The organism is Paenibacillus chungangensis (assembly GCF_042675905.1).
Classification (GTDB): domain Bacteria; phylum Bacillota; class Bacilli; order Paenibacillales; family Paenibacillaceae; genus Pristimantibacillus; species Pristimantibacillus chungangensis.
The window spans coordinates 57,672-173,014 of the sequence record NZ_JBHTJZ010000004.1 but is presented as its reverse complement, the minus strand read 5'-3'; the positions used below and the strand labels follow the sequence as shown (position 1 = coordinate 173,014).

The window sequence follows — 115,343 nt, the reverse complement described above, 5'->3', positions numbered from 1 at the left end:
CGCCATAGACGGTCTCCATAATCTTGTCCTCGTGAATCCACTTGCGGATGCTGTCCCATGCATAGATCCATTCCTCGGAATCGATCGTTACCGTCTTGCCGTCCTCGCTGACGATGTCGCCCCCGGCGGAACGAGCGTAGTCAATCATATGCTCGCCGTACCACATGACGGACCAGCCGAAGATGCCTTCCTTCTCCTTGATCATCTTCGCGACTTCGGCCAGCTCCTCAAAACTTGCCAGCGCATCGTAATCGATGTCGTACTTCTCGAAGACATCCTGACGATAGTACATCATCTGGGAAGCGACGTAAGCGGGAACACCAAGCGTCTCGCCTTCGTACAGACCTTGGTCTAGAAGCAGCACGTCGTCCTTGTTGTACTCCGGCTTGCTAATATAATCATCCAGCGGCAGCAGCACATCACTGGCCGCCAGCTTCATGAATTCGGGGTAACGGTTAATGGCGAGGGCGGGCGGCTGCTTGGCCGCGAGCGAAGCTTGAAGAGCCTGCAGCGTCTCACCGTAATCGCCCTGCACGACAGGTACAACCTCATACTTGTCGCTGCTGCTGTTGAAATCCTGAATCAGCTTCTCCATCGTCTCGCCCAGCTTGCCGCCAAGGCCATAGTAAATCTCCAGCTTCACCTTCTCTTGCGGTGCGGGAGTGCCGTTTCCGCTTTGACCCGAAGCAGCATCGTTCGCTTTATTCATATCGCTGGAGCAGCCGAGCACCCCTGTCATCATGAATACGAAGCTCATCACAAGCAATAAGGCGTTTTTCATCTTCTTGTTCCTCTTGTTCACTGTGTTAATCCTCCTCTGAGTTCTTGATGTCATGAACAGCCATCACGCTCTAACCCCGATTTCACATGCTCTCTCTGTACATCACCACCTTATTTATTCACATACAGACTGGACATGGATTGTATAATTCGTTTGTTCGATACGGCGAGCAGAATGAACATCGGCAGCAGCGATACTGCGCAGGCGGCCATCGCCAGCGGGAAGTCCATGCCGTAGCCCGCCTGGGTCATGAACAGCCTGCGCAGGCCGATCGTGACGAACATGTTGTCCTCGGACTTAATAAGCAGAGACGGCCACATGTAATTGTTGTAGCTATAGATGAAAGCAATGAGAATGAGCGAAGCGATCGCATTTTTGGAATAGGGAATATATACGGTGAATATAAGCTTCAAATGCCCCGCCCCATCCAGCTTCGCCGCTTGAATGACATCCTTCGGGACGCCAACGAACGTCTGGCGCAAGAAGAAGATGGCGAATATACTGATGCTCTCACTGAAGATGTAGCCCAGATGCGTATCCAGCAGATCCATCTTCGAGATGATGATAAACGATGGAATGTACGTGACGGCCGAAGGCAGCATGTAAGTGGCCAAAATAATGACGAAAATGAATTGCACCCATCGCTGCTTCATCGCGGCAAATACATAAGCTGCAAATATCGCCGATAAAATCTGAAATGCAATAATAATGACGCTGACATACACGCTGTTCCACAAATACAGCAGCATCTTCGTCTCCGTAAACACCCGAATATAGTTGTCAAAGTGAAGAGAAGAGGGCAGGATGCTGCCGCTGTACATCTCGTTCTTCGGTTTGACAGAAATGATGAGCATCCATAGATAAGGAAACACCATGACGAAGCTTAACAGCGTTAACGTTGTGTAATTGAGATAAGTCTTCCATTTCGCCAAGTGCACAAGCCCCCTCACTTTCTGAACAGCAATCTGGATACGACATAATTAAGCGCGCTAATGAACAGGCACAAGCCAAGAAAGAGGATGGCGAGCGCCGCCGCCGGACCCGTCTCGTACCATTCGAACGCCAGCACATAGAAGTAGTACAGTATAGTTGACGTTGCGCCTGCCGGACCGCCTTGCGTCAAAATATATATCTGGTCGTAAGCCTTCAAGGAATCCAGCGTGAACAGAATGAACAGAAAAACCAGAATCGGTGCGATTGCCGGCAAAGTAATGCGCAGCAGCTTCCTTAATCCTCTGCCGCCGTCCAGATCGTTCGCCTTCTCCACCTCGGGGTCCAGCTTGGCCAAGGAAGAGGTAAGCAGAAGAATCGATAGCCCCAAGTACTTCCACACCGTCACAATAATGACCACAGCCATCGCCGTATTCTCTCCGGCCAGCCACGCTACCGGCTCTGAACCGAGCAGACTCATGATCCGATTGACAATGCCCGTATCCTTATCGAAGATGCTGATCCACACCATCGATACGACTACGGTCGGCGTCATCCATGCCGAGAAGACAGAAGCGACGAAGAACGTGCGCAAGGACTTGATCTTGTTCAGCTTCACCGCGACATACAAGCCGATTGCAATAGGCGGGAAGACAGTGAAGACGGTGAAGACAAATGTATTGCGCAATACTTTCGCAAAAAAGTCATCCGTGAAAAAATCCTTGTAATTGTCCCATTGTACATAGTTGTAAGCCGGCGAAATATAATTCCAGTCCGTAAAGCTGATATGAAAGGTCCTGATCATGGGATAAATCCAAAACACAGCTAGCGGAATAAGCACCGGCAACAACAGTGCAATCGACCAAAGGTTATCCTTCACCCTTCTGTTTATCCATCTAATCATGCTGTACCTTCTCCCTCATGAGGCTCCTCATTGCAATGCCTTCGCATGCGTGCGATATGCCGAAGAGCTCGGCAATTGTCGACGCAATATTCATGATGGATTCCTGCTGAATCACGGTATTCTGCTTCAACCCGTGACCGGCGCATACCATAAAGCCGTTCATCTCATCCACAGCTTCAGCATGATAGCCGTGCAGACTCTTCAGCTCCTCATACTGCGCCCGCTCGTCCGGCCCGACATCTTCCCCGCATACCTCATGCTGCAAGCTCATGATCGCAACGGGACAATAAGAGGATGAGGCATGAATATCCATCTTGTAGAAGCTCTGTACCTCCGGCAATTGGCTGAAATAGTCCATGATTTCTTCGTTGCGTTCCCTGTCCAGCGAGCTGTACATGAGCATCGCGCCGCTGCCGTCTCCGACGAAGAGTAGCTCATCGTTCTCCATATGAGACCGCCAATTCGTCCCCGCCAATTCCTTGTTAGGGTAGAAGAAGGAGCGCACGTCGCTCTGGCCATGGTCGGAGAACACGATCAGATTAAAGCTGTCATGATACAATCTCAAGCTGCTGTCGATGCGCTCCACGTAGGCGAACAAGCTCTCCAGGCAACTCAGCGCTTGCTCCGAATGCTTGCCGTGCTTGTGGGACATCGCGTCATAGCCGATGAATCGGGCTGCGATGAAGTCAAACGATTCGGATTGAATGGCATGAATCACTTCCTCAGCCGCCATCTCATCCAGCACGTACACGGAACCACGATCGATCCCCTGGTTCCTCTTCTTGCTGCTTGACTCCGTTACAAGATGATCAATATAGGGATTGCCCGATGTCAGCGGCCAATGTATGCAGCAGCTTCGCTTGCCTTGACGGGCGAGCGAATAGAACAGCGTCTGCTCGTGCAAGGAATGGTTACAGATGGCATCATCGTCGCCGTAAAGCGATATTTTCTTGTTCGTATCCCGGTCCGCGACTATATTGTCGAACACCTGATGCTTGTATGAGCTGCTCCCCGTTATCGCCGTCGCATGGGCGGTGAAGGTGACCGAAGGGAACGTCGTCGTCAGCTTCCGGCAGCAGGAATAGTTCATAGCTGTGAACAGGTGTGCATACTCTTGGAATGTCTGATGGCTTACGCCGTCTATGGAGATGAGTACGTTCATGGGAAGCTCCTTACATTTTTTTCTGTACGCCGGTCGAATAGATGGACTTTGTTAGGCTGTACGCCGATGCGAAGCCGCTGTCCTTTGGCATACGTTCCATTGAAGCTCTCCTTCACGATGAAGGACAGCGACTTGTACGTCATATGAAGCAATACTTCCGTGCCGATGATCTCCGTGAATACGACTTCCATCTCCAGCCCTTCGCTCTCGTCATCCGTCACGAAGCAATGCTCCGGACGAATACCCGCTATGACGAATGGGTGATACTCCGCCACAGCCGCCTGCAGATCGGATTCCACCAGCCAGCCATCAATATCCGCATAGACTTCACCGCCGTGGTTCACCAATGCGGCGTCCAGATAATTGATTGGCGGCGAGCCGATGAAGCTCGCGACGTACATATCGGCCGGACATTCTATAATCTCTAATGGTGTGCCGATCTGTCGGAACCGCCCATCTGCCATAATCGCGATTCGGTCCCCCAGCGTAACGGCTTCCACTTGATCGTGTGTGACGTAGATGAATGTGGAATCAAGACGCTCGTGCAGCTTTTTGATTTCAATCCGCATCTCATTCCGCAGCTTCGCATCCAGATTGGACAGCGGCTCGTCCATCAGGAACACCTTCGGCTCCTTCACGATTGCCCGTCCGATTGCCACCCGCTGCTTCTGACCGCCCGACAACTGGCTGGGAGACCGCTTCAGCAGATGCCCGATTTGCAAGATTTCCGCCGCAGCCTGAATCCTTTTTTCCCGTTCCGCACGCTTCACCTTTTTAATCTTTAAGCCGTAAGCCATATTCTCGAACACCGTCATATGTGGATAGAGCGCGTAATTTTGGAACACCATCGCGACTTCCCGATCCTTCGGCTCCACCTCGTTTACGCAAGTATCTCCAATGAATACTTGCCCCTCCGAGATATCCTCGATACCGGCGATCATTCTAAGCAAGGTGGATTTGCCGCAGCCCGAGGGGCCGAGCAGCACGAGAAATTCTTTGTCCTTGATCGACAAGCTGATATTGTCCAAAGTTCGTTTCTCTTGATTGTACTGTTTGGACAGAGATTGTAATGAAATGCTAGACACTGCCGTAATCCCCCTATCTCCATTTTCCATTTCTTAAATTCAATATTTATTTAATTTTGTTATAATAACGGTATATTGCTAGGTAAAACCCTCTTTCGTACAAAAAATATTGTACATTCAATGTAAACGTCGAGTGTTATCCGAACGTCAAATTCATTTAAACTTCTTGTAAATCTCATATGAGAAATGATGGAAAATGGATAGGGAGTGAAGGAAATGAAGAAGTCTGAGGCTGCTTATGCTCAACAACGGGAGGTGTCCAAACACCGTGAATTGCGAGAGCAGGTGATCGATGCCATCGCACAGACAATGGATCTGTACGGGGCCAATTATTCATTCGGCAAGCTGTATGGGCATATGTTCTTCGAGAACCAGGCGATGACGCTTGAAGATATGAAGGAATATATGAATATGAGCAAGAGCAATATGAGCTATGCGATCCGTTCGCTCCTGGATGCCAAGATGGTGACGAAGCTGGAAGAGAAGAAGGACAGGAAGGATCAGTATATCGCGGAGACGGACTTCTTTATTACATTCCGTAACTTCTTCACAATGAAGCTGCAGCGGGAGACGGACATCATGCTTCATGCCGTTAATGAAGTTATTCCGGAGCTTACCGCCATCATACTGGCAGAGGACACGTCTGAAGAAGAGCGAAGAGAATGCCTGCAGGATCTGCACAAGCTGCAGCATAGCGTCAGCTACTACACCTGGCTGCAACAGTTCATCGATCAGCTGCAGGGAGGAAAATTTATAGACCCGGAATAACTCTAAGGCAAGCTTGAAGGGGATGGTGGAGTCGGCGATAGTGAGAACCAAGCAGCAGTAAGGACCTCATCCCGCACGATAGCGGGAACGAGGTCCTCTTAACGCTGTTCTGCATATGGCTTAGCCGTTCGATGTGGTGTTGCCGCGCGGCCGCGATCTCGTCCATACCACGACGGGAATTAGAACGAGGGAGAGCAGGCCGCCTACGAGGGATAATACCGCATAACTGGAGCCCGCCACGATCATGCCTGACATGGCCCCGCTGGTTGCCCCGGCAAGTGCAATCAGCACATCGACGGCTCCTTGCGTCTTGGCACGGTTCGCCGGAGTCGTCGCATCGACGATCAGCGTCGTGCCGCTGATCAGTCCGAAGTTCCAGCCCAGCCCGAGCAGAGCGAGCGCCAGCGTAATGGCTAGCATGGAATGCGCAGGTGCAACAGCGGCAACCACGCCCGCTGCAAGAAGCGTAATGCCGGATGCCACCGTCATGGTCATTCTGCCCAGCTTGTCTACGAGGACTCCCGTAATAAGAGAAGGCAGATACATCGCCGCTACGTGTATGCCAATAACCATACCCACATCGCCCAGCCCGTGCCCATGATGTCGCATATGAATGGGCGTCATCGTCATAATGCCGACCATGACGATCTGCGTGACCAGCATAACGGCAGCGCCGACGATGACCAGCTTCCTCTGCATAGGCTCAGCAGAATCGCCCGAGTCAGGCGCAGCGCCCTGACCGGATGAATCCGCGCGAGCCGCCTGCTTCCTCGCCAGCTCCTGCGCCATAAGCAGCGGGTCCGGACGAAGAAACAGCATAAGCACCAATCCCGCCAGCAGGAAGGCCGCCGCCGCAAGAATGAAGGGCCCAGCCAGTCTCGGAATGCCTATTCCGGCAGCGAGCTCTCCCATCACATTGACGAGATTGGGACCGGCAACCGCGCCCAATGTCGTCGAGACCATTGAGATGCTGATCGCCGTCGCCCGCTTCCCGGAATCCGCCAGATCAGTAGCGGCATAGCGCGCTTGCAGATTGGTTGCCGTCCCGGCGCCGTAGACGAGCAAGGAGGCGAACAACAGAACGATCTGGCTGTATATCGCAGCTACGATCACCCCGACAGCGCCGAGGCTGCCCAGCAGGAAGCCGGTCGACAGGCCGATTCGGCGACCGAATCGCTGTGAGAGCCGACCAACCAGCAATGCCGCCCCGGCAGATCCAAGCGTGAACAATGCCGTCGGAAGCCCCGTCACACTGTCTGATCCCAGCATCTCTTGCGCCAGCAGAGCGCCGACTGTTATGCCCGCTGCAAGTCCCGCTCCTCCGAATACTTGCGAGATGACGACAATAAGTAGCGAGCGCTTGTATAGCTGCTGTTGTGTATATTCTTTCATCTCTGAAGTCCCTTCCCGCTACCCCTGTTCTCCTCTGTCTGACGGATACCCTCACTCGCCGCTTTTCTCGACAGTCGCTCCTTCACATCCTTCATCTCTCATGCCTCCGATTCCCACGATCTCCCCGTGTCTCTATCATCCTGTCAACATTATAGCAGAAGAGATTCCGCATCGGACAACAACAGGAATAGGAGCCCCTTATAAGAGGCTCCCATGCAGCTTGGCCATATTCACATCAGCTCTCATAAGCAAAGCAGCTGAATACACTTCCGAAATTCAAGATTCCGCTTATTCCGCATCCTCGTTAGCATCTGTCGATTCTTGTTCTTGCTCCAGTTGCGACTCATCAATCACAATAATGCTGGTAGTCTCGGCATCCCATTCCACATCGGCCTTTAACGCTTCACTTAAGAATCGGATCGGCACAAGCGTACGCTTGTCTTTAATTTGAGCGGGAACATCCAGTTGATATTCCTCTCCATTTATCAGGACCGTGTAACTGCCCAGTGTTAGTTTAACTTCCATATCATCGCGCATGACGGTAACCGTTCTCGTCTCGGCATCCCATTCCACTTCCGCATTCAACGCTTCGGCGATTGCCCTGAACGGCACAAGCGTGCGCCCTTCAACGATGATCGGCGGCACGTCGAACTCTGGTTGCTTTCCGTTCACATACGTTTTAATTCCTTTTTTGCCCATCTTCTCTTGAAGCTTGCTTAGCTTATTGTATTGCTTTATATCCTTCAGATTATCAAGAATAATTTCTGCTTGAGCTTCTGCTGCAGCGTCCAATTGACCGTCTTCTTCAAGAGTGTCGACAAGTTCGTCCAAATCTTCCTCTTCGCTGACTTCAATATTATATTTGCTTTTCAGCAAAAATGCGATGCGCTCACCGGCAGGCTTGTCCTTTACATTCTCATAGGCTTGGAGCAGGCCATTGCTTCCATTGGGACCACCATACACAGAATCTTTCACCGTTTTTTTTGAATCTTCCTGAACAGAAATCTCTACACCCGTTCCGGAATTATCGGGCATATTGCCTTTACCGTTATTTGGTTTTCCGGGTGCGGCAAATGCGCTGGTGGCCATCATGCTGACTATAATGGCAGAAGATAGAACCGTTACTGTTTTCTTGTTCAATTCATCATCACTCCAATATCATGTTAGTAGTTATGCCTGTCTATATATTTCGCACCCAACATGATTTTCAGGGGGTACTCGCTGCTGCGTCTTACCAATAATGAGCGACCGCTTTTAAAGGCAGTTTTTGGTGGTTAAAAAGAGCAAAGAGAGCCTCTTAAAAGAGACTCCCTTTGCTCTATCCATCATAAATATAAGTGATCTATTGAGCCGCTAACACTTCCCCTTCACCCGTGGACTCCTTAATGGGATAAGCATACGTCCAAGAGTAGCTGCCGGAGCCGATCTCCAGCTGCATGCCCCCGCTGGCCTGCTGTGCCTGCCACTCCGGCAATACGCTGTCAGGTTGGGCGCCGGGAAGCAAGATAGAAGCCGTCGTGTTCATGGGAATCGTGACATTCACCGTCAGCTGTCCATCCTCCTCCAGCCGCCACTGGCTTCTAATCTCGCCGTATGGGGAAGCATAGGAAGCCTTTACATACGTTAATCTGGCGTCTAACTCAGGAGCGATAACAATTCGCTTGAAGCCGGGCGCTTCGGGGTCCCCATCAATGCCTGCCGCCTTGCGGAACAGCCATTCCCCGACAGAGCCGTAAGCATAATGATTGTAGGAGTTCATATCCTTGCTCCAGAATGTGCCGTCCGGCTTAATCCCGTCCCAATGCTCCCATATCGTGGTCGCTCCTTGCTCGATAGAATACAGCCATGACGGGTATTGCTTGTTCAGCACTAGATTGTAAGCCCAGTCGCTTCGCCCGTTGTCGCTTAGAGCCAGACACAGATAAGGCGTACCGACGAATCCGGTCGTCATGCAGCCTTTATTATCTTCTATAAGCTTCACCAGCTCCCTTATCGCCCTAGGCCGATGCTCCTCCTCTAGAAGACCGAATTGCAGAGCCAGCACATACGCCGTCTGGAACGGTCCGGCCAGCCTGCCGTTCACCGTGACGAATTCATCGCGGAAAGCCTGCACAATCGTTTCATATAATGCCCGGTATTCCGCCGCATCCTCCTCATAACCGAGTACCTCCGCCGACTTCACCAGCAGCTCCGTAGAATAAGCATAGAAGGCCGTCGCAATCAAATCCTGCGGCGTCGCGCCGATGTAGCTGCCTTCCTTCGCATCCAAGCCAAGCCAGTCACCGAAGTGGAAGCCCGTATTCCAAAGCGCCTCCGTATCCCCTTGCGCCCGGATATATCCCACCCAAGCCTTCATGCTGCCGTATTGCTGTGCAAGCATCCGCTTGTCTCCGTACATCTGGTATATTGTCCAAGGGCATACCGTTGCCGCGTCGCCCCAAGCGGCGGAGGAATGCTGATCGACTCCCAGCACATTGGGAATGACGAACGGAACGCCGCCATGCGGAAGCTGCTCCGAGCTCAAATCCTGCAGCCACTTGGCAAAAAACGGCGCCACATTCATATTGTATGCCGCTGTTCGTATGAACACCTGAGCGTCTCCCGTCCAGCCCAGGCGTTCGTCCCGCTGAGGACAGTCTGTCGGCACATCGACGAAGTTGCCCTTCTGTCCCCAAATAATATTGCTCTGCAGTTGATTCAGCATAGGATCAGAGCATTCGAACATACCTGCTTGCTCCATGTCGGAATGCAGGACGATTGCGGTGAATTGACTGAGTTCGATGTCGCCGGGATAGCCCGTCACACGTACATAGCGGAAGCCCTGGAAGGTAAAGTGCGGCTCGAATACCTCCTCCACGCCCCCTTTGCATATATAGCGGTTCTCCTGCTTGGCGCTGCGCAGATTGTCCGTATAGAAGTTTCCTTCCCTATCCAGTACCTCCGCATGATGCAGCGTAATGACATTACCCGCTTTCGCCCCCGAGACGCGCAGTCTTACCCAGCCCACCATATTTTGGCCGAAGTCAAGCACCTGATCACCTTCCGGCGTCTCGATTAGCGACACAGGAGACAACTCGCCCGTCTTTCTAACCGGCTCGTTCACCTGTGCCACTAGCCGATCATTCTGCGCTTCCACCGGCCATACGGGGAGCCACCCCTCCGCTTCATAATCCGGATCGCTCCAATCCCCTAGCTCCAGCCTTGCATCGTACACCTCTCCATGATAAATGGAAGAGGTGCGAATCGGACCTTTGCTTCTGCTCCAGCTTCCGTCCGTGCTTACAACACCCTCCGTACCGTCCTCATACCATATATGGAGCAGCGCGCTTAACGCTCTCTGCTCCCCGTAGAAGTCTTTCTGATCCTTCCATCCCAGCTCTCCTCTGTACCAGCCGTCCCCGACAACGCCGCCGAGGCCATTGCCCCCTTGCCGCAGCAGTGCCGTCACATCATACGTCTGGTACTGAATGCGCTTTTTGTAATTCGTCCATCCCGGTGTAAAATAGCTATCTCCAACCCTCGTCCCATTCAGATACATCTCATACATGCCGCAAGCGGTGGCATACAGACGAGCTCTTCGCACGGCCGATTGAACCCGGAAGGTCGTTCGCAAGTAGTCGCAAGAGGCTTCATCTGTTCCATCGTCGCCGCTTATCCATTCCGCCGTCCAACGCTCAGCTGGACGAAGCAAGCCCGTCTCGAAGGTCGATGCCGTCCATTCGGACTCTCTTCCTGCATTGTCCCATATTTTGATCCCGACTATATAGACCGTCTGGGGCTTCAATGCCTCGCCGTCATATTCCACAAGCACAGACGCGTCGCTCATCCGCTTGCCGCTATCCCACACATGTGCGCCACTGCACTCTTCATGGACCTTAATGTGATAAGCCGATTGCATGATATTCCGGCCATCCCCGGCTAGCTTCCAGGAGAAGCGCGGACGCTGCTCATCGATTCCGATCGGGTTATCGCGATACTCGCAGCGTATGTCGTTGACTATCAGGGTAGAGTCTGTCATATCCCAGTCACCTCTTCATTTATTTTCTTTCAGTATAGTGGGATAGAAGACTTCGTAATAAGGGCTAACGCGACATTATTATAGGCATAATCGGCAAAAAGTAGTATAGTTGCATGAAGGCTAGACGAAGGCGGTGAAAGGAGGGAATAGAGGTTGAGCAAGCGGGTAATCGATAAAATAGACGCGCTTATATTCGAAGATGAATTTCCGATCTATGTCAATCGCGTGACAGAATCGTTCACGCAGTTGGAGCATACCCACGACTTCTATGAGATGACTTATGTCGCGGAAGGGAGGGGGACGCATTACATTAACGGGCAAGCCGTTCCCGTCAGCAGGGGCGATCTCTTCTGGATCCCACTAGGCGTCTCCCATGTGTTCCGTCCGGCGGGGGCAAGCTCTCGCGAATCGCTTATCGTCTATAATTGTATCTTCCAAGAGGAGGCGATGAGTATGGCGGAGCAAGCCCACACCTCTTCCCTGTTCACCTTCTACAGACAGTTGTCCGGCTGGAGGGGGATACGGGCTGTCGACCATGCATTCGCTTCCTTATTCGAAGCGCTGCATCGGGAATATACGGGCAGCCTCGACTTCGGCCGCCTCACAGTGCAATGCAACTGGCTTATGCTGCTGATCCAATTCAAGCGCGCCCTGGAGCAGCCCTCCGCGTCCGCTATGCAAGGCGTGGCTACGACGTTCGACAGCATGCTTCTCGAGATTCGCAATCATCCCGAGCGCGACCATACGGCGGAGAAGGCCGCCCGAAGCTTGCAGCTCGGGGTCCGCCAGCTCCAGCGATTATTCCGTGAGCGCATGGATATGGGCTTCAAGTCTTACCTTCAAGATGTCCGAATTCAGCAATGCTGCGAGCTGCTGCGTACGACGGAATTAACGGTGACGGAGATCCATCAGGCAGTCGGTTATCAGGACGCCAAGCACTTCCACGCCTTGTTCAAGCGGAAGACGGGCAAGACGCCCGGAGCTTACAGGCGGAGCGTGCGTATGTAGCGTCCTCCGGCCAGCGCTGCTGCACCTGCGTATATCCGTTGCGGCGACTGCATTCACATCCGCAACTTTAACGGTCGCCATAGAAGCTCATTGACCATTTCTGTCCCATTCTGCATTCTAACGTGTGCTACTGATGCTATTCGATAGATTCTGGCAATATTCGCTTTATTCGGCACCAAATAAGCGCAATGACGCCCATTAGCAGTTAGAATGTAGCATATTCCTTCTATTAGCCTCTGTGGCGTTCTTTAGCAGGTTCACCAGTTTTTTTGAATTGTGCCGACCCTTTATGCCCCTATAATTCTGATCAGGACAGTTTAGGTCGAACATTTCCGCATGATGTCATTTGCTACGGATCACGCTCACTCCCTATTCCGCCAAAAACTTAAACAAGCGTTAAGCGTCGAAACCGAATTGGTGTCAACAACCAGAAGCTAAACGCCAAATGTATTTCATGTCATTAATTCTCGTGAAAAGAGGAGAAACGTCCAAAACAAATGGAAATGATCCAGTTAATAAAGCCAATCTGCACTGGATGGGCTCATATCGCTGAGAGTAAGTACAGTAAATCCATTTATTCAGTCCGCCCCTCCTCATAGGAGTAAAATTAAGGACATGGAATCCATTTAGCTACCCATCCTTCCAGCTCGCATGCCCCTTTTTGCGCTCCAGTGTAGGATTCCTACTCTATTCCGGTTCGGAGGCTAGCTTTTGGTTCACACGCTCCCTTTTCGGCTCGTATGCTACCTTCCGGCTCGAACGAGTCGCTACTCTAGCTTTCAATCATTCTTCTCGAACTTTATATACGCTATATAACGCAGCAAGAAGCCCGGGAATGACAGCTTCCCGGGCTTCTCTATTGCTTATAGCGGCAGCAAGCCGATGCGATCCTTGCTCCTGATGCCTTCCATCATGTCCAGCCACTGCTGCGGCTTGTTCGGCAGTACCGTGTAATAGGTCGTCAGGAAGTCCGCTACCAGAGAGGCCGGGACATCCTGTACAGTCTCGTCCGTCGGCATGAAGCAGAAGTCCAATCCCTCCACCGCCTCGCCGTCGTTCTTCCACGATGGGTGAACGTAGGCCAGATCCAGCCGCTTGTAGCCGAGATGGGACAGCACTTCGCGGCGGACGTACGGATGCATCGGCATGACGCCGCCGAAGTCGTGATCGTCGCGCTCGTAGGGATCATAGATCTCCGCGAACATGCCGTACAGCTCCTTGCCGCCCGCCTGCGCCAGCTCGTGCAGATCCTTCTCCCGCTTCCGCGCCAGGAAGCGCCCGATACCGAGGCCGTGCCTGCCGATAATCGTAAAATCCGTCATCGCAATATTCCAGTCGGGATAGTAGCGATATTCCGTCGCTCCCACCACTTCGCCCTCATGCACGGCGACGAATACGCGTATGCGGGGGTCTTCCAGCGGTTCCCGCCACAGCTCGTATTCCAGCACTTCCTCGGGAGGGAAGATCTCCCCCATTAACCTGTGCATTTTCTCAAATAAAGGATCATCGATGCTCGTTATTCTTCTATAGTCCATACTGCGTTCTCCTCCATTCCCTTGAACGGATTTCTCCATTCCATCAATAAGGCGTAATGCAACGATTCCTCATCGTCCAAGTAATCTGCGACAAGCGATACCGGCGTTCTTCCGCATCGAAGCAGGAAGGATAGAACGGGATCTCTCCGCTCGCCGCGAATCACCTCGCTAACGTACTGCTCGGGAGTCAGCTCGGCTGCCGCCTTATGGTACCCCGGCATTCTTCCTCCTCCAAGCAGCCGATCCAGCCCCAGCTGAATAACGACACCGTACATCGCTTGCATCATATGCTTGCCCAGCCCCAGCTTGCGATGCTTCGGCCGGACGCTGATATCTACAATATAGAGCGTATTGCCCAGCGGATTATGATTCCGGATATAGCCGTTATCTGTGATCTCCTCCCACTTGTGGGCAGGGTGGGCGGGATTGAAGTCCACGCGAAGCCCCGTCAGCGAGCCCGCCAGCTCACCGCCCACCTCTACGCAGAGCGCCCCTTCCGGGAACAGCGCAATATGGCCCTTCAGCTGCTGCTCGTTCCACCACAGCTCCGATGGGAACGGAGGCGGGAAGCACTCCGCCTGGATGGCGATCAGCTCCGCTATATCGCTCACCGTATAGTTGCGGATGACGACCGGTACCGGCTTCTCCTGATCGTAGACATAGAATGCGCTGCGGTATGCCATCTTAAGCCTCTTCCCAATCGGGATACAGGTCGGTGCGGCGGTCGCGCCACGTCGTGACGGAGCCCTTCTCCCGCACCTCGTACAACAGGCTCAGATCAAGGTCGGCCGTCACCACCATATCATTGTTCAGCTCGCCTTGCACCATAATGCCCTGCGGCGGGAACGGCACGTCGTTCGGCGTAATCACCGCCGCCTGACCGAAGTTGCCCCGCATGAAATCGACCGTCGGCAGCGAACCGACAGTACCCGTCAACACAACATACACCTGATTCTCGATCGCGCGGGCATGGCTCGTATAACGGACGCGGTGGAAGCCGTGCCGGTCATCCGTGCATGACGGACAGAAGATCACGTCCGCCCCCTTCGCCTTCGCCATCCGGACGATCTCCGGGAATTCAATGTCGTAGCAGGTCAGCATGGCAATACGTCCCTTGTCCGTATCGAACACTTGAAGACCGTCTCCCGCCGACATGTTCCACTCTTCCACTTCCGTCGGCGTAATGTGCAGCTTCGCTTGCTCAGCGATACGCCCGTCCGGATAGAACAGATGCGCCACATTGTAGAGCTTGCCGCCTCTGTTCACTACATGTGTACCGCCGATAATATGCATGCCCGTCTCCTGCGCGAAGCGAACGAACAGCTCCCGATATCGCTCCGTGAATCCCGGCAAGTCGTTAATCGACAAGGCTGATCCGTGTCCGTCGCCGATGGAGAGCAGCTGCGTCGTGAAAAATTCGGGAAACAGAATGAATTCCGAGTTGAATTCCTGCGCTGTCTTTATATAATGCTCGCATTGCATCGCAAAGTCTTCGAATGATTGAATCGTATGCAGATGATACTGTACAACGGAAACACGTATTTTCAACGTCATCCCCCTCTTTCGCCAATAAAAAAATAATCATTAATGCCTCATTATTTCATATCCATTGTTGCAAATCAATTAAACGCAACTTCATTGATATTCTGACGGACTCTTCCCCGTATATTTCTTGAACACTCTTGCGAAATAGCTTGGATCCTTGTACCCCAGCCGATCAGCCACCTCATATACCATCACTCGTTCAATCTGAAGAAGATGAATCGCTCTCTCCATCTTCTTCCGCATGACGAAGTCAGAGAACGATTCCCCCGTTACATCACGGAACAGTCTGCTGAGATAAGAACCGTTGACATAGACGTGCTCTGCCGCAGCTTCCCGGGTCACTTGGTCATAGATGTGCCGGTCGATATATTCCTTCGCCTGCTGCACAATCTTCGTCTTGCGGTCAGAGCGATATCCCTCATAAGCTCGACTGAGGTCAATAAAGCGCTCCAGCCACCACTCTTGCATCTCATCCATGGAACGAAATAACTCAGGATCTCTCCACTTCTTCATATTCTCCTTATTAAGAAAAGCACGAATCGTTTTCCCAAGACGATGGGTCAGACCTGTGAACAAGCCGATGAATTGGAAGGAGACCTCATCAGGATAGGCTAGAGGCATCTGACTCTTCCACTTGTCGAACAGTCCCTTGATGCTTCTCTCGATGTCCGCAATATTGTTCCTCTCCACCGCATGCGTCAGTAGCGTCTGCTCCGACTCGTAGAGCACAGCAGCCGCCTCTGCTGAATCGGCTTGCACCATACGCTCATGAAGAATCAAGTCCGTTCCGAAGCTCAGCTTCATCCTCAGCATGCGCCTCGCTTCCTGGAAGATACGAGGCAATTGCCGGATATGCACAGCTTCAGGCCCTATTCCTACAGTGACGCTGACATTCAGAATAGCGCTGACTTTAACCCTGGCCTTATCCGCCCATAACATGACATCATCTACCAGATCGCTCGATACCGATTGATAGATGACAACCGTCTGTCCGTCGCCCCTTTGATATACAATTCCTACTTGCTCTGCAAGCTCGCTTACAATATTATGCATAGCGAACTCCAGCAGCTTGCGGTCGGAGATCGAGTAATTGCCGCCCTCCCCTATATCCAGCTCGAAGAGCGCCAAGGCAGCAGAATTGTCGAAATCATAAGTCACCCCCAAAAAAGCAAAAGATTCCTGCAGCGCCTCCTCTGAAAGCGACGCGTTGCCGCTAAGCCAATCGTCTAGAAAAGTATTGTACAAAACAGGCAGATGATTTTTCAGTTTCTCTTCCAGCAGATGAATCTGCTCGCCCTTCAGCCGATCTTCCCTCCAGCTCTGAACCACCTTCGCCAGTTCTGCGTGAAATTGCTTCTTGCCGATTGGCTTGAGCAGATAATTCGTCACTCCAAGCGCTACACATCGCTGAGCGTACTGAAATTCGTCATAACCGCTGATGATTAGCACCCTCGTATCCGGCTTTCTCTCCAAAATCGCTTCTGTCATGGCGAGTCCATCCTTAACCGGCATGCGGATATCCGCAACGACAAGGTGAGGCTCGCATTGCAGGAACAATTCCAGACCTTCCAGTCCGTTCGCAGCGGTTCCTGCAAGCTCAAGACCGTACTGCTCCCAGTTGACCAGCTCGGCTAATCCCTTCCTTACCTTCGGCTCATCCTCTACAATTATTGCTTTCATCCTCATGCGCTCACCTCTTTAGCCGCGTCAATCGTATGCGGATCGATACACAAGTTTCCTTCATCGGCTCACTCCGGATTCCAAAGCTCATGTCGTCGCCATATTGTATAAGCAAGCGTTGATACACATTGCGCAGTCCGTATGTCGTACCGGAGATGCCATTTCCATCCTCACGCATCATTTCTTTCATCAAGCTGGACAAGCGATCCCTTCCTATGCCTATCCCCGTATCCGTCACAGTAAAGCATGCATCTTCATGCTCGCGGTAGATGGCAATTGTTAATTGACAAGGTTCAGCCGCTCTCTCCAGACTATGCACGATCGCATTTTCCACAATTGGCTGCAGCATCAGCTTCATAATTTTGATCTCCTGCAACTCCTCGTCTACTGCCCAAATAACCTCGAATTTATCCGCATGCCGGAATTGCTGGAGGCGTAAATAATAGTCGAGATGCTCTACACTTTCCTTCACAGTTACGTAATCCTTGCCGCGGCTAAGGCTCAATCTGAAAAATCTGGACAGGTCCAGCACGACTTCGCTGATTTCATCCAGTTCTCTTTCCTCCGCAAGCCAATATATAGAATCTAGCGTATTGTACAAAAAGTGCGGATTAACTTGAGACTGAAGGAATTTCAATTCAATATCCTTCTTATGCAATTGCTCTTCATAAATCGTCTTGCGCATGCTCTGTTCATTATGAACCATATCATTGAACCGCTTCTGCAGATAACCAAGCTCATCCATTCGATCAATGGGAATAGGCTTAAAGGACAACCCTTTTTCAATCTGAACCATACTCTGAATCAGTCGTTTGATCGGATTGAAAATTTGCAAATAGAGCAATCCGAACGTGATCAGCATAATGAACGCTAACAACGAAAAAATAACCACTACCACACGTTGCATGACCAAAACATCGGACATAATCTCTCGATAAGGAATAATGAGGCTTGTGGTCCAGCCTGTTACATGCGAAGTTTTGTTCACGACAATATACTTCTGTCCCATGACAGCAATGGAATCGTAAGCCTTCTTCGCAATCGGCATTTTGTCCAGTTGCTCTTCTGTCAACCTTGCCGTATAGAAGACCTTGCCTCGCTCATCGCTTATGGCAATCCCGGTTCCCTGCCAGAGCTTTGCGCTTCCGGTATACATATCCAGTATCTTTTTGTTGAAATTGATGAGCAGGATATGCTCCTGTTCCTGACCCGGCAGCTTGCGCATCACACTAATCATGGAGCGTCCTCTACCAGCGTAGCGGGGCACAACCCCCTCTGCATCTGCTATCATGGTCAACGGCTCAGTGCTGCTTCTGATTACCTCTTCCCATTCCGCCCTGTCCACAGACATATTGAATATGCCATCCGTTGTCGACAGGATTTTACGCGACCCCATGTTATATATAGAGACCGAATCTATACTCTGATTCATGGCGGAGAAGCTCTTCAGCTTCTCCAGCAGCTGCACCATGGACCAGACCGAACCGGGCGAAGAGAAGTCCGGATGCTCGCGGAGCAGCTTGATCAAGCTGCTGTCAATCGCGATCGTATCCGACAGCCGGATATGACTCTCCATATACAAATCTACATGATTGATGATCATATCCATCGTTTGCATGGCCAACGCGCTGATTTTATTCTCCAGGACGGACTGGAACCACATGAATAGGGTGAACAGCAGCACAGAGAATAGAAGAAGATGCCCGATAACGATGACCATCAGCTTGTTCTTGATCGTTGAATGGTTCCGTTTATTAAGCATCTTCTTCATTGTCAATCACCGTGCCTTCCGGTTGTTTTGGAACCTCGGGAGTGTAAGGAGCGTGGATACTACTCCTACCTAGAGCTCATGTACCATTGCTGCACTTCCTGTGTAATGACTTCTCCACCCTTGGCATTGTATTCTTTGACGAATTCGTCGAAGGCATCGACGGGCAGCTCGCCAACAATCATTTTCGTAAATGTCTCGGTTCTTAATTTCTCCAGACTGCTCATGTTCTCAATCATTGAAGGTGTCGGAGCGCCCATGAACAGGTTTGGAATCGCATACTGAACGGAATGCTTAATTGTCCCGACAAGATCGAAGTGTGCTCCGAGAGACTCCATCTTCTTCTCGTTCAATTCCTTAGGCTGCATGTACATGAGTTGTTGGCGGTACCCGTATTTATTATGATTCTCGAAATTCAAAGCGTATTTGCCTTCGACGATATCGAATAGTACGCCTTCACCCAAATCCCCGAACCCGAATACGAATTTATCCATCGTGTCCGGTACGGCCATCCAGTTCAACATCTTCAATATGGCCTCCGGATGCTTCGCTTGACTGCTGATGACGGCAATTGACTTAAAGTATGGCCCGCCGAATACGCCTTGCTTGCCGTTCGGACCTGTCGGAGGAGCGATGGGAATCCATTCCGCATTGGGATCGTTCTGCACGCTCGTGTTAATCTCTCCACGCGGCGCCGCCCAGCTGCCTTCGAAGATGCCGGTCTGGTTATTCGCGACCTTCTCCTTCAATGCGGCAATCTTGGTAATCGGCCATTCATTGTCCAGCAGCTTCTCCTTATACAGCTTATGGATATACGCAAGCGCTTCTTTCATCTCCGGCTGGATATCGGATATCACCAATTGTCCATCCTTCTCTACCCAGAAGCCAGGCACGACTCCGAATGCACCGAATAGATGCGACCAGCCGAGCATATTGTCGTAAGCGACCATAGCGTAAGTATCATCCTTGCTATTGCCGTCTGGATCTTCATCCCTGAATGCCTTGATCACCTTCTCATAGTCTTCCAGTGTCTTAGGCACATCCAGCTTTAAGCGATCCAGCCAGTCTTTGCGTATATATAGATTGTCTGTCGCTTTGTTCCCATCGTTCAAGACAGGAATCGCGTATATCTTTCCATTATACTTTACTGCTTCCCAGGATTCAGGATAGACAGCGTTCATAATGTTGCTGTACGGATCAAGCTTTCCATCCAGTTCCATTAGTGCTCCCAACTCGGCATTCTCCATCAACCAATTCTGATAGCTGGAAGGAATGACGAACAGATCGGGAATATCGTTGGAGGCGATCTTCAGATTCAGCTTGCTCATGAACTCGTCCGGAGCTGCCGGACCGTAATCAATCTGAAGATCGATATTGTTTTCTTTCTCTATCATCTCTGTCCAGGGATTATCGTTAATGTCTTGCCCATCGGGGAACTTGGCTCCGCCCATCATGAACACCTTGATGACGGCAGGCTTATCCGCACCATTTTTATCCGACGAATCGCCTGCTCCACTCTCACCTGCAGTTGAACCTTGCCCAGTCGACGGTGCGTCCTTATTTGTGTTGCCGCTAGGGGAATTCACTTCCTTACCAGAACTGCAGCCTGCCGCAAGGACAACAGCAAGAATAAACGTTAGTGCAACAATTGCCATTCTCTTCATTGATATATACCCTCCTCTAATTCATCTATCATTTCACCATTCACTTTCGACAAGCCATTCACTCCTTGACCGCGCCGAGCATGACACCCTTGACGAAAAAACGCTGTACAAACGGATAAATAACAATCATCGGCAGAACACTCGCTATAATTGTCGCAGCCTTCAGTGTCTCCGGCGCTACCAGGAATAGTCCGGTCAGATTGGTCATATCGATGTTCGAATCATTCAACACAATAATATTGCGCAGATACACCTGAAGCGGAATGAGCTTCGGATTGTTGATATACATGACCGCGTCAAAATAAGTGTTCCAGTGCATGACCGCATAGAATAAACTCAATGTGGCCATTGCCGGCATCGACAGCGGCACATAAATCCGAAACAATATCGAGCCATGAGAGGCTCCGTCGATCTTCGCTGACTCCTCCATGCTGTCAGGTACGGATTGAAAGAAGTTCTTCAGCAAGATTAGATTGAAAGCGCTGACAGCTGAAGGTAAGAGCAAGGACCACATCGTATCCAGCATCGACAGCTCTTTCAACAACAGGAAGGAGGGAATCAGTCCGCCTTGGAACAGCATTGTGAAGATCACCATATTCATGACAACGCTTCTTCCCGCCAGCCTTCTTCTTGATAACGGATAGGCCATCAGACAAGTCAGCGTCATATTAATAACGACCCCCGCAATGGTACGAAGAATCGAGATGCCGAATGCCTGATAGAATGCACTGTCATTGAACAGGAGACGGTACGCCTCCATCTGGAAATCAATTGGATAGACGGTCACCTGATTCGATACGACGGCAGTCTGGCTGCTAAGCGACTGGGCAAGCACGTGAAGAAGGGGAAACAGAGTCATGCAACCCAGCAGTGCGAGCAGACTATAATTCGTCAGATGGCCCATTCTCGCGGACAGAGACGCTCTCATCTACCATAGCCCCCCTCCGCCATAACGCTTGGCAAGAAAATTCGCCATATAAATCAGAATTAATCCAACAGTAGCTTGGAATAAACCAACGGCAGTAGCAAAGCTGTATTTCTGTTCCGTTAGTCCTACCCGATACACGTAGGTATCAATAATATCTCCTACTTCATAGACCAACGGGTTGTAGAGCATAAATACTTGCTGAACCCCCAATTCAAGAATATTGCCCAGCTGCAAAATGAATAAAATGATTATGGTACTCTTAATGCCGGGTAAAGTCACATGCCAGATTTCATGCCGCTTCTTAGCCCCGTCCATTCTCACAGCTTCGTATAATGCGGGGTCCACGCCTGCAATGGCCGCAATGTAAATAATCGATGCCCAGCCCGATTCCTTGAGTATATCCGAGATGACCAGAATGCTGCGAAAAAACGACTTCTCGGCCATGAACAATATCGGATCCCCTCCAAAGAAAGCAATCACACTGTTGACCATGCCTTTAGATGACAGCACTTGGATGACGATCCCTCCGAAGATAACCCAAGAAAAGAAATGAGGAATGTAAAACAACGTCTGAGCCGTTCGCTTGAACCATAACACTCTGACTTCGTTCAGCATAAGCGCAAGAATGATCGGGACGGGAAACCCGAAAATCAGCTTATACAGACTAATGAGCAATGTATTGCGAAATACAGTGATAAACGCATCATCTTCGAAAAAACGCATAAAATGCTTCAGCCCGACAAATGGACTTCCCGCTATTCCTTTAAACGGGCTGTAGTCCTGGAAAGCAATCATAATACCGTACATGGGCAAGTACTTAAATATGACAAAGTACAATAGACCAGGTATTAAAAACAGATACAGCATCCAATCCGCTCGTATCATTCGCCCCCATCTTCCTAGAACCATTCGCTTCACCTCTTCTCAGTGTACTAGTTCGACGATACGATTGCGTTCATTGTAGAAGACAGTAGACGATATGTGCAGATGATTACCGTTGCAATTTCTGCACTTTTATGACCGGATTATTCCTGCGTCAAATAGCGAGCGGCAGTCTGCTGCAGGGCTGGCGCGCGATCATACATCAACAAGCAGGGAATTCCAATATCCCGTACATCGTACTCCGAACCGAAGTGAATCCAGATTCCTCTACTGACCCGCTTCATTTCATTCTGGAAAAGCGCAATCCAGTCATCGGCCATCGGCTTATGATGACATATGGCAAAAATGATATGACGGCCGGGCTGTATGTTCCTCAACTGATTCAGCGCTTCCTCGAAGCTGTCTATCAAGCGATCCTCAATCTTTGGGAGTCTTCTCTGCACACCTTCTGCGAAGACACCTAATTGACGATCGCGAATGAGCGTCCATGCTATGTCTGATTGTTCAAGCAGCACCCCCGCTCTCATGCCCCCTATCGGCGTAGCGGCGAGTCTTGCCAATTTCAGAGCTGTCTCTTCCGACTCCCTTTGCTTGAACACCTTTTCTTCATACACCGAAGGACGGTACAATGGTGCAGTTAACCGGTACTTTTGTTTCATTCGCATGATGCGGCCATAGGACTCCTCGATGCGCTCCAGCGGAATTCTCCCCTGTCTTACAGCTTCCACTACGGCTTCCAGCATAGAGGCAGCTTGCCGCACATCTTCCGCAGTTGCCAGCAGTATATCAGCCCCGGCAAGAACGGCCCGTATGCACGCCTCTTCCATCGAGAACTGATTAGTGATCCCCTTCATGGATAATCCGTCTGTGACGATAAGCCCCTGGAATTGCATGCTCTTACGCAAAAGCCCCGTCGTTATCTCGTAGGATAGAGAAGCCGGCATAAGTGAAGGATCGATCGCTGGAACTGCCATATGCCCTACCATAATGGCATCTGCTCCTTGTGAGATCGCACTGCGAAACGGCATCCATTCCATAGATTCCAACCGCTCCTTCGTGAAGGAAAGCACGGGCAAATCCTCATGAGAATCTACATGGGTATCGCCATGTCCCGGAAAATGCTTAGCTGTAGCTATCATTCCATGTTCCTGATAGCCGCGAATAACAGCATTGCCCAATCGGCTGACCAGCTGCTTATCTGCACCGAATGAATGGGTTCCGATGACCGGGTTTTTGGGATTGTTATTCACATCCACGACAGGGCTGTAATTAAAGTTAACACCTATAGCCAAGCTTTCCATCGCCGTTATCCTGCCCGTCTCATAAGCCAGGCTTTCGTCCGCCGCCGCTCCGATTGCCCGATTTTTGGGGAAATGAACGGCACCTTGCACCTTGCAGCCTGCGCCGGCTACAAAATCCGCCGAGATGAACAACGGAATACCGCTGCCCTCTGTCATGGACAAGTCTTGCAGCTCTGAAGTCAGACTGTGCACCTGCTTAGTGTTTTGCAAGCTGGCAGTTCCGAGGAACAGTCCTCCTGCTTTTAATTCCGTCAGTAAAAACCGGGTATCCTCATTCAACGACGCTCCGAAAACAGAGAACGCAAACATTTGGGCTACTTTATCTCTCAGCTGCATATCCTGCTTATTCATCAAACACACCCTCCGGATCATTTAATTTTTCAGGGCTCAAGCTTGCTTAGATGAACATTGTCGACATACAGGTGATTGGAAAACGGCAAATAGTTGCTAGTTTCCAATTCAACATTTGATTTGAACCGCAATGCTATTGTACGGATAGGTGCCGAAAGATTATAGATGAAAATCGTAAGATTTTGCGTAGTATTATGACTTCTTGAAGAAACAAAAAATACGCATAACGGCCTTTAATAGCCGTTATGCGTTATGAATAAAACGAGCAAGTAAGGGGTTATCGCTCAAAATGATCACATAGCATCGGAATAATAGAGAAAAGTCTGCGCTATCGCTCATTTTGCTCACATAGCCCCGCCAAGCGTGACTCGTACTGAATGGACCTAAGTAATAACCTTCGCTTGCACAAGCTCGGCTTCACCCTTGACCGTTACCCTGACACTGACAACCGGCTTGGGATCGCCTGCGAACTTGCAACTGAACGACAGCGTCTGGCCGCCGCTCCGAAGAGTCGGTGCTTCCGCATCCGCCCGCACCTCGGACAACAGATTCCAGTTCAGATCGTAGATGCGACCCGTCCGGTCGCCGTCGCATACGAGATACTGATTCGCCTTGACTTCCGTATCGAATGTCATATATACGCCGTTCGTATAGAAGGTCGGCCGACTAATTGATGCATCGTCATTGCCGTACGAAGCGTTCACGCGCAAGCAGAACGCCAGCGATTGGGAGTCGTACGGGTTGAAGTACGCCCAGTCCGCTCCTCCCGGCTGCCCCGGCTGCAGCTCCTGCGGGTCGCACTCCAGCGGCTTCGAGTAATGAACGGGATACAGCTGCCATGTCCCTTCACTCGCCGCTTCAAGATGCCAGTCTCCCTTGGGATCTTGCAGACGTTCCCGCTGCTCCTGCGTGAATGCATTCGCATGCCGGGCCAGCTCCCATTCGCGTACCGCGCGAAGCAACGCTTCGCCGTTGCCGATACGCTTCCATACGGCAAGATCAGCGACGAGCGCGAAGCCTGCCCCGAAGCCCGCCGCCTTCGACAGCACCCATTCGATCTCATCCAGCTGCGTCGCCTGGAAGCGCTCGGAATGGGCACGAATAAGGAACCAGCCCAGCATCGGCGGAATGAAATTTCGTTGGAAAAAACGCTGATTGCTCAGCCGCCATTCCAGTTGCCCCTCGCGAGTAGCGGCCCCCCAAGGTTCTCCCCAATTGAATCGCGTGAAGATATGCCACAAGTAATTCGGAACTACGATGCTGGCATCATTAATGACTTCGTCGCCCCAGCCCTCATAGCACCGCTGGACGAAGCGATTCACGCCGTAGCCATCCTGTCCGGTGGCATATACGCCTTCCAGACCGTCGAACGATATCTGCTTCAGCCCCGTCTTCGCGAACAGTCCGGCAAGACGATCGCTATATCGATCCTGCAATTGATGATTCGGGAAGAAGACGTCGTAGGGATGATCCCACAATCGCTCAACCACTGAGCCCGCCTGATGCGCCGACACCATAGTGCCGTTAGCTCCGCGCTTCACGCCGAGAAGCTTCCACGGAGCCGATTCCGACACGCCGGAATACTCAATAATCTCAGCTCCGATGCGTGCAGAGCGGCGGAACAAGGCGACAGTGAACGGACCGGGATCATCCACTTCCCATTCATCGCTCGTCTCATGAACGTCCGCGACAAGCAATGCGCTTCCCACCGTCTGCAGATCTCGCGACGGCTTGGGCGTGACATAAGGATCATTGAGCGTCGTGAAGTTGGACAACGTATGGACGCCTACCTTCACCCCTTCGCCCGCCGCATAGTCGACACAAGCCCGCAAGCCTTCATCCCCGTTCGGGAAGCTGCCCGGCTTCAGCGTGAAGTGTCCCCACTCGCTGAACGGGTCCGGATGGTACACATACGAGAGATTGGCCATACGGGCATAGCGGACGGCATCGGAGATCGTCTCCTCCGTGAAGTCGGTAATGAGATATGATTGATTCGCCGCTGGAGACGTCTTCCCCCATACGCCTTCAATCATGGGATGAGGAAGTCCCTCTCCGAGCTCAATATCCTCAATCGTATGCAGCACATCCTCGAACCGGCTTCCGAACAAGGCAATTCCCGTTCCGACAATAAGCGCATCTTCTCCCTCGATAGGCGCCACTGGTATATCCGGCAAGTTCCACACTTTCCTTCGTGCAGCCCGCGTGCGATTTCTGGCGTAAGCTTGCAGCATGCTGCCGTCGCTGGTTGGCCAAGCCGCGCACACCTCGTATTCGAATTTATTGTCCGAAGGCTTCCTGCTGTCGGGGTCCGGCATGCTGGCATCGCTACCTGAATAGGTATCCTGCACGCCTTCCAGTCGATCCAGCTCGACGGGCCAGCCTCCGATCGTCTTCGCGTTCAATGCTTGTATGCCGCATGCGAACTGCCCGTCACGCACGACGCCGACCGATTCCCCGATCGAGCCGCAGAGAGAGGTCATATAAGGTCCCCAGATGATCGCATCCGGCTCCTCTCCCGTTATACCGCTGACTCGAAACGAGGCATATCGGTCCCGAATCGTAACGGCAATGTCGATTCGCGCGCCGCATTCCGCGAACACGAAGGTGAGCGTATTCGTTTTTTCCGAGTAACTCATCGACGTCGGCATTTCCGTCTTGCCTGCCAAGGCCGCCCGAATGAATGGCAAGCCACACTTGCCGGCAATCAGCTCCCGGCCGCTGTTCGTATCCTGCCAATTCACCACTTCTCCGGCTTCATTCAGCCGAATGAGCAGCTTGCCCGCTTGTATATGCATAGTGTCTCCCCACTCCCCGCTTCTGTCATCAATTGGATTATTTTAAGTACTCCTCGTACACTTGCTGAGCTTCCTCCAGCACCTTGTCTCCGCCATTCTTCTTCCAATCCGCTACGAAGTCGTCGAACTCACTCAGCGATTTGCGCCCGGTAATAAAGTCAATGAAGGTCTGCAGCGTATACTGCTCCAGCTTGTCTTGCACTTCGTTATAGACAGGCTTATTGAAAGGAGCGAGAATATCGATATGTCTCGTCATTGCTTCACGTGTCTGCTGCGCCAGCTGCCGCAATTCCTTATCCGACGTATAGGAAGTCTGGAACTCGTAATCGTTGAACGAGCCTGCCATGGAATAACCGACCAGTCCTGCTTTCTTCCGCTCATCCTCATCGGTATAAGGCGCTATAAATTCAACCGTCCCTTGATCGGACAGCTTCCAATGCGTGCCCTTCACACCGAAGTTCAACATCTCATACGTCTCCGGATCGAACTGGCTGGCTTCGAATACTTGCATATACTTGATCATCTTGTCACGGTCGTCCGCCAGCTGCTTGCCGAACATGACGCCGGAGGCGAATGCCGGATTGTATTGCGACAGTCCATAGCTGCCGTCCGGTCCCTTCACTCCGCCGGTAATGGCGAAGTTGAAGTCAGGGTGCTTGCTCTTCAGCTTGTCATACCACTGCTCGCCCCCGAGGAAAGCGCTGCCAGGCAGGAACGCCCACCAGTAGTACTCAATGGCGCCGATCTTATCCGTCATCATCTTGTCCTCTACATTCTCGGCCTTGTTCACGACGAACTCGGGATCGATCAATTCATTCTGGTACCAGCGATGCAGCACTTCAAGCGCTTGCTTCGCTCCCGGTTCGATCTCCCCCCGCACAATCTGCCCGTCTTTCTCCCGGAAGATGTTCGGATACGCATCGTATGCGCCGAATACGGAGCTGAATATTCCTCCGATACTGGAGCCCTGCGACGTAATGCCGTACGTGTCCTGCTTGCCGTTCCCGTCGGGATCGTCATGCCGGAACTTGGTTAGGGCGATTTCCATCTCTTCGATCGTTTCCGGCGTTTTGTCGATACCGACGTTCCTGAGCCAGTCTTCGCGGAATGCCAGCCCCAGTCCGTCCATACCGATATCCCAGATGACAGGCAGCGCATAGATCTTTCCGTCTCTTCTTACGTACTTGAACGGGTCTTCGCCGAGGAATCGCTTCAACCAGTCCATATATTTTGGCATATGCTCTTCAATAAGTTCTTGCGGGATTTCCGCTGCCACTTCCTGCTGCAGGAATTTGTCATAGTCCGTGAACGACGGTTCTTTCCACCAGTCCGGAATATCGCCGGAAGCGATTTTCAAGTTCAGCGTCTCCTTCATCGCTTCCCGTGAAGCGTTAATGAAGCCGATCTCTACATCGAACTTCTCTTCCACATAGCTGAGTCCAGCCGACTCCGTTACATTCTCATCCAAATTCCAGAAGGTCAGCTGAGTCTTCTCCGCAGCTTGCTCTTCGCCCTTATTATTATTCGCGGGACGCTTATTCGAGCCTGAGCCGCCGGATTGCTGCTCTCCCGTATTGCTGCTACATGCCGCCAGCAAAGACACGATCAAGAAATAACAAAGCAACGACTGCCACTTGAACCAGTTATTCACTGTAACCACCCTTTCATTTTTCATGTATGAGTTGCAGTACATGTACTAGCCTTTAATCGCGCCAATCATAACGCCTTTCACGAAGTACTTCTGGATGAACGGATAGACGATCAGCATCGGGATGATCGAGAACATGACGACCGTCGCTTGCAGCTGTCGGCCGGAGAATACGGTCGTCTTCCCGATATTTTGAATGACGTTATTGATGTCGGCCATATTGTTCTGGATAATAATTTTGCGCAGCACAATCTGGAGAACCTGCTTGTCGGGATCGGTGACGTAGATCATACTGTCGAACCAGGCGTTCCAGTGGCCGACGGCAACCCACAGCGCAATCGTCGCCAGGACAGGCTTGGATAACGGCACGATGATGAGCAGGAAGATGCGGAAGTAGCCAGCTCCGTCGACTCTAGCCGATTCTTCAACCTCTCCGGGAATACTGCGGAAGAAATTCCGCATAATCAACACATTGAACGCTCCGATGGCGGTTGGAATAACCAGAGCCCAGATCGTATTGAGCATATTCAACTCCTTGATCAATAAGTAGATTGGAATCATCCCGCCGGAGAATAGCATCGTGAACAGAATGAAGCCCGTTATCGCGCGATTGAACGGCAGGTCTCTCTTGGCAAGCGGATACGCCGTAACCGCTGTCAAGCAGACCGACAGAGCGACTCCCATCACAGTCCGCACGATGGTATTCCGGTAACCGGTCCATAATGCATCGAATTGAAAGGCCAGCTTATAACTTTCGAACGTCAGCTCGGTCGGCAACAGAATCACGCCTGCAGAATAAGCTGCGCTGTCTGCGCCTGCACCATCCATCGAGATGACCACTTGCGTCCAGAACGGATAGAGTGTAATGAGCGCGATACCCGCCAGGATGATCGCCAACCCTGCGTCGATAAGGCGGTCACCGGTTGATTTCTTCGTATGAATCATCGCATTCTCTCCTTGCCGCTTATCGTTACCATAGCGCATGCTCCTTGCCACCGATCAACTTCACTGTCTTGTTCACGGCAAGAATCAGCAGCAGCGCGACAACTGATTTGAACAATCCGACCGCCGTCGCATAGCTGTAGCTCATCTCGACAAGCCCCTTGCGATAGACATACGTATCGATTATATCGGCCACGTTGTATACTTTCACATTGTACATATTGAATATTTGATCGAAGCCCGCATCCAGTATGCCCGACATGGACAAGATCAGCATAATCGCAATGACAGGTGTAAGCATCGGAATCGAGATGTAAACCATTCGCTTGAATCGTCCGGCACCATCCATAACGGCCGCCTCGTGCAGTTGAGGGTCGATATTCGACAATGCAGCAAAGTAAATAATGGAGCCCCAGCCGAATCCTTGAAAAATATGCGTCACGACCAGAATGGTACGGAAATAGCGGTCATCTGCCAAGAAGAGCAGCGGATCGCCACCGAACAGCTTGATGATACCGTTCACTGGTCCGTCGAGCGAGAAAATCGTAAAAAAAATGCCGGCCAATACAACCCAGGATATAAAGTGCGGCAGGTAGGAAACGGTTTGTACCATTTTTTTAAATTTGACACTCGTCATCTCGCTAAGCAGCAGCGCGAATAGAATGGGTACCGGAAATCCGAATACGAGCTTGTATACGCTGATGATGATCGTGTTTTTTAGCACCGTATAGAAATAGGAATCGTGAAGAATGGTGGTAAAGTGATGGAATCCCGCCCACGGGCTGCTCAGTATGCCTTGCGTAATTTTAAAATCCTTGAAAGCCAGCAGCACCCCGTACATCGGCATATAGTGGAACACCGTAAAATAAATGACGGCCGGGATCAGCATGATAAACAAGACGCGGTATTGTCTTATTTTCTTCCGCCTCTCCCCTCTCATGAGCTGTTTGACTGGCTGCGGTGCTGTACCCAGCTGCATGGGCACTCCCCCCTTCTTAAATGTTAGCGCTTTCTACCTACCTCACACTTTATCACAGACAATCTCCGATGGAATTATCAAATCCTTCCGAAATGATTCAGTAATTTACGTGTTTTGGAGAAAAGAAAAAATCTGCCATGAAGGCAGATTGCTCAGAACTCACTATACCCTCTTATTCAATTTGAACCTGTTCTATACTGCGGACAAGTGATCCGCATTAATGTGCCCTCGCCAGGCTTGCTATGAACGGATACGCCGAAGGACGGTCCGAACAGCAGCTGCAATCGTTCATGGACGTTTTTCAGCCCGTAACCGGAAGAATTCATCGACAATATCGCATCCGCAGTCTCCGGCGGCATGCCTGGTCCGTTATCCTCGATATCAAAGACGATCGTCTCTCCCACCAGTCTGGCGCTTACCTTCAACAGGCCGCTTCCCTCCCTCTTCTCCTTAATGCCATGCTTGATTGCGTTCTCGGCAAGCGGTTGAAGTATCAAATTAATCGTCGAGTATTCGTACACCGCTTCGTCGAACCGGTACTCCACATCGAACCGATATTCGCTCATCACTTGTACGATCTCAATATAGGACATAATATTGTCCAACTCGTCCCGAACCGTAATCAGGTTATGACCCCGATTAAGCGCGGTCCGGTAAAACCTGGCCATAGCCGTAACGACCTGGCTGATATCCTCTGCGCCGTTCCTTAACGCCTGCCAGTTAATAAATGACAACGTATTGTATAGAAAATGGGGATTAATCTGCCACTGAAGCGCTTTCATCTCAGCTTCCTGCTGCTTGATCTTGCTCCGATAAGACTCCTCAATCAAAGCGTTGAAGCGTACTAGCATATGGCCGAACTGATTCGTCAATTGTCCGATTTCGTCCTTGGAATCGCTCGAAATCCTGATATTGGTGTTGCCGACCTCAACCCGCTTCATCAAGGAATTCAGCTTGTGTATCCGTCTGAGCATCGTCTTCGAGAATATCGTAATCATGGCAAGCAAAGTGATTATGCATACGCCAATTATGACTAGGGTAGCGCGAATAATCGAGTCCGCATCGGATGCCACCTGAGCAATCGGCACGAAGCAATAAATCGTCCATCCAGCATGCTCCACTTGCTTGCTGACAAGAAGAAATTTCTTCCCGTCGATCAGGATTTCACTGTCTTGCAGGTCAATCAATCCCGCGATGTCATCGGCCGCCAATCCCCATTCGCCGTAGTTGCCGTACAGAATCTGATGCTCTTGGTCGACAATGACAATGCCGTATTCATTCGTCAGCTCCGACACCGGCTTGAAGAAGCTGTCTTCATTGATTCGCATATAGACAAAGTGACGGTCCGGTGAGAACAGAATGGGGAACGTTCCCGTTGCGAAAATGTCTCCGTCATAAAACCAGCGAATCTCGCTGCCTGTTCCTTCCGTGGCCTCGTCGTACCACCACTCCTCCCGCACCCTGCCGGCGGACTGCACCAGATTGCCATACTCCGGCACATTGCCTTGCGCATAGACAGTCACCTTCTCCACATCCTGATCCAGATTGGCAATCATGGTGACGTAAGGCGATAAATACGACTGCAAGTCGCGGGACAAGTTGACCAGATCAATATAATCGTTCGTGACGATCTTTTGGAACGTCCCGTTGAACAGCATCGAGCGAAGGAGATGATTATATTGACCGGTCGATCGACTCATGCTCTCAGATACAGTGCTCACTGTCTTGTCCAGCCCCTGCAGCATCTGCATGTTCAGCATTGTCTTGGATTGCCAGTAAGCATATGCGCCCAATACAGATACAGGAATGATCACGACAATCAAGTAGGAGAGAAAAAGCTTCCGATTAAATCTCAAATGGTTGAAATAGCGAAATAATGCCCGTATCATCGCTTAGGCCTCTTCCCGGTACTGGGACGGAGATACGCCAAATCGGTTTTTGAACAGGGAGCTGAAGTAGGGAAAGTTATAATAGCCGACATCCCGGGCAATATCGACAATTTTGCGATTGGTCGTTCTCAGCAGTTCCTCGGCCTTGTTCATACGGAATAGCGTAATATATTTATTGACGCTAATCTTCTTCTCCTTCTTGAACAAATGGCTTAAATAGTTGGGCGACAAGTACACTTGCTCGGCGAGCCATTCCAGCGACAAATCGGAAGCGTATCGTTCCTCAACAATGCGAACGACCTGCTCGATCGCCTTCGATAGCCCTTCGTCGGCCATCGGAGCCGTTCCCGATGACCCGTGCAGCTTCGCGGTCTTGCGCGATTGGCGTTCCTCCTCGCACATGCGGATCACTTCGGTTACGACACTGACGAATTCCGAGACTTGCACCGGCTTCAAAATATATTGAACCGCTTTCAAATGTATGGCGCGCTTCGCATATTCGAACTCGCCGTATGCGCTCATAAAAATGACTTTGGTCTGCCTGCCCATATCCCGCACCTTCTCGGCCAGCGTAAGTCCGTCCATCTCTCGCATACGGATGTCCGTGAACAGAATATCCACCTCGTTCTGTTCCATATATGCAAGCGCGCTCTCACCGCTGTCGGCTTCAACGATTGCCGTGTTCAGACCGTACTTGTCCACCAGGAATTTCACGCCTTCTCGCTCGAACTTGTCGTCGTCGACAACCAGCATTGTCAGCATTGCCCTCATCACCTTCCGGCCAGTGTCTTTTTAAGAGAGAGTCTACCACAGCCCTCCAAGAAAGCACAATGACCCAATGCTCAGGCTTGCTTGGCGATTAAGCGCGTCTGCCACCTGTATACCAAGCCCTTACTGCATGCGCCGTATCCGGCTTCAGCCTGACGGGATTGCGGCAGGTCAATCCGATGTCCATACCCTGCAACTGCGCGATGAGCTTGGAGGTCATGGGGTGCCGGATCTGAGCCCAGATTGCCGGTGATGACGACAGGGACATTCCCAGCCAGCTTCACCGCCCTGTTCGCCAGCTGCTCGCGCTCTTCCAGCGTCAGCCACTTCATCTCGCTACTGCCGCAGACGCCGAACAGTCCATTCGGCTTCCGCTCCAGCTGCCACTCCACATAACGGTCGTAAGCTTGCCAGTTCACATCGCCATTCTCATGGAATGGCGTCAGCAGCAAGGAGAATACCCCCTCGAACTTGCCGCTCGCTTCCCTTGAATACCATTGTGCCATCTCCCCATTCCCCTTTCCTCATTCCGAATTAGTCTAGCTCCACTTCCCTTGCGCGCTGCCGCACGATTGCCGGATAACCAGCCGGTGCTGGAACTGTACGGATACCGGCGGACTCGCCTTTCGGCTCATCAGGTCCACCAGCAGCTGGACACTCGATGAAGCCATCTGTTCCACGGGCAGATGAATCGTAGTCAGCGGCGGAATGCTGTACTTCGCTGTCTCGAAGTCATCGTGCCCTACGATCTCCATCTCTTCCGGCACCGCGATGCCAAGTTCATGGAGTGCGCTAAGCGCCCCTACCGCCATCTGGTCGCTTAAACAGAACAGCGCGCCAGGCAAGGAGCCGCCTTCCGCCATCCGCTTCACTCCGCGATAGCCGCCCTCCTCCGAGAAGTCCTCCAGCACCGTATGATCCTCGGCCACTTGCAATCCTCTGGCGGCGCACTCCTCCAGGAATCCGTACCGCCTTAGCAGCACCGCCTTCGAAGAGACATTCGGCACGAGAAGCCCCGCTTCCCGGTGGCCCCTATCTGCCAGCAAGCTAGCTACCGTCCTGCCTGCTTCGTCATTGTCCACGTTCACCGTACTGTACTTGCCGGAATCCCGCTGGATAAGGACGATCGGCACCGGGATATCGCTGGCTTCCAGATAAGCCTCATCCTCTTCCGTTGGATTGGCAATAATGGCGCCGTTGAATCTCGTCTGCGTCAGCAAGCTCTTCACCTCGGACAAGCGCGAGCTGACATAGGGCTGAATCAATATCTCGTGCTCCGTCTCCAGTAGGCTTACCGCCGATTGCACACCTTTCAGGAAGCGCCCCATTAGCTCCCAGCGGGTATCCATCGTCCAGAACAAGGCGATGATGGGCGCGACCGACTCCCCTTGGCTTCTGAGCCGCTTCGCCGATATGTTCGGCTGGTAATTCAGTTGCCGAGCCGCCTCGAACACCCGCTCCTGCGTCGCAGCCGCTATGCGGTACTGGTTGCCCTTGCCGTTTAGTACCAGGGATGCCGTCCCTTGCGATACGCCCGCCTGTCGGGCAATTTCCTTCATACTCATGTCGTTCATTCCACCTTCTTGCTGCTGCTTAATGATTGCTGCTGGGCAATTCTGCTGGCTTAGTTGCTTGCGCTAACGCTGCTCTTCTGTCTGCTGATATCTGGCATTATTATATTGCTAATACGTATTAGCAGCAAGTGGATAGTACATAAATAGACGATATTAGCATCCAATACCATGATCGATACGGCCAGGTCTTAAGCAAAAGTTGATCTTGCCTTTCCTTCATGATACGCTGAGCCAAATCAGCAAAAAGGAGAACCCAAATGAATGCATTCAAGCAGTTAAAGGAAGTGCGAGCCGCCATCCAGGAGCATCGGCTGATGCTGCTCTTGATGAAAACAGAGCATTGCGGCGTATGTGAGGCAATCCAAGCTAAAGTGAAAAGTATGATGGAGGAAATGCCCGGTGTACATAGCGGATATGTGTATGTTGAGGATGTGCCGGAGCTTGCTTCCGAATATTTGGTGCTTACAGCCCCTGTCTTGCTCCTGTTCTTCGATGGACGAGAAGTGCATCGCTTCTCCCGCTTCGTCAGAATGGAAGAGCTGTACAGCGTGCTAGAGCGATATATCCAATGGATGGATGATGGTCATGAGCAATGACAAATGAGCGGAAGGATATCGTGAACCCCGTGAAGAATTAGGGGGGTAGAAAGTTAATCGTACTAATAGTATGGAGGAATTGTTCATGGAGATTAAGGAAGCAGAATTTGGATGTAAATACCTGTTGTTTGGCTTTGATTCCCCATTTGTTCATGGAGGACTAAATGACTTCTTAATTGGATTTAATACGGTTGAAGAATTCGAGGAACGCTTCGTGGACTCGGAAGAGGAAGAGAAGTCTGCAGTGACTGGCTTCGATAACTACCAGGTGCTGTGTACCGAACTCTCAGAGGCGATGTACTTCGAATCAGAAGAAGCATTGCTTGATTGGGTTCGGAATCGTGAATAAACGACAATCTCACATGTCATTTCGCACAGACAAAACAAGGGGAATGCGCACGTTCTTCGCACGCCTCCCCTCCCCCATCCCTCTAAGTCATTCGCCTCAGTTCGCCAATCATCTATTCTACACTACAGAAGCTTCGCCTCCAGCCTATCTATGCGTTCGCATAATTCCCGCTGCCACTCCAGATCTCCGCTTTCATACGCCACGAAAGCTATCGCCTTTAAAGAATCCAGATCGAACACGAGATCATAGTTCACCTTCAAGCAATGCTCCAGCTCCTGCCGCTCCACCAGAGACAAGACGTTGTAGCCGCCCATCTTCCTCGCTTTGTTCGTCAACTCCGCCATTCTGCGATGCACGGGATGAATACCAATCATGCCCCAACCTCCTTCCAAAATCATGGGTGTTACTAGCATTGCCCGACAAGGCTTACGGGAAACGGAGCATTCCATTTCTATAATGTCTATTTAAATGGATGAATGGCTCTTCGTTTTGTACGGATGAGGCCCGTTAATCTGGCATTCCTTCGTGTATGACGGGCTGCGAGCTGTTGCTGCTCATTCGTCTGCGGAACTCGCTTGGCGTCATGCCACAATGCTGCTTGAATAGCCGATTATAAAATTTCATATCCTGATAGCCGACGGCTGCCGCGATGGAACTAATCTTCAGATTCGTCTCGCTTAATAGCCGCCGACTTTGTTTGATTCGGGAGACTTGAATGTATTCGGTCAGCGTCATGCCCGCTGCGGCCTTGATCAGTCGCTGCAAATGACGCGCACTGATGCCGATGTCGGAGGCGATCTTATCCGCCGGGTAAAGTGTCGCGACATCCCGGTCGATACGAGCGAGCCATTCCCGAAGACGACTGTCGACGGAAGCACCGTTGACGGAAGGGGCGGCGAGGCTTCTCCGATAGACAAGCACCAGCAAGTCCACCAATCCGGCTTGTAGACAGGCGGAGTAGCCGATCATGCGTTGGGTATACTCGAGATGCATGCGCTGCATGATCCGCTCCGCTTCACCGTTCGCGTCTTGCAGCGACAGGCGGCGGCATTGCTGCCCAAGCTCGCCGAAGAAGGCCAGAATGCCTGGCTCAAGCGGGTTCCTGGCCATCAATTCATCCAGGTAGGCCGCAGTGAAAATGCAATTGTACACGACCAGGCGATTGCCGGGCGAGGACGATCTTGGTCTGAACACATGGGACATGCCGATCGGGATATAGAAGAGATCGCCTTTGGACACCTTGAACTGAATGTCGTCGATGTAATGCTCTCCTTCTCCCTCCGTCACCATGCAAATCTCAATAAAGTCATGAGCATGCTTCTGCAACCTGAAGGACTCGGCCACTCGGTTCATATGCAGCGGGAGCTCCTTGGTGAAGAACAAGTCGCCTCTTGTGATGGATATCGGATTCAGGATGGACATGACGCTTCGCTCCTTATCAGGATCCGGAATGGATAAGCTCTTTCTTCGAGCATAGTAGAACGCAGCGAATTCTGCAATGTTTTTAGTCCGAATCACCCCTCTTAAATGTCTGATTAAACCCTCGAGATCAGCGCTTTCCGGCAGTAGAATAGGGGCAGAACGAATACTGCAAGGGGGATGGATGGTCTTGAAGGATCGGGAAATGGATTGGCAGGCAAGCTGGATATGGGGTGGCGTGGAGAAGAGTCCGCGGAATGAGTGGAGATGCTTCAAGCATTCATTCGAGCTTCATAGCGGTGGAATAAAAGAAGCGGAGATTGCGATCACGGCGGATTCGAGGTATGTGCTCTATGTAAATGGCAAGCAGTGCGGCAGAGGGCCTATCCGGTCATGGCCGGCTGAACAGAGCTATCATGTCCATGATGTGGCGCATCTGCTACAAGAAGGTGAGAATGCGATTGCAGTGTTGGTCATGCATTATGGGGTATCGACGTTTCAATACTTGCTGGGCCAAGGCGGACTTCTCGCGCAATTGAATGTGGAGATGGCCAGCGGAGAGACATTGATGATTGGAACGGACGACCGCTGGCTGACGGCGCGGCATGCCGGCTATGACACGAGAAGTCAGCGTATGTCTACGCAGCTTGGATTCTCCGAAAGCGTTGACGCTAGGGCCTGGGATGAGAGCTGGACGAGGGGGGATTGCGCATCCGGTTCCAATCAATGGGAGTGGGCAATCACTGTCGGCGAGCCTGGCGACGAGCCTTGGCCGTCTCTGCGCAGAAGTCCGCTTCCCGCGCTGACGGAGGAACAGGTCTGGCCGGTACGTATGGAATCGCTGAAGGTAACCAAGCCTGTCTCCTGGACGGCTGCCATCGATATTCGGAACGCGATGGATCCGGACAGCATCGGGCATGCCAATCCCGTCTCGTTCGTCGGTTATGTTGCTGTCGTGATACGGGCCAGGGAAGAGACCGAAGCGACGATTGGCATTCTCAGCCGATTCCATGCGCTTAAAGGGATTTCGCTGGGCGGCGAATATAAGGCTGCGTCGGAGATGGAGGGAGAGCAGCCGGAGCGGTATGCCCGGGTTCGCCTGAACCAAGGGGATAATGTTCTGTGGCTGGATTTCGCAGGTTCTGACCATGGAACAGGGCTGCACTTCGGTATCGATTGTGAAGCCGCGATTGAGCTCGTCTCTCCGCCGTTCTCGGAACAGGCAGAAGAAGATTCGTCCCCGTTCGTACTGATCGGACCCTTCACGACGCATGAATCAATTGATCATCGGGATGATGAGGTCAATCCGCTCTCGGGTTATGAAGGCTTCGGCGGAAGCAGGGCAATAGATGCGGAAGCGTTCGAACACTTCGACATCTACACGGCCTTCCGCAGCGTTCGGGAGGTTTCCGATCTAAGTCCTTTCACAGCATTTGCGAAGCCGCTTCCCAGTTCGCTGGTCTCGCGCGCTTCCGTGTACGCGAGAAGCGTCTGGAAGCGAGAGGAACGCAGCCTGCTCGTTCCCATGAACCTGCAATCGGCATGCATGGCGAACTCCGAGCCGGCTGTAATTATTCCGCGCGAAGGAAGCGAGACGGAGCTGATCTTCGATTTTGGCAAGGAGTGGTCGGGCTATCTGCGCTTCGAGGTGGACGCGCCTGCGGGAACGATGCTTGATTTCTACGGCTATGAGTATATGAAGGACGGCTGGCGTCAGGATACTTACACTCTGGACAACACGCTGCGTTATGTCTGCAAGGAAGGCAGGCAAATCTACGAGTCGCCTGTCCGGCGCGGTCTTCGTTATCTGATGGTCACAGTGAGTCATACGACGCGTCCAGTGAAGCTTTACGGCGTTCAGCTCCTGCAAAGCAACTATCCTGTGGCGGAAATCGGACGCTTCCACAGCTCAGACCCGCTGCTGAACGATGTTTGGGAAATCAGCAAGCATACGACCCGCCTGTGCATGGAGGATACCTTCGTCGATTGCCCCGCCTACGAGCAGGCGTTCTGGGTCGGTGATAGCCGCAATGAGGCACTGGTCAACTATTATTTGTTCGGGGAGATCGACATGGTGAAGCATTGCCTTGAGCTGGTGCCGGGATCGCGCTTCCAGACGCCGCTGTATGCCGATCAGGTGCCGAGCGGCTGGAGCAGCGTGATTCCGAACTGGACCTTCTTCTGGGCCATCGCATGCCTGGAGTTTGTCGAGCATACAGGCGATAAGGCGTTCGCGAAGGAGATATGGCAGAAGGTTCGTTTCACTCTGGAGCATTATCTGGACAGGCTGGACGAACGCAATCTTCTGTTCATTCGAGGCTGGAATCTTCTCGATTGGGCGCCGATCGATCAACCTCGCAACGGCGTAGTCACGCACCAGAATGCCATCTTCGCGAGAACGTTGAAGGCGGCGGCGCAGTTGGCCGAAGCGGCGGGCGAAGCTTCGCAAGGCATTCGGTTCAAGGAAGCGTCCGATAAGCTTGCGGCAGCAATCAACGAGCATCTCTGGTGCGAAGAGCGTCAGGCTTATATCGACTGCATCCACGCGGAAGGACGAAGATCCGATACGATTAGTATTCAGACGCAGGTCATCGCTTTCCTCACTGGCGTCGCGGAAGGCGAACGAAGGAGCCGAATGGCTGATTATCTCGTTCAACCGCCGGAGAATTTCGTGCACATCGGCAGCCCGTTTATGGCGTTCTTCTACTATGAGGCGCTGGAAGAGCTGGGTCGATTCGATCTGATGCTGGACGATATGCGCAAGAACTTCGGCCAGATGATTCAGCATGAGGCGACGACATGCTGGGAGATGTATCCGGATTTCGCCGAGAATCGGCCGAATCCGAAGATGCTGACTCGTAGTCATTGTCATGCCTGGTCGGCTGCTCCGGGTTATTTCCTTGGCGCATGCGTGCTTGGTGTGCGTAAGGCCTCCGCCGGCTGGAGGAAGGTGCGGGTCGCTCCGCAGCCTGCAGGCATGAAGTGGGCGCGGGGAGCGGTGCCGCTGCCTGATGGAGGCAGAATCGACGTGTCGTGGCGCTTGAAGGAAGAAGGCGGCAGCCACAGGTTTGAACTGGAGGTGCGCGCGCCTGAGACGATTCTGGTGGAGATGGTCGCTCCTGTGGGATATGAAGCAGACGCGATCATGAGAAGGTTATGACAAAATAAGCTCGGTAGTAATCGAAAATAGCCTGCAAGCTGCGAATGATCGCTCTTGCAGGCTATTTCCAAAGGAAATCAGTTCAATCTTTTGAGTTTGCCATTCATTTAGATCTTCGGCCTAATTTATAAATGCTACATACTTCAGCAATCTGTAAAGGATTACAGCTGTTTCTGCCCTGGTTGCCGTTCTATCAGCTTCTATGGCTCCTGTATTTGTACCCTTTAAGATTCCAGTTGTAGTTGCTGCATCAATGGCTTCAACTGCCCATGTTCCAATTGATGCGCTGTCTGTATAATTGTTATTTGAAGGCCTGTCACCGGTCTCAACAGTTTTTTTTCCTGCAATACTCATTGCCTTTAAAATGACAACCGCCATTTCCTGCCTGCTAATTGCCGCATCCGGTCTGAAGGTACCATCACTATAACCATTGAGCAAGCCTGCTTTATACGCTTTTGCAATAACATCGGTATACCAGCCGTCATTTATATCGCTAAATGGAATGACATCATCCCTGTTTTCGATTCCCAGGCTGCGCACAACCATAGCTATAAATTCTGCTCTGCTTATTTTACCTTCAGGCATAAACCTACCATCTTCATACCCCTGAATAATAAGACGTGACGCCAGTTTCTCAACTTCATTTTTCGCCCAATGCTCACTCATATCCGTTAAGTTTCTTTCCCCCTCAACGAGTGCAAACACGCCTCCTTTAAAGCCCTTGATTTCAATTGTATGATCATCAATAAAAATGAAAGGAACAGGCTCAAGGATTCCCGTTTTTGTATTTACACGCACTACAGCAATTCTATCCCTCGAACCGCCCTCCCATTTCATAACGCCTACAGCTGATGGTTTATCAAGTACAAGCTCTACTTCTTTGCCTTTTATATTCGAAGCAGTTATTTTGAACTCGATGGGTTCAGAAATGAATTTAACTTTATTTAAATCTGCTACCTTCAGTAACTCATCTTTATCATCAACATCAATGCTGTTAATCGTAATGGTCAAACGAATATCATCTGTGTTTTGTCCCAAAAGCTCCTTTAGTCTCTGGATATCCATATTCTTAATCAGAATGTTGGCTGTTCCTATAATTGTGTTAAATTCCAGTTTCATATCCGGAGCAGATGAAATGAATTCAGATAAGCTTGATAATGAGAAGCTGAATTCATGGCTTTCACCCTGCTCATTGCTGACAATGGTAAGTATATTGCCAACAAGCTGTTCTTTCGTTAAAGTTACTTGTTCAACTCCATTTATCAACACCTTTATGATACTATTTTCCCCATCGGTATTCTGATCATCATTGTTCTGATCATCATTGTTCTGCTCATCATTATTCTGACCATCATCATTGTTCTGATCATCGTTATCCTGCTCATCGTCGTCCTCAGCAGATTTCTGCGTTCTCACAGTCGTGATATCTTCAGATAAAACATGGCCATCCTCATCTACTGCTTGAACTCTAAAAGAGTAAACGGTATCAGGGACTAAATGATTAAACGTATAACGATTCGTATCCAAAGCTATCCTTTCAATAAACTGGCTATTTTTGTATACATTATGGTAAACAGTATCGCTTTCAATTGCCCAACTTATCGTTGCAGTGTTTACGTTTATATCTTCAGCAACTACATCGATACCCTTTTTAAGAGGTATAAATCCGAATCTGTCAGCAAATGAATCTAAATATTTAACGGTTACATTCATATGATCTGTTGCACTTAATGAAGGATAGATATACAGCTCATATGTGGATTCATCATAATACCAACCTCTCAAGCTGTCATTCACAGCTTTTTCATGAATAACCAGTCCATCAATTAAGATCTCAGCTGGTTTAACATTTGAAAATCCCTTAAGCGTATAGTTGTCAGGTATGCCGGTAAAGTGGAGTGATGCTTCTTTTGTAACAGGATGATAGGAAGTTTCCGGAAAAGCTGCCGGCTCCCATTTGGAAAGCACCAATGGGGAACCCGCAGATAACATTGGTCCAATAATTTCATATTTGAATCTGCTTTTATTGACGTTCCACTGTGGTGTCGTTTCCGGGTCGCCTATCCCCTGTTCGATATCATTATTTATTGCTTCAATAAATCTGGAAGCCTTCTCACCATCCAGAAGTCTGAAGTAATAACCTGCTGCAGCATGCTGGACATCCGTATTCCCCCAATACCTTCCAGTCCAGTTGGCTTCATCTACCACATACTCCAGATAACTTAAATCCTCATATGCATAATCGTAGTAAGGGAAGTAAATCGCACTTATATCCTCAATGGCAGCCGTTGATAAATTGCTAGTTTCTGAACCGATATATGCTTTTCTGTTCTCTGCCATATCAGATGAGTAATTTTCGTACACGACAGAGTTGCCAAAGTGTTCATTAGGATACATCACCTTGGACTCTTCCCGAAAACCTGACATATGCTCATCATTTCTTATAATGCCATAATGCTTCGCATACTCATTAAACGCCTGTCTGTATACCAGCGCCAGCGTTGATCTGGATAAAAAGTACTTACCCTTCTCAGCATTCAAATCTTTTCCGATAGCTTCAGCCAGGCGAATATAACTTGCATAGCCAAGGTACATAGCCTGAGCAGTGTCTACCGTCGGTCCATTGCCTCCATAATGATTGGAGGCTGCATCCATCCATGCCCAGTCATTTACTGTTTCAAACCAAGTCATAGCATTATTTATGGTCAGTTCATTTCTGGATCTTCCTGCTTCCGCTGACTCTAATAAGCTATCCCCGCCCCACAGTTTTTCGATCTCATCCCATTCGGATAGATAGGAAGCGTAATAATCCAGTGCATAAAGATGTAAACCTACACCCCAGCCTACATCTGAGCCAGATCCTTCATCATTTGCATTCTTTCTCCCCAAAGAATAGGACAGATAATATTTTTTGCCTGAGTATGGTTCTACTTTGGCTCTCCATTGGTTAAACAAAGTCCTTTTAAACGAATTTTGTACTTCCTGTGCAGCATTCGTTATATCAATCAGGTCTTCAGTTGTACTATCCCAATAAGGCTTTGCCAATAAACCCCTTAACATAAACAAACGGTTTATGGCTACATGTCCTCCTACAGGCTGGTTTATTGCAGTCTGCTTTGATAAATAATCTGCTTTTATCATTCTGTTCAGCGTTTCAACCAGTGTTGGATCCGCATCCACATTTTTAATAGACGCAATTCTGTCATATAACGGCACACTTAGCTTATAAGAGACAGTTTCACCGTTTACTCCTTCCAGCGGTCCATATAGTGTAGGATATTTTACATCATATAGATCCTGAGGCAGTTCTCCATCATAGCCATTTCTCATACCAAAGGACAACAGCGGAGGCAGCGGGGCAAATCTTACTGGAACGGTGTCCCAGTCATCGCTCAAAATTTCAAAATCATATAAATTTGTTATTTTTACATTTTGTCCCTGGTCTACAACTTCATACAGTTCATGTACCATTTGGGGATACGCAAGAACAGCTTTAGACCAGAAACGGCTTCTTTCAAGTGCGTCGTTAGGCAATGCTGTTCCCCATGAGGCCGTATTAACTACTTCTACACCAAATGGCGTATTCATCCATAGATGCCCCATCGCAGTTGAAAATTCAACAGTCAGTTTACCATCTTCTGTACGGATAATTTTCTCAGGATGATGCTGGAATATTAACTGCATAGGTATACTGCCGATTTTTCCAGCCCCATCTTTATCTTTTGAATCTGTTGCCCAAAGCAATATCCAGTTTTCCTTCATCGGACCATGTTCAGCCTTATCATACAGCGTATTTGAACCAGACACAGTAACAGGCTGTCCATTTTCTCCAATAAATGAAAGGACATCTAGCGTTGATCTACCTGCATCATTCAACCAGAATTTATTGTATCCGCTTTCAATCATGGCAGCCGGATTGACAATACTCATGCTTACGCGATAGTCTTCTTTGTATCTGAACGTTTTTCCTACCCAGTTTATAGCTTCAACAGTTGCATCCGGAGATGTTCTGGATTCATAATTTGCACCAGGCTCATGGAAAATGATTTCAGAAGTAACATCTCCCGGTTGTGTTCCTGTATCTGGAATTTCAAGATCCTGCATCTCTTCTCCTGCTATTCCAAATCCCATTCTCCAGGATTTACTAAAGGTCGCTCCGTCCATTACATTTTCTCTGACAAGAGTAGTGTCAGCAACCTGATTGGCAAGCAATCCGTCACCTATCACCCAGCCTGAAGTTGCTCCTGTAAACCATCCAAATCTACCATAGCTGTTCTTACTGACACCCTCGCGGACTGTTCCAAAATTTGCATCCGTTTGATTCCATGCATCTTCAAGAAGAATATTAATCTCCTGTTGTTTCTGAGCTATATCGCCCCACATTCCACTATTGACCATATTCTTGTATTCAGAAGCGGCCTGTTCCAACTGCTGAAGTATAGGTTCAAATGAGTTACCGCCATTTTTATATCGAATTATTTTACGCATTTCATCCATTTGTGAATATAGGTTAATGACTTCATACCCATATTTCACTTGATCATACATCCAGTCTAGTTCAGTCGAGTAATCCTCATTATTCATAAATTTATCTTCTACTTGCTCAATTTTTGCAGTTAGCCAAGGTACATCCATACCCCTTGTTTGAAGTGCCGCCAAATCCCTTTTTATTTCAGTAATTTCCCAATCCGGAGTTGGTGTGGGCGTTGGTGTAGGCGTTGGTGTGGGAGTCGGTGAAGGTGTAGCAGCTCCTGTTGTATAGAATAAAATAGTTCTATAGTCATTCTCTACACCATGGCCTCCCATATCCATAACAGCAGGTGATAGTTCAATTTTATATGCAGAAGACGGTTCAAGGCTCCCTGAGTCTAAAACAATTTTATACTGTGAAGAAGTTGCCTCAAAATGTTCATACGAAACACTGCTTCCATTTTGATATAGCACAATGTTTTGACTATTGAGTGTAGATACATCCATTTCCTTACTAAAATTCAATACAATATGGCTTGTCTCCGTATCCACATTCGAACTGTTATTAGCAGGAACACTCTCTACTAATGCCCCTGATCCTGTAGTATCAACAGTGAAATCCTTCCAGTAAGCTGTTCCCCACTGCCATCCCGTTCTTGCTATTCCAACCTCACCGCTGCCATCTGCATTTAAGGTGTCAGCTACATAATCTCTTTCAACAGATACTTCATATTCTCCTATTGATGCTTTAAGAAGAGCCGTTCCGCCTTCTAAGGTAGCAGAAAAGGTTAAGGTATCATCATTATTAATTCCTGATAAAGGGACTGAAGCATACGAAACCCATGCAAATCCATTACTTGGGTTAAGACTGCCAATTTCAAGCTTGCTGAAGTCGGATAAAAGTCTGGCATAATAGGATCTCTTTCTTTCAGCATTAGCCATTAAAAACAGTCCGAAATGTCTATTTGCATCTATATTCTGAGGCTGCTCATCCCACCAGGCAACCTTGGATGACACTGTAACTTTCTCTGACGAAAAAATATCCCTTTCACTTTTCGAGTCGCGATTGTAAATAGCGATATTGGGATTAATGGTGCCTCCCTTGTCTATCGCAGTAATTCCTTCTTCAGTATCAGCAAATCCGCTCTCTTCACCTTCAGTGTCTTGTATTTTTATCTCAAAATGATCAGCAAATTCACCGTAGCTTACTGCCGATACTTGTGCTGATACGTCAGTCATTCCTGTAAAACATGTAAAAGATATAGTAATCAATAGAAGCCATGACATCATTCTTTTCAACATTTTCTCCTCCTTATATGAATGTCCTGATGAGACTAAAGTAAAGTTGGAGGACAGAAGTGACGTTCCCCCATCTTCCTTCTGTCATAAATTCCGCCACATCGCGTTTAGCCATATGGCGGAATGTCTTGGAGCTACTTAGATGCCGTGTACCTGTCATACGCTGTCTGATAAATACCAATAAACTCGTCAACGTTCATCTTCTTTAGTGTGGCCGTGAAATCGTCCCATTTGTCCATACTTTCGTTGCCAAGGATGAATTTAGCTTCCATTTGGGCAATATAGTTATTTAAGTCGTTCTTGAGAATGTTCGCGCGTGACTCCTCTTCCTCTGTAAGGAACAGAAGCGGCATACCCACCTTCGAGAATTCCGAAAGCTGCTCAGAGTGCTCGTTCAAAATGGAATTGATCAGGTTGTCTTGCTTATAGTTCAGCTCTCTGCTCTTAAGCATCGGCAAAATCGTTCCCACATCCGGTGTATTCTTGGCACGGAATTCCTCCATAGGTACTCCTTCCGGGACAATGCGAACCCATGAGGTTTTCTCGGCGTCCTTCCATTCCCATGCCTCATTCTCCACACCTTGATTAGCTAATATAAACCCTTCAGGAGTGTATAAATAATCAACCCAACGTAACGTTGCCTCAGGATGCTTATTGTGCTTGGTGATGGCGAAGGCTCCCGGGATAATGCTCTGCTTAGGAGCAAATACTTTTTCTTGGCTTATGCTGCTAGTTAACGGAAGCACGAGCGGATACTTCGCATTATCCTCCGGCTTTTCGATCTTCCATACCAGGAACGGCGCCACCATTGTCGAGAATCCAATCCGGTTGTCCGCGCCTTTGGCTTTGAACTGTTGTGTTGTCTGGATGAAGATTTCCGGGTCAAGCAGCTTCTCATCGTTGGCCTTTTTCATGAATTTGACCCATTCTTTGTACCCGTCCGTAAGCACTGTATGATAGAGTGTATCATCTTTGACAGTCAGTCTAGTCGTAGAGCCGGCAGAGTTGTTGAAGCGGTCTTCATTCTCTCCGAACGCCGGGAGCAGGAATACTCGAGCATTGTATAATGCATCATTTTTGAGCGTATCAAATGACATTGGGACTTCATCTTTTATTCCATTCTTGTTAGGATCTTCATCTCTAAAACGCTTCAATAGTTCAAATAGCTCGTCTACTGTCTGAGGGGCCTCTGGATTACCGAGCGCTTCCATAAAGGAATAGTTCAAATAGGCCTTTTGTGTCATCAGATCCCGTGTTATATCCGTAATTTGCGGAAGTGCATAAATGTGCCCGTCCGGTGAAGTAATCGCTTTTTTAATGGACGGATCCTTTTCCATTAACGAAGCTAGATTAGGAGCATATTTATCGATCAGACCTTCCAGAGGAATAAGTAGACCTTGCTTGCCGTAGTTCAGCTGATCAAAGCTCGAAAGGTTACCGCCAAAAAAAACGTCAGGCAAGTTATTGCTCGCGAATGCCAGATTCTTCTTCTCGTCGTATACTTTGGCGTCAGGGGTATCGAACTCGAAGCTGATACCGGTCATCTTCTCCATTTCCTTGAAGAACATCATTTGATCCCAAGGCCCTTGTAATGGAAATTTAGCCCCCATCATCTTCAGCTTGACCGGTTCTTTGACGACTGGGAAGCCCGATTCGTTTACATTCTCGGGAGTTGAACTCAGCTGATTATCCGAACTTGGATTCTCCTTCTCCCCACCTGAACAACCTGTTAACCATACACTTAATGTTAAGATCACCGCGACTAATAGAGTAAATGTTTTTTTCATAGACCTTTCAACTCCTCTAATCATTGTTATCATTACTAATTTTGCAGCTGATTATCGCAACGGTTAACCTTTTAAAGAACCGATCAGCACCCCTTTAATAAAAAAGCGTTGTACGAAAGGGAACACGACAAGCAACGGGAGCGCGGAAATAATAATGATTGCATATTTAATCATATCCGCAACTTTAGCTTGCTCTGCCATAGCCAACATTGAATCGCCGTCCATCATCATATTGGAGCTCATCTCGTTGACAATTAAGATCTCACGCAGCACGAGCTGCAATGGAAAGAGCTCTCTATTCTGTAGGTACATAAGAGCATTAAAGTATTGATTCCAATGCGCTACTCCGTAAAATAACGCCATCACCGCGATAATGGGACCGGAAATCGGCACAACCACACTCATAAACAACCTCAGATTCGAGCATCCATCCACTTCCGCCGCCTCCTCAAGCTCACGGGGCACCGTAGATTGAAAAAATGTACGAGCGACAATCAAATTCCAAACATTCACCCCCCCCAAGATGATCATAACCAACGGCGTATTCAAAAGATGAAGTCCCTTGACGACGAGGTAGGTCGGAATTAGTCCTCCATTGATAAACATGGTTACCAAGATAATCCCGGTAATTCCGTTACGCCCGACCAGATCCTTGCGCGACAAAGCATACGCGCATGGTATTGTTAACATCAAATTGAGCGACGTGCCGAATATCGTATATAATATAGTGTTGCGATATCCCGTCCAAATCTCCACATTGTCCAACACCCGCTGATATCCTTCAAACGTAATCCCCTTCGGCCAAAGCCACATCGTCCCGTTATTCACGAATTGAGGATCACTAATTGAAGCGCTAACAACAAAGATGATTGGATATAGAACTACTATCATGACAAAAAATAATACCGATTTATTAATCCAGTCAAATATACGGTCACCCCAAGTTTGGGACATCACTTATCACTCCTCTTATTGCATGTACTACCTACCAAAGACTGGTTCCACTTATTCTTTTCGCTATGGTATTAACCGTAATAAGCAGCGTCAAATTTATCAGGGAGTTAAATAAACCCACTGCTGCGGAGAAGCTGTATTGCGCTTGCAGGAGACCACTCTTATACACGTAAGTCTGAATGACTTCCGAAGACTCTTGATTCAATTGATTTTGCAGCAGATACACCTTCTCGAAGCCAATCGTCATGAAGCTACCAATACTTAGAATAAATAAAATGATGATCGTAGGAGCGATGCCAGGAATGTTAATATAAAACACCCGCTGAAGCCTCGTGGCTCCATCGATCGTTGCCGCTTCATGAAGCTCCGGATTAATGCTTGAAAGAGCAGCAATATAAATGATGGAATTCCAGCCAAGTTGCTGCCAAGTACCTGACAATACGAACACAGATTTGAACCAACCTGGCTCAGTAAGGAAATGCACCCTCTCGCCACCTAACAATTCGATCAGTCGATTGACGATCCCGGTCGATGGGTGGAGTAGCGCGACGATCATGCCGACCGTAACTACCACGGAGATGAAATGCGGCGCATAGGTAATCATCTGCACTGACTTTTTGAAGAAACCGTTGCTCAGTTCATTTAAAGAAAGTGCGAACAGAATAGGGATAGGAAATAGCGCCAATTCGTATAAGCTAAGCAGTAACGTGTTAAAAATAATCTGTTCAAACATTGGTGAGTTGAAAAACCTTTCAAAATGCATAAGGCCTGCCCAAGGGCTACCTAAAATCCCCATCGCTGGATTAAAATTTTTGAACGCGATTTGTACACCGTAGATGGGAGTATAATGAAATACGATAAAATAGGTCAGTGTTGGCAAAATAAATAAGTATAAGTGCCAGTTTTTCAGAATTCGTTTTTTAAATTTCGATAATGTATCTGTTCTCCTTCCTGGCCTCACTGATGTCGATAAATTTGTCTGCATGTTTCCTCTCCTTCGCAGGTTCTTGATTGTGCCAGCGATTCCTTTCTCCAGCTAACCCCACTATGCCGTAGCTACACCGAATATGTAAATACTCGTTTCCAGCGCGATATTCGTCTCTTGTACACGACATAATCGTTCGTTGCAACGTATCCGATTTATGTTTCTATGTTCTCAATACACATGCAATCACTTATAATTGTAATAATTCTTACTAACATATATAGATAGAATCAGTCTGCTTAGGGGGAGCCTTGCAATGCAATGGAATTTATACACAAAATACATGTTAGCCTTTCTGTTTATCCTCTGTCTGCCTATCGCCACATTAGGCTCTTTCCTTTACATTGGCGCAGCCGATTCTCTTCGCGAGGAAATTGAAGACGCGGGTCAAGTTCGCTTGAAGCAAGCTATGGATACACTTGATCAATATTATCTTAGCCTGGTCAGCACCACCTTGCTGCTTTCCACCGATCCAAGACTGACTCCTTATCAGCTTCGATCCGATACGTTCAGCAAAATCCAGGCCATTCATGAGTTAAGCCGCTATAAGCTTGGCAACGTGTACTTGGAGGATGTTCTATTCCACATATCCGGTGATTCCCTGATCTACACAGCGGAAGGTGTACTCAATCAGCAAACGTTCGCAGAAAAATACATCTTATCCGGTGTGCAAGAAACCGAATCCTATCTTCGGCAGCTGCTTAACGCCAAATCGCCATATGTTCGTCCTGCAGATATCCTGCAATCCAAGCCTGGAGTGGCGCCAGAGAAAACTATACTGTCTGTTGGCATGCCGTTTCCTATGAATACAATTAGCCCCAACGGAATTGTCGTTTACCTGATTAACCGAGAAAAGCTATTCAATTCCATCATGCCCATACTGGGAGAATTCAAAGGAAATGTACTTTTGTACAACGAAAATAACCAGCTATTAACCTCCTATCCCCAGGATTCTCAGCTTGATCAGGAATTTATGTCGCAGATGCTAGGCATGACACTGAAGTCATCCAAGCATGCTGAGCTCGTTCAAGTAAATAATTATTCCGTATCATGGATCCGTTCTTCTACAACCGGTTGGACATGTATAACCATTCTGCAGAAAGATCAATTCTACAGTCGCGTACTCAAGCTGAATAGCCTCATCACTTACTTGTTGCTAATCGTTGCCCTGCTCGGAATCTTGATAGCCGGATATTTGGCATATCGCTTTTACAAGCCGGTACAACACATTGTCCATCGGATTCGGGGAGACTTTGAACGTGCTTCCAGCATCCCCGTTCGCAAGGAATTTGAGTTTATTATTCAATCCATAGACAAGATGGCCCTGTCCCGTCAGGAACTGATAGGACGAATGGAAAGCCAGCGCCAATGGATTCACGACCAATTTTTGGTCATGCTGTTACGAGGAGATTTTGTAGAGGAAGAGGATATTCGGGCATTTAAAACCAAGCACCAACTGACACTCACGGGGAATAGCTTCGTAGTTTTCTCTCTTACCTTCAAACAAACGGAGCGGCAAGTAGTACGAAAAGCACTCAACAGCATGCAAGCGGTTATTACGGACAACATATATCTCTACCCGATTGAATATCCACGCGGCAAGCTGGTCTGCATTGCGGGACTACACAATGGGCTGCAATCTCCAGAAAACGTGACAGAACGAGCGGCACAGCTCGTGCAATCTTTGTTCCACCAGCATGTAGGGGAGTATCCGACGGTTAGCAGTGGAAACGCTTACGTGACTTACAAGAGCATTCACCATTCTTATATTGAAGTTATGGCAGCGGACGAATATACACCAAAATTCCCTGTCGGCAGCTTAATTCGTTTCCAAGACATCCTAACTTGGGATGATAAGGAGTCAAGCACCACCTGGTATAGTCCAGCCAACAAAGCTACTCTCTTGCAAAGTATTAAGCAAGGCGATGAGGCATTAGCGACGGAATCGCTGAGGCTGATCACTTCGGAAATTTCTAATTTGGGATCCGTACTCATGTCCAAATGTATGACTTCTGACTTGATTAATGCGGTTTATAAGCTACTTCATGAGCTAACTTTTCCAGGTTCAGCAGAAGAAATACGGCAATTACTAGCTATTAATGACATCGTTATACTAGAGAACGAGCTAACGACACTGGTGTCCAGGATGTGCGAACACGTCAACACGCGCCAGACAACTGAAACCAATGAACTAAAATTAAAGGTAGTAGCTTACATGCGGGAGAACTTCGCCAACTATGACTTCAACCTAGATCAGGCAGCCGAGCATTTTGAGGTGTCGACTTCGTACTTGAGTCGCTTCATTAAAGAGCACACTGGCATCACATTCAGTGATTATATCTTTGAATTGCGACTGGAACATGTCAAGAACGAACTTATGCATACCAATAAATCCATTAAGGACATCATACAGGGAGTCGGTTATATTAACGTTTCTTACTTTATAGAACGATTTAAGAAAAGGGAAGGCGTCACACCTGGGGAATATCGAAAATCGTCCTATCAATCAAGTTGACTAGCGTTAGGCGCAGCACATGACCACTGTCTTGTCCACAATGCCCTGGCCACCCAAAGAAGCAGGCAGAGAGAGCAACTTCACGTTCCTCTCTTTGCCTGCTTCTTGTCTCAGCAAATGAATCTTTGTTCAACGCCAACATGATCAAGCGATAGCGATATGCATTCAATCAAACGGATAGTGAAGGGATTTCAGGAACTGCTCCGCCTCATGAAGCGTCGCTTCATAGTCCTCTATGCTGGTATTGGGCCGCCCTAAATTGAAGAAGCCGTGCCCCCTGCCTTCAAATGTAACCATCTGGCATGTATTGCCTTGTGCCAGCATCTCCTGCTGAAATCGTTCCACACTTTCATAAGGAGAGACTTCATCAGCGGTACCATGAAAAATCAGTGTTGGCGGCAGACCGCTCCGTACATGATGCACAGGTGACCGTTCACGCTCCCTCCCCTCAAATAAAGGAAGACCAATCTTATAACCCGTTGCTGTTGTATCTACTACCGGATTAAACAGAATCCATGCGTTGGGCATCTCTGACGCTTCCCCGAACAGGGTAGAACTTAGAACAACATGCCCTCCTGCAGAACCGCCCGCGGCGACTATTCGACTGGGATCAATCGATAGCTCATGGGTATGGGACCTCAACCAACGCATAGCCGATATGCCGTCTTCAACCGAGTCAAAGGGGGAAGTGCCATGCAAGCTCTTCACGCGGTACTCGACGGATACCGCAACAAAACCATTCCGGGCAAAATGCTGGCAATGCGGATAAAATTGCTCCGGCGATCCGTTTACAAAGCCGCCCCCGAAAAAATAAAGCATGGCAGGCCGATTTCCGGAGTATTTGTTGCGGTCAGGTTCGAACACATGCAAATGGAGTGAATATACTCCGCTTTGCTTGTACTTGATTTTGACAGGCCTCATATGATTCTCCTTTCTTATACTAGTATATGATCATTCGGCTGGAGGAGGCTTGTCTCGCATCCAACAGAAACCTTAAGCGGGTTCTCCCCTGTATTGTGAACCGTATATACGCCGCTTCCTTCCATCTGCCTGTATGCAACATCGATCATTGTGGAAAAGATCGGTATACCAGAAACCCTGAACGATGGCCACTCCTGCGGAACGTGCTTTCCGTCGAGAACCAATACACCTTCTTCCGCGCGAATCCCCAACACCCGCTCAATGACGGTCGAAGACAATAGACCTCCCCATAGAAAATGTGCGGCATTATAGCCTTCACCTGTTAGCGGATTATAGTTTTCAAATGCCGTAACAAATCCCTTGTTTGTGAATAAGTCTACATTTTTACGCAAAAATGCGTGAGCGACCTCTGTGTCGTAACGGAACAAGCCTTCCAGAACGAAATAATTGAAATAGAACCATACCGGTCCCCGCCAATAGGAATTAGACGGATTAAAATCAGGGTCATCGGCTGCCAGTGTCGGCAACGGGTACCGCGTCCAAAACTTCTCTTCATCAAGTAAATGCTCGCGAAGACGCTTGTATTGATCCACTGTACATAGCTCCAGATACAACGGAGTAAAGCCTGCCGGCGTATAGACCGGTATGCTTTTCCCCGATTTTTCGTGCAAATCGAAATAAAAGCCTGCATTCTCGTTCCAAAGATAATTTTGAATAGCCGCTTTCGTGCGTTCCGCTTGCTCCAAATGCCGCTGCGCCAGCTCAGTCTCCCCCCAGTCCGCATAAATCTTCCCGATCACCTCATTTTGAAGGATCCAGAAAATATTCACATCGACCGGAATAATGGGGAAATCCCACCAGCATTCCTCTGCCTCGCCGAACATGGTGAAAATTTGCTTGCCCCAGCGCTTCGAATTATCCTGTCCGGAATCCGACCACTTGTGTATAGCCAACAAATCGGGGTGAATCGATGACCTCCGATGCGTATCAAACCAGTCGTTATACTGTACCAATGCATGGAATACAGAATGAATGAAATGATCATTCCCTTCAATTTCCCGCATCTTCTGCACGGCAAACCCGAACATAGGCGGATGACTGCCGCCCAGCGCGTCTTCAGGGATTTCACTGACATGCAAGATCCTCCGGTCCGACCCATGCTCCTTTAGAAATGTGCCTACTCCGAAAGGCTGGGCCGAATTTGTAATGCATCCGTTGTCCCACTGCATATTGAGCATGTTCAGCAGCTGGCCTTTGGCGACACGGCGTCCATTAATCCAGCGGGAGGATACCGACTGAAAGGCAAAGTCCCACATCCAAAACCCCCAGAAGGTCTGCTTCGCCATGATCGAAGGATAGGATAGCAACCCCTCCGTCGACAATTCGCACATCAGTTGATTCACGAACGTGAAGTCAAGGTAAGCTTGTAGCTTCTTATCCGGTAATTGAAATGCTGGCAGCTTCTTGAGCATAAGCTCCCAACTGCCCTCCAGCTGATTCAGGTAGAAGGGTGCCTCCTCGCCATCTGTCACCAGGAAACGCTGGGCATATACATCCTGGATCATCTGCCGTTGTTCATCAATCTGCAGGGAATTGCTGCAGCCTCCGCCTTCAGACAAGGGGGCCGATTCCTCTTCTCTATGAAAAGCATCCCGCGAACATTCAAGAACAAGATCCGCCCTTACAGTCCCTTGCGGAAGCATAACGGAATACGTAACCGAAGAAGATGAATAGACTTCAGCTGCCGACGTATCCTTGCTGCAATTCGATACAAGAATGGGGGACATCCTGGTTAGCGAGCCATTCCGATACCCCCATACAGCAATCCTCCAGCGATACATCATAGGTCTTAGATCCTTGTGTAATTCACTGATTGCAAAACCGTTATCCAATTGACGGAACAAGCATTGGCCAATTGTGTGCCCGGCCAGCTCACAGGCCTGAGGCAGCTCTTGCGCAAACTTCATCGTACAAACAGCCTTGTTCAGAAAGACACCAATTTGCTGATCAACATGAACTTCTCCCCACTTATAGGAGCTGACAATGTCTCTTGTACGGAATTCCCTGCTGCTTACAACCCATGACGGCTCATCCTCTGATTGGCGCAGAGGAGCTATAGGATGAGGAATCCATCCTTGAAATCCGGGATCTCGGCTCACATCAGCCATCATACCGATTCCGGGCAGAAGAGACATGCCTGCTTTATTCGACCGCACCCAAATATTCGGCAATCCGATCCCGGCATCGCCAACTGTTAGATAGGATGTCGGATAGGATATAAACGGCGTCCATTGTTGTTGGAACATCTTGACCATTCTCCTCACTTGAATGATTGACTCTACGCGAATTCTCCTCTTCTATTTGCCTTTCTCCAACTGATTACCCGTATGGCACTTCGAACTTGTCTCCCGTCTGATCGATCCATCCCATCAGACGCTGCTGTAGCTCTTTTCGTTTCCCCGCATAGACTGCCTGCGGATTATGCGCCTGATTCACCAGTTCATACGGATCATCATTCAGATTGAACAGCATCCAGGAGAATCCTTCAAAGCATGTGTACTTCCAGCCGTCCTTCGTCACAATTCCGCGCCATGGCTTATCAACGTTGGCCCGCGCAGTTGGACTTTGCAGGAAGGCGCTATCCGGTTCGTTGACCATCGAACGAGAACTCAGCCGATGACTGGAGAAGTCCGTCCCTTCCATCCAATCCGGTTTCTCGATACCGCATAGACCGAGCGTTGTGGGAGCAATATCGACGTGATTCATCATCGCAGGCGATTTGCCCGTTTTTCTGCCGTTGTAGAATGACATTTCACCGCTGATAATAAACGGAATACGAATCGACTCCTCATAAGGCAATGTCTTCTTCTCCTGACCATGAGCCCCATGCAAGTCACCGTGATCGCTGAAAAAAATAATGTGCGTATTTCGTTCCAATCCTGTTGACGCCAATATTTGCTTAATACGGCCGACGTTCCAATCCAGGTTCTCGATCATCGCGTAATAGCCCGCCAAGTCTTCCTGCGACTTCTCTTGCACGTTGGTAATTGGCGGCACATTCGGCCGCAGCTTGATTTGCGCCGGATTAAACCGTCTACGGGACTCCTCGGGCGCGATGTATGGATTATGGGGAGGCTGTACGGAAAGCACCGCAAAAAACGGCTTCTCCTCATCCGCTTCCAATGCCTCCCCTTTCTTTCTGATATAGTCGATGAACAGATTCGTCAGCTCATCTGTCTCATAGCCGGGAAGAGGGTAATGAAACGCATGTTCACCTTCCCCGCCATGCACCCAGCAATCCCACTGGCTATTGTTGTTCTCGTATCCAACCCATTCATGGAACCCGCCCCTACGATCCGGGGGCACAATATGCATGGCCGCGCGACCTTCATTTTCCTTGAAGCCATCCAGATGCCACTTCCCGAAATACGCCGTATCATAGCCGTTGTCGTTAAACACATGCGCAATGGTCTGTTGTTCGGAAGGCAATTGATACTCATGACCGGGTACACAGCTATGGGGATAGCGGCTTGTCAGCATGGAGCCTCGGAATGGACAGCAAAGCGGAAAGCCAGACACCGCATTGACGAAATTAACGCCCGTTAGCGCCAAGTTATCGATATTAGGCGTTCGTACATTGGGATCCCCGTTGCAGCTCAGCGCTTGGGCGCGATGCTGATCTCCGAATATCCAGATCACATTAGGCTTGCGCGAATGACCAGCTTCTTGTTGCTTTCGTTGCATATGAATCACCTCAAGAAAATAATGTACGGAACCCCCAAGGCAGAGATGATCCGCCGTGGGGGTTCGCATGGTTAGCCCATCATCGTGCCTCATGAAGCTTTCTTACAGATTCAACATAATAAGGGGACGGCACGGGCCCCTTTAATATTGGATCGTCCGTATCTTCCATCCAGTGCAGCAACTTGCTGAGCAGGGACTTCTCCACCTCAAGGCATGCTTCTTTCCCTGCCAAATTCTCAGTCTCCCACGGGTCATTTCGCAGATCATACAATTCAATATGATCCCGTACTTTTAGAAACTGTTTTAGCATCAATGGATAAATCGGGCTTTGTTGAATGTCGCCCGGTACATCGACTCGGACACTAACCTCCATATTCACAATCAGCTTATGGGTCTCGGTCCGAATGCATCGCATAGGAGCATAGTAGTTATGGTAAGTTTTCTCCGCATAAATCTCTGTCGCCGGCCTGCAGGGCGCGCCTTGAAGCGCGGGCCAGAAGCTCTGTCCATGCAAGCGGTCGGAAGCATCCATCCCCAGCGCCTCCAGCATCGTTGGGACTACATCGACATGGCCGATTAACGCTTCAATCCTGCGTCCTCCGAACAATCCCGCCTGCGGGTAACGCATGATTAGCGCCGCCTCTAGACCGGGGTCGTACAGGGTACCCTTCGCCCTTGGCATTGCAATGCCATGATCGGTCGTAAAGATGACCCAAGTATGCCCCTCCAGGCCAGTGTCGCGAAGTGCGTCAAGTATGACAGCTATCCCTTTGTCCATCGTTTGAACAGCGCCTTGAAGCATGGCGAAATCAGAGCGGGCCTCGGGGCTATCCGGTATGTAAGGGGGGATAAATACCCCCTTCGCTTCCTCCGGCCCCACCCCGCCATAATGGAATGGCCGGTGAGGTTCAAAGAAACCGACCTCCAAATAAAATGGCTTCTTCGAACTGGCAGACTTGCGAATGTAATCAGAAGCTGCTTCCCCCGCCTCGGCGGCAACCATCTGAGGCAGTACGCTGTGATATCCAAGCTCTTCCGGTTGTTCGGTCAGATGCTGCACCCCGATTAGAGCTGTATCATATCCGTTCTCAGATAAAATCTCAGCGATATGCCGCTCGTCCGGGTGAAGTCTCCAACGAAAATTCCCATGTGTCAGCCCCATAACGCCATTGGAATGGGGGTATCTTCCCGTATGCAGCGCAGCTCTGCTGGGGCTGCACTGCGGTGCGGAACAGAAGCATTGCTCAAAGAGAACGCCGGTCGCAGCCAATTCGTCCAATGCCGGGGTTGCCACTGTGGAAACCCCGTAGCATCCAAGATGCCTGCCAAGATCGTGAGCGGTAATAAAAACGATATTGGGCTGTGTCATACTGTTCTCCTCACTTCTTAAAATCTTCCGCCTTAATGGCCCCATCTTGAACGGCCTTGTTATAAGCTTCATTGTAACGATCATTCAGTTCCTTCAATGCGGGTTCAATTGGTTTGTCCGTCAAGACAAGCTCCATCACAACATCCGTATACGTTTTCCCTTGCACCTTAATAGAAGGTGTAGGATCGCTCGGCGATTGACGGTCGTTAGATGTTGGAGCGAAGTCCTTGAATTGCTTCACATCTTGCGGCATATAATCCGTGTGATTGGTTTCCGGCAAGATGGAGTTGATGAGGCCTTGCTTTTGCAATTCCTGCGCCATCTGTACACCTGTTAGAAACTCGATGACTTTGGCAGCTTCCTCAGGGTGCTTCGTTTCCGCGTTCACAGCGTAATATCTACCCACATTCGAAATGTTCTGAACAAATGTTTTTCCGTCCTCATAAGGAAGATTCGTTGCCGCCCAATCGATTTTCGTATTAAATTGATCATTAATCGTTCCTACATCAAAGGAGGCGCCGATGTACATGCCAATTTTGCCATCTGCAAAAGCGGAGCGCATAGGATCGTTGTCCAGAGTGGACGCTCCAGGATAAACCCATTTGTTTTGTACCATGTTGCGGTAGAGTTCAATGACCGGTTGATATTGCGCTATATCGTATTGCCCTGTTTCCACGTTAAACAAGGCACGCTTGGTCAACTTATCATTTGTTGTTAATGCCAGTGGTTCAAGCTGCCAGGTCGTAAATCCAGTCCATTTCATGGCCAACCCGAAGCCGTATGCTTCTCCGCCGCTAGCCTCTGTAATTTTTTTGGCAGCTTCAGCTACTTGACTAAATGTTTGCGGCGGCTGCTCCGGATCTAATCCCGCTTGCTTGAACAAGTCTTTATTATAGACCAGTCTCATCGTGACAGCGCTTGTAGGAATGGCGTAAGCTTTACCGTCGAAACCATTAATACCTTGTGTAATATATGGCTTAATTTTTTGCATATGCTCTGCATTGACGACATCGTCAAGAGCCAACAGCCATCCTGGCTTGTACAAATTCATCACATTGGTGGCTGTGAATACATCCGGTGCTTGCTTGGACTGAAACGCCAACGGCAAGTTTTTTTCGTAGTCGTCGCCGCCCTGAATTTTCAAATCGATGTTTATATCTTTGTTTTCCTCATTAAATTGTTTTACTAGATCCTGCAATACGGCTGCGGCTCCACCGCTTTTCTCCCACATCGTAATGGTAACCGGTTCCTTTGACTCCTCCACTTTCGATTGGGAAGCATTGTTATTAGCTCCTCCGTTTACCCCTTCGTTCGCCCCACCGTTCGCACATCCGCTAACGATAATAGACAATGTTAGTGAAGCTCCCAACAACCAACGTTTCATCGACTTTTTCAAATGGTATACCCCTCTCAATACGATCTGTTCTGTTATCACTACCTATTATAGAATCAGACATGACTTGCATCCATGTGAACATAGGATAGCTGTTGTCATTTGACGACTGCAATTATTTACATCGAGCCTTGTAAAAGAAGTGCATGCCAAATAACCTCCCTCCAAGAGGAAAGAGGTTATGGCGCGACGGATCGATGCAGCTTGATCTCCTTATAGAATGTGCCTCAGCACATTCTGCGGCGGCCGTCCCACGATGAGCTGTACTCCGTCGGTATATCCTTCCTCGCGGCCTATCAGTTCATTGACGACGCGACTACGCCATCCACTGATTTCATCTGCGCAGCTGGCGTCGTTAATCAAGTTCTGTAACTCTTGAGGATCCGCTTCTAGATTGAAGTATTGCTCCACACCCGTCTGCGAATACCAAATATACTTTCGCTTGCCGTCGGTCGCGTAATGATAAGACATTGGGCCGTGAGCATGCTCGCCATGAAGAAATTCCCGCCATTCCAGCTTTTCTCCGTTGTTTCGAATACTCAGAGGGAGCACGCTGCTGCCGTCGACGCTGTCTGGAATGGCGACATTCGCGACATCCAGCAGGGTTGGCATAATATCGCGCATTTCAACAACTTGATTCACAGTCTTGCCGCTTTCAAGTCCCAATTTGCCTGTCGGATCGCATAGTATAAACGGTACTTTCGCGCTGCCTTCGTAAGCAAGGCGCTTCTGGTACAAGTTGTGGTCACCCATCAAGTCTCCGTGATCGGACGTGAACATAATGACGGTATTGTCGCTTACGCCGAACTCGAATAGCGCATTCAGAAGCCTTCCTATTTGATTGTCGATGTGGGTGATTAGCGCGTAATAGGCGGCTAACGCATCCTTCCTCATCCGGTCATGGACGATGCCTCTTCCAGTCGTCGGATTGAAGCCGGCTCTGTCTGCATCTTCCGTATCCGCCCAATCACCGATTGGAGGTTCCGGCAGTTCAATGTTCCTGTACAGATCGAGGTAAGCCTGCGGCGGATCGAGCGGCGAATGCGGCCGAACGAAGGAGGTCCACAGGAAAAACGGCTTTCCAGGGTCTCTTCTGCGAAGGAAATCAATCGATCTGGTCACGGCCCAGTTGGTTGGATGATATTTCTCTTCGAGATGCCAAGGCTTCGAGACGACAGAGGCATTACAGTCGAGCCCGTGGTCCATAATATCCTGGTCATAGCCGGCTCGCTCGCGAAGCCACGGCAAATAATCGTCGGTGTAGTCCCACCATTCCAATGCGGAGGAACGGGCGCGGTTGCGGTTATAGTGCATATAACCGTCATGAAGCTCGATGTTATGGAACCCACACAGATTGCGAGTAGGGTAGACGTGCATTTTACCGATGCACTGCGTATGATATCCGGCATCCGCAAGCTCGCCTGGCAACGTATGCTCATACGTCCAAGGCACATGATCCTGATAGCCTACTCGTCCATGACTTCGCTGGCTCATGCCGGTAATGATGGAAGCCCTTGCAGGAACACATGAAGGCGTAGCCGAGTAAGCGCTTGTAAACGTGACGCCTCTACTGGCCAAATGATCCAGATTCGGAGTTTGAATAACAGGATGATTCAGATAATGGAGGCAATCAAATCTCATTTGATCGACGGTGATCAGCAATATATTCGGTTTCATGATGCACCCTCTTCTTTTGTAATGGTTGTAGAGCCGAATTTACGGCGTATATGTTCATTATAAATGGAATCCAGATATATTTGTTGTAGAATTTTCTAAAGCTCAAACCTGCTTGTCCCGATATTCTTGAGGGGAAACGCCAAAGTGACGTTTGAACATTTTAGAAAAGTGCGGGTAATCATTAAAACCACATTGCTCCGCTATGTCGCTAAGCAAGGTGGTTTTGTTCTGTTCCAACAGCTTTCGAGCCATTTCCAGCCGATATTTCCCAATATACAGCGAGATGGGGTAATGCATAATTTCACGAAACATTTTGCTCAAATGCGTAGCAGTAACACCAAACTTCTCAGCCAATACAGGCAAGCTCAGGTCCGCTTCATGATACCGCAGATGAATGTCTTGCACGACTCCCTCGACCAATCGTTTGTTCCTAGGCATACGTTTACTTGAAATCCAGCGTACTTGAGCCTCTGCGTGCAGAAGCCAATCTCTAAACCATTCCTCTTTGGTCAACCCGTTCAGATTAAGCATTTCTTTAATATCAGGCAAATCGTTCCTATGAACAAGCATTTCAACGAAATAGGTAAGCCTTAAATAACCCAGCAGTTGCTTTATCGCCAATAGGGATAGCTGCCTGTCATCACAAATTTTTTTAGTATATAAAATAATTCTTTCTACTTCTTGCAGATTCTCCGAAAGAACGGCTTTGACCAAATCGGTAACCAGCTCTTTCACTTCTTTGAGCAGATGCGAATCGAGCTCTCCAACCCAACGAACTGGATCCTTCGACAATATGGTCCATACAGCTTCATTAATGCTTTCCTGCGTTACTGGCTTTAAGAGATACTGTGTCACTCCATATTGCAAAGCGCTGCGGGCATAATCAAAATCTGCATAGCCTGTCAAGATAATAACCGGCATATCCGGGAAACGATGTCTAATATGCTTAATAAGTTCCAAGCCGTCCATCTCGGGCATGCGAATATCTGTAATGACCAGATCCGGGGTCTCGTTCTCCATAATCGAAAGCGCCTCAGCGCCATGCCTCGCCTCGCCTACAATTGTAATCCCTTCATGGCATTGCTGTAGCAAAACTCGAACACCGGAACGTACGATGGCCTCATCATCAACGATAATAATATTTATAGTCCAGCGCCTCCTCTACTTCCATTATTGCTGGAATGGAATCCGCACTTCTACTCGAATTCCTCCATGTACAGAGGAACTTACATGAAGTCCATAAGCTTCTCCAAATTGCAGACGAAGGCGGTGATTCACATTCCACAAGCCTATTCCGCCTCCCCCCTGATGCCCGGAGCCATCCGATTGTTTAAGCAGACGGTTGAAGCGTACAATTTCGGATTCCTCCATCCCTTCGCCATTATCTTCAATCACAATGAGGCAGTCGCCGTCTTCCTGTTTAGCCCCGATGTAGATCCAATAAGGCCTGGCCTTTTTAAATCCATGGATAAAACAATTTTCAACGATCGGTTGGAGTGTAAGCTTAACGATCGGGCATGGATAGAGTTCCTCCGGGATATCCACCTCTATTTCAATCTCCGGATAGCGTTCCCCTTGGATAAGAATGTAGGTATCAAGATGATGCGACTCTTTAAACAAGGGCACCACGATTTCTTGCTTCTCAATGGCGTATCGAAAGAAATCAGCCAGTGATTTACTCATCTTACTGATACTGGGCACATTTCGCACGATAGCATGGCAATTGATCGCCTCTAACGTATTATAAAGAAAGTGCGGATTAATTTGACTTTGAAGCGCTTTCAGCGTCGCTTCTTTTTGAACGAGCTCCATTTCCATTTTTTCCATGCGAATGACATATACCTGCTGGATCAAATCGGATACGCGATGCACCATCTGGTTAAAGCCAACGGCCAATAATCCAATTTCATCTGTAAACCTAATAGGAAATCGGACAGTGAAATCGCCTCGTTCTACATGCTTCATCAGACGAAGCAGTTTCCGCACCGGCTTCACCAGGGTTAAGGAGAGAATCAAAGATATAAGAAGGGAAGCCAGCAATACCGCACCAATGATCGGCAGATTGACCTGTTGTACCGCATCCACCCTGCGGATAATATAATCCTTCCTTACTTCAGCTTCTATTCGGAATCCGCTTTGCTCAAGCTCCGCATGTATGAATACAGACTCCCCGAATGGTTGCAATCCTTGATCCGATTGATATAGAGATTCCCCTAACGGAGTCATCAGCCTAATTCGCAGATCATCATTCTCCAACCGTGAAAACATGTTGCGGAACAAGTTAGGATTTAGACGCGAAACAAGAATGCCATCCTGGGATTCCACGTCATACATGCCCATAGAGAGCCATAGCGACTCCCCTTCTGCATCCTGATTAAACATTCGACTGGAACTGGGGTAGGACCATATCTCTCTGGAGTGTTCAACGAATTTCGAGTACCATTCCATATTCATGAAATTGGTCTGCTTATCGAGAGAAAGGCCGTAATCGTAAAATATTCTGCCATCTTCTCTATAGAAGAAGACGGAATCAACATCACCTGGATAACGGTAACGAAATGCACCTAACATGTCCGCAGCCCGCCTCATATCTTCCGTTGATTCCACATCGGATACCTGAGCCCTAAGCAGCTCCGTTCCGTTCTTTGAATAGGAGATAAAGTGAAACATATCTTTTACAATTTGATCCAATTTACTATCTAATGCCACACTCGTTTGATCGATAGATCGCTGAATGCTCGAAGTTTCCACCTCTATTAGCATTTTTTCGAAAAAATGCTGATAAGTAGCCACTACTGCGAATATGCCAAGCGAAGAAACAACTGCCATACTGAAGAAGTACTTCACAAAAATAGACCGATTCATTAACAATGACAGCAAATTCAGCTTCTTCACATAGGTCCCCCTCGCAAGTACCATTCGCAGTGACTACCATTATATCAAAACAAGGGAACGTTGATAATCATCAACCTTTAACCGCCCCGTCGGACATCCCTTGCATAAAATACTTCTGCAGGAATAGAAACAGCAGCGTGATGGGGATTAGGGAAAGCATGGTGCCTGCCATCATTAAATGCCACGAGGTAGCGCCTTCCCCTGAGCTCTTCAAGGCATAAACACCGACTACAAGTGTCCTGAGATCCGGGTTGTTCATTGTGAATACATAAGGAACCTGGAAATTATTCCAAGCCGCTTGAAAAGCTAAGATCGCTGTGGTTGAAAGAATAGGACGCATCATCGGGAAAGCTATTTTGGCATATGTGCCGAAGAAACTGCAGCCATCAATAGACGACGCTTCATATACTTCATGGGACAGACTTTGGCAAAACGCCTTCGTCAGGAAGAAATGAATAACCATAATGCCCGCTAGCTCCACAAGAATAATGCCCCAAATATTGAGCAAATTCAACTGTAAGGCAATCATAAATTTAGGATATAGCGTGATTGTGCCTACACCCAAGAAAATGGTAGCTCCAAAGACAGTCTCCATCGCCTTCAGCCCCCGAAGCCGCTTGCGTGCAAGCACATACCCAACCATGGAAGAACATATGATGTCGAACATGACGACCACTGTGGCAATTATGACTGTATTCATAAAGTATCGAGAGAAATTGCCCAGCTCCCATACTTCTGAATAATTCGAGAGCTGCCATGTGCTAGGCAGCAGCCGAGCTCCATCGCTCATCAGCTGATCCAGCGGCTTAAACGAAGCGAAGAGCGCATACACGGTAGGGATTAATGTTACTGCGGACAGAATGATCAAAAATAGGTACATGCCAAACCTTCCCGCAGAGCGAGACAATCTGCTCCGCCGATAGGACATGGAATGACGCAAGGCCTGTTGAGTCGTATTGGTACTCATCGTATTCTCCTCTCTAATGAGCCTTCAGGTTTCTTGTGAACCGAAGGTATATGACAGAAACCGCTGCTATCAATAAGGTAGCCAGCACCCCTAAGGCAGACCCATAGCCGTACTGTCCGCTTGACGAATCGGAAGCGCTGAAGAAATAATCGAAAATATAGGTAAACATAACGTTCGTCGTTCCGAATGGCCCGCCGTCCGTTAGCACCTTAATCAAATCAAATGATTTCAGCGTAGAAACAATCGCCAATAAGATTACGATCTTCAATACCGGCCCTAACATCGGAACGGTTATGAACCACAGCTGTTGAGCGGGGGTTGCGCCATCAAGGGAAGCACTCTCATACATATCCTTCGATATGGTTTGCAGCCCTGCGAGAAACAGGACCATATTCATCCCGAAACCATGCCATACGGCAACTACAATAATGCTGATCATGGCACTGGCAGGCTCGCCCAAATAGTCTATAGGCTCTTTGATCAAGTGCAGAGACTGCAGAATACCATTCAGAATGCCATCTATAGGACGGAATATAAAGAAGAAGATCAGACCCATCACGGCCATACTGGTAATATGGGGCATGAAAAATATAGCCCGAATCCAGTTGCGCGCAAAAATTTTCTCATTCAAAATAACGGCCACCACTAAGGACAGGGGAAGCTCAATCGCAAGCTTGCCAAATGCAAAAAGAGAGGTGTTCCATACCGATTTCCACCATTCCGTGTCCTTTATGGCCGCTATGTAATTATCAATCCCTGCCCACGTCGGTGAAGAATAGCCGTCATAATGGGTAAAGCTAATCGAGACCGCCCATAGGATGGGCAGCAGGTTAAAAAGAATGTACGGGATGACCGCCGGCAACATCATCCAGTAAGCAATTCTGTTTTCTTTCCGCAATAGTCGGTTTGAAGTTTGTTTCATTTATTTCCCCTCCATCTTTACTACCAATCATTATATATTCCCTTTTTGCCGGGGACGATGGTAGGAAGGGTAGACGTTTGTGTTTTAAAGACTATTTTATTGGCTGTATATATGGATCCGTATCGTGTCAACAGCGCTGATTAACAACAGCCCAAAACAAACCCAACCTCAAATGCAAGGTTGGGTTTGTTTTAATTTTAATTTTCGCTATTCAGCTATGCATAAGATATTGACTGACGCCAAGAGCCATGGGGCCTTCTCCATGCACTCCAAATAAAGCGAGACTGTCATCTGCTCAGTTATACGGGATGCGACAGACACTTAGCGCCTGAACGCCAAGCAAATGTTCTTCTACCGTCTGAATGATACCATCGCTGCCCCGAATATGCGCAATATAGCTCAATTCCTCACCCCTCAGCATCAATCTAACTCCATCCTACCACTCTGGAGTGACAACAGGCTGTCACGAACATCTGTTCATGACGAATACATCTCCATCCACTGACGCATTTGCGCCTGCAGTTGCTCTCTGACCGACTGTGGCTCTATGATCTCGGCATCCGGTCCGTATTGCAAGATCCAGCGGACAAATTCCTGCTCGTTGTTCACTGTCACCTCGAATAGCATACCTCCATCCTTCAAATCCTTCATTCGAGGCCTGACAAACAACTCTTCTTCCCTGATGTAGCGAGCAACCTTGGAACTGAAGCGCACTTTAAATGTTGTGTTTCGCTCGCCTTGTATGATCGACCAGGTATTTTTGAGATGCTGTTTGACGTTGAATGAACCTTTGTCGAATGCCTCGGAGGTTATGTTGACCTGGAGAAAGCGGCTAATTCGAAAAGTCTTCATTTTATTGTCGCGTCGGCAATTGCCGATCAAATAGAACCGTTGGTCCCGCGGAACAAGGTAATAAGGATCGATACTGCGTTCGGTCGTTTCATTCCGATATTGCGTATGGTAGACGGTAGCAATCGTTTTTTGCTCCAGTATCGCTTTCAGAATCGTCTGCAGATGATTAGGGCTCTCCTTCCGATAAGCCGGCGTCCCCATCTGGATAATGCCCGCTATATCTTCAATCATATTGTGCTGCTGCGACTTCTCGTTGCGATGGGCAGCCATTACTTTATTGTAGGCCGTCTCAAATCCCGGAGGCAGCTTCTCGATGTCCAGCACAGAAGGCAGCAGAGAGACGACCAGCGCCTCTTGCTCCGTAAAGTTGAGCGGCTGCATGGTGAATCTGCCCAGAAACCGATAGCCCGTTCCTCTTCCCTCGTTCGTAATGGGCGCCACCAAGCTCAACGTATCTAAATCTCGGTAGATGGTTCGGATATTGACATCGCACTTTAGTGCAAGATCTGCAGCGGTAATGCCGGGCGATGCTTGAATGGCATTCAAGATATTCAACAGGCGGATCAACTTGTCGATCAATTCTACTCACCTCGTAATATGAATTTAGCAATATCACCCACTTCCCACTAACATTTCGACAGCATCCAGCATTTTCCTCTCAAAACAAAGAAAACTGCACCCTGACGAGTACAGTTCATTCTAACCTTCAGTATAGTATCGTTCCCTACTTCATCATTCTCTGTGTCTGCCCGTCAGGCGCACTTACCCACCGCAGCACTTCTTGTATTTCTTCCCGCTGCCGCATGGACAAGGATCGTTGCGCCCTATCTTTTGCTTCGTCTGCATGCTGTATACATTGTTGACCTTATTCTGTGCTTGCATCGGAGAAGGCTGCTGCGCTTTCCTTATGTTCGCCAGTTGGCTGGGCGAGTGTCCCTTCAACGCCCATTGCGGAGTCGCATGGTATAGCGTAAAGAACAGATCCGCCAATTGATTCACCATATCCATAGATGGCGTGTCGAATTGTCCCAACAGATCGGCCAACACTTCGTTCGGTGAATGGCCCATTAAGATGGCCAGCATACTTTCTTCTACGCTGAGATCTGCCAATTCCCGCTGGATATCATAGTGACTCGTCAGGAACGACACTAACTTCAAGTAGCTTTCATTCCGATCGACATACTCATCGTCTTCTTCTGCTGCTTGCAGCACTTTCTTCTTGGGAAGATGGGCATATTCCAGCTCCGGACGAGCTGCATGCTCCATGAATACCTCCTCCTGATCTGCCATATAGTAAGCGAATCCTCCGGCAAATGAAATAATGCCTTCATCAAAATAGGAATAGTCCAGCAAAATATCCATTAACGATATAAATGAAATATCCTGTCTGGTGTAATTCTCAATCTTTTGTTTCAACACGTCGTACTTGGCATATCCATAATAGTAGAGCAGACCTTTGGCGAGCTTGGTCCATTGCGTATTTCGCCGAATAACATCGCTGTACTCGCTCAGATGCTTGTCCGTCAGCTCCTGTCGAACCTCCCAAGGAACGCACAACCAGCCCGTTGCTGGATCTGGCAGCATGAGACCGTAATCCAAGAAATAATCGAGGTTCATGTCATCGAATACCGCGAGCTCCTCGACCGATACTCCTTCGGGGCTTTCTAGAACTTTTTTCAGCACCTCTAATCGGCGCTCGTCAAAGCGATGCATCGCCACATGCACAAAATAAGGGATATCTCGAGCAAGGCGTTCTACCAAATCACTTTTATTCAGTTGACTAGCTCTCTGTATGTTCAAGTTTTTCCGAATTTGGTGAAGCGTATCTTTCGTTAGCGGCGTTAATAATCGTGTTAATGTCTGTTCTTGAATGGTCATGATTCATCTATCGCTCCTTGTTCGCGAACGGAAATAACCGCCCTCTTTTCTGTAAGTAAATATACTATAACCCCGCTATAAAATAAAAACACAAAGAAACATCGATACCTTGCGGCATCCATGTCTCCTTCTTTCTCTCTTGGGCTTTGATTCAATCTCCCGCCCCCGGCAATTACCCCGCTTCGCGCAGCAAGCTCTCGATCTCTTCGAACCCGAGCTTCTGCGCATGCTGGAGCGGCGTGATCCCCTGCGAGTCGCCGATATGAACATCCGCCCCGTGATCAAGCAGCAGCTTCACAATCGTCTGATACCTCTCTCCGCCATCTCCCAGAATGACCGCTTCCATTAACGCCGTCCAGTGCAGATTGTTAATATGGTTCACATCCGTATCAGAATGCTCAAGCAGCTCCTTCACGACTTCCACATGACCTCGATCGGATGCGGGAATCAGTGCCGTACCCCCGAACCGATTCGTCAATGTCGTATCGGCTCCTGCCGCCAGCGAATGCTTGACGATATCGAGATAACCCGAGGCGCCTGCATACAGCAGGACATTGTTGAGATTGTTATCACGGATATTGATATCCGCCCCTTGCTCGATGAGCGCCTTTACTGTATCCGTCTTATTCGCATAGGTGGCCGCCACGACGGCCGTTCTTCCCCGATCATCGACTGCGTTCACGTCCGCTCCCTCCTTCAGAAGGTTAAGTACTCGCTCTGTATCGCCATTTTCCGCTGCCAGTATCAGTTGATTGTTCACTTGTTTCGCCGCCTTTTCAATAGAATGTGTCTCTTCCGGCACGATATGAGAGGAATCTATATTGCTTTGACATGCTGTCATGAACAATACGCCTGCCAGGACGATTGACATTGTCATTTGACGAAGCATCGGTTATTCTCCTTTTCAGCTTTATCCTGTTATACACATATGCTAACATGGAATAGTACTATATGAAAAATATTAATAAATTCATGATTGCTTAGACTTTTCATATACAACAAGGACGTGATTGCCTATGGATATGAGACAGCTGCGCTACTTCATCGCCATCGTGGAAGAGAGGAAAATATCCGCAGCAGCCGAAAAGCTTCACATCTCCCAGCCTCCATTAAGCCAGCATCTGAAAGCGATGGAAGAGGAGCTTGGCTCGAAGCTCGTAGAGAGAAGTGGAAAATACTTCGAGGTAACTGAAGCGGGAGAAGTCCTGTATAGATACGCCTTGCAAATGACACAATTGCTGGAGGAAGCCAAGCTGGAAGTGAAGGAGGTGGGGAACGGCGTTAACGGGAGATTGAAATTAGGCCTTAACACGTTATCGGTTGCCGGATTATCGCATATTCTCCATCACTTCCGGGAGCAATACCCCAAGGTGACCTATAAAATCCAGCAAAATGAGTCGGCTCAGCTGTGCCAGCTCGTAAGAGACAGAGCCATCGAGCTCGCATTCGTCCGATTGCCACTGGAGTTGTCCCACTTCACGGTGCTTCATCTTCATGCTGAGCCGTTCTACTTCGTGACCTCCGCCCGCAGCAAGGAACAGATGAAGGGGGAGGTGTCGCTGGCCGACATCCTCCACTACCCACTTATGCTTCCCAGCACAGAGGGGCTAGGGGTGCACTATCTGGTGATGGAAGCCTTCTCCCGCCTCCGCCTGCACCCCAACATCCTGGGCGAATGCTCCGACATTACGTTATTAATGGAGCTGATCTGTTCCGACTTCTGCGCAGCGATCGTTCCGGAGACCGTGCTTACGCAGCAGCAAGGCTACGATATTCGCGCTACTCGCCTATCCCCCTCAGACGAGCTCTCTTCGCCTGTCGGATTAATATGGTTGAAGAACCATACATTGTCCAAAGCCGCTCAGAACTTCGTCGCATTGCTCCAACAATCACTCGGCGTCTAACGACCCGGACACCAGCTCTCCGCCGAACAACACCGCCGACCGTCGAGCTCTCCGCGCTACCGCCTCTGCCGAGCAGCTGGCTTGCACGAACACGGCGTCCGCGGCATTGCCGACCGCCGGCCATACGCGCTTGCCTTCGTCGCTGAGCGGCAATACGCCGCCGGTAATGAAGCCGAGCGATGCTGCAAGCGAACGCTCGTCGAGGAACCGGTACAGCTCGGCAAGCCTTGTCGCCTTCTCCAAGCAGTCCCCCGTACCGAACGGCGACCAATGATCCGTGATGCTGTCGTTGCCGAGCCCTACCCGGACCCCCTTCTCACGCAGCATTGGAAGCGGCATAATCAAGCCGCCGAACGGAACCGTCGACGTAACGGATATGCCCAGGCTTGCGAATCGCTCCGCCAGCTCCGCCGCCGCCGAATGCTCGCCCGCGAAGCCGAAGGCATGGCTGGCCGTTACCCTTCCCTGCCAGCCGGCCTGCTCCGTCAGGTCGGCAAGCCTGTGCATCGTCGCTATTCCTGTCTCGCCACGATCGTGAATATGTACGTCCACACCCGCATTCGCCTCCACAGCAATGTCCATAATCGTCTGCAGCGATTTCTCCATGTCGCCGTCCACGGTGACCGGGTCGACACCACCGACATGAGTGGCGCCGTTGCGCATCGCCTGCCGTACCAGCTTCACTGCATCAGATCGAAGCAGCCCGTGCTGAGGGAAGGCGACGACTTCGGAGGACAACTTACCGGAGAATGTCTGAAGCGCCCCCATCGTCGCCTCCAGATTGCCAAGTCCAATGACCGGATCGATATTACAGTGCGTCCGGACATGGGTGGAGCCGAAGCCAAGCAGCAAGCCCAGCATATTCTCCGCCCGCTCCTGTGCGGTCGGCAGCAGCTTCGGCAGCAGCTCCCGCTCCTCCTCTATTCTTCCGAATATATCCTTGACCGGCTTGACCGCCTTCCACGGCCCGCTATAATACGTTTTGTCGATATGAATGTGCATCTCTTGGAATGCGGGCAGCATAAGCAGCCCCTTCGCATCCTGCTGCGGCAGACCGTCATCAGGTCGTTCACCTGCGGTAATGGCGGATATGCACCCATTCTCCACGCGAATATGGCTTAATTCTGTCTCGGTTCCGGCAATGACGCCGTCTTCATAGCTATAACCGCTCTCCAATCTTACATTCACCAGCCAATAAGCCGATTGCTTCATCTCGATCCCCTCTCTAATGATCCCGCTACGATCATCCCTTTATTCATGACGGCAGGCCGCCTCGCTCTTCTAGCTACAGCCTCAGCCGAGCAGCTCGCTTCTGCGAATACCATATCCGCCTCGTCGCCCGGCTGCGGCCATACCTGCCGCCCCTGCTCGTCCAGCGGCTTCCGTCCGCCCGTAATCAACCCGATCGTCTCCGCTAATGCCGACTCCGTGCTTCTGCCGAACCGCTCCGCCAGGCGTGCTGCCCGCTCCAGAATGTCCCCATTGCCGAACGGCGACCAGGAGTCGAATATGTTGTCGCAACCGATGGCGACGGGAACACGATTCGCCTGAAGGAACGGCACTGGCGGGATCACTCGGCCTATCGGCACGCTCGTAATGACCGTTATTCCGTTCTCCGCCAGCAGCTCCGCTATCTCGTCGGCTTCACTACCCTCCATGTCGCCCAGAGCGAACGCGTGGCTGACAGCAACACGGCCTTGCCAGCCGGCTTCCTCGGTCAGCGCGGCCAGCCGCTTGATCGTATCCAGCCCGATTCGGCCGCCGTCATGCAAGTGCAGATCGACGTCCGCATTCGCTTCTACCGCCAGCTCCATCATCCCCTGCAGCGACCGCTCCATGTCTCCGTCTACCGTATGGGGATCGACACCGCCGACGAGTCCGCAGCCTTGCCGGAGCGCCTCGCGCACCAGCTCGACGCTATGCGAGCGCAGCAGTCCGTGCTGTGGAAAGGCCACGATCTCATAAGATAGTTTCCCTTCGAATGAAGAGAGCGCTTCCTTCACGGCCTCCAGATGGCGAAGTCCGACGTCCGGATAGATGTCGACATGAGTGCGAATATGCGTCGATCCCGCCTGCAGGAGCGAGCCGAGCAGCACTTCTGCACGTTCCTTCATCGTTGTTCCCAGCTTCGGCAGCGTATCCTTCTCGATATCGAAGCGTTCGAATATTGTGTGCGCCGGCCGAACCGGCCGCCAACGGTCTCCAAGCCATGTCTTGTCCAGATGACAGTGCTTCTCCACGAACGACGGCAGCGCCAGCAGGCCATGCGCATCCACAACCGGAAGTCCGTTATCCGCCTCGTTCCTCTCCGTCGCCGATTTCTCAGAGAATCCGCTTGCAGGAATGATTTGCGCAATTTTGCCGTTCGCGATTTTCAAGCTATACAGCCCAGTCATCGTACCTGCGACAGCGCCGTTCTCCCTAACAAGCCCATTCTCCAGGCGTACATTTGTCAGCCAATAGCTGCTATACAAGCTTCCCGCCTCCTCTGCGCAATTGTCACTTCCTACAAACCATGCTAACACAGATGGACAGCTATAAATAAATACAGAATTCATTGCGTTTGCTTAGGTTTTTCATATAGTCCCTTTCTATCCCTTGGATAAGTAGCCTATAGACTTATTGAGGGTGAAGGGACTTGGCTTATGCATTTCCTCTTACACGATCAATCTAACTGGATTTTTTGCTACTAATATTGTCAGAATGCTCCTTCTTGTCATAAGGAACTGGATTTCATGCTATTATTTCGATCAGTAGGAGAATTGTTGTGGATTTGGGCTGAATTTTAATGTATTTATTCCATTTGTAGCGTGTGACAGTGATGATCTCAGCTTCAATAATGACATGAAATCCAGTTATCGGTCCTCTTGCAGCATGAGCACACTAATCATCCACTTCATCATCATTAATACTCCACTAACAATTCACCTCTATAATGGTCGTACGGACCGCTACACAACAAACTCAAAAGAAAGGAAGGACATATATGGGAATTCACACGTACTTTCAGTCACTTAACGATCTGGAGCGTATCATTCGCTGCCCAGGCAAGTTCAAGTTCGAGGAACACAGCGTTGCCGCCCACTCCTGGAAGGTTGTCCAATACGCCAAGACATTGGCCGACATTGAAGAAAAGAATGGCGTCTCTATCGATTGGAAGAAGCTCTATGAGATTACAAGCAGCCATGACTACGGCGAAATATTCATCGGAGATATCAAGACACCTGTGAAGCATTACTCACTGGAGCTACGCGGCATGCTGCAGCAGGTAGAGGAAGGCATGATCGCCTTGTTCATCGAGGAGAATATACCGGAGGAGCTTAAAGCCATCTTCCGCCGGCAATTAAGAGAAGGCAAGGACGGATCCGTCGAAGGCCTCATTCTGGAAGTGGCGGACAAGCTGGATCAAGTGTACGAAGCCATTACCGAATTGCAGAGAGGCAATACCGAGAAGGAATTCGTCGTCATGTACCGCGATGCGCTTATCAAGATCAAAAACATCAAGCTTCATTGCGTCGGTTACTTCCTCCAGCACATCTTGCCCGACATCGTCAAGCAAAGCACGAACTGCCCTGTAGACATTAGCCAAATTACCAGAGAAGCTCTGGAAGTATAAAAAACTCAAGCATTAGCAGGAAAAAGAAATCCCTGCCATGACTTGAGTTTTTTGATTTACGCCAGCTTGTTCCCGCAATTGGGACAGAAATTGGCGCCTTCGTTTTTCGTGCCGCAGTTCGGGCAGAAGTTGGGTCTCTGGCCGCTGCTTGGAGCCGCAGGATTGGACGGCTGATTGCGGTTCGCATCCGGATTCATATTCTGCATCATGTCCTTGGCGATGTTCATGCCCATCATCATACCGGTCATATCCGCCGCGACGCCGCCGCTCTTCACCTTCCCGGATGCGATGCCATCCGTCATCGACGCTTGCTGATAACGCTGCATATCGCCGATCATGCTGTGCGAAGCTGTCTTCGTAATCATCTCCTGTATTTCCGCCGGATAATTGAAGCTCATGACGCGGAAGTCCGCAATGGATATGCCGTCATCCAGCAGCTCCATATCCAGATCCTCCTGGATGCCGCGGGCAATGTCGAAGGCATTGGCCTGCAGATTGAACATATCCTTGCCTTCCCGGCTAATCCACTTCATTAGCAGCTGATCCAGCACGGCCGTAATCCGAAGCTTCACATCCTCGACGAGATAACTGTCCCTCACACCTGCAATCTTATCGATGAATGTCACGTAATCCTTCACCTTGAAGACGAACGTTCCGTTCGCCCGAATCGGCATGCCGCCCGGAAGCTGTGGGGTCGGAATGAGGATCGGATTTTGCGTTCCCCACCGGACCGTGAACTCCTTCGTATTGACGAATACGACTTCCACCCTCATGCCGCTGTTGAAGCCGAATTTGAATCCCTTAAGCGTCGAGAGGAACGGTACAATATCGGAGTCGATGCTGTATTCCCCTTCATCCTGGAATATCCCTTCGATCCCCCCGTTATTCACGAAGATGGCGTCTTGTCCGGGGCGAATGATTAGCTTGCTCCCTTTCTTAATCTCCCGATTGGACCATTTCCAGAATATCATATCATCGCGAAACTCTTCCCACTCTACTACGTTTGCGAATTGATTTTTGAAGAACACCATGCCGTCTCAACCCTTTCCATTCAAAATGATCCTCTGCTGCCGCTGTGCGAATGACCTCCCGATGTCGTTCCGCCGCCTCCACCGCCATGATTGTTGTTGGTTGGCTTAGGAATAGGCCGCTTCGTCACCGTTGTCCGGATGTATTGATCCCGATGTCTGATGACGCCAGATTTATCCGTACTCTCGTAAGTACGGCTATGCACCGTCACCCGCCCACCCGAATTCGCCGCCATCCGCCAGATGATGAACAGAGCGAGAAGCGCAGCGACGCCGTATTGAAACCATCCTTTGAAAAAAATATTGTCCGGATTCACTCCCGGCTCGTAGCCCATATAGCGATGCGTCGTCTGGATATATTCTGAGAATGCGCTGTAGTAGAGGCCTTCTGACAAGTCCGGCGTTATCTGATCCCGTATGCGATCCAGCCTGGAGTCGTCCAGATACTCCTCTCCTTTGTAGAACCCTGCGAGGTACACTTCCCTGTTGTTCATATCCAGCGTCAGAATAACTGCATTGCCATAGGGTTTATCGTAGCCGAACCCATGCTTGTCGTAGAAATCCTGCGTCACCTTCTTCACATCTACGCCGCTCGTATTGCTGGTTGTATAGATAATGATATCCGCTTCCCTCTCCGCCCCGTACTGCCTGGCCATTCCATCCAATAACGTCAGCTCATTCCGATCCAGCAGGCCCGCTTCATCAAAGATAAGCTGCTTCGTCTCCTCCGACGCATGCACAGTCGCATTCGGCATCGGCGCGGCAACAACAACGAAAGCCGCAAGCAACAGCATGGCTAACGCGCAGCGCATTCTTCTTCTCACCAGAATCCCCCTCCCATCAGCCATGACAGAGTCTTCAAGGCGAACAGGGAGGAGAGGAAAATACCCGCAAACCACCATGTTATCTTCGCCTTGCTGAGGGGAGGCTGGCCGACCACCTTGCCCGTCTGTCCGTTCATGGCGAATGTATACTTCTCCCCTTTATAATCGTATTGGACCATCCATATCGGAAGAAGGACATAATCCGCTCTTCTGGCTGCAGTGCGGACGTCTTTGCTGCGATAGGTGACTGCATGATAGCCCGTCATCGTCGATTGGATATAGGAATCGATATACGAGCTGATTCTTTCTTTCGCTCGGGGAAGCAGCTGCTCGTTGTCATAACTGTATTTTTCCGCGATGTAGCCGGCCAGATAAGGCGCCTTGAAGCTCTTGAGTTGATCGTAAGGGAACGGCTCAAGCAGATCCATCAGCTTGTCATTCATTTTCTCCGAGGCATCTACGGGAATTTTCTCATAGTCCACCAAGATATGGCGGTAAACGTCGTAATGCTGTGTCTCGGTATAGACATAATCTCCGCTCGTATACGTCCTGACCCTGGTGCCGTTCGCCTGGACTTGAATATTATTGTGCAGATCGTACAGCCAGAACGGCACATATAAGCCGGTTATGCTCTTGATCCGATTCGCCGTCATGAATCCGGCCGGCGTCAGACGTCCGTTCTTGCACCACTTCTTGAATGCCTGCTGCGCTTCGGCCTTGCTGATCGAGAACGGAATGACCATTGCCGGGGCAAGCTCTCCCGCAAGCCGGTCACCCAGCACGATGCTTGAGCCGCAAAAGCCGCAAGACATCGCTGTCGTCTCCGCTTCGGTCATAATGACCGCCCCGCAGCTGTTGCAATGATATTCCTTCGCCTCGTCTCCGGCGAAGACGGAATGCTCCAGCGGATTGGGCAGCTGTTCGATATCGTCCTTTCTTCCGCAGCTCCGGCAAGACAGCATTCCGGATTCGCTGTCGTACGTCATTTCGCCGCCGCAACTGGGACATTTATAATCCACAACCGACATTTCACTCACCTGCCTGACCTCGTCCATGTGATTCCTTCTTATACAGCTTCGCCTTGAGAGCGGCAAGCTCGTCTTCGGGTTCTGCAGCTCTGACCCTGTCATACTGCTTGAACTGTTCATCCAGATCGCTATTGCCCTTGGTCTCCCTTCGCAGCTCTGCCAAGGCCATCGCTTCGTCATAAGCGCGATCCGCCTTCTCCTCCATCGCTTCGAGCGAAGACCCGCCAAGACTGCTGGCGGAGTCCAATTCATTGATTTTCCGCTGCGCTTCGGCAGCTGCAAGCTTCCCTTTCAATCGGGATCTGCGCGCTTCCACCTCGCCAATATCCGCCGTCAATTTGTCCTGCAGCTGCTTCATGCGTTCGGCATTGGCCGAAGCCTCGTCATAAGCATTTTGCAGCGCTGCTTCCCGTTGCACTTCCGCCGCCTTTCTCTCCAGGAACTTCAGCGCTTCCTCTTCCTTCCCGTCCTGTACCGATCTCTCCGCATAACGCTGAAGCTTCCTGATCTCGGCTTTGCAGTCGTCCAGCGCTCTCTTTGTCCTGCTCTCAGCCGCCAGCGTCGACGCCGTCTCCGCCTTTACCGCGCCAAGGTCACTTTTCAGACTACGCATGCACGCATCCAGCGTCTCCTTCGGATCGGCCGTTCGTTCCAGAATGGCCTGAATATTACTCGACATCAACTCCTTGAATCTGGACAAGATTCCCATGAAGCGACCTCCTTCTACAGTATGCTTATTGTCTTAATAGTACCTTATTTCAGTGAGAAAGGATTCATTGATATTTATAATTTAGGTCGGTTGGTTGGATTCCGAAGATCGATTCCGACTTTTTTCGCCATTAACTGTAAAGGAGTAGTTCCTCAGGTTTATTTTTACATATCTATATTTATTTCCGAAAAGGGATGCCCTATAATGTTCATCATGATAGGACGCGATGGGATGTGATCGTATCCTTCATGAATGAATTCAATTCAGACGCTTAAGGAGGTTTTTTCAATGTCTGATTCAACAAAAAATGAAAGCGGTGTCATGAAAAGGCTGGTTGCTCATGATGCGGAAGTTATTCAACCGCTACGCAAAGAGAAGCTTGACCGCCTTGATCGCGTGAAAGCTTCTTCAGTTGAAGCGCAATTAGCTTTTATTAAAGAACTAGTCAAAAATCAGGAATCCACCAAGGCATTTCTCAAAGATCCGAAGAAATATGCGGTTGACCACGGTATTCTGCTGTCTCCAGAAGTTGTGAAAGCCATCTCGAACGCTGTCATCTTTGATGTTGCCTTGGACGAGGAAGTGGCTAATACGCTCGGTTCGCACGGTCTGCAGGATTTGATCGATATGCGCGAGGGCAAGCCGACCGGCGTTCATGCCAACGCTGCCGCAGTTGCCGCCGGCGCGGCTGTCGTCGCTGCTGCCGCTGCCGTTGTGACGATGGTGGTTACTTTGGTGAGAGCAAGTCAACCAGCCGATCTTGTGTCTCTGCAAGGACTTGGGAAACAAGGGATCAAATTGCCGGGCGGCAAAAATTTCATCCCCCGGGACAATATGAAAACCAACTTTAACTTAAGAGGCAGAGGCTTTTAGGATGGTGCAATCAAAATGGTAGATGGACATAAAAGTTTCGACCAATCGGCGGAAATTGCCCTATTACTGCACATGCCTATTTACTACAGTGGACTCGTTGTTGAGACGACAAACCGATGTAATGCCAAGTGCGCCATGTGTTACCAATCCGCAAGTCCGAAAGGCTCTGAGACGCTAGGTCTTTCAAGCTTGGATACAGATGTGATCCGGAGATGTATCCGAGAAGCCGCTGATATTGAAACCATTGGTTCGCGGTTTCACTTAGCAGGCGGCGAAGCGTTCATGTACTTGGATGATGTGTATGCACTCTTTGCCGAGGCGCGTGATGCCGGATATGAACAAATTACCGGAACGACCAACGGCTTTTGGGGGCGCACTCTTCCAAAAGCAAGAGAGGTGTGCGCTCGCTTGCGACAATCTGGTGTAACCTCACTAGAGCTTTCCTGGGATTATTGGCACCAGCCTTTTGTTTCGGGAGATGCTGTCAGCAATTGCCTGATTGCTTGTCAAGAGGTTGAAATTGAAACCAATCTTCGCTTGTTGACGACTAAGCAGCACAGCATGGAAGAAGCCCTGGCCGCTTTGCGCCCAGAGGCTATTGATGCCGCGTCACGCATGACAAGCGGGCCCGTATTCGCAACCGGACGCGCAGCGAAGGAGCTTGACGCGGAGGAATTTTATCATTCCCGTTCTTCGCTTGATGATAACTGCCACCGGGTACTGAATCTTACGATCAATGCTTTCGGACATGTTTTCCCCTGCTGTGCCGGCTTTGATCAGACTCGAAACTATATCATGGGAGATGTGAAAGAGGAACGTTTGGATACGATTGTCGAACGTATGAACAACGATCCGTTAGTTCGAAAAATTGTTTTTTCAGGCATACGTTCATTAGTGCCTATCCTGCAGGAGAGCGGGCACGACATTGACGATCAGTACTTCAATATTTGCCACCTGTGCTACACGATATTCTCCACTCCTGAGTATGTTGCAAGCCTGCAGGCGTACATGGACAACCGCAAGCAGGAGTCGCTCACCCGGATTGTAGCTCAGCTCGAGCAAGCAGCTGGCAGTCAGGGAGGACAGCGAATATGATGGAACGCAATCAACTCAATTTGTATCAGCACTTGAAATCGGTGGCGATTATGCTTCAGCCCGATGAGAAGGGAGAAGACTTTCTCCCGGGGAGCCAGCAGTTGATAGACTGGCTTGCCCGTTACGACAACTGGTTCAAAGAATCAGTGGGCATCAACGATGGCGAACGTCCATACACACTGTACAATCGTGAAGTTTCACTGTTCGGGGTAGACCTTCTTTCTGTACCTGATAAGCTGAAGGGCTTGGCAGCTGCATCGATCGAGAAGGGCTATGCGATCTCCTTCACCGTAGATATCGTTGATTTATATCGTCAATTCGACGTTGTTCAGTCTTTATGCGGAGCTTCCTTGTTAAGCTCACTGGGCATCATCATAGACAACATCGACCTATTGGCGGAGCACACCGCTGTAGCCGATTTCATGGAAAAGATCGTGCATTTACGATTGCCGGTAGGACTCATCGGGCCGGTCTCGTTGCTCAGAAAGCATCACATTCTAAGTCTGGATGCGATGAATGCGACAGACATCACGATATATCCATCAATGAGCGCAACCAGCCCGGAAACATCTTCGATGCCAAACCATCCCGTTAACAAGTGTGCCAATCGCATCCAGCTTTATATTGACAACGACGGGCATATGTACCCTTGTCTGGGGATGCTTGGCCTGAAGGATTACGCAATGGGCCACATTGATCAGGAGATCAGTGAAACGGCCTTGTCAGGCGGCCATTATAAGTTGAACTTGCCCCAGTTGATGAACAAGGGGCCGGATTTGACCACAGCAACAAAACCACGTCAACGAATGACCACTTTGCCATGGATATGTGAGCAGCACAGAGCGGAATTGCTGGAACATGTTTGATACATTGGATGATCGGCACGCTCTAATCACACAGCTAAACAAAGTGATTCCCGGTGTGAACTTCAAGGATGTGAAGCAGCTTTCTTCCAATCGGAATGTCGTTTATTTGACGGAAACAGATCAGGGGCATCTTGTTTTCAAGTTCGCTCCTGCTGACCGTTGCGCTTCCCTTCATCACGAGTACCAGGCTGTAAGTGAATTGTATATGCAGGGTGCTAACGTACCTCGTCCTGTTCAACTTGATGGAGATTTAGATTTGAAAGTACGTTTGCACGGCAGCATACATAGTGGCAGAGGGTATGCGTTTGTGGCAGGCACAACACTCCTGCCATCTGAAGCGACTTTTTATGAACTGGGCCGCTCCATCGGACAGCTTCACAATGCTTGGAAAACAGAAGAGAAGCCAGCATGGATGCCGGAAGCAACGGTTGCAGCATTCATTCATCAACCTCTGGAAGCCATCTCCGAAGTATTCAATGACCGCGATCAATTACGGCTTGCGGAGTCACTTGCAAGCTCCGTCGCGTCTGTTCTTGAAGCCTATCAAGACAGAGCGCTTGTAGGCTTTACACACGGAGACGCCCATCACTTCAATGTCATTCAGACAGACGACGGCAAGATGATATGGATGGATATGGAGGATTCCAGCTGGCAATGGCGGGTCTATGATCTGGCTACTGCCATATGGGGGACGTTTGGCAGGGGAGGAACTGCTCCTGTCTGGGATAGACTGATCGCCGGCTATACATCTGTCCGACTCCTCAGCGATGAAGAAGCCACACTTATTCGCTTTCTGATTTTTGCGCGTCATCTGTGGTGGCTCGGTCTGCATGCCGCCAATTGGAATCGCTGGCCTCAGCGCTACACAAGCGAACAATTTTTCGAATCCGGAATCGGGTTGTTGAAGGCCATTGGCAAGGACGTCTGCGGGCTGAACAATTGAAGAGGAGTTAGACCATGGTGAACCGCGGTCTAACTCCCTTTTTATCGAATGAAGAATTGAATTAACCAATTTAAAGGTGTGTGCAATTGCTCACTTTCTAATTCAGATAGATTGTTGCCCTTAACTTTGCCCCTGGTGCACATGAACATCCATCTGCGGGAACGGAATCGAGATACTCTCCTCGTCGAAGCGCGCCTTGACTGACTCTATAATGTCGAAGTGAACGTCCCAATAGTCTTCTGCTTTCGTCCATGCCCGGACGGTGAACACGACGGCGCTGTCCGCATGCTCTGACATGCGCACGAACGGCTCGGGGTCCTTCAGCACTTTATCATGCTGCTGAACGATCTCATTCAGCACGCGAATGACTTTTCTGAAGTCTTGTTCGTATCCGACTCCGAATTTGAAGTCAACACGCCGCGTGTCCATGACCGAGTAGTTGGTAATTCCCGCATTGGACAAGCTTCCGTTAGGAATATAAATGATTTTGTTGTCCGGTGTGTTCAGTTCGGTATACAGAATCTGGATCGCCCTGACGGTGCCGCTGTACCCCGCCGCCTCGATATAATCGCCTATTTTGAACGGACGCAGCGTCAGCAGAAGCACCCCGCCGGCGAAGTTAGACAGCGAACCTTGGAACGCAAGTCCAATTGCGAAGCCTGCAGCTGCGATGACCGCGACGAATGAAGTCGTATCGATGCCAACAATCCGGATAACTGATAACACTAACAGAACCTTCAGTATAGCTCCAAGCATCGTAACGAGAAACGGCTTAATGTTGGCGTCCATTTTAGAGTTCTCAATTTTGACTCCGGCCCATTTCGTTACCCATTTGATTACAACCCAACCGACTGCCAATACCACAATCGCCAGCGCAATTTTCTGCACATAAGGAAGTACAATGTCCATCCAATTCATGTCTCATCACCCTATTCGTATTACTATTTATGAATCTTGATTGGAAGTTTCCGGAACGGAGCTCCAATGTTAAAGCACATTATATCATATACTTTGTCAATTTTTGCAGGTTTGAGGCCATTATTCCCGAACATAGGCGCTATGTCCCCCTGATAATACACTTCTCACACCCAACCATGCACCCGCCGCACCATATTCACCATTTTATTACCAACTTGGCGTCTCGTCCAGCCGATAAGCTTGTCTCCTCATCCACATCGTAGCAACCCACTTCTCGCCTTGAATAACGGGGGTGCCTGCATGCAGCGTAAGCTCGTTCAGATGATCGGCATTATAAAAATATTCGAAGTAGACCGCTGTCCCTCTGTTCGGATAGATAGACAGCTTAAGCATAGGAAACGACGTCTCCCCGCCATTCTCCACATCATTCAAGTACATTATTAACGTGCTAATGCGATTGTTGGCGCTTGCCCGGCTTGTCGCGGCGAAGTAGTCATAGTGCGGCTTGTACTCCTGGCCCGGGGTATAGCGCAGAACCTGCAATCCGTCGCCATGCACAATAGGAATGTTCATAATCGCGGATATGCGTCTCTCGATGACAGCAACCGTCGCATTCTGCTCGCAAAACACGCCACTGCTCGTTCGCAGCTCGTTCATCTCGCGATTCCCTACGATCTTGGAGCGCTGCAGCGAATCCTTCGAATGGGCTATCAACACATCGCATTCTTCCTCGCTGAGCACATTCCCCAATAAGACAACTAAAGGCTCTTCATACTTGGCGAGAATTCGAATTTCACGATCCGCTGTCCGAATGATATTGCCAGCGTGATGAAATAACGTTGTTTCTTTCTCCATCGTATTCTCTATCATTGTTATGCCGCTCCCATTGTATATGAAATCCACCATAACAATAATATACCATGTAATTGTTTACATTGACTTCACATTAAATGCCGATTTTTCATGTAATTTATTCTATAAATCTTGGCAGTCTTAATTCGCTTACCATTGCTCCGTCTCGCATAAACATAATTCGCTCCGTACGATGTATAATGGATATCTCTAACATTCACATGGTGAAGCGCATGCAAAGAAACCATCCTTTAGCGGGATGGTTTCTTTGTTTTAATTTCATTGGTTATTACTTTGACTGTTTATGATTGGCATTTTCCAATACAGGAAGCAATTTTTCGCCTTTCTCCATAAAAGAATTACACTGGACACAGGTCGGGCGGGCGGATAAAACAAAGTTATCCCGCATCCATCCGTTGCACTTTTCATTGGTGCATGACCAAATAGCTGTTACTTCCTCTGGGAGATCATCCATTAGCCTTTTCCTAGAATAATACAAGCCGTATCCCTCTTTCCTTCTGGATTAATTAGCAAAAAAAGCCCCAACATGACGTCAGGGCATTTTAGAACAATCTTACAGTTTTACAACGTTCTCAGCTTGTGGTCCGCGATTGCCTTGTACTACGTTAAATTCAACGCGTTGACCTTCGTCCAACGATTTGAAACCTTCGCTAACAATTGCACTGAAATGTACAAATACGTCATTGCCACCTTCAACCTCGATGAAACCAAATCCTTTTTCTGCATTAAACCATTTAACTGTACCTGTTTGCATAATTCATTACCTCACTTTTCATTTAAGATGCTCAAAATTTCTAAAAAAAATCACACATCGTACAAGGTTACAGAATTAAAATCATAACCCTCTACTATGTGTGTTCTCAGGTCGAAATTCCAATTAACTAATGATAACATGACTACAACTTGTTTGCAACCCTCTACCCTCAATTATGTGAAATTTAATTAACTTCTTGGATTAATTAGGCTTTGTGCGACGACACTTCGGGAAGTTTGAGCATCCCTAAATACTCTTAAGAATCGAGTCAAATAATTTCGGTACGAATGTAAAAAAGAACACTCCCGCTAAAATAATCAACGCAACAATGAGAGTTGCGTAGATAACCGCGGAACCCGCTTGAGATCGGCGGAAAGTCTGAGAATAATTTTGAGCATTGCCATACGTTTGTGCTGTATATTTTCTTCTTTGATTAGATGTCTTGGAATAGTTATGTATTGGCTTGTCCAGAACATCCACAAGAAACCTCGCTGCTTTGGAAGGCGTTGTCTCCGAACGGTCAGCGGCTTTATCTGCAAACGTATTATTATCCGTATGCCCGATGCCAACAATAATCGGAGTGGTTGAATCATGAATCGCTTTAACGACTCGGGGATCATCGAACACTGCAAAATCAATTTCCTTCCCCCCACCTCGAACAATCATGATGACGTCGTAATGACGATCAGCAGCAGAAGTAATCCCTTCTGCTATTACACTGGCGTTGTTCAACTTAACTGGGACGAGTTCATACTGAATTCCTCGATGTTGTCTGAACACTTCGTGCACATCTCTAACCACTTGAGAGTGCTTTGAAGTGACTAAAGCTACACGGCAACTACTTTTACCGCGTAATCTGCTAAAATCATCTTTATACTTATCAAGATAGCCTTTCTCAATAATCTCTTGCGCCGCTTGTTTCTTGGCTTCAACTTTCATGCTCGCGCCAATGAAATTAGCATCTATCACTCTAAGTTGAAAAAAACCAAAGGTTGGAGAAGCTGACACTTCAAACGTCCCTCTGAATGCATAGCAATGATCCACTCGCAATGTCGATGCTATCTCTTCCGGCACAACCAATTGCAGCTCGCTTTCATTATCTGCGCTAGACTGAATATATACATACCCACCATATACTTTATCCTGAATCTTGTTTACTTCAGCGAGGATTACAAACTCCTTCGTTCTAATTTCCGAAGCTGCCGTTTTTTTTATAATTTGCATAATATCCTTGTAGGCATCATGCAATAGCGTTGTTTTGTTATGGATAGATTGCACCATTTCTTCAGACCCCCTGCGTGACTTTTGAATCAGTCTTATACATGTTCGGCATAGGTCTACTTGTTCCTGCTATATCATTACCTTAATATATCCCTTGAATATAATAAGGTAATAACGAATGAACTCGTTTTGTACTTAGCAGCTCAACTTTTGTATAATAATGGGGTGATATTCAGAATAAATCTGGGGAGGACTACACAATGGATATGAAAGCGAAAATCGAAGAAGTTGTTACGAAAATCAAAGAGGATAAAGAATTTTCCTCCAAATTTATGAATGATCCTGTGTCGGCGATCGAATCCGTTATAGGGATCGACCTGCCTAACGATCAGATCAATGCACTGATCGATGGCGTGAAAGCGAAAATAACTGCGGATAAAGCAGGCGATATGCTCGGTTCGATCAAGAAGCTGTTCTAATTGGAACAATACATGTTGCAGGGCTACTTATGTGAAAGGGACCACCTCCTGTTTTTGTAACAGGAAGCAGTCCCTTTTTATAATTTAGCATGAACGATTGGGGATTTTCCAGTCAATTTCAGAAAGCCCCTGTTCCCTCAAAAATTGGTTCGTTTGCGAAAATGGCTTGCTGCCGAAAAATCCTCTGTACGCCGACAACGGACTAGGATGCGGAGAATGAATTAGCCTGTGCTTCGGGTTGGTAATCAACGCCGCTTTTTTCTGAGCATGACTCCCCCACAGCAGGAATACAACAGGCTGCTCTTTCCGATTAATTGTCTCGATAACTTTATCGGTAAACTGCTCCCAGCCTTTCGCTTTATGCGAGTTCGCTTCCTGCGATCTGACCGTGAGAACCGTGTTGAGCAATAGCACGCCTTGCTCCGCCCACTTCACCAAATTTCCATTATCCGGAATGGCGCAGCCCAGATCATCACGCAGTTCCTTGAACATATTAAGTAAGGATGGAGGCGTAGCGACTCCCTCATTCACTGAGAAGCTTAACCCGTGAGCTTGTCCCGGTCCATGATAAGGATCCTGCCCTAGAATAACTACTTTCGTATCGGCTAATGAAGTATAGTGCAGTGCGTTGAAGATATCGTTTTGATCGGGATATATGATCCCTGTCTCATATTCATGAAGAAGATACTGCCATAGCTTCAAATAATACGGCTTCTCAAACTCACACGCCAGCACGGATGCCCAGTCGTTCTTCAAGATGACCAATATATCATTCCCCTCTTGACCTTAAAATAAGACTCGACATAGACATAGTATAGCATAGTCTCAATAACTGATTTTAAGAGATCCTCGCTTTTGCACTTTGCGTTCAAAGTGATGGTGCAGTCTACAAAGGCAAATTTCCTGCGTCCAACGATACAGGGATAGAGGGATGTTCCGTGACAGGCTCAATTCTTATTCTAAACAAACGCAATCAATCTTGCCAGATTGGGAATAGACGGATATAATGTGCACATTCCGAACTGCGGAGGGGGACGTAGCATGACTGCGATGGAGACAATTGCGACCAAGCCGGGGCTTGGACTCGCCCTTGAAGGCGGCGGCGCCAAAGGCGCTTACCATATGGGCGTTGTGAAGGCTTATCTGGAAATGAAGTATACCTTTGATGCAGTAGTCGGCACCTCGATCGGCGCCATCAATGCTGCGGTTATTGCGCAAGGGGATTTCGAGAGCGGCTATCGGATGTGGGAGAGGCTGGACGCCCGTTCCATATTCGACCTGAACGATGAAGAATACTTGCTTATGCTGCACCGCAAGCTGGATACAAGCACCATGCGCCAATTGGTCGCACGTACGAGACAGCTGATCGCTAGCAGAGGCATTAACACGCTGAAGATGAAACAATTGATCGCATCTGTCGTCAACGAAGAAAAGCTGCGGAGTGCCGTAGCCGACTTCGGCTTGGTGACGGTATCCCTAACCGACCGATTACCGCACGAGCTGTATAAGGAAGATATTCCACAAGGACGCTTGGTGGATTATCTAATGGCTAGTGCCACCTTCCCGGGGTTCCAGCCTACTGTCATCGACAATAAAGCCTTCATCGACGGCGGTCTATACGACAACTGCCCCGTCAACATGCTGGCCCGCAAAGGCTATACGCATATAGTCGCGGTCAGAACACTCGGAATTGGGTTTACCCGCAAAGTCCAGTATCCTGAAGTTACAGTTACAACAATAGCCCCCTCCGAGCCGCTTAGCGGCATGATGAGTTTTAACCCTGCTTCCATTCTCCGCAGCTTGAATATGGGCTATTACGATGCTATGCGTCAACTCAAGAATCTGCAGGGGCGAACCTATTGCATTAACGTAGGCAGTCTGACTGAAGACATGTGCAAGGATATGCTGGAAGCTCTTCCGGACGATAAGGTTATCGCCATGGGCCGTATGCTTAACATAGGCGGAGGCATGTCTCCACGAGAACTGTGGAGCAAGGCTATCATGCCAAAACTGTCTGCCAGCATGCGGCTGCCGACTGACACTACGGCCATGACCTTCATTATCTCTCTGACAGAGAAGCTCGCCGCAGCCAAGGGAGTAAATAAATATGCCATTCATCCCTTTGATGAGTGGATGAATGCCGCCTTATCTGGACCACTACGACACACTTCCGGATTCGATTTCCACAAAGTGGAGCTATGCATGGCCGCTCAGCGGATATTGGAAGCGATCAAGCTCCCTGAGCGTTAATTAATCCCCTTAGCTTTGGAAGGCCTTCGTTAATTATCATTCAAACCTTTTCCGTCAAGGATTTGCGGCATCCACTTCTCCACCCTTGCCACTCGGGTTTTGGATTGCTTAGGTGAGGAAAAATGAAGAATATAAGCTCTTTGCCGCCCCGGCGTCAGCGCTTCAAAAGCTGATTGCAAAGCGGGGTTTTCATCCATTTTCGTTTGAAACTCTTCAGGGATGACGTATTCCTCGTGCTTCTTGAGATTCACTTTCACCCCGGACATCTCAACCTCAATGGCTTCTTCAATGTATGCTTTAATAATGGCTTCCTTCTCGATGATTTCTTGAAGATTAGTGAATCGTATTTGGCGCGCCGCCTGCACATTCTCCGTTTGTTGAATGAGAATGCCATGGGGGTCCTTTAACAAAGCGCCTTTGTGAAATAAGAGTGCGCAATAATCCTTGAATCCATGGATAAGCACAATATTTTTGCTATCTAGTGTGTAGCAAGGATGCATCCACTTTATATCTTCGGTCAGATCACAGCCAAGCGCAATCATTCGCAGCTCTTCGAATTCTTCTCTCCACTGCTTGGCCTTTCTCATAAAACCATCTACTTTCGGATTTTTGGCGCCACCTATCATTGCTATACCTCCCATTCACCGCTCTCCTTAGGAGAACGTACTCTACCATTATCATACTATCATTTTACCTCCACCACTAGTTTGCTATTCACATGAAATTCTTCAACAGTCCATCACAGAGCTATTGTAGCCGCCAAATGTAAAAAACCCGACCAGAGATCCGGCCGGGCTTTTCTTCATTGGTTTCTTGAATGAACGCATCAATCATGATGGCAATATTACCAGCAAAAAATCCATAACCCCATCATACCTAAGCTTGCTCGTACCATCGCAGCAACTCACGCACTTCTTCTTGCGGTGTCTTGCATGCATCTTTCATTTGTTTCTCTTTCATACATGCTGCATTGGCTTGCTTCTCTTTCATACAAGCGATCGTCATTTCTTCGGTCATACACTCATGCCCCCGGTCACAAGTATAACAGTGATGAAGAAGGAACTTCGTTAGTTTGTCGTCTTTGTATGTATTCATCATGAGTTTCACTCCTTAAGTATCTCTAGTTATACTTTCATTTTAATTCCTGTTCCCTGCTTTGTATGTGATTTTATTCACAATAGGAGGGGGCTTGAAGCGACCCATGCTAACATCTTTCACATAGGCGCCTGTATGCCTGGCCCGGTTCGTTAGTACAATTTACTCGAAGTGGCTTTCGCTGTCATTTCCCTGTATTTCAAAGCTTCATCCTTAGTTTTAAGCGCTACAGCTACGTTTAATATGTCAATAACAGCAAGCTGAGAAATTTTAGCTGCCAGCGAGCTTCCTTGAAGGGGATTTTCCCATGCTGCCATAATTAGAATAATATCGGCCACTTTCGTAATTGGCGAACGGGCATTGCTGGTAATAGCGATAATTTTGGCGCCAGTATGTTTAGCTCTTTCTAAATTTTCAATCGTATCTTTTGTACTGCCCGTTATAGAAATACCCACGGCAACATCGCCCTTCCCTATCAGCGACGCTTGCATCGCTTGGAAATGGGAGTCAGTATGAGCGCTGCTTGACTTACCGATTCTCATAAAGCTATGTGCCGCTTGTGTCGCAATAAGACCCGAAGTGCCGACCCCGAAAAAATAAATACCTGACGCCTCCACTAGTGTGTCTATCGCCTTGCTTAGTTGCTCTTCATGTATTAACTCTCTCGTCTGCTCCAATATTTGCATGTGTGTAGCAATTATTTTCTGGCTTAGCGCACCTGGAGCATCCTCTTCCGCCACTTCCTTGTGCAATTGCTCTGTCGGCATAACTAGATCCTGGGCAAGAGACAGCTTAAAGTCTTGAAAACCGGAATATTTTAGCTTCCGGCAAAAACGCAGCACTGACGTTTCGCCGACACCGACCTTTTCTGCAAGCTCTGTAACAGAATAATAAATGGTTTCATCGGCATGATCCAAAATATATTGCGCCACTTTTTGCTCTGTCTTCGTCAGTCCATTCATGTGACTGCGAATATTTAACATCGTTTTGCCCATTCCTTGCATTTGAGACAAGCGCAATCCCCTTTCGTTCCAGCGGTTTGATTACCGGGTTTATACTAAGTTCTATTATAACCTTTAACGAATGACGCTAGAATATAAAGGGGCGGCAGAACCGACAATACCGGCATCCTCTCCTAATAAGGCGGGCAAGATTTGGATCGGATTCTTCTCATCGTTGTATACACGCATTACACTTCTCTCAACAAAATGAAGAATGCGGTCAAACAGGAAATCCCCTTGGGCCGTCACAGCGCCGCCGATAACAATCCCATTCGGATTGAAAATATGAATGAAGTTGGATAGACCTGCAGCAATATACTCCGCATAGTTTTCTACCATCCGCAAAGCGAATTCATCCCCGTTTCTGGCTTTGGCGAAAACCACTTCAGCAGAAGGAAACTCTTCCAATCGATCGCCGGCCTGTTCATTGACCATTTTCATTAACGCGGTGACCGAAGCATATTGCTCCCAGCAGCCGCTTCGACCGCAATTGCAGCTACGCCCTCCGTACTTGATGACATGATGGCCGAACTCTCCGGCAAAACCTGAATGTCCGTGATAAGGCTGCCCTTCGTGTATGAAGCATCCGCCAATTCCGGTGCCCAATGTAATACAAACAAAATCTCGCCAGCCCTTGCCCGCTCCAACCCAAGCTTCGCCGTACGCCAATGCATTGGCATCATTGTCCAGCACAACAGGAAGATTGATCTGCTCTTGCAATCTGGACACGACTTGTATGCCAGCCCAGCCCGGTAGATTCGATGTTGCTCCAGCTACCGCTCCATTCTTCACATCAATTTGTCCCGCCGATCCGATGCCGACACCGATGCACTTGAAGCCCTTGGCTTCCGTAGACGAAATTAGTTCATTGCTGATCGCAACGATTCGCGCAAGCAGCGCTTCCCCACCCCGCTGCGCTTCTGTAGGCAAGGTGGCTCTTACTACAACTTCACCTTTATCATTGACCGCCCCCGCCTTAATATTGGTTCCGCCAATATCAATACCAATTGCAATCTTGCCGGACATCCGCATCACACCTTTCTGTCTAATTGCGACTCCAATTGGAAATAGCTTGCTTCAAGCGTTGAAAAAAACGCCCTCATATGAATCCAAACTTTATCGCGCAGTTGCAATCATGTCTACATATCGTTTGGCAATCTGGTGCGGTCTGGTAATTGCACCGCCTACTACAACTGCATAAGCTCCTTGCTGCAAGCAATGCAGCGCCTGCTCAGGAGATTGAATTCGGCCTTCTGCCAATACAGGAATTTTAACTCGCTTGCTCAGCTCTGTCACCAATTGAAAGTCTGGATCCTTTTGCTGAGGGCTATATGACGTATAGCCTGACAAAGTCGTAGAAAGAAGATCACAACCAAGCTGTTCTGCGGCAATCCCTTCTTCTACAGTGGAAATATCAGCCATAACAAGGGCCGAAGAGTTGGTTTTGATTTCATTTACAACATCTGCCAATGTTTCTCCCTGCGGCCTATTGCGCAAAGTCCCATCCAGCGCCACAATGTCGGCTCCTGCTGCTATGACAGCTCTCACCTCTGTAATAGTAGGTGTAATATAGACTTCCGAATCCGAGTATTCTCTTTTCCATAGACCAATTATGGGAAGCTTGACATGTTCTCTAATATCCCGAATATCTTGAGGCGTATTCGCTCGAATCCCTACTGCTCCACTTCGTTCAGCAGCTATTGCAAACCGCTTCATCAATCCTTCGCCGTAAAACTCCTCCTCCTCTGTTGCTTGGCATGATACGATCAATCCACCTTTAAGGGATAGAATAATGGGCTGGCGCATGCTTAACTCCTCCTAAGTAAAAATATAATGCTGGCGTCTATTTTTTATTATGGGGGATATAATCTCCTATAATAAAACTTAAAAACGGTTATTTCCTCCATTATAGTATTGTTATTGTTTATTGTAAATGAATGCGATTAGAATCGGGAAAACAATACTTACCGCGAAGAGCTAAGAACCATCTTTGACAGGATGTACTTCCAATCTACAATTAAAGAAGGAGCGAGCTACCCTATATTATTCAATTAAAGGCTCATTATCTGAGAACAAGTTGGGATTATGCCGCAGCATGTCTGTAAGGATCTCCGTCATTTGCACTGTATCGCATACCCACATCTCTGCATCGCCTAGCTGAGCACGATAGATTGCTCCCTGCTTCTCAAGCAGCTTCTCAACCTTCCAGAAATGTTCTGACCAGGATAATCCGTGGTGCCTGCGGGATGGCACCCTCATTTCTGTACCGTCTCCAAGAACAGTGTACAGCTCCTCATGACCCTCAGTCAGCCGACCTGGAATATCCGCCCACTCTTCGATGCCGTGGATAAATGTATTTCTCCGCAAGTCCACACCCACGAGCAATATGGTTGCCTTCCGATCCAGTAGCTTCCCCCACGCCGACTCCCGATGGCAGGGCGTATCAAATCGCTCATCACCTTCTGCGAACGCGGCTGCCTCCCGCCCCAATGCCGCTATCGAGTGGGTCGGATGGTAAGAACGATGAACACCGGGACGTTGACGAAATCGTTCAGGCAGAATTCCGACACATACGGGTGACGACTCTACGTAAAACTTAGGATTATCAGCGTTAATAGAAGACCAGGTATGCGTCGGCAACACGAGCAGCCCTTCTTGCATATAATCAGACAAAGCATCCAGAACGGTGTCTGCGCCCCCCTCCACCTCGCCAATGCTTTTCATGGACGAGTGCATGAGTAAAGTCCCTTTCCCATCAATTCCCGCGTTCTCAAGCTGGTGAATTAAGCTTTGTCTTGTATGCATCCCATTCCCTCCATCACATAATTAAAAACCTATTCGAGCAAAGTCTATGACTTATCGCTCGAATAGGTTGCTTTATTGTCTTAGTGCCTAGCCTTATTCCGCTTCCATCAGGACAACATTAATTTCTCCAGTTCCAGTGGCTCAATGTAGACACCATTCTTATAGGCTCTCATATTGCCCCCGGATATTTCATCGATGAGTACGACCGCATTGTCTTTTTTAACTCTGCCGAACTCCAATTTAATATCATACAGCTCAATTCCCTTGTCGCTTAGCTCGTCCTTCACTACTTGGCTAATTTGCTTCGTCAGCGTCTCAAGCGTATCATACTCATTAGCCGACAGTATACCTAGCATCTCAAGTGCTGACTTACTAATCGGCGGGTCCAGGCGGTCATCATCCTTTAGCGTCACTTCTACGAAAGCGTCCAGGCTCTGTCCCTCCTGTGCATACAAGCCATAGCGGCGCAAGAAGCTACCTACTGCTCGATAACGACATATCACCTCAAGTCCTTTGCCGAATACAGTAGCAGGCATAACCGTCATCGTCGCTTCTTCAATATTCGCATCAATGTAGTGAGTAGGAATTCCCGCAGCCTTTAATTTCTCAAAAAAGTGTTTGGTTAGGCTGAGACCCGCCCGACCCGCACCCTCCATCACCAATCCAACTGTGTTCGCACCAGGATCGAATACACCATTCTCACCCGTTACATCATCTTTAAACTTCAACTGATAATCGCCATTGTCCAATTCATAGACATCTTTTGTTTTTCCGGAGTAAATAAGCTTCATTCTTTTTAATCCTCTCTAACATAAATTAGATATTTCGAATATCCGTATTATAGCACATATGATTTATCTAATTCGTCAAAAGATCGATAAGTCGTCTTATCATCACACTAACTTCAGCACTTGTTGCTTGTCCTTTTGATTCAAACATTTGATTTTCTTATCCTTTTACAATCCCGAGCTGCCAGCACAAAGCCCAGCTCTCATGAGCTGGGCTTTCATAATGGTATGTTAAACGACTTTAAATTTACCGACTACCTTCCGAAGCTCTTTGGCCATTTGACCTAAGTTGGCAGAGGAAGTCGATATTTCTTCGCTCGACGCGTTTAACTCCTCAGCCGAGGCCGCAACGCTGTGCGTACCTTGAGCAAATTGCTGTACAATTTGAGCCATTTGTTCCATGGTGTTTACCGTTTCATAGGTTCGGGCATGCACTTGCTCTATAATTGCCGATACCTCTTGAGAATGCGACGAAACTTCAGTGATCGTATGGGAAATTTCATCGAAAGCGACACCCGATTGCCGTGCCTGGTTCAGTCCATCTCCAACAACCTGCTTCCCCTTATTCATGGCAAGCGCAGCTCGTTTGGATTCCGCTTGAACCTTAGCGATCAGCCCGCCAATTAATTCTGCCGATTTCATCGATTCTTCGGCTAACTTTCGCACCTCAGTGGCTACGACCGCAAATCCCCTGCCATGCTCTCCTGCCCGAACAGCCTCTATTGATGCATTCAGAGCTAAGATGTTGGTCTGGCTCGCTATCCGTGTAATAACCTCAACAATCTGGTGAATTTCCTTCGATTTCTCCTCTAAACCTTGCATCGCGCTGGCTGCATCCTCGACGATTTGTTGCGCCGAAGACATTCGTTCGATGGTCTGATCAGCCACTTGTATACCCAATGTTGCATGATTGCGAGCAGAAGAGGCGTATTGGGCCATTGCTTGTATGGCATGAGCCGCCTGATCCATCCCTCTCGACACTTCCTGAACCGCTTCGTTAGAACGCATAATGCCGGACATTTGTGTCTCAGATCCCATTGCAATCTGCTGAATGGCCAAGTTCGTCTGTTCTGTCGCTTGACTCATTTGTTCCGTGCTTGCATACAACTCCTGTGAAGAGTGCGCAACGAGCGATGAAGCCTCATTGACATGCGCTAGAACCGTCCTAAGCTCCGTGGACATCTGATAGGCAGACTCCAATAAAAGCCCCGTTTCATCCTTGTTCTTCGTCGGCTTCTGCTCAGAAGTCAGGTCTCCGCTGGCAATCGTCCGTAACAATCTCACAGAGCTCTGTATCCGTTTCATCATTGGATATGTAAATCCGTAAAACAAAAGTAACGCGATAACTATAATAATAGAGCCGCTCACAAATGTCTTGATCGTAATATCTTGCTGGATTTGGACAATACGCTCACTCGAGTCGGGAGCGCCCATATATAAAATACCAATAATTTTACCCTCAGCATCCTTGAGCGGCATATAGGCGGTTTGGTACGTATGCCCTACGACGTTCGCTTGTCCTAAGAAAAGCTGGCCTTCTTTAAGTACTTTTTCCGCAACGATTGTCGATACCTTTGTACCTATAGCCCGTTTCCCGTCCGCTAGAACATTTGTCGCTATCCTTGTATCGCCTAGAAATAGCGTGACCGTATTCCCGTTCGTTAGTGTGCCTAATTGATCTACAATATCATCATTATTATTAATCAGCATATCACCTTTATATAGATTTTCCCCATCTACACGCCATTCCCCTGGATACTTGAGATGAATGATCTCCATTCCCGTTTGCAAGTCCGATTTCGCCTTCTCCAGCGCTTCCCCCTGAATAATCGAGGTTATTCTTTTTTCTTGTTGAAGGTTCACTGTTGTGAAAGAAGCGATTAAAATAATAGTCACTAGCAAAAAAAGACGAGTACGGATAGAGCTCCGGGAGAATCTTTGCGCTAATCTTTTCATCGTTGTATCTCTCCAGTTAAGTTCGATTAGAATATTAGGTGTATCCTACCAATAGCGATTAGATGTTGTCAATGCTCGCCATGCTAATTATATATGTGATTGCCGAAGATTTTACTGATCCCCAGATTATAAGACACAAAAAACCATCCTCATGCGGATGGTTTTAATACTGGTGGAGACGAGGGGATTTGAACCCCTGTCCGAAGATCACGCCACACAGCTGCGCTTCGCGGTGGGTGTAGTCACAGTTTTGATGTCACCCAAGCGAACGCCCCGTTATCATAATCCTATTTTATTGAATTAAAGTATTCTTTATCTACACGCAACTGCTGTTTCAGTATGCGATTAAATAATCCTTTACCAATCTCACCAGTACCTTTGGATACTGCTGAGCGTAATACTTCCCCATTTGGTAAAGTCTTCTGATAAATTTTATCTCTACCCGTTTGCCTTATCATAACCCAACCATCGCGTCTTAAAAAGCTCTCTAGATCACTCCAGCTAGGCATGGAACATCCTAGAGACCGCATCAATATCATCTTCTAACAAGACACGCAAGACATATGGTGAATGTTTATGTCTATTGGGAGTATTGTAATATTGTGAATAATTATTCTCATAGTCTACTGCATATTCAACTAGTTGTCGTGCCAATTCACTCCTAAGTTCTTCGAGAGACTCGCCGTCAGCAACTATGTCCTCTATTTGTTCAATTGATCCAGCATATCTGCCATCTTCATCCTGATCATATTCAAATGTTAATTCATATACGGACAATAATTCCTTCAATTGCTGTTTAGAGAATGCCATAATAACATCCCTATTCCTCTTAATGGCTTGAGGCTTCTCTCTTACGATGGTATCAATAAACCCACCAAAATTGGCTCTTACGTCTGTTGCATTCAAAACCGTTTGCATGTTTATCCCCCCTCACCTCCATTGTACTAAATTATGTACATAATGTACACTATGTAGTGTACTCATAACTTAACGAAAATATTCTCTTTAAACCTGAATTACGAAAGTAACGTCTCATAAAAAATAAAAAAAGTGCCCTGATCTTTGGTAGAATAGTGTTTGTCGAGAACACATCACCCAAAAGAGAGGAGCACCTTTAAGGTGAAGTTTACCACAAGAATCGCTAATTTGAAAACGGAATTTTCTATGAGAAATGCTACAAATTTTGCAGGTGCCAAGGTTATTCTAGCATTCCTTGAAACAATTCATTTGAATCAAGGATTACAGACGCTTGGCTTAGCCAAAGCCGCAAACGCAGTTTTCCCTACTCACCACATTATCCAGTACCTTATCATTGGCTGGCTCCTGGGCTGCGAACGTATTTTTCACTTTCGATCACTTCAAGGCGATGCTTTAGTGAAGCATGCCCTAGGTGGCCGTTTGCCTCACCACACGTTGTTAAACAAGGAGTTGCTTCGGCTTGGCGGAGCACACGATCAACTGGCTCCAGCACTCCGAAAACTGAATGTAGATATCATTGCGCCAGCGTTACCGGACACGCTCATTCTCGATCTGGACTCCACCGTTGAGACTGTGTATGGCAATCAGCAAGGTGCGGAGGTTGGCGTCAATAGCCACAAGCGGGGACGAAAAAATTACCATCCCTTGCTCGTGTATGAAGGCCAGTCTAGGATGCTTGTCAACGCCGTACTCCGCTCTGGCAACACCGGCAGCTCGACAGATGTCCTTCCCTTTGTGAAAGAAACGCTGAACCTGCTCGATTCACGGAAGGTTCACTACATTCGGTTCGACAAGGGTTTCGGCGGAGAAGACTTTTATGACTTCTGGGAATCCCATCAAATCGGGTATGTCGGCAAATTAAAATGGACCGGTCGCCTTGCCCAGCAAGTACGTGAATGCAAACACTGGATACGCTTCGTTGATGAGGATTGGATCATCGAAGGGATTGTTCTGTGCTACAAAGCAAGCACTTGGAACAAGACACGGCGTGTGGCTGTTATTCGAAAGATGCAGTGTTACGCTGATGATCATCCACTGCTTGAGCTGGATACGTTCTGGCAATATGAAGCGATGGTCACAACAGAAAGCTGGGAAGCCATCGACGTATGGCGATTCTATAACCAACGCTGCTGCATGGAAAACTACATCAAAGAAGGAAAAAACGGTTTTGCAATCCACCGTATCGCAACACAATCCTTTGCTGCGAATGAGATGGATCTCTTGCTGAAGCTGATGGCTTACAATCTGTTCGAGCGCTTCAAGCTTCAATGTTGCGATCCGATTCATCGATCAATTACCATCCAGCGTTTTCGTCGGGAGTTTATCCATTGTGCTGGTGCGCTCGTTCGAAGCGGTCGCAAATTCACCTTGAAGTTGGCTGAATCATTCCAAAACCGATGGGCATGGCTTCAAATAGAACGGAAAAGTATTTTATTGGAATGATCGATAATTCCAAAATAAGTCTTGGAAACTCCGTTGCCCCTTCATGTGGGGAGGGGGAAGTTGTCTGCAATTTCTACAAAGAGTCTAAGCTTGTTAAAAAACCCCCGCCACAACTGGATGATATTTCCTATTCCGCTTTTAGGAGAAGCTTGTACTTATGCACTTTCGTAATTCAGGTTAAATACAAAAAAGACACCTGACACGGTGTCTCCTCTGATAGGTTTGGTGGAGGCGAGGGGATTTGAACCCCTGTCCGAAGATCACGCCACACGGCTTTCTACGGGTGTAGTCACGAATTTGATGTCACCTGAGCAGACGCTTCGTAACCAGCTTCCGTTCAGGTCAGCCTGATTGTCTTCTTCAGCACACCCCAGGCGGAGATGTGACGGCGTATCCCACTAAAGTTGGGCCCTCATCTAGGTAAGAAGGACTTAAACCAGTAACAATGAGCCTTTCCCACTCTCTTCAATTCCCGAAACAAACGGCAACTTAATTATGGAAGGAATAAGCTTTTCTTCAATCTCTAAGAAGACAACATCAATAAACTCATCAACATAAGTTATGCGTCCATACTTTTCGAGCAAATAAACCTTATCCATCTCGGTAATGTTAAGTATTATTTTCTTCCTCATAGCTAATTACCTCCAATAACTTAGAGAGGTTTAATTTCCCCGCTCCCTGCTTACTTGACCTTACGTTTAAGATCGGGTCACAGCTCATCATTAAATATTGTTTCACATTTTGGGTATCTTTAATCATGCTGACGTTAGCACCTACAATCCCAGCTACAATTGGGGCGGCAAACGAAGTACCGTGATAATCACTAGTTATCCCTTGATATTGTGTTATACCGTAGCCTGAAGTCAATAAATCTGGCTTGGTACTATTTGTATGCCCCTTACAACTAAAGGATGCCACATTATCACCAGCTCTATTCAAGGCACCCACGGAAATTGCTTTTTCAGAGCAAGCAGGACAATGAGTAAGGCCACCTGTGTTCCCTACAGCTGCTACAATTACATATCCTTGATCAACCATCTTATTTATAACTCTAGACAAGTTACATAGTCCTTGGCAATCTCTCTCAACACCAATTGACATATTGATAACTTTGACATCGTCAAGTGATCTAATCCATTTAAGAGCACGATAAACATACTCTTCGTCTATATCGTTATCATTAATAGAAACCTTAGCAGAATATATCTTTGCAACAGGAGCGTAGGTTTTTAAAAGGGTTATAACGATAGTTCCGTGACCAAGTGAATCCTCAGTTGTAACTGCCGATGTGAAATTTTCAGCAGCTTCTATAGATCCATTAGCCTCTGGAGTGTAACCTGAATCAATGACTGCGACTTTAACGCCCAGTCCATATCGACCTTGGTTAGTTAAAAGCGAAGTGTCAATAATAGGAGTCGGCACTGTCTTCATTTTATGAGACTGAGCTTTGGGGATATCCAACAGTGAGAATACAGCTATATCTTCAATTCCTTTAACAATACTGAGCGCCCTAATTTTGTTTATATCCTCAGTCTCTATTACCACAAAATCTTTGAGGAAATCATCCTCATAATTTATAGTTGCATTACTATCTAACAATTGTTGTTTAATAGACTCATCGTATTCCTCATGAAACATTACTGTGTACTTACTCATAGGTTCGTTCCCCTTTTGATTCTGTTATTTCTGGTAGCACAAAGAGGTCTGATGTCCTTCAAATTATACTAGATGGTAAGAAGTTATTCAATATAATTCATAGCGCATCACTTCTTAGCAAAAAACTATCGCACTAAGGTTTAACTGTCCCATCCGCTTCATATCAGATATTCTCTGAAAATTCGTTTATTCTCTTCAAACAAAGCACCATCTCACCTCGTTATACTGACCATGGTTTTTATTTTTTAGTATAATAGAGGAACCATAAGCAATTCTCTAAATAGACAGAAGACGATCAGCAGGAGGAATTTTCCCAATGCCTGAGTTTCAATACGGAAACACAACGATTGAATACACCTTAGAACACAACTCAGAAGCCAAGAACATTCTCATAACCGTAGACTGGATTGACGGTGTCAAAATTGTTTCTCCGCCTGCAATTGACTCATCTAGCTTACAAGACGTACTGCATAAGAAAGCTCCTTGGATCATGAGCAAATGGTATGAGTTTGAAGAGATTACAATGCCAGCGAAGCCCAAAGAATACGTCAGCGGCGAGAAGTTCCTCTATATCGGCAGATCCTACCGCCTTAAGGTTGAGAAGGAAAATGCGGACATCACCCCAACTCTAATGTTTCAACAGGGACGTTTCAAAGTCTCCATCTCTTCCAAGCTATCCAATGATGAGCTGCCAGCAATATTCCGTCCTCTTTTTATGAACTGGTACATGCAGCACGGACAAGTGAAGTTAAACGAGCGTCTGCAGCTATACGTTCCCAAGATGGGCGTGTCCCCTTCTAAACTGCAGCTTAAGGACCAGAAGATGCGTTGGGGTTCATGCGCCGCGGATAAGTCCATATACATCAACTGGCGCATCATGATGGCCCCAATGAAGGTCATTGATTACGTTCTGGTTCATGAGATGGGACATTTAAAATATCCTAACCACTCCGCAGACTTCTGGCAGTTTGTGCGTTCAATCTTACCTGATTACGATGAACGCAAAGAATGGCTTCGAATCCATGGCCCAACACTAACGTTGTGACTATCTTCTAAGCAACATTTGAACGCCTTTAACAATCGCATCTTTTTTCTTACCGTTTGATGCTAGATAGATACTACCACCAACTAAAACAAGAAGTGCTCCCCCGCCGAATGCTAACAATCTGGTATTAAAGGAGCGGTTATCTTGAGCTTCTAGTCGAGCCTCCTTTAAGATTTCTAATATAAGTTTATAGACATTATCCCTTTGTGTTTCAGTCAAATCTCTATCTAGTTCTTTCTCTAAAATGGCCATCGCCTGCTTGAGAAGATCCTGAACTTTTAATGTAGATTCTTTTTGTGATTCGCCAAATGCCTTTAATGCTTCTATTAGAGCTTTGGCGGATGGATTAACTGCATTGAGGTAATCCGTTATCATTTTCTCCGTAGCATCTTTGTCCCTAACAAAGGAATCGAACTTTGAACGAAGATCTTCAGATGAACTTTCCTTATGTCTGTTAAAGTTTTTTTGTGCCTCTGCCATTTCTTAAGCCTCACTTCCTATAGTGTACTTCCGCTAGTGCCATTAGCTTCTGAGTCAGCTCCTCCAACTGATCTTTTGGACATTTCGTTACGCGAAGCTGTTGCTTGATTTTCTTCCTCATCTCCCGCTTTACATCATCCTTGTAGGTCCATTCGACAACCGTTTGTTCCATAATCTTCTCAGTAATGATTAGCGTTAAGTCCCTCAATACTTCTTGATCACCCTCGGAAGCGAAATATTTCTCCAACATCTGGTAAAACGGATACTGCTCCCTTGTCAGGCCTTGGATTTGGCTCTTGTTAGCGGTATCCCTCATTCCTTCAATGATCCCTCGAAGCTGTTCAGCATACTCCACAATGTCCATCTGAAGCTGTTTACGGGCCTCGATGAGCTTCTCCAGCTTTTCTTTCAACGAAGTATAGTACACGGGGTTTTCTTGAATCTTGACCCTGATCTCGTGGCGAATCGCATGTTCCATCTCAGAAGCTTTTGCTTCGGGACTATTAAGCTCATTAACCTTTTTCTCAAACTTACTGGATAAGATGTCGATGGGATCGTGTAAAATCTCCACAGATGAAGCCCGCATATGCTCCGCAATTAGTTGCTTTACCTTCTCCCCACAGTCCGATATATCCATGCTCTCCTCACGATAACGAGACTTCGCAAGTTGACGAACTTTGCCCAGGAATTGAAGATCACTCACATAAGGCTGAGCTTTCGGATTAGGCATAATCATGTCCATGCTTGATGCAAACCGCTTGAATACCAACTCGAACTGTTGTCTAACATCCTCTGGCTCCAACACTTGGATACATGACTCCACATCCTCTTTGCGAATGTAGTCAAAGAACTTCATCGCAGCCCTATGCCGCGTCTGTAATCGCGGAATCTCGCTGTCCATGGGCATTAGAGCACCTTGGATATCCTGCTTAGAGAAAATTGCCAATGCCTTCTCTAAGAAGCGTGACACACCGAAGTAATCAACAATCAGTCCGTAATCCTTCTTCTCATAAGTTCGGTTCGTTCTGGCGATTGCTTGAAGCAGGTTATGCTCCTTCAGAGGTTTATCCAGGTACATAACCTGTTCTATTGGCGCATCAAAGCCCGTAAGCAGCTTATCGCAGACGATTATGAAAGCCAGCTTATCCTCGGACAAGGGTTTCTTAAAACGGGCAATGATGGCCTTCTCGTCATCTTTGCTGATGTGGTGCCTCTTAAGGTGCTCCTTGTCGTCTGTTCCTGATGAGAACACGACAGCTGATTCCAGATCACTTAACTCGTCCAGCTTCTCCTTGTACATGACGGCTGCCTCGCGTGTGACTGCAACAATTTGCGCTTTAAAGCCATTAGGCATGATATGGGTTTCATAATGTTTGATGATGTCGAGCACAATCTGCTCGATACGTTTGGGCGATGCTATAACCACTTCTTCCGTTGCGTACTTCTTCATGATCCGCTCTCGCGTATCTGCGTCATATTCACGGAACTTGCGATCAAACAGTTGATCGAGCGTTTCGCCCTCAACATGGAGTTGTGTCAATCTCGCTTCGTAAAATATCGGAACAGTTGCACCGTCATCCACCGCTTGTTCAATCGTGTATTTGTCGATATAAGGGCCAAATGTACGCGTTGTACTCTTATCTTCCTTATCGATTGGCGTTCCTGTAAAGCCCAAATAACAGGCATTCGGAAGCCCTGTGCGCATGTTCATTGCGAGGCCTTTATACTGCGAACGATGGCTCTCGTCGACCATGACGATGATATTCTCAGCATCGGAGAGCTCAGGGAACTTGTCTTCCTCGTTACTCGTTTGAAACTTCTGTACGAGAGTCATGACGGTTGAGCCTGGACCTTGCCTCAGCAGTTCCTTAAGCTGAGCGACACTTGAAGCCTGTTGCGGATTGGCAAAGCCACAGCGTCGGAACGTCTTCGTAATCTGATCATCCAAGTCTGATCGGTCGGTTACAATGACGATGCTAGGGTTTTTAAGAGCTTCGATGCGGCGCAGCTTAACAGCTAGATATAGCATCGTAAGAGATTTACCGCTGCCCTGCGTATGCCACACAACCCCACCACGTTCACGAGGAGACTTGGTCGTCATTAAGCGGTTAATCGTTTTATTGACCGCACGGAACTGCTGGTAACGGGAGAGCTTCTTGATCATACGACCATTCTCAGGCTCGAAGACGATGAAATTCTGGATGAGATCAAGCAAATTAGCTTTTGAGAGCATGCCCGCAACAAGTACATCTTGAGTCGTTGGGTGGTCACCTACTTCGGGTGACGTTAACGGATATGGATCTTTCCAATCTCCAAAATGCTTAAGCTGCGCACCTATGGTACCTGCTTTTGCTCGGTCGTTGCTAGTTGCGATCATGAACTGATTATAGTGGAATAGATGTTCACATTGATTCTGGTACCTTCTCAGTTGCTTGACAGCTTTGCCAATCTGTTCGTCTACGGCCACGATTGGACTCTTGCATTCGATGACGACAAGCGGTATCCCATTTACATAGACGAGCAGATCTGGACGAATGGTGCCTCTGGCATCGCTGATGCTGAACTGATCAACGATGAGGAATTCATTGCTAGACGGATAGTCAAAATCGACTATCTTGACCGTTTGGTTCTTCTTTCCTTTTCCCATATCCTGCAGGATATATGTATAGTTCACAAGTATGTTATGAAACGCTTCATTGGCTTCCATCGGGCTCGTTGCTTCTATGTAGGTGATGCTACGTACGATCTTGTTGAGGTTGGTTGCATTAATCCAAGGATTAAGACGCTTAAGCGCTCGGGTTAGACGATCATTAAGGATGACCGCACGAGTTGACTCCCGCTCCACATCTAAAGAAGGGCCATGAATATGCTCATAGCCCATTTCTTTGAGTTGCTCGATTAGTCTGTTCTCAACAAGATGCTTCTCGTTCCACTCGCTTGTTGAGGTCATGTGGTCACCGCCTCTGGATCGTCGACTTTGACTCGGACTTTTCCTGTTAGGAGGGATTGCATAAGCCCCTTTTTTAATTTTTCTAGATGCTGACGTTTGTTACTTTCCACACTTACCTTTTGATCGACTCTTGATAGCACTTCAACTATCGCAAGTTGTTCTTCTTTAGTTGGAATTGGTACTCTTATTTCTTGAACCTGTTTCAGACTCAATTGTGGATATGCTAATCCTGTTTTAATTAACCCATACATTTGCCTCATAGGCTCAGAGTTTAGGAAGTAATTAATGAATAAAGGATTTAGCGTATCATCAACAATTCGTATCCTGGCGATATGTTGATTAATATTTGCCTCTTTATGTTCACTATCAAATATACAAGTCTGACCCAGGTTGCCAGTTATCGTGATTAGAATATCACCATGTTTAACAATAGATCGCTTCATAGCTTGATGCGCTTCAGCTGAAATGAAACTTGATCCACTCAATGTTAATCCTGTGTCTTTAATGCATTCATTTCTTAAAAAGAGTATGCCTGCATCAGTCCAGTCAAAACCGTATGTTGTAGGCGTTGCTCCCTTTGTTATATGGTCTGAATAATCTCTCAGAGTGCCAATATCCCACTCTTCAGGAATCTCTCCAATCTCAGTCTGCTTGAACTTCGTATGTCTAATCCCCTTGGTAAGAAGTTGCTGCATGAGCCCCTTCTTGACCTTCTCCGTTTGTTCAATGATGGCTTCGGTTTTGGAGATGGCATTATCGACGGAGGTGAGGATATTAGCGATTTTGAGTTGTTCAGAAAAAGAAGGGATATTAACGGGAATTTTCTTACAGACGTTCTGGTTTAACTTTGGCTGTGCAGACCCAGTGATAAATGGTTCATAATCTAGGCTATTAAGATATTGAACGAGAAAATCAATATCTATTTCCGAACTAGGTCGAATAACATGTGCATGGTTATTAACCCAACTCTTCCCTTCTACTTTAAATGCCATTGGGAGAACCCTCGAACGTAAGTTTTCACCATCTTCGCCCAATAGTACTAACGATTCATTAAATAAATAACTGTCCACCCAGTCAACTATGCCTGTTGCCCCGTAATACGGTATATCACCTTTCATCTTTTCACGATCAGCTTTTTTAACAGGTTTACGTCGTCCATCTAAGAACTCACATATATCTCCGAGTTTAGATGTTGCCCACTCCTTATGCACCGTAGCCCAACTCCTTTAAGAAACCGAGCATCTTAGTTTCAATCGCATTTCTTTCTTCCTCCAGTCGACGTAACTCAGCCAACGCCTCCTCCACATCAATTAGCTCTTCTTCATCAGCCGAATCAATGTAGCGAGCGATGTTAAGGTTATAGTCGTTCTCACGGATCTCCTTAATATTGACCACTCGGCAATACTTCTCCTGATCTTCCCATTTGTCGTATGCCGATACAATCTTCTCTATATCCTGGTCACGCAGAAAGTTCTGATTCTTACCGTCTTGGTAGTCCCCAGCACCATTAATAATTTGAACTTGCCCCTTCCGCTCTGCTGCTTTGTTACGGTTTAGAATCATAATACAAGCTGGAATCCCCGTTCCATAAAAGAGGTTTGATGGAAGACCGATTACTGCTTCAATTAAGCCATCCTCTTCTTCTAGTAGTCCTTTGCGAATTGCCGCTTCCACACCGCCGCGGAACAGAATACCGTGCGGCATAACGACGCCAGCCTTACCTTCATGATTAAGCGTTGCTACCATGTGCTGTACGAATGCAAGGTCGCCTTTGTCCTTAGGCGGAATACCAAAACGGAAACGGCCAAGCGTATCCGCTTCTGCTTCTTCACGCCCCCAGTTACTTAAACTGAATGGAGGATTCGCGATTACACGGTCATACAGAATAAGCTCGCCATCTTCAAGCAGCTTAGGTTCACGGATCGTATCACCTTTTGCAATCCAATGGTCACTAAGTCCATGCAGAAGGAGGTTCATTTTACAAATTGCCCAAGTGTTGAGGTTGCGCTCTTGACCATGAAGGGTTAGATTGCGTGGATTGCCACCTTTGGACTTTATGTAATCGACAGATTGTATAAGCATACCGCCTGATCCGACCGTAGGATCGCAGACGCGCATGCCTTCTTCTGGCTTGATCAGCTTAACGATCAGTTCTACGACTTTGCTCGGCGTATAGAATTCTCCGCCCTTCTTCCCTGCATCGTCGGCGAACTGTTTGATGAGGTATTCATAAGCGCGGCCAAGCATGTCGGGCTCAGATAAGTTGCCGTTAGCGAGATCAATTGCCGAGAAGTGTTGAATCAGACGCTGCAGGAGCTTGTCTGGCAGCTTCTCTTTATCGTTGAAGTCGATGGTAGCAAGTACCCCTTGCAGCGATGCATTCTCTTCCTCAAGCGCTTCAAAAGCCTTATTGATCGCGTCTCCAATGTCTTGCGTCTGTGTCTGTATGTGATCCCAACGTGCACGTTCAGGTACGAAGAACTGATGCTCGTCGCGGTCGTACCAGCCGTAGTCGTCTCCTTCTTCCGTCTCGATGCGCTTAGCGGTTTCGACAAATACGTCATTCAGCCGCTTAAGAAACAGCATGCCGAAGATGTAATTTTTATAGTCTGAGGAATCAATGCTACCACGCAGAATATTGGCCGATTCCCATAAGTGCGATTCTAATTGTTGTAGAGTAAGTGTGCTCATAATGCCTCCAGATTTTCATTATCTGTAATTACTGCTTGGTCAAATACTACGATCCATCATTACGCAGATTCCGTGTCATCAAAAATATCGACTTGATGGGGTTCATCTAATACCTTTTGAACAATTGTTGCATCTGTATATCCTTTATACCGATCATTCAATTGATCCTTGAGCCGCATAAGACGTTGATTTGCAGTACTAACCAATTGCCCAAAGGTGCTTGCTTCAATGCGGCCCCTCTCTGGATTATCTCCAACTTTTCGAATACGTGTAATCTTTGAGTCGATTTCGTGACCAACGACATATGCGTTAATGAAAGGACTTCCGCTTAAATGCCCCGAATTGAGAAGATCCTCGACATAATGATTAGCCTGATCCATCTCATTTCGTCCAATTGCGAAGCCGCCACGCTTTAATTCAATAATGAGTATTCGCTTCATTTTCGACAGTGCACTATCATCATCAAACTCTTCAGAGCAAACGGCAGATAGTGTCGCATTCTCCAATATTATTATATCAGGACGATTCCGTGAATTATAAAATGATTCCTTATGCACTTTCTTTTGGAATAACTTATTCATCGCTGAAGCCAGCGAAACATTAGATGTATAATGCGGCGAATCAAACTCTGGTCCAAATAACCATCTGGCCTGTAGAACCAATGGATGTAAGGTCTTGAGTTCATCTGTAGAGGGATCTTTAGAAAATCTACCTAAAGCTTCAACAACAAGGAGACGTTTATCGATTTCATCTAGGACAACCAACGCATCTTTAACGCTCCAATCGTCTAGTAACCGATTTAATCCATCGACATCTTCATCAGATAACATAGAAAGCTTCTGGATTAAGCTCGCTCCACTTCTCGATTTTTCGAGTCGAATAACAGCCTGGACCGCAGCTGAAAGGTGCTCTTGATTAATGGTTGGTTGCTCTTCGGTCAATTGTTCAACGAATTGCGAGACTTCAACTCTGCCCAAAGTATGTAATTGAGAAAGCTCTGTCCGATGTTGATACAGTACTGCTTGTTGAGTCTCTTGGATTTTCTCTCTCATTGAGTGCTTATACAAAGACTCGATGTGCGAAGCAACAATTCGATAGACATCATCAATAATTGTCCATTTCTTGAAGGCAGACCAATCTGGCAAGACCGCATCGAATAAATCATCAGTCGTTACAACGATAGTATGGCGCTTCGCAAAATTGGTTCTTCCGTCAATCGAATAATCTCCTAGCGTCCAACTCGGCTCACCAACAAGTCTGTTACCCACCCAAAATGCAACTCCATGTTGACGAGCAGTTTTTGCTGTTTTCGATGAATCTATGACAATCAGCCTTAACTTTACATTCTCATCCACTATAATTTCTTTAGAATCGATCAGGCCCTTATGTTGCATCAGCTCAATTGAGGCTCCATTTACAGTGACTTGAAACCTTGGATCCTGCATAAATCTGGCCGATAGTAGTTCGCGTATAACCTCTGAATCAGGTAAATTCCGTTCAACTTTTGCTCTCAGAGTGGTTCCATGTTGATCCCCTTCAAATGACTCTTCATGCACGAGGGTAAAGGGTTGCTGCCCGCTCGATACCGACACGATAAACCTTGATCCTTGCCCATTTTCATGAACGGTCTCAACTATATATTCATCGGAGAAACAGAGCATTCCATGTCGTCCTACACCATTCCTGCCAAATGCCCGCCTATAACCGATCAAATTTTCTTGAGGAAAATTCACTGTATCTCCTTGGTGTTTCAAGCGATTATAACCAAGCGTCATCCATCTGAGCCTAAAATCTTCTGGAGTTAATCCCGTTCCATTATCTGAAACAACGAGTTCCCCAAAAAATTCATCAGGAATCGTTATGTTTACTTTAGAAGATCCAGCATCCCATGCATTAGCAACTAACTCGGTCAAAGCTATATCTGGTGAATTAGCGAGAGCCCCTAAAGTGCGCAACAAATAATCTTCTTCAAATAAAGAGCCATGTAAATAACTCAAAGCACCACCACTCTCGCTAAAATTTATTCTCACCTATTACTTGCGCATTATCATTAACAATTAAATTTCGACTTTGTATGACCTTTCTCCTGCCAACTGGAAATAAAAGAGCGCTTCTAAGAGCGCTCCTGGTTCCTACGAATCATATTCAAGTTAATACATATGCAATCAGTTGGACATTGATTGATTAAGGACACATATACTTCACCAGTAACGATCGATATGAATTCCTCGTTTTTTCAATTCGGCTAATCTGGCCTCATAAAGTGGGGATAGCTGGCTCCATACAAGTTCGGCAGTTACAACATCGTATTTCCACCAGCCGTGCCATTCCTCTATGGCATGATCGAGATCAGACCTATATCCATGGATTGAGGTATACTGTCTTGCCGTTAATCCAGTGAAATTTTCAATCTTAGCAATTAATCCCCATTCGCCGTATATTATCCTTTTCTCTTTGTGATCGATAATGATCCCAAAGTATTTCACTTGCATTTCCCGCCCACCTTCAATCCGCTAAAATTTCCACTATAATAATATGATTCGACAATAAAAGATTTTCTCCTATATATAATAAAGAGAAAAGCGCCTCGTTGGGCGCTCTCTCTTATTGCTAGGACTCAGGTTGGAATTCCAATGGACTCATCGAGTCCCAGCTATCACGGTATCGATCCCCTAACGATCTGACCTCCATACTCTTCACGATGGTCGTGTCATACAGATCACTGCTATCGTATGCTGCCATGTTGAACATAATCATCTGGATCTTATTCAAACGTACATATACATCACCATAAGTCATCCGCAACTTGTCTTTCCCGTATTGGTCTACGATCTCGGCTAGTGTGCTGCCGACTCCAAGTTTTTTGTCAGTTCTGTAATCCGTGCCCCATATACGAATGTTATCAATCTTCCCGCTATCGTCGGCACTAAACTCAACTCCGTCATAGGTGTAACGACGGCCACTGAACTTATCTTGAGCTACTCCAAGCTTCTTCTCAATCTTATCGTACGAATCGCCCAGCTTGACTCCTTGGATGCTGAATCCATCTAATTTCAATGAGGAAAAACTCATGATAATGATGATTACCACTAAAACAGCAACCACAACGCTAATTTGCACTTTTCTTCTACGTATGCTCGCAACAACTTCTGACATTGTAAATTTCCTCCTGGTTTACAACAAGTCTTAACTCAATGAAATTTTTCATATGCCCCAATGTATTCAGAATCAATCGTCATGTGTAGAATATCATTCTGTATTGACAATGAAACCTCATGAATAGTTCCTGCCTCGTCTTCGTATTCAACTATCGTTTCTTGTTCTGAGCGTGACGATGCATAAATCATGTAGCTGAGCGACTCGCCTTCGTTACTGAACTCTAGAACTCCTCTGTCCCACTCATCCAACTCTATATAAATACTACTATCTTCTAAGGCATCGACTGGAACCCATCTACCATAGAATTCCTGCGAATATTCAATCTCACTCTGACCAGGTTGGACAGCGTTGCTACAGCTTATGAATTGTTCCTCTGTACTCGGGCTCAACAACTGTGTTTGGCTTACTGGATACTCTCTAACTACAAGGCCATCTTCCGTTATTTCAAAATTCTCGATATAGTTAGGAGCACCTTCCGCAGAATTATCTATCATCACTGAAAGCAATTCGAAACCGTTAAGCGTTATATCCCCTGTATATTGTCCTACCATCCCGTTAGTACAGACTGACATTGTAAACTTAGTGTCCGTTGATTTTGAGAAATCAAAGTAAGATGCTCCATCTTCTGTAGCCCAGAAGCCAACTAAGATATCCAATACAGTTGAATCATCATCGGCGTTGATCTGCGCCTGAGTTTCTGTTTCATTTGTTGCAAATCGCTGGTTAAATTGAACGGGTATTAAATCATTCTTAAACTCAGTAAAGTCTAAGCCCTTGTACCTAAGCATTTCCTCCGCATTAGCAATTATTATAGAATCAATTGTGCTATCATCATATAGCTCGCCTTCCTTTTCGATGAATGAAAGAGCAATGAGAAGTCCATCTTCTAGCAGTTGAAACACAGTCGCGGGATCATCGGGTTCTTGAAATAGTTTATCTTCTCCAATCTCTTCGATAGCTGTAGAGAGTGAGTCATCCACCATTACACCGCTCGGCAGCGTATATCCATTCCGTATTAACATTGCTATGACCTTTTCGTCCTTTAAGATGAACTCCGAATCTGTATAACCAATACTGGAGTATACCCCGCCTTCATCTTCGTCAATATCATTGGGATCACCAATGGCATTAATCACAGCCTTTTTGGTATCGCCAATTCCTACTCCTCTGTAATCGTATCCTTCAAGAGTGTCCTCTGGTGCAGAGGTACAAGCACTTATTACTGTACAGAGAACAACTGCCGCGCATAACGATCTAATAATCTTGACATGTTTACGCATGAATCTTACCTCCAATATCCTATTCGCTGTGAAGATTCTTCTAATAGGGGTCTGATTTTTTGTGATTTGTCCAGGCGATCTAATATGTCTTATTACCGCTTGGAAACGTTTCAAACCGCCCCCCCCATTGTTCTCAGAGAGGCTAAGATCGTGACTATAAACCTTGAAGCAAACTCACAGCGACTAGCCCAAGCACTATGAGAACTAAGATGAAGAACAGACAACCATACTTTAGCTTTTCGCCGACACCTTTGCCGAAGATCATCATTGCGCCAACGATAACGATTCCTGCTATTAATCCTGCTCCAATCATGTTGCCACCTCACTTTCCAATATTCTTCTGATAGCTTACATTAGAACAATCTATGCGACAGGTCTTACTGCTATTTGATAGTTCATTTATACTGCGTCCCATTGCCTATATTGCACTTTCAGATTATAACATGCATTATATTGGTTTGTTAATCGGATAATCTGCATTATAATGTTTCGACGCTTCCTAGTGCTTCCACTACTGTTTGAAGTAGAGAGGTGAGAGGATGGCTAGAAAAAACAAAGATGTCCAGAAGATTAAGATTGCTATTGGACAACGGCTTCAAGGCTTTAGGAATCATCAGGGCAGGACACAAGAGGATGTGGCACACGAAGCGGATGTACATCCTTCCTATATAACCAAATTGGAGTCTGGGCGAACGAACTGGACTATTGAAAGCTTGGATAACATTTTGAACGCCTTACAAGTCTCTTACAGCGATCTATTCCATAATATCGATGAATCCAAGTCCAGAATCGACAATACCGTACTTATTCAGATCATGAAGCTATTGGAGGGCAGAAGTGCAGAGGAACAACGAAAGGCGTTGCAAATGTTGAAGGCACTGTTTAGCTAGTCACACAAGCATATATAGGCTCTGTTGCTTATCTCAATGGGATGAGCGACAGAGCCTTTTTGCGTTTCAACGGCATGACAGAGATAACCACGGGCTGTGAGAGGACGCCCACTACGTAAGGAGGTGGAGAAAATGTTAGAAGGTTTAAAATCATTCTCAGATCGGCAATTGCTTAATGTCTTTAGAGCCTCAAAGGAACTAGAGTTGGATGAGGCCTTTATCCGACTGCTGCAAACGGAACTGGAACGGCGAAACATCAACATTAACCAGAATGAGGAGTGATTCGGCATGACCAAGCAAATCCTACACACGCAAACCAGTGGAAACGTTCAGTATCAGTTCTACCGTACAAGCATGCTTTATCCAGGATACTACAATGATTACAAAGGTACAGAGGTCAACGAAGACGTACGTTTCGATGCATACGGCATTGTTGTAGTCATCTTCATTGGATATGAACAAATTCACTATGACAGCGGTCCACTATCGCCTTGGAATTACGTGGTGAATGCACTGTACCATCGTCTGTATCGTCTCGGTCTAGAAGACATTGATGAGATTAGGCGTATCATTTGGACAGAGCATTCGATATGGTGCAGGAATCAATATGGAAATGTATGGTCAAAGAAGGCCAATCAGGTACTTAGGAAGAAAATCAAGAATCGATAGGACTACTGTTTATTGCCGCGACAGGCAATAGCGGGAGTCCTTTTTTTGTTTGACAGAGAACCAGTACAGGCCGTCGTGAGATTCAGGCTAGAGGGAGGGAGTGGCATGGAGGAATTTCAAGAGCGGATAGATCAGGCAACAACAGCATTAATTCTGTTAAGTAGAGCTTTTGAACAGCTTGAGCTGAAACATTCTGATCTTCTCAGTAAGGATTACCCATTCACCGTATGCTTGCTGGAATTTGTGCGTGGAATGTTGCACTGGCAGGATACTATCAACAATCATATGGAGGCGATCAAACGTGGAGAAACGGCAGATAGCTGAAGAGATGGACACTCTTCTCCGTCAGCTTGTCATGCAGAATCAATTGGTGATGGCGGCTCGTGTCCTCGAAGTATACTTCCAACGTTTATGGAAGATCGATGAGGAACTAGCTAATCGGTATGTACGCGCCTACTTCATTAAGTATAATCCTAAGCAGTTAGAACGGCATCTAAAGCGTTTAAATCGAGCCATTTGAGAAGGGAGGGAATTCTCCAATGACAAAGTTACATGAGCGCAAAGCGGCTCTACAACGCGTCAGGAAGAGCCTGAATGGTAAGGTATCGCTCCGATGCTCAGAGGGAAGGCAGTATCTCAGTTGCCTGGCAATGCTCGTGAAAACGGAAATGGAGATCGTAGAATTGCAAGACAAAGCAAAACGGCCGCTCAGCGAAAGCGACCGCCCATAACACCTCATTCGATTAAATGATAACTCAATATCTATTCGTGTTCAAGGGAGCGGCTTCGGCTGGCTCTCTATTTTGTTTATCCCTATCAAACCATTGGAGGTTAAACGTATGTCCAATCTTACATTGAAAACATTGTTTGCAGACACCATCAGGGAGAAAGCAGAGGGCTACATCGTTGAGGAAATCTTCTCTCGCTATTCGACTATACCTGCGCTACTCAACGTGTCGGAGTCTGATCTTCTGCTAATTCCAGGAATTGGACCAGCGAAAGCTCGGACTATCGTGGCTTCTCTCCAATTTGCTAAGGAGCTTTCAAAGCCACAGTTAAGTCCTCAAATAATCAGAAGTCCGCAGGATGCGTATGACTACCTTAAGGATGACTTCATGTACGAACAGCGGGAACACTTCATCGTTATTTTCCTTAATACCAAGAACGGGATTGTTGGTCGTGAGGTCATTTCTATTGGTTCACTTTCGGCTGCAATTGTACATCCTAGGGAAGTAATGAAGGCCAGTATACGCCGCTCTGCCGCCTCAATAATTCTCGCTCATCAGCATCCATCGGGCGATCCAACGCCTAGTCCTGAAGATATACAACTTACTAAACGGTTAGTAGAGGCAGGCGAGGTTTGTGGAATAAGCGTTCTAGATCATGTTATCGTTGGGCATCACAGGTACGTAAGCATGAAAGAACAGGGATTAATCTAAGTTGCTTTTTTAATTTGGGAGTCGTCCTAATATGCTGGCTCCCTTCTATATTAAAGCCTTCGGCTGTGTCGTTAGGCTCGCTTCGCTCGCAATTGTGTTCGCACGTTCTCATCTTACGCAGTTCTATGCATACAAAATCAAATTCATGGAGGAATTTTACTATGACTAACGCAGCAGCAATTGGATACGCACTTCTCACAGCTAAGAAAATGGGAATGAGTCATGAGGAGCTTAAGCGTCTCGAAGCCATTATGTACAGCTATTTTGATCTCGTCTCAGAGGAGGAAGCGGAAGAAGTGTATCGCAGGAATTAATAGAGTATTACGGAGCCAGTCCATTAGTGATTGGCTCTGCTTAAGTGCCGTATTAATCGTATGGTACAATTGTAAACACAGCTTACAGAGAGGATTTGAGTTCTATGGGCAAAGCGGTTTATGTCGCACAGCTATCAAAGCAGGAGCAAGAAGAAATTGCCGCCAAATTGAGGGCATTATTAGTCACAGAAGGTCTTTCAGAAATAGAAGTATTCCGAGCAGTAAAAGATGCGATGGACAGCAAGATCGCTGACGTAGTCCATCTGATTGAAAGCAATTAAGTTTTATTATGGGGCCAGCCTATCTAGGTTGGCTCATCTTCATTACTACATCAAGTCCGATACAGATAATCGGTATGACGGATTTAATGCTCTGTTCATGTGCATTTCCTGAGATAAATCCGTATATATAGACTTCACATCATTCGGTTTCTTATTCATGAGGTGCAGGTATAGCCTCCGTCTATGGACGTTCGCTTCCTTCTGGGCTTCTGTAGTTCCAGGCAAAGTATCCTCCAGTTCTAATGCGTAGAGGAACTCATCATCATAATTTTTCATCGCTATCTTCTCCTTCATCTTCATCGGTTCCAAAACCGAACACGTAGTCTGGATAATATTCCTCTTCTTGCTCAAACGCAACATTAAGTCCCATAATTGAATTCTCCCATCATCATTGGTTTAAAGTTTCTTCCCCACATATCGGGCTCATTAACGAAAATTTCATTCCATTTCGTTCTTCAACACTCATCATCTTCACAACTACCCCTAATCTCGTACTTATCGCCATAATAATAAACGGTATCATACAAGTACCTGTTCACTACCTTCTCTTTGCTGCGAGGGATATCACGCTTAGAGTTTTCTATCTCGCTTAA

105 protein-coding genes (2 of these 105 cut by a window edge) are annotated in these 115,343 nt (G+C 48.0%); 25 read left to right on the top strand and 80 right to left on the bottom strand.

All coding sequences use genetic code 11. The annotated features are described in order from the left end of the window. From ACFQ2I_RS01560 to ACFQ2I_RS01540, 5 genes are all read right to left on the bottom strand, one after another. Positions 1 to 802, bottom strand: the 5' portion of a protein-coding gene (locus ACFQ2I_RS01560) for an ABC transporter substrate-binding protein (RefSeq protein ID WP_377561703.1). 542 nt of this gene lie to the left of the window's left edge; the window shows 802 of its 1,344 coding nt (coding positions 1–802); it begins with the start codon at positions 800 to 802; the stop codon falls past the left edge of the window. Between the two features lie 89 nt (positions 803 to 891). Beyond that, complete coding sequence (locus ACFQ2I_RS01555; RefSeq protein ID WP_377561702.1) at positions 892 to 1,719, bottom strand: carbohydrate ABC transporter permease; 828 nt, start codon at positions 1,717 to 1,719, stop codon at positions 892 to 894. A gap of 8 nt (positions 1,720 to 1,727) precedes the next feature. Further along, a complete protein-coding gene (locus ACFQ2I_RS01550; RefSeq protein ID WP_377561701.1) occupies positions 1,728 to 2,615 on the bottom strand; it encodes a carbohydrate ABC transporter permease in 888 nt (295 codons plus the stop codon). Then, positions 2,608 to 3,777, bottom strand: coding sequence for an alkaline phosphatase family protein (locus tag ACFQ2I_RS01545; RefSeq protein ID WP_377561700.1), 1,170 nt, complete (start codon positions 3,775 to 3,777; stop codon positions 2,608 to 2,610). The genes ACFQ2I_RS01550 and ACFQ2I_RS01545 overlap by 8 nt, the downstream gene beginning before the upstream one ends. Further along, positions 3,774 to 4,862: an ABC transporter ATP-binding protein gene (locus ACFQ2I_RS01540; protein WP_377561699.1), complete on the bottom strand. Its 1,089-nt coding sequence runs from the start codon at positions 4,860 to 4,862 to the stop codon at positions 3,774 to 3,776. Before ACFQ2I_RS01540 ends, ACFQ2I_RS01545 begins: the two co-directional genes overlap by 4 nt. Before the next feature lie 216 nt (positions 4,863 to 5,078). Here ACFQ2I_RS01540 and ACFQ2I_RS01535 point away from each other — a divergent pair, with 216 nt between their 5' ends. Continuing rightward, the gene (locus ACFQ2I_RS01535) at positions 5,079 to 5,630 is read left to right on the top strand and encodes a GbsR/MarR family transcriptional regulator (RefSeq protein ID WP_377561698.1); all 552 of its coding nucleotides are present in this window, start codon (positions 5,079 to 5,081) and stop codon (positions 5,628 to 5,630) included. Positions 5,631 to 5,750: 120 nt separating this feature from the next. Here the strand turns inward: ACFQ2I_RS01535 and ACFQ2I_RS01530 are convergent, their stop codons facing one another. The 3 genes from ACFQ2I_RS01530 to ACFQ2I_RS01520 all read right to left on the bottom strand — a co-directional run bounded on the left by ACFQ2I_RS01530 (position 5,751) and on the right by ACFQ2I_RS01520 (position 11,040). Then, entirely contained in the window at positions 5,751 to 7,022 is a 1,272-nt protein-coding gene (locus ACFQ2I_RS01530) for an MFS transporter (RefSeq protein ID WP_377561697.1), read from the bottom strand. Positions 7,023 to 7,310: 288 nt separating this feature from the next. After that, positions 7,311 to 8,162 carry a copper amine oxidase N-terminal domain-containing protein gene (locus ACFQ2I_RS01525; RefSeq protein WP_377561696.1) on the bottom strand — a complete coding sequence of 284 codons (852 nt, stop codon included), beginning with the start codon at positions 8,160 to 8,162 and terminating at the stop codon, positions 7,311 to 7,313. A gap of 202 nt (positions 8,163 to 8,364) precedes the next feature. Beyond that, the gene (locus ACFQ2I_RS01520) at positions 8,365 to 11,040 is read right to left on the bottom strand and encodes a family 78 glycoside hydrolase catalytic domain (protein ID WP_377561694.1); all 2,676 of its coding nucleotides are present in this window, start codon (positions 11,038 to 11,040) and stop codon (positions 8,365 to 8,367) included. Between the two features lie 153 nt (positions 11,041 to 11,193). Here ACFQ2I_RS01520 and ACFQ2I_RS01515 point away from each other — a divergent pair, with 153 nt between their 5' ends. Then, a complete protein-coding gene (locus ACFQ2I_RS01515) occupies positions 11,194 to 12,048 on the top strand; it encodes a helix-turn-helix domain-containing protein (protein WP_377561693.1) in 855 nt (284 codons plus the stop codon). An 863-nt stretch (positions 12,049 to 12,911) separates the two neighbouring features. Here the strand turns inward: ACFQ2I_RS01515 and ACFQ2I_RS01510 are convergent. The 17 genes from ACFQ2I_RS01510 to ACFQ2I_RS01430 form a co-directional block, all read right to left on the bottom strand. Continuing rightward, a complete protein-coding gene (locus tag ACFQ2I_RS01510; protein ID WP_377561691.1) occupies positions 12,912 to 13,583 on the bottom strand; it encodes a GNAT family N-acetyltransferase in 672 nt (223 codons plus the stop codon). After that, positions 13,565 to 14,266, bottom strand: coding sequence for a GNAT family N-acetyltransferase (locus tag ACFQ2I_RS01505; protein WP_377561690.1), 702 nt, complete (start codon positions 14,264 to 14,266; stop codon positions 13,565 to 13,567). The genes ACFQ2I_RS01510 and ACFQ2I_RS01505 overlap by 19 nt, the downstream gene beginning before the upstream one ends. Position 14,267: 1 nt before the next feature. Next, on the bottom strand, positions 14,268 to 15,131 hold the full coding sequence (locus ACFQ2I_RS01500) for a carbon-nitrogen hydrolase family protein (protein WP_377561689.1): 864 nt from the start codon (positions 15,129 to 15,131) through the stop codon (positions 14,268 to 14,270). Between the two features lie 87 nt (positions 15,132 to 15,218). Then, on the bottom strand, positions 15,219 to 16,814 hold the full coding sequence (locus tag ACFQ2I_RS01495; RefSeq protein WP_377561687.1) for a response regulator: 1,596 nt from the start codon (positions 16,812 to 16,814) through the stop codon (positions 15,219 to 15,221). 4 nt (positions 16,815 to 16,818) lie between these two features. Next, positions 16,819 to 18,579: a cache domain-containing sensor histidine kinase gene (locus ACFQ2I_RS01490; protein WP_377561945.1), complete on the bottom strand. Its 1,761-nt coding sequence runs from the start codon at positions 18,577 to 18,579 to the stop codon at positions 16,819 to 16,821. A 65-nt stretch (positions 18,580 to 18,644) separates the two neighbouring features. Beyond that, on the bottom strand, positions 18,645 to 20,240 hold the full coding sequence (locus tag ACFQ2I_RS01485; RefSeq protein WP_377561686.1) for an extracellular solute-binding protein: 1,596 nt from the start codon (positions 20,238 to 20,240) through the stop codon (positions 18,645 to 18,647). Between the two features lie 58 nt (positions 20,241 to 20,298). Then, complete coding sequence (locus ACFQ2I_RS01480) at positions 20,299 to 21,168, bottom strand: carbohydrate ABC transporter permease (RefSeq protein WP_377561685.1); 870 nt, start codon at positions 21,166 to 21,168, stop codon at positions 20,299 to 20,301. Beyond that, complete coding sequence (locus tag ACFQ2I_RS01475) at positions 21,169 to 22,053, bottom strand: ABC transporter permease (RefSeq protein WP_377561684.1); 885 nt, start codon at positions 22,051 to 22,053, stop codon at positions 21,169 to 21,171. It abuts the gene before it with no gap. A gap of 140 nt (positions 22,054 to 22,193) precedes the next feature. Beyond that, entirely contained in the window at positions 22,194 to 23,702 is a 1,509-nt protein-coding gene (locus ACFQ2I_RS01470) for a glycoside hydrolase family 3 protein (protein WP_377561682.1), read from the bottom strand. 383 nt (positions 23,703 to 24,085) lie between these two features. Further along, on the bottom strand, positions 24,086 to 26,497 hold the full coding sequence (locus tag ACFQ2I_RS01465; protein WP_377561680.1) for a hypothetical protein: 2,412 nt from the start codon (positions 26,495 to 26,497) through the stop codon (positions 24,086 to 24,088). Positions 26,498 to 26,534: 37 nt separating this feature from the next. Continuing rightward, positions 26,535 to 28,148 carry a hypothetical protein gene (locus ACFQ2I_RS01460; protein WP_377561679.1) on the bottom strand — a complete coding sequence of 538 codons (1,614 nt, stop codon included), beginning with the start codon at positions 28,146 to 28,148 and terminating at the stop codon, positions 26,535 to 26,537. A 45-nt stretch (positions 28,149 to 28,193) separates the two neighbouring features. After that, entirely contained in the window at positions 28,194 to 29,129 is a 936-nt protein-coding gene (locus ACFQ2I_RS01455) for a carbohydrate ABC transporter permease (RefSeq protein ID WP_377561677.1), read from the bottom strand. Beyond that, on the bottom strand, positions 29,116 to 30,066 hold the full coding sequence (locus tag ACFQ2I_RS01450; protein WP_377561676.1) for an ABC transporter permease: 951 nt from the start codon (positions 30,064 to 30,066) through the stop codon (positions 29,116 to 29,118). Before ACFQ2I_RS01450 ends, ACFQ2I_RS01455 begins: the two co-directional genes overlap by 14 nt. A 176-nt stretch (positions 30,067 to 30,242) precedes the next feature. Beyond that, the gene (locus tag ACFQ2I_RS01445) at positions 30,243 to 31,955 is read right to left on the bottom strand and encodes a sensor histidine kinase (RefSeq protein WP_377561674.1); all 1,713 of its coding nucleotides are present in this window, start codon (positions 31,953 to 31,955) and stop codon (positions 30,243 to 30,245) included. A gap of 3 nt (positions 31,956 to 31,958) precedes the next feature. After that, on the bottom strand, positions 31,959 to 32,717 hold the full coding sequence (locus ACFQ2I_RS01440) for a response regulator transcription factor (protein WP_377561673.1): 759 nt from the start codon (positions 32,715 to 32,717) through the stop codon (positions 31,959 to 31,961). Positions 32,718 to 32,797: 80 nt separating this feature from the next. Beyond that, a complete protein-coding gene (locus ACFQ2I_RS01435) occupies positions 32,798 to 33,229 on the bottom strand; it encodes a dihydrodipicolinate synthase family protein (RefSeq protein ID WP_377561672.1) in 432 nt (143 codons plus the stop codon). Positions 33,230 to 33,262: 33 nt separating this feature from the next. Further along, on the bottom strand, positions 33,263 to 34,288 hold the full coding sequence (locus ACFQ2I_RS01430; RefSeq protein WP_377561669.1) for a LacI family DNA-binding transcriptional regulator: 1,026 nt from the start codon (positions 34,286 to 34,288) through the stop codon (positions 33,263 to 33,265). Between the two features lie 266 nt (positions 34,289 to 34,554). Between ACFQ2I_RS01430 and ACFQ2I_RS01425 the strand changes: the two genes are divergently transcribed. Next, positions 34,555 to 34,893, top strand: a complete 339-nt coding sequence (locus ACFQ2I_RS01425; protein ID WP_377561667.1) for a thioredoxin family protein — start codon at positions 34,555 to 34,557, stop codon at positions 34,891 to 34,893. An 85-nt stretch (positions 34,894 to 34,978) separates the two neighbouring features. After that, positions 34,979 to 35,242: a hypothetical protein gene (locus ACFQ2I_RS01420; RefSeq protein WP_377561666.1), complete on the top strand. Its 264-nt coding sequence runs from the start codon at positions 34,979 to 34,981 to the stop codon at positions 35,240 to 35,242. 122 nt (positions 35,243 to 35,364) lie between these two features. On the opposite strand, the gene ACFQ2I_RS01415 is transcribed toward ACFQ2I_RS01420, so the two are convergent. Both ACFQ2I_RS01415 and ACFQ2I_RS01410 read right to left on the bottom strand, forming a co-directional pair. Beyond that, positions 35,365 to 35,616 carry a DUF7667 family protein gene (locus ACFQ2I_RS01415; RefSeq protein ID WP_377561664.1) on the bottom strand — a complete coding sequence of 84 codons (252 nt, stop codon included), beginning with the start codon at positions 35,614 to 35,616 and terminating at the stop codon, positions 35,365 to 35,367. 133 nt (positions 35,617 to 35,749) lie between these two features. Further along, on the bottom strand, positions 35,750 to 36,664 hold the full coding sequence (locus ACFQ2I_RS01410) for a helix-turn-helix domain-containing protein (RefSeq protein ID WP_377561663.1): 915 nt from the start codon (positions 36,662 to 36,664) through the stop codon (positions 35,750 to 35,752). 187 nt (positions 36,665 to 36,851) lie between these two features. On the opposite strand from ACFQ2I_RS01410, the gene ACFQ2I_RS01405 reads away from it, so the two are divergent. Beyond that, positions 36,852 to 39,821, top strand: a complete 2,970-nt coding sequence (locus ACFQ2I_RS01405; protein ID WP_377561662.1) for a family 78 glycoside hydrolase catalytic domain — start codon at positions 36,852 to 36,854, stop codon at positions 39,819 to 39,821. Between the two features lie 120 nt (positions 39,822 to 39,941). On the opposite strand, the gene ACFQ2I_RS01400 is transcribed toward ACFQ2I_RS01405, so the two are convergent. From ACFQ2I_RS01400 to ACFQ2I_RS01385, 4 genes are all read right to left on the bottom strand, one after another. Continuing rightward, positions 39,942 to 45,581, bottom strand: coding sequence for an S-layer homology domain-containing protein (locus ACFQ2I_RS01400; protein WP_377561943.1), 5,640 nt, complete (start codon positions 45,579 to 45,581; stop codon positions 39,942 to 39,944). Between the two features lie 143 nt (positions 45,582 to 45,724). Beyond that, positions 45,725 to 47,377: an extracellular solute-binding protein gene (locus ACFQ2I_RS01395; RefSeq protein WP_377561661.1), complete on the bottom strand. Its 1,653-nt coding sequence runs from the start codon at positions 47,375 to 47,377 to the stop codon at positions 45,725 to 45,727. 63 nt (positions 47,378 to 47,440) lie between these two features. Further along, positions 47,441 to 48,331, bottom strand: coding sequence for a carbohydrate ABC transporter permease (locus ACFQ2I_RS01390; protein WP_377561660.1), 891 nt, complete (start codon positions 48,329 to 48,331; stop codon positions 47,441 to 47,443). A 31-nt stretch (positions 48,332 to 48,362) separates the two neighbouring features. Further along, positions 48,363 to 49,316: an ABC transporter permease gene (locus tag ACFQ2I_RS01385; protein ID WP_377561659.1), complete on the bottom strand. Its 954-nt coding sequence runs from the start codon at positions 49,314 to 49,316 to the stop codon at positions 48,363 to 48,365. Positions 49,317 to 49,572: 256 nt separating this feature from the next. Here ACFQ2I_RS01385 and ACFQ2I_RS01380 point away from each other — a divergent pair, with 256 nt between their 5' ends. Further along, a complete protein-coding gene (locus ACFQ2I_RS01380; protein ID WP_377561658.1) occupies positions 49,573 to 51,831 on the top strand; it encodes a helix-turn-helix transcriptional regulator in 2,259 nt (752 codons plus the stop codon). A 165-nt stretch (positions 51,832 to 51,996) separates the two neighbouring features. Here ACFQ2I_RS01380 and ACFQ2I_RS01375 read toward each other — a convergent pair whose 3' ends face one another. The 14 genes from ACFQ2I_RS01375 to ACFQ2I_RS01310 form a co-directional block, all read right to left on the bottom strand. Further along, on the bottom strand, positions 51,997 to 52,752 hold the full coding sequence (locus tag ACFQ2I_RS01375) for an alpha/beta hydrolase (protein ID WP_377561657.1): 756 nt from the start codon (positions 52,750 to 52,752) through the stop codon (positions 51,997 to 51,999). Between the two features lie 14 nt (positions 52,753 to 52,766). Then, positions 52,767 to 55,058, bottom strand: coding sequence for an amylo-alpha-1,6-glucosidase (locus ACFQ2I_RS01370; RefSeq protein WP_377561656.1), 2,292 nt, complete (start codon positions 55,056 to 55,058; stop codon positions 52,767 to 52,769). A gap of 73 nt (positions 55,059 to 55,131) precedes the next feature. Then, on the bottom strand, positions 55,132 to 56,496 hold the full coding sequence (locus ACFQ2I_RS01365; protein WP_377561655.1) for a sulfatase family protein: 1,365 nt from the start codon (positions 56,494 to 56,496) through the stop codon (positions 55,132 to 55,134). Between the two features lie 79 nt (positions 56,497 to 56,575). Continuing rightward, positions 56,576 to 57,865, bottom strand: a complete 1,290-nt coding sequence (locus ACFQ2I_RS01360) for a sulfatase family protein (RefSeq protein WP_377561654.1) — start codon at positions 57,863 to 57,865, stop codon at positions 56,576 to 56,578. A gap of 10 nt (positions 57,866 to 57,875) precedes the next feature. Continuing rightward, complete coding sequence (locus ACFQ2I_RS01355) at positions 57,876 to 59,261, bottom strand: ABC transporter substrate-binding protein (RefSeq protein ID WP_377561653.1); 1,386 nt, start codon at positions 59,259 to 59,261, stop codon at positions 57,876 to 57,878. Positions 59,262 to 59,471: 210 nt separating this feature from the next. Then, positions 59,472 to 60,935: an arylsulfatase gene (locus tag ACFQ2I_RS01350; protein WP_377561652.1), complete on the bottom strand. Its 1,464-nt coding sequence runs from the start codon at positions 60,933 to 60,935 to the stop codon at positions 59,472 to 59,474. Positions 60,936 to 61,037: 102 nt separating this feature from the next. Continuing rightward, positions 61,038 to 62,069, bottom strand: coding sequence for a response regulator transcription factor (locus ACFQ2I_RS01345; RefSeq protein WP_377561941.1), 1,032 nt, complete (start codon positions 62,067 to 62,069; stop codon positions 61,038 to 61,040). A gap of 36 nt (positions 62,070 to 62,105) precedes the next feature. After that, positions 62,106 to 63,830: a sensor histidine kinase gene (locus tag ACFQ2I_RS01340; protein ID WP_377561651.1), complete on the bottom strand. Its 1,725-nt coding sequence runs from the start codon at positions 63,828 to 63,830 to the stop codon at positions 62,106 to 62,108. A gap of 70 nt (positions 63,831 to 63,900) precedes the next feature. Further along, positions 63,901 to 64,797 carry a carbohydrate ABC transporter permease gene (locus tag ACFQ2I_RS01335; protein ID WP_377561650.1) on the bottom strand — a complete coding sequence of 299 codons (897 nt, stop codon included), beginning with the start codon at positions 64,795 to 64,797 and terminating at the stop codon, positions 63,901 to 63,903. Positions 64,798 to 64,810: 13 nt separating this feature from the next. Next, a complete protein-coding gene (locus ACFQ2I_RS01330) occupies positions 64,811 to 65,719 on the bottom strand; it encodes a carbohydrate ABC transporter permease (protein WP_377561649.1) in 909 nt (302 codons plus the stop codon). A 295-nt stretch (positions 65,720 to 66,014) separates the two neighbouring features. Next, positions 66,015 to 66,143, bottom strand: coding sequence for a hypothetical protein (locus tag ACFQ2I_RS01325; RefSeq protein WP_377561648.1), 129 nt, complete (start codon positions 66,141 to 66,143; stop codon positions 66,015 to 66,017). A gap of 53 nt (positions 66,144 to 66,196) precedes the next feature. Next, the gene (locus ACFQ2I_RS01320) at positions 66,197 to 67,150 is read right to left on the bottom strand and encodes a helix-turn-helix transcriptional regulator (protein ID WP_377561647.1); all 954 of its coding nucleotides are present in this window, start codon (positions 67,148 to 67,150) and stop codon (positions 66,197 to 66,199) included. Positions 67,151 to 67,333: 183 nt separating this feature from the next. After that, positions 67,334 to 68,449 (bottom strand): SEC-C metal-binding domain-containing protein, encoded by a 1,116-nt coding sequence (locus ACFQ2I_RS01315; RefSeq protein ID WP_377561646.1) that lies wholly within the window; start codon positions 68,447 to 68,449, stop codon positions 67,334 to 67,336. Between the two features lie 172 nt (positions 68,450 to 68,621). Further along, the gene (locus ACFQ2I_RS01310) at positions 68,622 to 69,209 is read right to left on the bottom strand and encodes an ankyrin repeat domain-containing protein (RefSeq protein WP_377561939.1); all 588 of its coding nucleotides are present in this window, start codon (positions 69,207 to 69,209) and stop codon (positions 68,622 to 68,624) included. 256 nt (positions 69,210 to 69,465) lie between these two features. Between ACFQ2I_RS01310 and ACFQ2I_RS01305 the strand changes: the two genes are divergently transcribed. Further along, positions 69,466 to 70,353: a LysR family transcriptional regulator gene (locus ACFQ2I_RS01305; protein ID WP_377561645.1), complete on the top strand. Its 888-nt coding sequence runs from the start codon at positions 69,466 to 69,468 to the stop codon at positions 70,351 to 70,353. Here the strand turns inward: ACFQ2I_RS01305 and ACFQ2I_RS01300 are convergent. Together ACFQ2I_RS01300 and ACFQ2I_RS01295 are read right to left on the bottom strand one after the other, a co-directional pair. Beyond that, a complete protein-coding gene (locus ACFQ2I_RS01300; RefSeq protein WP_377561644.1) occupies positions 70,339 to 71,565 on the bottom strand; it encodes an amidohydrolase family protein in 1,227 nt (408 codons plus the stop codon). The genes ACFQ2I_RS01305 and ACFQ2I_RS01300 overlap by 15 nt on opposite strands. Beyond that, on the bottom strand, positions 71,562 to 72,827 hold the full coding sequence (locus tag ACFQ2I_RS01295) for an amidohydrolase (RefSeq protein ID WP_377561643.1): 1,266 nt from the start codon (positions 72,825 to 72,827) through the stop codon (positions 71,562 to 71,564). The genes ACFQ2I_RS01300 and ACFQ2I_RS01295 overlap by 4 nt, the downstream gene beginning before the upstream one ends. A gap of 512 nt (positions 72,828 to 73,339) precedes the next feature. Between ACFQ2I_RS01295 and ACFQ2I_RS01290 the strand changes: the two genes are divergently transcribed. Further along, positions 73,340 to 73,969, top strand: coding sequence for a YfbR-like 5'-deoxynucleotidase (locus ACFQ2I_RS01290; protein ID WP_377561642.1), 630 nt, complete (start codon positions 73,340 to 73,342; stop codon positions 73,967 to 73,969). Between the two features lie 56 nt (positions 73,970 to 74,025). Here the strand turns inward: ACFQ2I_RS01290 and ACFQ2I_RS01285 are convergent, their stop codons facing one another. From ACFQ2I_RS01285 to ACFQ2I_RS01270, 4 genes are read right to left on the bottom strand one after another with little or no spacing between them, the layout of a single operon-like run. Beyond that, positions 74,026 to 75,000: an SPFH domain-containing protein gene (locus ACFQ2I_RS01285; RefSeq protein WP_377561641.1), complete on the bottom strand. Its 975-nt coding sequence runs from the start codon at positions 74,998 to 75,000 to the stop codon at positions 74,026 to 74,028. A gap of 20 nt (positions 75,001 to 75,020) precedes the next feature. Then, positions 75,021 to 75,809: a TPM domain-containing protein gene (locus ACFQ2I_RS01280; RefSeq protein WP_377561937.1), complete on the bottom strand. Its 789-nt coding sequence runs from the start codon at positions 75,807 to 75,809 to the stop codon at positions 75,021 to 75,023. Positions 75,810 to 75,817: 8 nt separating this feature from the next. Next, positions 75,818 to 76,849, bottom strand: coding sequence for a TFIIB-type zinc ribbon-containing protein (locus tag ACFQ2I_RS01275; protein WP_377561935.1), 1,032 nt, complete (start codon positions 76,847 to 76,849; stop codon positions 75,818 to 75,820). 1 nt (position 76,850) lies between these two features. Further along, positions 76,851 to 77,558 carry a PspA/IM30 family protein gene (locus ACFQ2I_RS01270; protein WP_377561640.1) on the bottom strand — a complete coding sequence of 236 codons (708 nt, stop codon included), beginning with the start codon at positions 77,556 to 77,558 and terminating at the stop codon, positions 76,851 to 76,853. Between the two features lie 288 nt (positions 77,559 to 77,846). On the opposite strand from ACFQ2I_RS01270, the gene ACFQ2I_RS01265 reads away from it, so the two are divergent. Genes ACFQ2I_RS01265 through ACFQ2I_RS01250 form a run of 4 tightly spaced genes read left to right on the top strand, consistent with a single transcriptional unit; the run spans position 77,847 to position 81,335 of the window. Beyond that, on the top strand, positions 77,847 to 78,431 hold the full coding sequence (locus ACFQ2I_RS01265; RefSeq protein ID WP_377561639.1) for a hypothetical protein: 585 nt from the start codon (positions 77,847 to 77,849) through the stop codon (positions 78,429 to 78,431). A gap of 15 nt (positions 78,432 to 78,446) precedes the next feature. Then, the gene (locus ACFQ2I_RS01260) at positions 78,447 to 79,526 is read left to right on the top strand and encodes a radical SAM protein (RefSeq protein WP_377561638.1); all 1,080 of its coding nucleotides are present in this window, start codon (positions 78,447 to 78,449) and stop codon (positions 79,524 to 79,526) included. Beyond that, the gene (locus ACFQ2I_RS01255; protein ID WP_377561637.1) at positions 79,523 to 80,392 is read left to right on the top strand and encodes a hypothetical protein; all 870 of its coding nucleotides are present in this window, start codon (positions 79,523 to 79,525) and stop codon (positions 80,390 to 80,392) included. Before ACFQ2I_RS01260 ends, ACFQ2I_RS01255 begins: the two co-directional genes overlap by 4 nt. Then, a complete protein-coding gene (locus ACFQ2I_RS01250) occupies positions 80,385 to 81,335 on the top strand; it encodes a phosphotransferase enzyme family protein (protein WP_377561636.1) in 951 nt (316 codons plus the stop codon). Before ACFQ2I_RS01255 ends, ACFQ2I_RS01250 begins: the two co-directional genes overlap by 8 nt. A gap of 120 nt (positions 81,336 to 81,455) precedes the next feature. Here ACFQ2I_RS01250 and ACFQ2I_RS01245 read toward each other — a convergent pair whose 3' ends face one another. The 5 genes from ACFQ2I_RS01245 to ACFQ2I_RS01225 form a co-directional block, all read right to left on the bottom strand. After that, positions 81,456 to 82,253: a mechanosensitive ion channel family protein gene (locus ACFQ2I_RS01245; protein WP_377561635.1), complete on the bottom strand. Its 798-nt coding sequence runs from the start codon at positions 82,251 to 82,253 to the stop codon at positions 81,456 to 81,458. 207 nt (positions 82,254 to 82,460) lie between these two features. Continuing rightward, entirely contained in the window at positions 82,461 to 83,123 is a 663-nt protein-coding gene (locus ACFQ2I_RS01240; RefSeq protein ID WP_377561634.1) for a 2OG-Fe(II) oxygenase, read from the bottom strand. A 271-nt stretch (positions 83,124 to 83,394) separates the two neighbouring features. Continuing rightward, positions 83,395 to 83,604, bottom strand: a complete 210-nt coding sequence (locus ACFQ2I_RS01235) for a cold-shock protein (protein WP_377561633.1) — start codon at positions 83,602 to 83,604, stop codon at positions 83,395 to 83,397. 75 nt (positions 83,605 to 83,679) lie between these two features. After that, positions 83,680 to 83,880: a cold-shock protein gene (locus tag ACFQ2I_RS01230; protein ID WP_262676398.1), complete on the bottom strand. Its 201-nt coding sequence runs from the start codon at positions 83,878 to 83,880 to the stop codon at positions 83,680 to 83,682. A gap of 246 nt (positions 83,881 to 84,126) precedes the next feature. Then, positions 84,127 to 85,161 (bottom strand): exodeoxyribonuclease VII large subunit, encoded by a 1,035-nt coding sequence (locus ACFQ2I_RS01225; RefSeq protein WP_377561632.1) that lies wholly within the window; start codon positions 85,159 to 85,161, stop codon positions 84,127 to 84,129. A 200-nt stretch (positions 85,162 to 85,361) separates the two neighbouring features. On the opposite strand from ACFQ2I_RS01225, the gene ACFQ2I_RS01220 reads away from it, so the two are divergent. After that, a complete protein-coding gene (locus ACFQ2I_RS01220; RefSeq protein WP_377561631.1) occupies positions 85,362 to 85,580 on the top strand; it encodes a hypothetical protein in 219 nt (72 codons plus the stop codon). Between the two features lie 84 nt (positions 85,581 to 85,664). Here ACFQ2I_RS01220 and ACFQ2I_RS01215 read toward each other — a convergent pair whose 3' ends face one another. Beyond that, entirely contained in the window at positions 85,665 to 86,345 is a 681-nt protein-coding gene (locus ACFQ2I_RS01215; RefSeq protein ID WP_377561629.1) for a uracil-DNA glycosylase, read from the bottom strand. A gap of 276 nt (positions 86,346 to 86,621) precedes the next feature. On the opposite strand from ACFQ2I_RS01215, the gene ACFQ2I_RS01210 reads away from it, so the two are divergent. Beyond that, positions 86,622 to 87,830 carry a patatin-like phospholipase family protein gene (locus tag ACFQ2I_RS01210; RefSeq protein WP_377561628.1) on the top strand — a complete coding sequence of 403 codons (1,209 nt, stop codon included), beginning with the start codon at positions 86,622 to 86,624 and terminating at the stop codon, positions 87,828 to 87,830. Positions 87,831 to 87,859: 29 nt separating this feature from the next. Here the strand turns inward: ACFQ2I_RS01210 and ACFQ2I_RS01205 are convergent, their stop codons facing one another. From ACFQ2I_RS01205 to ACFQ2I_RS01160, 10 genes are all read right to left on the bottom strand, one after another. Then, positions 87,860 to 88,471 carry a YdeI/OmpD-associated family protein gene (locus tag ACFQ2I_RS01205; protein ID WP_377561627.1) on the bottom strand — a complete coding sequence of 204 codons (612 nt, stop codon included), beginning with the start codon at positions 88,469 to 88,471 and terminating at the stop codon, positions 87,860 to 87,862. A gap of 235 nt (positions 88,472 to 88,706) precedes the next feature. Then, entirely contained in the window at positions 88,707 to 88,928 is a 222-nt protein-coding gene (locus ACFQ2I_RS01200) for a hypothetical protein (protein ID WP_377561626.1), read from the bottom strand. A 149-nt stretch (positions 88,929 to 89,077) separates the two neighbouring features. After that, positions 89,078 to 89,929, bottom strand: a complete 852-nt coding sequence (locus ACFQ2I_RS01195) for a MurR/RpiR family transcriptional regulator (protein WP_377561933.1) — start codon at positions 89,927 to 89,929, stop codon at positions 89,078 to 89,080. Between the two features lie 72 nt (positions 89,930 to 90,001). Next, positions 90,002 to 90,952, bottom strand: a complete 951-nt coding sequence (locus ACFQ2I_RS01190; RefSeq protein WP_377561625.1) for an ROK family protein — start codon at positions 90,950 to 90,952, stop codon at positions 90,002 to 90,004. A 90-nt stretch (positions 90,953 to 91,042) separates the two neighbouring features. Further along, positions 91,043 to 91,732 (bottom strand): N-acetylmannosamine-6-phosphate 2-epimerase, encoded by a 690-nt coding sequence (locus ACFQ2I_RS01185; protein ID WP_377561624.1) that lies wholly within the window; start codon positions 91,730 to 91,732, stop codon positions 91,043 to 91,045. A gap of 237 nt (positions 91,733 to 91,969) precedes the next feature. Next, positions 91,970 to 92,731 carry an AAC(3) family N-acetyltransferase gene (locus tag ACFQ2I_RS01180; RefSeq protein WP_377561623.1) on the bottom strand — a complete coding sequence of 254 codons (762 nt, stop codon included), beginning with the start codon at positions 92,729 to 92,731 and terminating at the stop codon, positions 91,970 to 91,972. A gap of 107 nt (positions 92,732 to 92,838) precedes the next feature. Then, positions 92,839 to 93,522, bottom strand: coding sequence for a phosphoribosylaminoimidazolesuccinocarboxamide synthase (locus ACFQ2I_RS01175; protein ID WP_377561622.1), 684 nt, complete (start codon positions 93,520 to 93,522; stop codon positions 92,839 to 92,841). A 228-nt stretch (positions 93,523 to 93,750) separates the two neighbouring features. Further along, entirely contained in the window at positions 93,751 to 95,475 is a 1,725-nt protein-coding gene (locus ACFQ2I_RS01170; protein ID WP_377561621.1) for a methyl-accepting chemotaxis protein, read from the bottom strand. A gap of 287 nt (positions 95,476 to 95,762) precedes the next feature. Further along, complete coding sequence (locus ACFQ2I_RS01165; protein ID WP_377561620.1) at positions 95,763 to 95,984, bottom strand: type II toxin-antitoxin system HicA family toxin; 222 nt, start codon at positions 95,982 to 95,984, stop codon at positions 95,763 to 95,765. Then, positions 95,977 to 96,393 (bottom strand): hypothetical protein, encoded by a 417-nt coding sequence (locus ACFQ2I_RS01160; RefSeq protein ID WP_377561619.1) that lies wholly within the window; start codon positions 96,391 to 96,393, stop codon positions 95,977 to 95,979. The genes ACFQ2I_RS01165 and ACFQ2I_RS01160 overlap by 8 nt, the downstream gene beginning before the upstream one ends. Before the next feature lie 201 nt (positions 96,394 to 96,594). On the opposite strand from ACFQ2I_RS01160, the gene ACFQ2I_RS01155 reads away from it, so the two are divergent. Next, a complete protein-coding gene (locus ACFQ2I_RS01155) occupies positions 96,595 to 97,896 on the top strand; it encodes an IS1380 family transposase (RefSeq protein ID WP_377561618.1) in 1,302 nt (433 codons plus the stop codon). Positions 97,897 to 98,327: 431 nt separating this feature from the next. Here the strand turns inward: ACFQ2I_RS01155 and ACFQ2I_RS23850 are convergent, their stop codons facing one another. Both ACFQ2I_RS23850 and ACFQ2I_RS01145 read right to left on the bottom strand, forming a co-directional pair. Next, the gene (locus tag ACFQ2I_RS23850; protein ID WP_449290076.1) at positions 98,328 to 98,528 is read right to left on the bottom strand and encodes a hypothetical protein; all 201 of its coding nucleotides are present in this window, start codon (positions 98,526 to 98,528) and stop codon (positions 98,328 to 98,330) included. Then, positions 98,506 to 99,552 (bottom strand): S8 family peptidase, encoded by a 1,047-nt coding sequence (locus ACFQ2I_RS01145; protein WP_449290075.1) that lies wholly within the window; start codon positions 99,550 to 99,552, stop codon positions 98,506 to 98,508. Before ACFQ2I_RS01145 ends, ACFQ2I_RS23850 begins: the two co-directional genes overlap by 23 nt. 316 nt (positions 99,553 to 99,868) lie before the next feature. Here ACFQ2I_RS01145 and ACFQ2I_RS01140 point away from each other — a divergent pair, with 316 nt between their 5' ends. Beyond that, complete coding sequence (locus ACFQ2I_RS01140) at positions 99,869 to 100,597, top strand: M48 family metallopeptidase (protein WP_377561616.1); 729 nt, start codon at positions 99,869 to 99,871, stop codon at positions 100,595 to 100,597. Here the strand turns inward: ACFQ2I_RS01140 and ACFQ2I_RS01135 are convergent, their stop codons facing one another. From ACFQ2I_RS01135 to ACFQ2I_RS01095, 9 genes are all read right to left on the bottom strand, one after another. Continuing rightward, a complete protein-coding gene (locus ACFQ2I_RS01135; protein ID WP_377561615.1) occupies positions 100,598 to 101,077 on the bottom strand; it encodes a hypothetical protein in 480 nt (159 codons plus the stop codon). A gap of 10 nt (positions 101,078 to 101,087) precedes the next feature. After that, the gene (locus ACFQ2I_RS01130) at positions 101,088 to 104,027 is read right to left on the bottom strand and encodes a type I restriction endonuclease subunit R (protein ID WP_377561614.1); all 2,940 of its coding nucleotides are present in this window, start codon (positions 104,025 to 104,027) and stop codon (positions 101,088 to 101,090) included. Next, the gene (locus ACFQ2I_RS01125) at positions 104,024 to 105,238 is read right to left on the bottom strand and encodes a restriction endonuclease subunit S (RefSeq protein WP_377561612.1); all 1,215 of its coding nucleotides are present in this window, start codon (positions 105,236 to 105,238) and stop codon (positions 104,024 to 104,026) included. The genes ACFQ2I_RS01130 and ACFQ2I_RS01125 overlap by 4 nt, the downstream gene beginning before the upstream one ends. Further along, a complete protein-coding gene (locus ACFQ2I_RS01120; protein WP_377561610.1) occupies positions 105,231 to 106,718 on the bottom strand; it encodes a type I restriction-modification system subunit M in 1,488 nt (495 codons plus the stop codon). The genes ACFQ2I_RS01125 and ACFQ2I_RS01120 overlap by 8 nt, the downstream gene beginning before the upstream one ends. Positions 106,719 to 106,777: 59 nt before the next feature. Further along, positions 106,778 to 108,715, bottom strand: coding sequence for an ATP-binding protein (locus tag ACFQ2I_RS01115; RefSeq protein WP_377561609.1), 1,938 nt, complete (start codon positions 108,713 to 108,715; stop codon positions 106,778 to 106,780). Between the two features lie 204 nt (positions 108,716 to 108,919). Beyond that, positions 108,920 to 109,210, bottom strand: a complete 291-nt coding sequence (locus ACFQ2I_RS01110; RefSeq protein ID WP_377561608.1) for a hypothetical protein — start codon at positions 109,208 to 109,210, stop codon at positions 108,920 to 108,922. 118 nt (positions 109,211 to 109,328) lie between these two features. Further along, positions 109,329 to 109,874, bottom strand: coding sequence for a hypothetical protein (locus ACFQ2I_RS01105; protein WP_377561606.1), 546 nt, complete (start codon positions 109,872 to 109,874; stop codon positions 109,329 to 109,331). 35 nt (positions 109,875 to 109,909) lie between these two features. Then, entirely contained in the window at positions 109,910 to 111,157 is a 1,248-nt protein-coding gene (locus ACFQ2I_RS01100) for a hypothetical protein (RefSeq protein WP_377561605.1), read from the bottom strand. 154 nt (positions 111,158 to 111,311) lie between these two features. Beyond that, the gene (locus tag ACFQ2I_RS01095) at positions 111,312 to 111,470 is read right to left on the bottom strand and encodes a hypothetical protein (protein WP_377561604.1); all 159 of its coding nucleotides are present in this window, start codon (positions 111,468 to 111,470) and stop codon (positions 111,312 to 111,314) included. Between the two features lie 226 nt (positions 111,471 to 111,696). Between ACFQ2I_RS01095 and ACFQ2I_RS01090 the strand changes: the two genes are divergently transcribed. The 9 genes from ACFQ2I_RS01090 (at position 111,697) to ACFQ2I_RS01050 (ending at position 114,750) form a co-directional block, all read left to right on the top strand. Next, positions 111,697 to 112,047 carry a helix-turn-helix domain-containing protein gene (locus ACFQ2I_RS01090; RefSeq protein WP_377561603.1) on the top strand — a complete coding sequence of 117 codons (351 nt, stop codon included), beginning with the start codon at positions 111,697 to 111,699 and terminating at the stop codon, positions 112,045 to 112,047. A gap of 132 nt (positions 112,048 to 112,179) precedes the next feature. Beyond that, a complete protein-coding gene (gene sda, locus ACFQ2I_RS01085) occupies positions 112,180 to 112,329 on the top strand; it encodes a sporulation histidine kinase inhibitor Sda (RefSeq protein ID WP_377561602.1) in 150 nt (49 codons plus the stop codon). A 6-nt stretch (positions 112,330 to 112,335) separates the two neighbouring features. After that, entirely contained in the window at positions 112,336 to 112,716 is a 381-nt protein-coding gene (locus ACFQ2I_RS01080; protein WP_377561601.1) for a hypothetical protein, read from the top strand. 105 nt (positions 112,717 to 112,821) lie between these two features. After that, entirely contained in the window at positions 112,822 to 113,040 is a 219-nt protein-coding gene (locus ACFQ2I_RS01075; RefSeq protein WP_377561600.1) for a hypothetical protein, read from the top strand. Then, on the top strand, positions 113,018 to 113,236 hold the full coding sequence (locus ACFQ2I_RS01070; protein ID WP_377561599.1) for a hypothetical protein: 219 nt from the start codon (positions 113,018 to 113,020) through the stop codon (positions 113,234 to 113,236). Before ACFQ2I_RS01075 ends, ACFQ2I_RS01070 begins: the two co-directional genes overlap by 23 nt. A gap of 19 nt (positions 113,237 to 113,255) precedes the next feature. Next, the gene (locus tag ACFQ2I_RS01065; protein ID WP_377561598.1) at positions 113,256 to 113,447 is read left to right on the top strand and encodes a hypothetical protein; all 192 of its coding nucleotides are present in this window, start codon (positions 113,256 to 113,258) and stop codon (positions 113,445 to 113,447) included. 108 nt (positions 113,448 to 113,555) lie between these two features. After that, positions 113,556 to 114,155, top strand: a complete 600-nt coding sequence (gene radC, locus ACFQ2I_RS01060) for a RadC family protein (RefSeq protein WP_377561597.1) — start codon at positions 113,556 to 113,558, stop codon at positions 114,153 to 114,155. A gap of 161 nt (positions 114,156 to 114,316) precedes the next feature. Further along, the gene (locus ACFQ2I_RS01055; protein ID WP_377561596.1) at positions 114,317 to 114,469 is read left to right on the top strand and encodes a hypothetical protein; all 153 of its coding nucleotides are present in this window, start codon (positions 114,317 to 114,319) and stop codon (positions 114,467 to 114,469) included. A gap of 104 nt (positions 114,470 to 114,573) precedes the next feature. Continuing rightward, complete coding sequence (locus ACFQ2I_RS01050; protein ID WP_377561595.1) at positions 114,574 to 114,750, top strand: hypothetical protein; 177 nt, start codon at positions 114,574 to 114,576, stop codon at positions 114,748 to 114,750. A gap of 45 nt (positions 114,751 to 114,795) precedes the next feature. Here the strand turns inward: ACFQ2I_RS01050 and ACFQ2I_RS01045 are convergent, their stop codons facing one another. Then, positions 114,796 to 115,026 carry a hypothetical protein gene (locus ACFQ2I_RS01045; protein ID WP_377561594.1) on the bottom strand — a complete coding sequence of 77 codons (231 nt, stop codon included), beginning with the start codon at positions 115,024 to 115,026 and terminating at the stop codon, positions 114,796 to 114,798. 179 nt (positions 115,027 to 115,205) lie between these two features. Next, positions 115,206 to 115,343 carry the 3' end of a hypothetical protein gene (locus ACFQ2I_RS01040; RefSeq protein WP_377561593.1) on the bottom strand. It continues 195 nt past the right edge of the window, so the window shows 138 of its 333 coding nt (coding positions 196–333); its start codon lies beyond the right edge, outside the window — the gene reads right to left on this strand; it ends in the stop codon at positions 115,206 to 115,208.

What these genes read in the sequence shown, in the direction of transcription:
- ACFQ2I_RS01550 (WP_377561701.1), bottom strand. Translation starts at nt 2,615, where the DNA reads ATGATTAGATGGATAAACAGAAGGGTGAAGGATAACCTTTGGTCGATT.
- ACFQ2I_RS01545 (WP_377561700.1), bottom strand. Translation starts at nt 3,777, where the DNA reads ATGAACGTACTCATCTCCATAGACGGCGTAAGCCATCAGACATTCCAA.
- ACFQ2I_RS01535 (WP_377561698.1), top strand. Translation starts at nt 5,079, where the DNA reads ATGAAGAAGTCTGAGGCTGCTTATGCTCAACAACGGGAGGTGTCCAAA.
- ACFQ2I_RS01530 (WP_377561697.1), bottom strand. Translation starts at nt 7,022, where the DNA reads ATGAAAGAATATACACAACAGCAGCTATACAAGCGCTCGCTACTTATT.
- ACFQ2I_RS01520 (WP_377561694.1), bottom strand. Translation starts at nt 11,040, where the DNA reads ATGACAGACTCTACCCTGATAGTCAACGACATACGCTGCGAGTATCGC.
- ACFQ2I_RS01510 (WP_377561691.1), bottom strand. Translation starts at nt 13,583, where the DNA reads ATGGACTATAGAAGAATAACGAGCATCGATGATCCTTTATTTGAGAAA.
- ACFQ2I_RS01505 (WP_377561690.1), bottom strand. Translation starts at nt 14,266, where the DNA reads ATGGCATACCGCAGCGCATTCTATGTCTACGATCAGGAGAAGCCGGTA.
- ACFQ2I_RS01495 (WP_377561687.1), bottom strand. Translation starts at nt 16,814, where the DNA reads ATGAGGATGAAAGCAATAATTGTAGAGGATGAGCCGAAGGTAAGGAAG.
- ACFQ2I_RS01490 (WP_377561945.1), bottom strand. Translation starts at nt 18,579, where the DNA reads ATGAAGAAGATGCTTAATAAACGGAACCATTCAACGATCAAGAACAAG.
- ACFQ2I_RS01485 (WP_377561686.1), bottom strand. Translation starts at nt 20,240, where the DNA reads ATGAAGAGAATGGCAATTGTTGCACTAACGTTTATTCTTGCTGTTGTC.
- ACFQ2I_RS01480 (WP_377561685.1), bottom strand. Translation starts at nt 21,168, where the DNA reads ATGAGAGCGTCTCTGTCCGCGAGAATGGGCCATCTGACGAATTATAGT.
- ACFQ2I_RS01475 (WP_377561684.1), bottom strand. Translation starts at nt 22,053, where the DNA reads ATGATACGAGCGGATTGGATGCTGTATCTGTTTTTAATACCTGGTCTA.
- ACFQ2I_RS01470 (WP_377561682.1), bottom strand. Translation starts at nt 23,702, where the DNA reads ATGAATAAGCAGGATATGCAGCTGAGAGATAAAGTAGCCCAAATGTTT.
- ACFQ2I_RS01465 (WP_377561680.1), bottom strand. Translation starts at nt 26,497, where the DNA reads ATGCATATACAAGCGGGCAAGCTGCTCATTCGGCTGAATGAAGCCGGA.
- ACFQ2I_RS01455 (WP_377561677.1), bottom strand. Translation starts at nt 29,129, where the DNA reads ATGCGCTATGGTAACGATAAGCGGCAAGGAGAGAATGCGATGATTCAT.
- ACFQ2I_RS01450 (WP_377561676.1), bottom strand. Translation starts at nt 30,066, where the DNA reads ATGCAGCTGGGTACAGCACCGCAGCCAGTCAAACAGCTCATGAGAGGG.
- ACFQ2I_RS01445 (WP_377561674.1), bottom strand. Translation starts at nt 31,955, where the DNA reads ATGATACGGGCATTATTTCGCTATTTCAACCATTTGAGATTTAATCGG.
- ACFQ2I_RS01440 (WP_377561673.1), bottom strand. Translation starts at nt 32,717, where the DNA reads ATGCTGACAATGCTGGTTGTCGACGACGACAAGTTCGAGCGAGAAGGC.
- ACFQ2I_RS01435 (WP_377561672.1), bottom strand. Translation starts at nt 33,229, where the DNA reads ATGGCACAATGGTATTCAAGGGAAGCGAGCGGCAAGTTCGAGGGGGTA.
- ACFQ2I_RS01430 (WP_377561669.1), bottom strand. Translation starts at nt 34,288, where the DNA reads ATGAGTATGAAGGAAATTGCCCGACAGGCGGGCGTATCGCAAGGGACG.
- ACFQ2I_RS01425 (WP_377561667.1), top strand. Translation starts at nt 34,555, where the DNA reads ATGAATGCATTCAAGCAGTTAAAGGAAGTGCGAGCCGCCATCCAGGAG.
- ACFQ2I_RS01420 (WP_377561666.1), top strand. Translation starts at nt 34,979, where the DNA reads ATGGAGATTAAGGAAGCAGAATTTGGATGTAAATACCTGTTGTTTGGC.
- ACFQ2I_RS01415 (WP_377561664.1), bottom strand. Translation starts at nt 35,616, where the DNA reads ATGATTGGTATTCATCCCGTGCATCGCAGAATGGCGGAGTTGACGAAC.
- ACFQ2I_RS01410 (WP_377561663.1), bottom strand. Translation starts at nt 36,664, where the DNA reads ATGTCCATCCTGAATCCGATATCCATCACAAGAGGCGACTTGTTCTTC.
- ACFQ2I_RS01400 (WP_377561943.1), bottom strand. Translation starts at nt 45,581, where the DNA reads ATGATGTCATGGCTTCTATTGATTACTATATCTTTTACATGTTTTACA.
- ACFQ2I_RS01395 (WP_377561661.1), bottom strand. Translation starts at nt 47,377, where the DNA reads ATGAAAAAAACATTTACTCTATTAGTCGCGGTGATCTTAACATTAAGT.
- ACFQ2I_RS01390 (WP_377561660.1), bottom strand. Translation starts at nt 48,331, where the DNA reads ATGTCCCAAACTTGGGGTGACCGTATATTTGACTGGATTAATAAATCG.
- ACFQ2I_RS01385 (WP_377561659.1), bottom strand. Translation starts at nt 49,316, where the DNA reads ATGCAGACAAATTTATCGACATCAGTGAGGCCAGGAAGGAGAACAGAT.
- ACFQ2I_RS01380 (WP_377561658.1), top strand. Translation starts at nt 49,573, where the DNA reads ATGCAATGGAATTTATACACAAAATACATGTTAGCCTTTCTGTTTATC.
- ACFQ2I_RS01375 (WP_377561657.1), bottom strand. Translation starts at nt 52,752, where the DNA reads ATGAGGCCTGTCAAAATCAAGTACAAGCAAAGCGGAGTATATTCACTC.
- ACFQ2I_RS01370 (WP_377561656.1), bottom strand. Translation starts at nt 55,058, where the DNA reads ATGTTCCAACAACAATGGACGCCGTTTATATCCTATCCGACATCCTAT.
- ACFQ2I_RS01365 (WP_377561655.1), bottom strand. Translation starts at nt 56,496, where the DNA reads ATGCAACGAAAGCAACAAGAAGCTGGTCATTCGCGCAAGCCTAATGTG.
- ACFQ2I_RS01360 (WP_377561654.1), bottom strand. Translation starts at nt 57,865, where the DNA reads ATGACACAGCCCAATATCGTTTTTATTACCGCTCACGATCTTGGCAGG.
- ACFQ2I_RS01350 (WP_377561652.1), bottom strand. Translation starts at nt 60,935, where the DNA reads ATGAAACCGAATATATTGCTGATCACCGTCGATCAAATGAGATTTGAT.
- ACFQ2I_RS01335 (WP_377561650.1), bottom strand. Translation starts at nt 64,797, where the DNA reads ATGAGTACCAATACGACTCAACAGGCCTTGCGTCATTCCATGTCCTAT.
- ACFQ2I_RS01330 (WP_377561649.1), bottom strand. Translation starts at nt 65,719, where the DNA reads ATGAAACAAACTTCAAACCGACTATTGCGGAAAGAAAACAGAATTGCT.
- ACFQ2I_RS01315 (WP_377561646.1), bottom strand. Translation starts at nt 68,449, where the DNA reads ATGACCATTCAAGAACAGACATTAACACGATTATTAACGCCGCTAACG.
- ACFQ2I_RS01305 (WP_377561645.1), top strand. Translation starts at nt 69,466, where the DNA reads ATGGATATGAGACAGCTGCGCTACTTCATCGCCATCGTGGAAGAGAGG.
- ACFQ2I_RS01300 (WP_377561644.1), bottom strand. Translation starts at nt 71,565, where the DNA reads ATGAAGCAATCGGCTTATTGGCTGGTGAATGTAAGATTGGAGAGCGGT.
- ACFQ2I_RS01290 (WP_377561642.1), top strand. Translation starts at nt 73,340, where the DNA reads ATGGGAATTCACACGTACTTTCAGTCACTTAACGATCTGGAGCGTATC.
- ACFQ2I_RS01285 (WP_377561641.1), bottom strand. Translation starts at nt 75,000, where the DNA reads ATGGTGTTCTTCAAAAATCAATTCGCAAACGTAGTAGAGTGGGAAGAG.
- ACFQ2I_RS01280 (WP_377561937.1), bottom strand. Translation starts at nt 75,809, where the DNA reads ATGCGCTGCGCGTTAGCCATGCTGTTGCTTGCGGCTTTCGTTGTTGTT.
- ACFQ2I_RS01275 (WP_377561935.1), bottom strand. Translation starts at nt 76,849, where the DNA reads ATGTCGGTTGTGGATTATAAATGTCCCAGTTGCGGCGGCGAAATGACG.
- ACFQ2I_RS01270 (WP_377561640.1), bottom strand. Translation starts at nt 77,558, where the DNA reads ATGGGAATCTTGTCCAGATTCAAGGAGTTGATGTCGAGTAATATTCAG.
- ACFQ2I_RS01265 (WP_377561639.1), top strand. Translation starts at nt 77,847, where the DNA reads ATGTCTGATTCAACAAAAAATGAAAGCGGTGTCATGAAAAGGCTGGTT.
- ACFQ2I_RS01260 (WP_377561638.1), top strand. Translation starts at nt 78,447, where the DNA reads ATGGTAGATGGACATAAAAGTTTCGACCAATCGGCGGAAATTGCCCTA.
- ACFQ2I_RS01255 (WP_377561637.1), top strand. Translation starts at nt 79,523, where the DNA reads ATGATGGAACGCAATCAACTCAATTTGTATCAGCACTTGAAATCGGTG.
- ACFQ2I_RS01250 (WP_377561636.1), top strand. Translation starts at nt 80,385, where the DNA reads ATGTTTGATACATTGGATGATCGGCACGCTCTAATCACACAGCTAAAC.
- ACFQ2I_RS01245 (WP_377561635.1), bottom strand. Translation starts at nt 82,253, where the DNA reads ATGAATTGGATGGACATTGTACTTCCTTATGTGCAGAAAATTGCGCTG.
- ACFQ2I_RS01240 (WP_377561634.1), bottom strand. Translation starts at nt 83,123, where the DNA reads ATGATAGAGAATACGATGGAGAAAGAAACAACGTTATTTCATCACGCT.
- ACFQ2I_RS01230 (WP_262676398.1), bottom strand. Translation starts at nt 83,880, where the DNA reads ATGCAAACAGGTACAGTTAAATGGTTTAATGCAGAAAAAGGATTTGGT.
- ACFQ2I_RS01225 (WP_377561632.1), bottom strand. Translation starts at nt 85,161, where the DNA reads ATGGTGCAATCTATCCATAACAAAACAACGCTATTGCATGATGCCTAC.
- ACFQ2I_RS01220 (WP_377561631.1), top strand. Translation starts at nt 85,362, where the DNA reads ATGGATATGAAAGCGAAAATCGAAGAAGTTGTTACGAAAATCAAAGAG.
- ACFQ2I_RS01210 (WP_377561628.1), top strand. Translation starts at nt 86,622, where the DNA reads ATGACTGCGATGGAGACAATTGCGACCAAGCCGGGGCTTGGACTCGCC.
- ACFQ2I_RS01205 (WP_377561627.1), bottom strand. Translation starts at nt 88,471, where the DNA reads ATGGGAGGTATAGCAATGATAGGTGGCGCCAAAAATCCGAAAGTAGAT.
- ACFQ2I_RS01200 (WP_377561626.1), bottom strand. Translation starts at nt 88,928, where the DNA reads ATGATGAATACATACAAAGACGACAAACTAACGAAGTTCCTTCTTCAT.
- ACFQ2I_RS01195 (WP_377561933.1), bottom strand. Translation starts at nt 89,929, where the DNA reads ATGCAAGGAATGGGCAAAACGATGTTAAATATTCGCAGTCACATGAAT.
- ACFQ2I_RS01190 (WP_377561625.1), bottom strand. Translation starts at nt 90,952, where the DNA reads ATGTCCGGCAAGATTGCAATTGGTATTGATATTGGCGGAACCAATATT.
- ACFQ2I_RS01185 (WP_377561624.1), bottom strand. Translation starts at nt 91,732, where the DNA reads ATGCGCCAGCCCATTATTCTATCCCTTAAAGGTGGATTGATCGTATCA.
- ACFQ2I_RS01180 (WP_377561623.1), bottom strand. Translation starts at nt 92,731, where the DNA reads ATGCATACAAGACAAAGCTTAATTCACCAGCTTGAGAACGCGGGAATT.
- ACFQ2I_RS01175 (WP_377561622.1), bottom strand. Translation starts at nt 93,522, where the DNA reads ATGAAGCTTATTTACTCCGGAAAAACAAAAGATGTCTATGAATTGGAC.
- ACFQ2I_RS01170 (WP_377561621.1), bottom strand. Translation starts at nt 95,475, where the DNA reads ATGAAAAGATTAGCGCAAAGATTCTCCCGGAGCTCTATCCGTACTCGT.
- ACFQ2I_RS01165 (WP_377561620.1), bottom strand. Translation starts at nt 95,984, where the DNA reads ATGCCTAGCTGGAGTGATCTAGAGAGCTTTTTAAGACGCGATGGTTGG.
- ACFQ2I_RS01160 (WP_377561619.1), bottom strand. Translation starts at nt 96,393, where the DNA reads ATGCAAACGGTTTTGAATGCAACAGACGTAAGAGCCAATTTTGGTGGG.
- ACFQ2I_RS23850 (WP_449290076.1), bottom strand. Translation starts at nt 98,528, where the DNA reads ATGAGGAAGAAAATAATACTTAACATTACCGAGATGGATAAGGTTTAT.
- ACFQ2I_RS01145 (WP_449290075.1), bottom strand. Translation starts at nt 99,552, where the DNA reads ATGAGTAAGTACACAGTAATGTTTCATGAGGAATACGATGAGTCTATT.
- ACFQ2I_RS01140 (WP_377561616.1), top strand. Translation starts at nt 99,869, where the DNA reads ATGCCTGAGTTTCAATACGGAAACACAACGATTGAATACACCTTAGAA.
- ACFQ2I_RS01135 (WP_377561615.1), bottom strand. Translation starts at nt 101,077, where the DNA reads ATGGCAGAGGCACAAAAAAACTTTAACAGACATAAGGAAAGTTCATCT.
- ACFQ2I_RS01130 (WP_377561614.1), bottom strand. Translation starts at nt 104,027, where the DNA reads ATGACCTCAACAAGCGAGTGGAACGAGAAGCATCTTGTTGAGAACAGA.
- ACFQ2I_RS01120 (WP_377561610.1), bottom strand. Translation starts at nt 106,718, where the DNA reads ATGAGCACACTTACTCTACAACAATTAGAATCGCACTTATGGGAATCG.
- ACFQ2I_RS01110 (WP_377561608.1), bottom strand. Translation starts at nt 109,210, where the DNA reads ATGCAAGTGAAATACTTTGGGATCATTATCGATCACAAAGAGAAAAGG.
- ACFQ2I_RS01105 (WP_377561606.1), bottom strand. Translation starts at nt 109,874, where the DNA reads ATGTCAGAAGTTGTTGCGAGCATACGTAGAAGAAAAGTGCAAATTAGC.
- ACFQ2I_RS01100 (WP_377561605.1), bottom strand. Translation starts at nt 111,157, where the DNA reads ATGCGTAAACATGTCAAGATTATTAGATCGTTATGCGCGGCAGTTGTT.
- ACFQ2I_RS01095 (WP_377561604.1), bottom strand. Translation starts at nt 111,470, where the DNA reads ATGATTGGAGCAGGATTAATAGCAGGAATCGTTATCGTTGGCGCAATG.
- ACFQ2I_RS01090 (WP_377561603.1), top strand. Translation starts at nt 111,697, where the DNA reads ATGGCTAGAAAAAACAAAGATGTCCAGAAGATTAAGATTGCTATTGGA.
- sda (WP_377561602.1), top strand. Translation starts at nt 112,180, where the DNA reads ATGTTAGAAGGTTTAAAATCATTCTCAGATCGGCAATTGCTTAATGTC.
- ACFQ2I_RS01080 (WP_377561601.1), top strand. Translation starts at nt 112,336, where the DNA reads ATGACCAAGCAAATCCTACACACGCAAACCAGTGGAAACGTTCAGTAT.
- ACFQ2I_RS01075 (WP_377561600.1), top strand. Translation starts at nt 112,822, where the DNA reads ATGGAGGAATTTCAAGAGCGGATAGATCAGGCAACAACAGCATTAATT.
- ACFQ2I_RS01065 (WP_377561598.1), top strand. Translation starts at nt 113,256, where the DNA reads ATGACAAAGTTACATGAGCGCAAAGCGGCTCTACAACGCGTCAGGAAG.
- radC (WP_377561597.1), top strand. Translation starts at nt 113,556, where the DNA reads ATGTCCAATCTTACATTGAAAACATTGTTTGCAGACACCATCAGGGAG.
- ACFQ2I_RS01055 (WP_377561596.1), top strand. Translation starts at nt 114,317, where the DNA reads ATGACTAACGCAGCAGCAATTGGATACGCACTTCTCACAGCTAAGAAA.
- ACFQ2I_RS01050 (WP_377561595.1), top strand. Translation starts at nt 114,574, where the DNA reads ATGGGCAAAGCGGTTTATGTCGCACAGCTATCAAAGCAGGAGCAAGAA.
- ACFQ2I_RS01045 (WP_377561594.1), bottom strand. Translation starts at nt 115,026, where the DNA reads ATGAAAAATTATGATGATGAGTTCCTCTACGCATTAGAACTGGAGGAT.